At 71.6% G+C, this 106,920-nt stretch carries 98 protein-coding genes, 3 tRNA genes and 2 pseudogenes (1 of these 103 running past the window's edge); 56 read left to right on the top strand and 47 right to left on the bottom strand.

Annotation, left to right across the window (positions count from 1 at the left end; translation table 11 throughout):
• The 3 genes and pseudogenes from ACWGI6_RS07640 to ACWGI6_RS07630 all read right to left on the bottom strand — a co-directional run.
• Window positions 1–755 (bottom strand): annotated as a pseudogene (locus tag ACWGI6_RS07640) (Ig-like domain repeat protein); the annotation flags it as partial.
• A gap of 347 nt (window positions 756–1,102) precedes the next feature.
• Complete coding sequence (locus tag ACWGI6_RS07635; protein WP_453266636.1) at window positions 1,103–1,324, bottom strand: DUF397 domain-containing protein; 222 nt, start codon at window positions 1,322–1,324, stop codon at window positions 1,103–1,105.
• Window positions 1,321–2,151, bottom strand: a complete 831-nt coding sequence (locus ACWGI6_RS07630; RefSeq protein ID WP_453266635.1) for a helix-turn-helix domain-containing protein — start codon at window positions 2,149–2,151, stop codon at window positions 1,321–1,323. Before ACWGI6_RS07630 ends, ACWGI6_RS07635 begins: the two co-directional genes overlap by 4 nt.
• Before the next feature lie 191 nt (window positions 2,152–2,342).
• Between ACWGI6_RS07630 and ACWGI6_RS07625 the strand changes: the two genes are divergently transcribed.
• Window positions 2,343–2,711 carry a hypothetical protein gene (locus ACWGI6_RS07625; protein ID WP_453266634.1) on the top strand — a complete coding sequence of 123 codons (369 nt, stop codon included), beginning with the start codon at window positions 2,343–2,345 and terminating at the stop codon, window positions 2,709–2,711.
• On the opposite strand, the gene ACWGI6_RS07620 is transcribed toward ACWGI6_RS07625, so the two are convergent.
• Window positions 2,644–3,546 carry an aldo/keto reductase gene (locus ACWGI6_RS07620; RefSeq protein WP_453266633.1) on the bottom strand — a complete coding sequence of 301 codons (903 nt, stop codon included), beginning with the start codon at window positions 3,544–3,546 and terminating at the stop codon, window positions 2,644–2,646. The genes ACWGI6_RS07625 and ACWGI6_RS07620 overlap by 68 nt on opposite strands.
• 43 nt (window positions 3,547–3,589) lie before the next feature.
• Here ACWGI6_RS07620 and ACWGI6_RS07615 point away from each other — a divergent pair, with 43 nt between their 5' ends.
• Window positions 3,590–4,378: a sulfite exporter TauE/SafE family protein gene (locus ACWGI6_RS07615; protein WP_453266632.1), complete on the top strand. Its 789-nt coding sequence runs from the start codon at window positions 3,590–3,592 to the stop codon at window positions 4,376–4,378.
• Between the two features lie 222 nt (window positions 4,379–4,600).
• On the opposite strand, the gene ACWGI6_RS07610 is transcribed toward ACWGI6_RS07615, so the two are convergent.
• Window positions 4,601–4,963, bottom strand: coding sequence for a cupin (locus ACWGI6_RS07610; RefSeq protein WP_453266631.1), 363 nt, complete (start codon window positions 4,961–4,963; stop codon window positions 4,601–4,603).
• Window positions 4,964–5,241: 278 nt separating this feature from the next.
• Here ACWGI6_RS07610 and cutA point away from each other — a divergent pair, with 278 nt between their 5' ends.
• Window positions 5,242–5,607, top strand: coding sequence for a divalent-cation tolerance protein CutA (gene cutA / locus ACWGI6_RS07605; protein ID WP_393905579.1), 366 nt, complete (start codon window positions 5,242–5,244; stop codon window positions 5,605–5,607).
• Between the two features lies 1 nt (window position 5,608).
• Window positions 5,609–6,667 carry a trypsin-like serine peptidase gene (locus ACWGI6_RS07600; RefSeq protein ID WP_453266630.1) on the top strand — a complete coding sequence of 353 codons (1,059 nt, stop codon included), beginning with the start codon at window positions 5,609–5,611 and terminating at the stop codon, window positions 6,665–6,667.
• Between the two features lie 18 nt (window positions 6,668–6,685).
• On the opposite strand, the gene ACWGI6_RS07595 is transcribed toward ACWGI6_RS07600, so the two are convergent.
• Window positions 6,686–7,393 carry a SanA/YdcF family protein gene (locus ACWGI6_RS07595; protein ID WP_453266629.1) on the bottom strand — a complete coding sequence of 236 codons (708 nt, stop codon included), beginning with the start codon at window positions 7,391–7,393 and terminating at the stop codon, window positions 6,686–6,688.
• Window positions 7,394–7,528: 135 nt separating this feature from the next.
• Here ACWGI6_RS07595 and ACWGI6_RS07590 point away from each other — a divergent pair, with 135 nt between their 5' ends.
• The 8 genes from ACWGI6_RS07590 (at window position 7,529) to ACWGI6_RS07555 (ending at window position 17,778) form a co-directional block, all read left to right on the top strand.
• On the top strand, window positions 7,529–7,969 hold the full coding sequence (locus tag ACWGI6_RS07590; protein WP_453266628.1) for a gamma-glutamylcyclotransferase family protein: 441 nt from the start codon (window positions 7,529–7,531) through the stop codon (window positions 7,967–7,969).
• A gap of 173 nt (window positions 7,970–8,142) precedes the next feature.
• Window positions 8,143–9,168, top strand: a complete 1,026-nt coding sequence (locus ACWGI6_RS07585) for an adenosine deaminase (RefSeq protein WP_453266627.1) — start codon at window positions 8,143–8,145, stop codon at window positions 9,166–9,168.
• 138 nt (window positions 9,169–9,306) lie between these two features.
• Complete coding sequence (locus ACWGI6_RS07580; RefSeq protein WP_453266626.1) at window positions 9,307–10,188, top strand: sirohydrochlorin chelatase; 882 nt, start codon at window positions 9,307–9,309, stop codon at window positions 10,186–10,188.
• The gene (locus ACWGI6_RS07575; RefSeq protein WP_453266625.1) at window positions 10,185–11,498 is read left to right on the top strand and encodes a deoxyguanosinetriphosphate triphosphohydrolase; all 1,314 of its coding nucleotides are present in this window, start codon (window positions 10,185–10,187) and stop codon (window positions 11,496–11,498) included. The genes ACWGI6_RS07580 and ACWGI6_RS07575 overlap by 4 nt, the downstream gene beginning before the upstream one ends.
• Before the next feature lie 251 nt (window positions 11,499–11,749).
• Window positions 11,750–13,015, top strand: a complete 1,266-nt coding sequence (locus ACWGI6_RS07570) for an NAD(P)/FAD-dependent oxidoreductase (RefSeq protein WP_393905586.1) — start codon at window positions 11,750–11,752, stop codon at window positions 13,013–13,015.
• A 9-nt stretch (window positions 13,016–13,024) separates the two neighbouring features.
• Window positions 13,025–14,026 (top strand): pyridoxal-phosphate dependent enzyme, encoded by a 1,002-nt coding sequence (locus tag ACWGI6_RS07565; protein ID WP_453266624.1) that lies wholly within the window; start codon window positions 13,025–13,027, stop codon window positions 14,024–14,026.
• Between the two features lie 354 nt (window positions 14,027–14,380).
• A complete protein-coding gene (gene dnaG, locus ACWGI6_RS07560; RefSeq protein ID WP_453266623.1) occupies window positions 14,381–16,297 on the top strand; it encodes a DNA primase in 1,917 nt (638 codons plus the stop codon).
• A gap of 233 nt (window positions 16,298–16,530) precedes the next feature.
• Window positions 16,531–17,778 (top strand): sigma-70 family RNA polymerase sigma factor, encoded by a 1,248-nt coding sequence (locus ACWGI6_RS07555; RefSeq protein ID WP_453266622.1) that lies wholly within the window; start codon window positions 16,531–16,533, stop codon window positions 17,776–17,778.
• Between the two features lie 37 nt (window positions 17,779–17,815).
• On the opposite strand, the gene ACWGI6_RS07550 is transcribed toward ACWGI6_RS07555, so the two are convergent.
• Both ACWGI6_RS07550 and ACWGI6_RS07545 read right to left on the bottom strand, forming a co-directional pair.
• Window positions 17,816–19,297, bottom strand: coding sequence for an FGGY family carbohydrate kinase (locus ACWGI6_RS07550; RefSeq protein ID WP_453266621.1), 1,482 nt, complete (start codon window positions 19,295–19,297; stop codon window positions 17,816–17,818).
• 66 nt (window positions 19,298–19,363) lie between these two features.
• On the bottom strand, window positions 19,364–19,663 hold the full coding sequence (locus tag ACWGI6_RS07545; RefSeq protein WP_453266620.1) for a YtxH domain-containing protein: 300 nt from the start codon (window positions 19,661–19,663) through the stop codon (window positions 19,364–19,366).
• 219 nt (window positions 19,664–19,882) lie between these two features.
• Here ACWGI6_RS07545 and ACWGI6_RS07540 point away from each other — a divergent pair.
• The 3 genes from ACWGI6_RS07540 to ACWGI6_RS07530 all read left to right on the top strand — a co-directional run bounded on the left by ACWGI6_RS07540 (window position 19,883) and on the right by ACWGI6_RS07530 (window position 20,285).
• Window positions 19,883–19,955: transfer RNA gene (locus ACWGI6_RS07540), tRNA-Asn, on the top strand.
• A 5-nt stretch (window positions 19,956–19,960) separates the two neighbouring features.
• Window positions 19,961–20,033: transfer RNA gene (locus tag ACWGI6_RS07535), tRNA-Asn, on the top strand.
• A gap of 178 nt (window positions 20,034–20,211) precedes the next feature.
• Window positions 20,212–20,285, top strand: a tRNA-Ile gene (locus ACWGI6_RS07530).
• Window positions 20,286–20,753: 468 nt separating this feature from the next.
• Here the strand turns inward: ACWGI6_RS07530 and ACWGI6_RS07525 are convergent.
• Together ACWGI6_RS07525 and ACWGI6_RS07520 are read right to left on the bottom strand one after the other, a co-directional pair.
• Window positions 20,754–21,170 carry a tyrosine-type recombinase/integrase gene (locus ACWGI6_RS07525; protein WP_453266619.1) on the bottom strand — a complete coding sequence of 139 codons (417 nt, stop codon included), beginning with the start codon at window positions 21,168–21,170 and terminating at the stop codon, window positions 20,754–20,756.
• 61 nt (window positions 21,171–21,231) lie between these two features.
• Entirely contained in the window at window positions 21,232–22,206 is a 975-nt protein-coding gene (locus ACWGI6_RS07520; RefSeq protein ID WP_453266618.1) for an Arm DNA-binding domain-containing protein, read from the bottom strand.
• A 184-nt stretch (window positions 22,207–22,390) separates the two neighbouring features.
• Between ACWGI6_RS07520 and ACWGI6_RS07515 the strand changes: the two genes are divergently transcribed.
• The 7 genes from ACWGI6_RS07515 to ACWGI6_RS07485 all read left to right on the top strand — a co-directional run bounded on the left by ACWGI6_RS07515 (window position 22,391) and on the right by ACWGI6_RS07485 (window position 27,805).
• Complete coding sequence (locus ACWGI6_RS07515; RefSeq protein ID WP_453266617.1) at window positions 22,391–22,774, top strand: hypothetical protein; 384 nt, start codon at window positions 22,391–22,393, stop codon at window positions 22,772–22,774.
• A gap of 135 nt (window positions 22,775–22,909) precedes the next feature.
• Entirely contained in the window at window positions 22,910–23,476 is a 567-nt protein-coding gene (locus ACWGI6_RS07510) for a DUF4192 family protein (protein ID WP_453266616.1), read from the top strand.
• Window positions 23,431–23,826 (top strand): DUF4192 family protein, encoded by a 396-nt coding sequence (locus ACWGI6_RS07505; RefSeq protein ID WP_453266615.1) that lies wholly within the window; start codon window positions 23,431–23,433, stop codon window positions 23,824–23,826. Before ACWGI6_RS07510 ends, ACWGI6_RS07505 begins: the two co-directional genes overlap by 46 nt.
• A gap of 402 nt (window positions 23,827–24,228) precedes the next feature.
• Complete coding sequence (locus tag ACWGI6_RS07500; protein WP_453266614.1) at window positions 24,229–24,555, top strand: hypothetical protein; 327 nt, start codon at window positions 24,229–24,231, stop codon at window positions 24,553–24,555.
• Window positions 24,552–25,832, top strand: coding sequence for a putative T7SS-secreted protein (locus ACWGI6_RS07495; RefSeq protein WP_453266613.1), 1,281 nt, complete (start codon window positions 24,552–24,554; stop codon window positions 25,830–25,832). The genes ACWGI6_RS07500 and ACWGI6_RS07495 overlap by 4 nt, the downstream gene beginning before the upstream one ends.
• 14 nt (window positions 25,833–25,846) lie before the next feature.
• Window positions 25,847–26,341: a SitI3 family protein gene (locus ACWGI6_RS07490; protein ID WP_453266612.1), complete on the top strand. Its 495-nt coding sequence runs from the start codon at window positions 25,847–25,849 to the stop codon at window positions 26,339–26,341.
• A 510-nt stretch (window positions 26,342–26,851) separates the two neighbouring features.
• Entirely contained in the window at window positions 26,852–27,805 is a 954-nt protein-coding gene (locus tag ACWGI6_RS07485; protein ID WP_453266611.1) for a DUF5996 family protein, read from the top strand.
• Between the two features lie 7 nt (window positions 27,806–27,812).
• On the opposite strand, the gene ACWGI6_RS07480 is transcribed toward ACWGI6_RS07485, so the two are convergent.
• The gene (locus ACWGI6_RS07480; RefSeq protein ID WP_453266610.1) at window positions 27,813–28,688 is read right to left on the bottom strand and encodes a glycosyltransferase family 2 protein; all 876 of its coding nucleotides are present in this window, start codon (window positions 28,686–28,688) and stop codon (window positions 27,813–27,815) included.
• A 375-nt stretch (window positions 28,689–29,063) separates the two neighbouring features.
• Between ACWGI6_RS07480 and ACWGI6_RS07475 the strand changes: the two genes are divergently transcribed.
• The 3 genes from ACWGI6_RS07475 (at window position 29,064) to ACWGI6_RS07465 (ending at window position 30,702) form a co-directional block, all read left to right on the top strand.
• Entirely contained in the window at window positions 29,064–29,426 is a 363-nt protein-coding gene (locus ACWGI6_RS07475) for a cupin domain-containing protein (protein ID WP_393905594.1), read from the top strand.
• 275 nt (window positions 29,427–29,701) lie between these two features.
• Window positions 29,702–30,109 carry a thioredoxin gene (gene trxA / locus ACWGI6_RS07470; protein ID WP_453266609.1) on the top strand — a complete coding sequence of 136 codons (408 nt, stop codon included), beginning with the start codon at window positions 29,702–29,704 and terminating at the stop codon, window positions 30,107–30,109.
• The gene (locus ACWGI6_RS07465) at window positions 30,106–30,702 is read left to right on the top strand and encodes a histidine phosphatase family protein (protein ID WP_453266608.1); all 597 of its coding nucleotides are present in this window, start codon (window positions 30,106–30,108) and stop codon (window positions 30,700–30,702) included. Before trxA ends, ACWGI6_RS07465 begins: the two co-directional genes overlap by 4 nt.
• An 87-nt stretch (window positions 30,703–30,789) precedes the next feature.
• Here the strand turns inward: ACWGI6_RS07465 and ACWGI6_RS07460 are convergent, their stop codons facing one another.
• From ACWGI6_RS07460 to ACWGI6_RS07410, 11 genes are all read right to left on the bottom strand, one after another.
• Window positions 30,790–31,821 carry a rod shape-determining protein gene (locus ACWGI6_RS07460; protein WP_393905597.1) on the bottom strand — a complete coding sequence of 344 codons (1,032 nt, stop codon included), beginning with the start codon at window positions 31,819–31,821 and terminating at the stop codon, window positions 30,790–30,792.
• Between the two features lie 140 nt (window positions 31,822–31,961).
• Window positions 31,962–32,621 carry a hypothetical protein gene (locus ACWGI6_RS07455; protein ID WP_453266607.1) on the bottom strand — a complete coding sequence of 220 codons (660 nt, stop codon included), beginning with the start codon at window positions 32,619–32,621 and terminating at the stop codon, window positions 31,962–31,964.
• Complete coding sequence (locus tag ACWGI6_RS07450; protein ID WP_453266606.1) at window positions 32,605–33,414, bottom strand: FkbM family methyltransferase; 810 nt, start codon at window positions 33,412–33,414, stop codon at window positions 32,605–32,607. Before ACWGI6_RS07450 ends, ACWGI6_RS07455 begins: the two co-directional genes overlap by 17 nt.
• Window positions 33,411–33,635: a Trm112 family protein gene (locus ACWGI6_RS07445; protein ID WP_453266605.1), complete on the bottom strand. Its 225-nt coding sequence runs from the start codon at window positions 33,633–33,635 to the stop codon at window positions 33,411–33,413. The genes ACWGI6_RS07450 and ACWGI6_RS07445 overlap by 4 nt, the downstream gene beginning before the upstream one ends.
• The gene (locus tag ACWGI6_RS07440) at window positions 33,622–34,554 is read right to left on the bottom strand and encodes a DMT family transporter (protein WP_453266685.1); all 933 of its coding nucleotides are present in this window, start codon (window positions 34,552–34,554) and stop codon (window positions 33,622–33,624) included. Before ACWGI6_RS07440 ends, ACWGI6_RS07445 begins: the two co-directional genes overlap by 14 nt.
• A gap of 4 nt (window positions 34,555–34,558) precedes the next feature.
• Window positions 34,559–35,320: a class I SAM-dependent methyltransferase gene (locus ACWGI6_RS07435; RefSeq protein ID WP_453266604.1), complete on the bottom strand. Its 762-nt coding sequence runs from the start codon at window positions 35,318–35,320 to the stop codon at window positions 34,559–34,561.
• Window positions 35,317–36,795, bottom strand: coding sequence for a condensation protein (locus ACWGI6_RS07430; protein ID WP_453266603.1), 1,479 nt, complete (start codon window positions 36,793–36,795; stop codon window positions 35,317–35,319). Before ACWGI6_RS07430 ends, ACWGI6_RS07435 begins: the two co-directional genes overlap by 4 nt.
• Window positions 36,792–41,288 carry an alpha-(1->3)-arabinofuranosyltransferase domain-containing protein gene (locus tag ACWGI6_RS07425; protein WP_453266602.1) on the bottom strand — a complete coding sequence of 1,499 codons (4,497 nt, stop codon included), beginning with the start codon at window positions 41,286–41,288 and terminating at the stop codon, window positions 36,792–36,794. Before ACWGI6_RS07425 ends, ACWGI6_RS07430 begins: the two co-directional genes overlap by 4 nt.
• Window positions 41,285–42,010: a class I SAM-dependent methyltransferase gene (locus ACWGI6_RS07420; protein ID WP_393905605.1), complete on the bottom strand. Its 726-nt coding sequence runs from the start codon at window positions 42,008–42,010 to the stop codon at window positions 41,285–41,287. The genes ACWGI6_RS07425 and ACWGI6_RS07420 overlap by 4 nt, the downstream gene beginning before the upstream one ends.
• A gap of 7 nt (window positions 42,011–42,017) precedes the next feature.
• Window positions 42,018–43,229: a glycosyltransferase family 4 protein gene (locus tag ACWGI6_RS07415; RefSeq protein ID WP_453266601.1), complete on the bottom strand. Its 1,212-nt coding sequence runs from the start codon at window positions 43,227–43,229 to the stop codon at window positions 42,018–42,020.
• A gap of 287 nt (window positions 43,230–43,516) precedes the next feature.
• Window positions 43,517–44,515 carry a DUF3068 domain-containing protein gene (locus tag ACWGI6_RS07410; RefSeq protein ID WP_453266600.1) on the bottom strand — a complete coding sequence of 333 codons (999 nt, stop codon included), beginning with the start codon at window positions 44,513–44,515 and terminating at the stop codon, window positions 43,517–43,519.
• Window positions 44,516–44,783: 268 nt separating this feature from the next.
• Here ACWGI6_RS07410 and ACWGI6_RS07405 point away from each other — a divergent pair, with 268 nt between their 5' ends.
• Both ACWGI6_RS07405 and ACWGI6_RS07400 read left to right on the top strand, forming a co-directional pair.
• Entirely contained in the window at window positions 44,784–44,930 is a 147-nt protein-coding gene (locus ACWGI6_RS07405) for a hypothetical protein (protein ID WP_453266599.1), read from the top strand.
• Between the two features lie 45 nt (window positions 44,931–44,975).
• The gene (locus tag ACWGI6_RS07400; protein WP_453266598.1) at window positions 44,976–46,211 is read left to right on the top strand and encodes a PucR family transcriptional regulator; all 1,236 of its coding nucleotides are present in this window, start codon (window positions 44,976–44,978) and stop codon (window positions 46,209–46,211) included.
• 101 nt (window positions 46,212–46,312) lie between these two features.
• Here ACWGI6_RS07400 and ACWGI6_RS07395 read toward each other — a convergent pair whose 3' ends face one another.
• The gene (locus ACWGI6_RS07395; RefSeq protein WP_453266597.1) at window positions 46,313–47,266 is read right to left on the bottom strand and encodes a TetR/AcrR family transcriptional regulator C-terminal domain-containing protein; all 954 of its coding nucleotides are present in this window, start codon (window positions 47,264–47,266) and stop codon (window positions 46,313–46,315) included.
• A gap of 171 nt (window positions 47,267–47,437) precedes the next feature.
• Here ACWGI6_RS07395 and ACWGI6_RS07390 point away from each other — a divergent pair, with 171 nt between their 5' ends.
• The 3 genes from ACWGI6_RS07390 to ACWGI6_RS07380 all read left to right on the top strand — a co-directional run bounded on the left by ACWGI6_RS07390 (window position 47,438) and on the right by ACWGI6_RS07380 (window position 50,396).
• On the top strand, window positions 47,438–49,057 hold the full coding sequence (locus ACWGI6_RS07390; RefSeq protein WP_453266596.1) for an MFS transporter: 1,620 nt from the start codon (window positions 47,438–47,440) through the stop codon (window positions 49,055–49,057).
• Window positions 49,058–49,409: 352 nt separating this feature from the next.
• Window positions 49,410–49,775, top strand: coding sequence for a DUF1330 domain-containing protein (locus tag ACWGI6_RS07385; protein ID WP_453266595.1), 366 nt, complete (start codon window positions 49,410–49,412; stop codon window positions 49,773–49,775).
• 6 nt (window positions 49,776–49,781) lie between these two features.
• The gene (locus ACWGI6_RS07380) at window positions 49,782–50,396 is read left to right on the top strand and encodes a GOLPH3/VPS74 family protein (RefSeq protein WP_453266594.1); all 615 of its coding nucleotides are present in this window, start codon (window positions 49,782–49,784) and stop codon (window positions 50,394–50,396) included.
• A 29-nt stretch (window positions 50,397–50,425) separates the two neighbouring features.
• Here the strand turns inward: ACWGI6_RS07380 and ACWGI6_RS07375 are convergent, their stop codons facing one another.
• Complete coding sequence (locus ACWGI6_RS07375) at window positions 50,426–50,857, bottom strand: MarR family winged helix-turn-helix transcriptional regulator (protein WP_453266593.1); 432 nt, start codon at window positions 50,855–50,857, stop codon at window positions 50,426–50,428.
• An 87-nt stretch (window positions 50,858–50,944) separates the two neighbouring features.
• Between ACWGI6_RS07375 and ACWGI6_RS07370 the strand changes: the two genes are divergently transcribed.
• The 7 genes and pseudogenes from ACWGI6_RS07370 to ACWGI6_RS07340 all read left to right on the top strand — a co-directional run bounded on the left by ACWGI6_RS07370 (window position 50,945) and on the right by ACWGI6_RS07340 (window position 60,369).
• Window positions 50,945–51,964 (top strand): NADP-dependent oxidoreductase, encoded by a 1,020-nt coding sequence (locus ACWGI6_RS07370; protein WP_453266592.1) that lies wholly within the window; start codon window positions 50,945–50,947, stop codon window positions 51,962–51,964.
• Window positions 51,965–52,209: 245 nt separating this feature from the next.
• The gene (locus ACWGI6_RS07365) at window positions 52,210–52,638 is read left to right on the top strand and encodes an organic hydroperoxide resistance protein (protein WP_393905616.1); all 429 of its coding nucleotides are present in this window, start codon (window positions 52,210–52,212) and stop codon (window positions 52,636–52,638) included.
• Between the two features lie 646 nt (window positions 52,639–53,284).
• Entirely contained in the window at window positions 53,285–54,286 is a 1,002-nt protein-coding gene (locus ACWGI6_RS07360; protein WP_453266591.1) for a LacI family DNA-binding transcriptional regulator, read from the top strand.
• A gap of 108 nt (window positions 54,287–54,394) precedes the next feature.
• Window positions 54,395–55,984: a sugar ABC transporter ATP-binding protein gene (locus ACWGI6_RS07355; protein ID WP_453266590.1), complete on the top strand. Its 1,590-nt coding sequence runs from the start codon at window positions 54,395–54,397 to the stop codon at window positions 55,982–55,984.
• A pseudogene (locus tag ACWGI6_RS07350) lies at window positions 55,974–57,901 on the top strand (ABC transporter permease/substrate-binding protein). Before ACWGI6_RS07355 ends, ACWGI6_RS07350 begins: the two are co-directional and overlap by 11 nt.
• A gap of 62 nt (window positions 57,902–57,963) precedes the next feature.
• Window positions 57,964–58,890: a ribokinase gene (locus ACWGI6_RS07345; protein WP_453266684.1), complete on the top strand. Its 927-nt coding sequence runs from the start codon at window positions 57,964–57,966 to the stop codon at window positions 58,888–58,890.
• 321 nt (window positions 58,891–59,211) lie between these two features.
• Complete coding sequence (locus tag ACWGI6_RS07340) at window positions 59,212–60,369, top strand: sensor histidine kinase (protein WP_453266589.1); 1,158 nt, start codon at window positions 59,212–59,214, stop codon at window positions 60,367–60,369.
• 135 nt (window positions 60,370–60,504) lie between these two features.
• On the opposite strand, the gene ACWGI6_RS07335 is transcribed toward ACWGI6_RS07340, so the two are convergent.
• The 3 genes from ACWGI6_RS07335 to ACWGI6_RS07325 form a co-directional block, all read right to left on the bottom strand.
• Complete coding sequence (locus tag ACWGI6_RS07335) at window positions 60,505–61,905, bottom strand: nitrilase-related carbon-nitrogen hydrolase (protein ID WP_453266588.1); 1,401 nt, start codon at window positions 61,903–61,905, stop codon at window positions 60,505–60,507.
• 77 nt (window positions 61,906–61,982) lie between these two features.
• Complete coding sequence (locus ACWGI6_RS07330) at window positions 61,983–63,275, bottom strand: pyroglutamyl peptidase (protein WP_453266587.1); 1,293 nt, start codon at window positions 63,273–63,275, stop codon at window positions 61,983–61,985.
• Between the two features lie 144 nt (window positions 63,276–63,419).
• Complete coding sequence (locus tag ACWGI6_RS07325) at window positions 63,420–63,719, bottom strand: hypothetical protein (RefSeq protein ID WP_453266586.1); 300 nt, start codon at window positions 63,717–63,719, stop codon at window positions 63,420–63,422.
• Between the two features lie 18 nt (window positions 63,720–63,737).
• Here ACWGI6_RS07325 and ACWGI6_RS07320 point away from each other — a divergent pair, with 18 nt between their 5' ends.
• Complete coding sequence (locus tag ACWGI6_RS07320) at window positions 63,738–64,286, top strand: LppU/SCO3897 family protein (RefSeq protein ID WP_453266585.1); 549 nt, start codon at window positions 63,738–63,740, stop codon at window positions 64,284–64,286.
• Window positions 64,287–64,304: 18 nt separating this feature from the next.
• Here ACWGI6_RS07320 and ACWGI6_RS07315 read toward each other — a convergent pair whose 3' ends face one another.
• Window positions 64,305–64,979, bottom strand: coding sequence for a TetR/AcrR family transcriptional regulator (locus ACWGI6_RS07315; protein ID WP_453266584.1), 675 nt, complete (start codon window positions 64,977–64,979; stop codon window positions 64,305–64,307).
• 142 nt (window positions 64,980–65,121) lie between these two features.
• On the opposite strand from ACWGI6_RS07315, the gene ACWGI6_RS07310 reads away from it, so the two are divergent.
• On the top strand, window positions 65,122–67,665 hold the full coding sequence (locus ACWGI6_RS07310) for a beta-glucosidase (RefSeq protein ID WP_453266583.1): 2,544 nt from the start codon (window positions 65,122–65,124) through the stop codon (window positions 67,663–67,665).
• Window positions 67,666–67,724: 59 nt separating this feature from the next.
• Here ACWGI6_RS07310 and ACWGI6_RS07305 read toward each other — a convergent pair whose 3' ends face one another.
• The 3 genes from ACWGI6_RS07305 to ACWGI6_RS07295 form a co-directional block, all read right to left on the bottom strand.
• A complete protein-coding gene (locus tag ACWGI6_RS07305; RefSeq protein WP_453266582.1) occupies window positions 67,725–68,423 on the bottom strand; it encodes a DUF4097 family beta strand repeat-containing protein in 699 nt (232 codons plus the stop codon).
• Between the two features lie 122 nt (window positions 68,424–68,545).
• Window positions 68,546–69,592 (bottom strand): aldose epimerase family protein, encoded by a 1,047-nt coding sequence (locus tag ACWGI6_RS07300; RefSeq protein WP_453266581.1) that lies wholly within the window; start codon window positions 69,590–69,592, stop codon window positions 68,546–68,548.
• A 120-nt stretch (window positions 69,593–69,712) separates the two neighbouring features.
• Window positions 69,713–70,615, bottom strand: coding sequence for an SGNH/GDSL hydrolase family protein (locus ACWGI6_RS07295; protein ID WP_453266580.1), 903 nt, complete (start codon window positions 70,613–70,615; stop codon window positions 69,713–69,715).
• A gap of 322 nt (window positions 70,616–70,937) precedes the next feature.
• Between ACWGI6_RS07295 and ACWGI6_RS07290 the strand changes: the two genes are divergently transcribed.
• Window positions 70,938–71,432, top strand: coding sequence for a DUF3145 domain-containing protein (locus tag ACWGI6_RS07290; protein ID WP_393905630.1), 495 nt, complete (start codon window positions 70,938–70,940; stop codon window positions 71,430–71,432).
• A gap of 71 nt (window positions 71,433–71,503) precedes the next feature.
• Complete coding sequence (locus ACWGI6_RS07285) at window positions 71,504–72,394, top strand: NAD(P)-dependent oxidoreductase (protein ID WP_453266579.1); 891 nt, start codon at window positions 71,504–71,506, stop codon at window positions 72,392–72,394.
• Window positions 72,395–72,450: 56 nt separating this feature from the next.
• On the opposite strand, the gene fabF is transcribed toward ACWGI6_RS07285, so the two are convergent.
• The 5 genes from fabF to ACWGI6_RS07260 form a co-directional block, all read right to left on the bottom strand.
• Window positions 72,451–73,716, bottom strand: coding sequence for a beta-ketoacyl-ACP synthase II (fabF, locus tag ACWGI6_RS07280; protein WP_453266578.1), 1,266 nt, complete (start codon window positions 73,714–73,716; stop codon window positions 72,451–72,453).
• 77 nt (window positions 73,717–73,793) lie between these two features.
• Window positions 73,794–74,042, bottom strand: coding sequence for an acyl carrier protein (locus ACWGI6_RS07275; RefSeq protein ID WP_006605825.1), 249 nt, complete (start codon window positions 74,040–74,042; stop codon window positions 73,794–73,796).
• 105 nt (window positions 74,043–74,147) lie between these two features.
• Window positions 74,148–75,194 (bottom strand): ketoacyl-ACP synthase III, encoded by a 1,047-nt coding sequence (locus ACWGI6_RS07270; RefSeq protein ID WP_393905633.1) that lies wholly within the window; start codon window positions 75,192–75,194, stop codon window positions 74,148–74,150.
• A gap of 13 nt (window positions 75,195–75,207) precedes the next feature.
• A complete protein-coding gene (locus ACWGI6_RS07265; protein ID WP_453266577.1) occupies window positions 75,208–76,158 on the bottom strand; it encodes an ACP S-malonyltransferase in 951 nt (316 codons plus the stop codon).
• An 89-nt stretch (window positions 76,159–76,247) separates the two neighbouring features.
• Complete coding sequence (locus ACWGI6_RS07260) at window positions 76,248–77,432, bottom strand: PucR family transcriptional regulator (protein ID WP_393905635.1); 1,185 nt, start codon at window positions 77,430–77,432, stop codon at window positions 76,248–76,250.
• 57 nt (window positions 77,433–77,489) lie between these two features.
• On the opposite strand from ACWGI6_RS07260, the gene ACWGI6_RS07255 reads away from it, so the two are divergent.
• A complete protein-coding gene (locus tag ACWGI6_RS07255) occupies window positions 77,490–78,161 on the top strand; it encodes a pirin family protein (RefSeq protein WP_453266576.1) in 672 nt (223 codons plus the stop codon).
• A gap of 60 nt (window positions 78,162–78,221) precedes the next feature.
• On the opposite strand, the gene ACWGI6_RS07250 is transcribed toward ACWGI6_RS07255, so the two are convergent.
• The gene (locus ACWGI6_RS07250) at window positions 78,222–79,043 is read right to left on the bottom strand and encodes a serine hydrolase domain-containing protein (protein WP_453266575.1); all 822 of its coding nucleotides are present in this window, start codon (window positions 79,041–79,043) and stop codon (window positions 78,222–78,224) included.
• 185 nt (window positions 79,044–79,228) lie between these two features.
• Here ACWGI6_RS07250 and ACWGI6_RS07245 point away from each other — a divergent pair, with 185 nt between their 5' ends.
• Window positions 79,229–79,717, top strand: coding sequence for a MerR family transcriptional regulator (locus ACWGI6_RS07245; RefSeq protein WP_453266574.1), 489 nt, complete (start codon window positions 79,229–79,231; stop codon window positions 79,715–79,717).
• 7 nt (window positions 79,718–79,724) lie between these two features.
• On the top strand, window positions 79,725–80,750 hold the full coding sequence (locus ACWGI6_RS07240) for an aldo/keto reductase (RefSeq protein WP_453266573.1): 1,026 nt from the start codon (window positions 79,725–79,727) through the stop codon (window positions 80,748–80,750).
• A gap of 135 nt (window positions 80,751–80,885) precedes the next feature.
• On the opposite strand, the gene ACWGI6_RS07235 is transcribed toward ACWGI6_RS07240, so the two are convergent.
• The 7 genes from ACWGI6_RS07235 to ACWGI6_RS07205 all read right to left on the bottom strand — a co-directional run bounded on the left by ACWGI6_RS07235 (window position 80,886) and on the right by ACWGI6_RS07205 (window position 89,049).
• Window positions 80,886–82,124 (bottom strand): acyltransferase family protein, encoded by a 1,239-nt coding sequence (locus tag ACWGI6_RS07235; RefSeq protein ID WP_453266572.1) that lies wholly within the window; start codon window positions 82,122–82,124, stop codon window positions 80,886–80,888.
• Window positions 82,125–82,232: 108 nt separating this feature from the next.
• Window positions 82,233–83,399 (bottom strand): alpha/beta hydrolase, encoded by a 1,167-nt coding sequence (locus ACWGI6_RS07230; RefSeq protein WP_453266571.1) that lies wholly within the window; start codon window positions 83,397–83,399, stop codon window positions 82,233–82,235.
• A gap of 205 nt (window positions 83,400–83,604) precedes the next feature.
• A complete protein-coding gene (locus tag ACWGI6_RS07225) occupies window positions 83,605–84,285 on the bottom strand; it encodes a response regulator (RefSeq protein WP_393905642.1) in 681 nt (226 codons plus the stop codon).
• Window positions 84,282–85,649, bottom strand: a complete 1,368-nt coding sequence (locus ACWGI6_RS07220; protein ID WP_453266570.1) for a sensor histidine kinase — start codon at window positions 85,647–85,649, stop codon at window positions 84,282–84,284. The genes ACWGI6_RS07225 and ACWGI6_RS07220 overlap by 4 nt, the downstream gene beginning before the upstream one ends.
• 189 nt (window positions 85,650–85,838) lie before the next feature.
• The gene (locus ACWGI6_RS07215) at window positions 85,839–86,717 is read right to left on the bottom strand and encodes a DUF4429 domain-containing protein (RefSeq protein WP_453266569.1); all 879 of its coding nucleotides are present in this window, start codon (window positions 86,715–86,717) and stop codon (window positions 85,839–85,841) included.
• A gap of 207 nt (window positions 86,718–86,924) precedes the next feature.
• Window positions 86,925–88,139, bottom strand: a complete 1,215-nt coding sequence (locus tag ACWGI6_RS07210) for an alpha/beta hydrolase (protein ID WP_453266568.1) — start codon at window positions 88,137–88,139, stop codon at window positions 86,925–86,927.
• Window positions 88,140–88,395: 256 nt separating this feature from the next.
• The gene (locus ACWGI6_RS07205) at window positions 88,396–89,049 is read right to left on the bottom strand and encodes a TetR/AcrR family transcriptional regulator (RefSeq protein WP_453266567.1); all 654 of its coding nucleotides are present in this window, start codon (window positions 89,047–89,049) and stop codon (window positions 88,396–88,398) included.
• A 115-nt stretch (window positions 89,050–89,164) separates the two neighbouring features.
• Here ACWGI6_RS07205 and ACWGI6_RS07200 point away from each other — a divergent pair, with 115 nt between their 5' ends.
• Both ACWGI6_RS07200 and ACWGI6_RS07195 read left to right on the top strand, forming a co-directional pair.
• The gene (locus tag ACWGI6_RS07200; RefSeq protein ID WP_453266566.1) at window positions 89,165–90,766 is read left to right on the top strand and encodes an MFS transporter; all 1,602 of its coding nucleotides are present in this window, start codon (window positions 89,165–89,167) and stop codon (window positions 90,764–90,766) included.
• Between the two features lie 661 nt (window positions 90,767–91,427).
• A complete protein-coding gene (locus ACWGI6_RS07195) occupies window positions 91,428–91,847 on the top strand; it encodes a peptidase inhibitor family I36 protein (protein WP_393905648.1) in 420 nt (139 codons plus the stop codon).
• Window positions 91,848–91,975: 128 nt separating this feature from the next.
• Here ACWGI6_RS07195 and aceE read toward each other — a convergent pair whose 3' ends face one another.
• A complete protein-coding gene (gene aceE, locus ACWGI6_RS07190) occupies window positions 91,976–94,708 on the bottom strand; it encodes a pyruvate dehydrogenase (acetyl-transferring), homodimeric type (protein ID WP_453266565.1) in 2,733 nt (910 codons plus the stop codon).
• 515 nt (window positions 94,709–95,223) lie between these two features.
• Between aceE and ACWGI6_RS07185 the strand changes: the two genes are divergently transcribed.
• The 6 genes from ACWGI6_RS07185 (at window position 95,224) to ACWGI6_RS07160 (ending at window position 99,804) form a co-directional block, all read left to right on the top strand.
• Complete coding sequence (locus ACWGI6_RS07185; RefSeq protein WP_393905650.1) at window positions 95,224–95,655, top strand: DUF3052 domain-containing protein; 432 nt, start codon at window positions 95,224–95,226, stop codon at window positions 95,653–95,655.
• Window positions 95,656–95,803: 148 nt separating this feature from the next.
• Window positions 95,804–96,262 (top strand): peroxiredoxin, encoded by a 459-nt coding sequence (locus ACWGI6_RS07180; RefSeq protein ID WP_030081426.1) that lies wholly within the window; start codon window positions 95,804–95,806, stop codon window positions 96,260–96,262.
• A gap of 169 nt (window positions 96,263–96,431) precedes the next feature.
• Window positions 96,432–97,007: a TerD family protein gene (locus ACWGI6_RS07175; RefSeq protein ID WP_453266564.1), complete on the top strand. Its 576-nt coding sequence runs from the start codon at window positions 96,432–96,434 to the stop codon at window positions 97,005–97,007.
• A gap of 187 nt (window positions 97,008–97,194) precedes the next feature.
• Window positions 97,195–97,770 carry a TerD family protein gene (locus ACWGI6_RS07170; RefSeq protein ID WP_453266563.1) on the top strand — a complete coding sequence of 192 codons (576 nt, stop codon included), beginning with the start codon at window positions 97,195–97,197 and terminating at the stop codon, window positions 97,768–97,770.
• 53 nt (window positions 97,771–97,823) lie between these two features.
• Complete coding sequence (locus ACWGI6_RS07165; protein WP_453266562.1) at window positions 97,824–98,963, top strand: DUF475 domain-containing protein; 1,140 nt, start codon at window positions 97,824–97,826, stop codon at window positions 98,961–98,963.
• Between the two features lie 97 nt (window positions 98,964–99,060).
• The gene (locus tag ACWGI6_RS07160) at window positions 99,061–99,804 is read left to right on the top strand and encodes a TerD family protein (RefSeq protein ID WP_453266561.1); all 744 of its coding nucleotides are present in this window, start codon (window positions 99,061–99,063) and stop codon (window positions 99,802–99,804) included.
• Between the two features lie 92 nt (window positions 99,805–99,896).
• On the opposite strand, the gene ACWGI6_RS07155 is transcribed toward ACWGI6_RS07160, so the two are convergent.
• The gene (locus tag ACWGI6_RS07155; protein ID WP_453266560.1) at window positions 99,897–101,024 is read right to left on the bottom strand and encodes a TerD family protein; all 1,128 of its coding nucleotides are present in this window, start codon (window positions 101,022–101,024) and stop codon (window positions 99,897–99,899) included.
• Between the two features lie 218 nt (window positions 101,025–101,242).
• Between ACWGI6_RS07155 and ACWGI6_RS07150 the strand changes: the two genes are divergently transcribed.
• The 3 genes from ACWGI6_RS07150 to ACWGI6_RS07140 are packed head-to-tail and all read left to right on the top strand — an operon-like array spanning window position 101,243 to window position 105,912.
• Window positions 101,243–102,415, top strand: coding sequence for an HpcH/HpaI aldolase/citrate lyase family protein (locus ACWGI6_RS07150; protein WP_453266559.1), 1,173 nt, complete (start codon window positions 101,243–101,245; stop codon window positions 102,413–102,415).
• Between the two features lie 15 nt (window positions 102,416–102,430).
• Window positions 102,431–105,091 (top strand): phosphoribosyltransferase, encoded by a 2,661-nt coding sequence (locus ACWGI6_RS07145; protein WP_453266558.1) that lies wholly within the window; start codon window positions 102,431–102,433, stop codon window positions 105,089–105,091.
• A complete protein-coding gene (locus ACWGI6_RS07140; RefSeq protein ID WP_453266557.1) occupies window positions 105,091–105,912 on the top strand; it encodes an HAD family hydrolase in 822 nt (273 codons plus the stop codon). The genes ACWGI6_RS07145 and ACWGI6_RS07140 overlap by 1 nt, the downstream gene beginning before the upstream one ends.
• Here the strand turns inward: ACWGI6_RS07140 and ACWGI6_RS07135 are convergent.
• Window positions 105,875–106,513 carry a DedA family protein gene (locus ACWGI6_RS07135; RefSeq protein WP_453266556.1) on the bottom strand — a complete coding sequence of 213 codons (639 nt, stop codon included), beginning with the start codon at window positions 106,511–106,513 and terminating at the stop codon, window positions 105,875–105,877. The two genes, ACWGI6_RS07140 and ACWGI6_RS07135, sit on opposite strands and share 38 nt — an antisense overlap.
• Window positions 106,514–106,621: 108 nt before the next feature.
• Here ACWGI6_RS07135 and ACWGI6_RS07130 point away from each other — a divergent pair, with 108 nt between their 5' ends.
• A protein-coding gene (locus tag ACWGI6_RS07130) for a sensor histidine kinase (RefSeq protein WP_453266555.1) crosses the window boundary here: on the top strand, window positions 106,622–106,920 show its 5' portion. It continues 841 nt past the right edge of the window; the window shows 299 of its 1,140 coding nt (coding positions 1–299); it begins with the start codon at window positions 106,622–106,624; its stop codon lies off the right edge, out of view.

The raw sequence follows: 106,920 nt of genomic DNA, 5'->3' as shown, positions 1-106,920 counted from the left end.
ACGTTGGCGCCGGTCGGCAGCAGGCTGGTGGTGAGGGTGGCCTGGCCCGCGGCGGTGGTGATGCCGACGCCCAGGGAGCCGCTGGTGGTCGCGAAGATCACGGTCGCGCCCGGGACGGGTACACCGTCGCAGGTGACGGTGGCGGTGAGGGTCACCGGCTGTCCTGCGGTCGGGTTGGCCGGCGAGGACGTCAGGGTGATGGCGCAGTTCTGTGCCGCGGTGACGTTCACGGTCGCCGTGGCGGAGACGCCGATGCAGGTGCAGGTGGTGGTGGCGGCGATCACGGTGGCGGTGACGACGTTGGCGCCGGTCGGCAGCAGGCTGGTGGTGAGAGTGGCCTGGCCCGCCGCAGTGGTGACGCCGACGCCCAGCGAGCCGCTGGTGGTCGCGAAGACCACGGTCGCCCCGGAGACGGGAACACCGTCGCAGGTGACGGTGGCGGTCAGGGTCACCGGCTGTCCTGCGGCCGGGTTGGCCGGCGAGGACGTCAGAGTGACCACACAGTTCGTCGCGGCCGTGACGGTCAGGGTCGCCGTGACGGCGCCACTGGTGGCACCGGCAGCAACTACCGTGCCCGACGTGGTCGCTGTGAAGGTGACGCTCGCATTGCCGAGGGCGTCGGCGGTTACCGACTGCGGGGCAACCGCGTCGTAGGTGAAGGTGATCACTTCCCCCGGTGCGGCACCGGTGACGGCGGCTGTAAAGGTCTGGCCCACCGCGACGGTTGCCGGGGTGAGAGTGAGAGCGAGTGCCATGTTGGACAGCCCCTTTCGAAGGCTCCGTGAAGGAGGTGGGGGCTGCGGCACGCCGGGAGGACAGGGAGCCGTCCGAGCGCGCACACCTGTCGGGGTGCCCTGAAGAACACGACGAAGCCGCATCACGCCGGCAGCCGTTCATGGTCCCCCGACAGGGGATGGGCACCCCACCGTCGGTAGCACCGATTGAAGCGACCGGCCCGACGCCACACCACAGTCGGGGATCGTCTTGACCCGAATGGCGCAGCGCGCATCGGCGTGCGGTACCGACCCCCCGGCCGCATGCCGACATGACGACGGCCCCCGCCGGGCGACGGGGGCCGATCATGCGGAGGTGCTGCCGGGGCTCAGGCGGCGAACTCCCCGCCCTTGACGGCCGTGAGGAACGACGACCAGTCGGCGGCAGGGAAGATGAGCGCCGGACCGTCGGGGTCCTTGGAGTCGCGGACGGGGACGAGGCCGTGAGCCTCGGTGAGGGCGCGGGAGAACTCTATGCACTGGCCGCCGTCGCCGTCGCTGTAGGACGACTTGGTCCACTCAGTGCGCGTGAGGGCGAAGTCACTGCTCATGATCTGTACTCCTTCACCAGGGACTTGATGAGGGCCAGTGATTCGCCGGGGGACAGCGCGTGCGCCCTCAGCCGATCGTAACTGTCGAGGTGTAACGCGACAGTCGGGGCGGAGTCGTACAGCTTGCCACCCTGCGGGCCGTCGGCGTAAAGAACCGTGGAAGAACCTTCGAAGGTGAGCATCGTGAACGGTCTCGTATGCGCCCCTGGTGCCCCGGCAGAGAATGGGAGGACCTGGAGATCAATATGCGGTGACTCAACGGCCGTCAGCAGGTACTCAAGCTGCCCTGCCATGACCTTGGCGTCACCGATCACCGATCGCAGGCACGTCTCGTGCAGGATGACCCACAGGTGCGGAGGAGTCTCCAGCCCGAATAGCTCACGACGGCGCAAGCGCGCGGCAACTCTGCCTTCGATCAGCTCCTTGTCCTCGCGTGGATGTGAGGCCCGGAAGACTGCCCACGCATACGCCTCGGTCTGGAGCACGCCCATCACCAAGCTCGCCGAGTAGTCCAGTATCCGCGAAGCCTTCCGCTCCAGATTCAGATACGGCACGAACCAACTCGGGTGATCCCCTTCGTCGATCCTCCGTAACAGCCCCGCGAACAACTCGCCCGTCCCGAAGGTGAGATCGCAGCCCATGGCGAACTTCTGGCTGGGTCTGGGCAGCAGCGCGCCGGCCTCGACCTTGCAGACGTACCCCTCGGAGTAGCCGGTGGCCTTGCCCAGGTGCTTCTGTGTGAGCTTGCGGGCCAGCCGTACCTGTCTGATGTCACGGCCGAAACGCTGTAGCGGATTCAAGTGCTCGGGCGGCGTCGTCTCGTCCAACGCGGTGACCTCTCGTCATATGCGCGCATACCGGCATCGCGGCAGGTCACAGACTTGAGCGAGGCCGGTTCAAGCATCCCCATCCTATTGCCCGTCGCGTTGTTCCGGTGACCAATTGGCTACACCCGGTATCCGGCCGGGGTGATCGAGCCACTGCCACGCACCAGCCCCGCAGTTACGGAGTGGACAACATGACCGACGCCATCGCGCGGCTCCTGCCGTGGACCGGCCCGGAGGGCAAGCCGTGCTTTCTCGTCGGCGACGGGAGCGGATATGTGTCCCGTGTCGCCGACGCCATGGAGGCGGCGCAGCTGGCGCTGGCCGTCGAACTCATCGCGGAGGCGCGACGCGTTCTGGCGGGGCGGAGCTGGACCTCCGGTGAACTGCACCTGCTGACGGTCGAGTTGACGGAATCGCTCGTCGAGGTGCACCGCGTCGCGGAGAGCCGGGGCGGGCGCCTCCCCGCGCCCGCCGACGCCCCCGAGGCGGCCGTCACGGAAGACGACGGCGGCCCGCGGGCCGGGCGGCCGCGTCGAGCTGCGTCAAGTCCTCCGCCGTGAGGGCGATGTCTGCCGCGGCCAGGTTCTCGTCGAGGTGGGCGGGCGAGCCCGTACCGGGGGTGGGCAGCAGGACGGGGGAGCGGTGCAGCAGCCAGGCCAGCGCGATCTGGCCGGGGGCCACGCCGTGCCGGGCGGCGACCGCGGCGAGCGCCGTGCCCGCACCCTCGGCCAGTGTGCCGTTGCCCAGCGGGAACCACGGCAGGAACGCCGTGCCCCGCTCCTCGCACAGCTCCAGGACGTCCTCCGCGGCGCGGTCCAGCAGGTTGTAGCGGTTCTGCACCGAGGCGATCGGGGTGATGTCCCGGGCCCGGGTCAGTTCGTCCGCGGTGACGGAGTCCAGGCCGATGTGCCGGACCTTCCCGGCCTCTTGGAGCTCCCGCAGCGCGCCCAGCTGGTCGGCCATCGGCACCTCCGGGTCCAGCCGGTGCAGCTGGTAGAGGTCGATGGTGTCGGTGCGCAGCCGTCGCAGGCTCGCCTCGCACATGGCACGCAGGTTCTCCGGGTGTCCGGCGATGTGCCAGCGGTCCGGGCCGGTACGGACCACCCCGCCCTTCGTCGCGATCACCAGACCCGCCGAATACGGGTGCAGGGCGCGCGCCACCAGCTCCTCGGCCACGTCCGGGCCGTAGTTGTCGGCGGTGTCGATCAGCGTGACGCCGCGCTCGACGGCCCGGCGCAGCAGGGCGACGGAGCGCTCGGGATCGTCGTGCCGCGGTCCCCAGTAGCCGGGGCCGACGAGCCCGCCGGTCCCGAACCCCGGTCGGCCGACGGTCAGTTCTCCACCGATCGGAAAGACGGTTCGCACAGCCTCGGCCCCTTCGGTTGCGGCATCCATGAATGCCGAGCGTAGAGCGGGGCGCGGTTCATAAGATCAACCGGTGCCTCCTGACATATCGCTCTTCACCGTGACCCTGCTCTGCCTGGCCGCTCTCGCAGCGGGCTGGATCGACGCCGTGGTGGGCGGCGGTGGACTGCTGCTGCTCCCCGCCCTGCTCGTCGGACTGCCGCACACCCCGGTCGCGTACGTCCTCGGAACCAACAAGTCCACCGCCATCGTGGGCACCACCGCGGCCGCGGTCACCTACGTCCGCAAGGCCCCGATCGATGTGCGGAGCGCGCTGCGCATCGGTCTCGCCGCGATGGGCGGCTCGCTGGCCGGGGCGTTCTTCGCGGCCGGCATCAACAGCGAGGTGCTGCGCCCGCTGATCATGGGCGTCCTGCTGGGGGTGCTCGCCTTCCTCCTCTTCCGCCCGGCCTTCGGGACCGCGCCCGCGCCCTCGGGGCCGGTCTCCCGCCTGCGCGTCGTGACGGCCGTCCTCGTCGCCGGGCTGGGCATCGGCTTCTACGACGGCCTGATCGGGCCCGGGACCGGCGCGTTCCTCATCGTCGCGCTCACCGCGATCCTGCACATGGACCTGGTCACCTCGTCGGCCACCGCCAAGGTCGTGAACGTCTGCACCAATGTCGGCGCGCTGACGATGTTCGCGGTCCAGGGCACCGTGCTGTGGCAACTCGGCGCCCTGCTGGCGCTGTTCAACCTCGTCGGCGGCATGGTGGGCGCCAGGATGGCCCTCAAGCGCGGCGCCGGCTTCGTCCGGGGCGTCCTGGTGGTCGTGGTCGTCGCCCTGCTGTGCAAGCTGGCCTACGACCAGTGGCTGGCGGTCTGACCCGGGCACCGGCCGGTCCCGCCGCCGGCCGCCGGGCTCAGAACCGGCAGTGGTACATCCGCGCCATGTCCCGCACCGCGGGCGACGACGCGGCTCCTTCTCCCCGGTCAGCCGCACCTTCGTGCTCGGGTGCGTACGCGGAGCCGTACCGGGGCCCGTACGCGGACTCGTCATTCTCCAGAGGCTGCATAAGATTCAGAAAAATGTGAACACCCAGAAATTCTAGTCCCGCACCGTCCCCGCGGCCGCCGTGGGGCGCGCCCCCGCCGCGATCTCCGTGACGGCCGTCAGCAGCACCGCCGAGTCCTCGACGGCCAGCAGGCCGTGCCGCTCCCGCGGGTCGGCGACCTGACCGGCCGTCAACTCCCGGCCGCCGCCCGGCCCGGTCAGCCGGATCCGCCCGTGCAGCACCTGCAGGCTCGCCGCCGGGGGTGCGTTGTGTTCGTCCAGCTCGGCGCCCGCGACCAGCGCGATCACGGTCTGCCGCAGCGGGCCGTCGTGCAGAAAGAGCCGGGCGCTGCGCCCGTGGGCGGAGGTCCTGGCCTCGTCGAGCTGTTGGCGGGCGAGCGCGTCGAGATCGTCCATGATGCTGGCCTTTCGCGTGCGGACCGGCGGCTGGGCTCCCTCTCCATCGTTGCCTGTGCACGGGGGGACGCAACCGGGGACCGTGTTCCCGGGCCCCGGCGTCGGCGTCCGGAGCGGGACGGCGTCCGGGTCAATACCGCCGCGGGGCGGGCCCGTCACTTACGGGATGATCATCTCGGTCGTACGATGCGATGCGGTCCCGTGCCATCGGTCAGGCGTGCTTGACCGATGCGGCCCCACCGTCCCGCCCGTCCCCCCACCATGAAGGATGCGCAACCGTGGCCGACCCGAATGCCCCGAACCAGCCGCCCGATCCCGCCGGGCGGCCGGCCCGATTCCTGACCGTCATGACGACCATCGACAGCGAAGCCAAGGCCGGGCAACTGGCGCGCGGTGCGATCGAGGGCAGGCTCGCCGCCTGCGCGCAGGTCAGTGCGCCGGTGACCTCGGTGTTCCGCTGGGACAACGCGATCGAGACCGGCCAGGAGTGGCAGGTGCTGTTCAAGACGGCCGAGGCGCGCTACGAGGCTCTGGAGGCCTATCTCCTGCAGGCGCACGACTACGACACCCCCGAGATCATCGCCACGCCGGTCACCCGCGGTGGCGCCGGCTATCTGTCCTGGGTCGCGAAGGAGACGAGCTGACGTGCAGCGAGAGAACACCGGCCGCGACGGAATGACGCGAGTCGAGCAGGACCGGCCCGGCCGGCGGCGATGGAGGAGGACCACGACGGCCGTCCTCGGCATGGCGATGTGCCTGGCCACCGCACCCGTCAGCCACGCGGTCGACGGCGGGCGGGGGGAGGCACCGAGCACCGGCAAGCCCACCCCCGCTCCCGGCGCCACCTGGACCAGCCGGGACGCCGCCGCCTACTGGACGGCCGACCGGATGGCGGCCGCCGCACCCGCCGGGCGCGACGCCCCGGCCGCCCCCGCCGCACCGTCGGCCGGGCGCGACACCACCGCACCCACCGCCGCGCCCGGCCCCCGGACCCGGGCCGCCGCCCCCGCGGCCCGATCCGCCGCCACCGCACGGCACTTCGACGGCATCCGGTCCGTCGGCGTGCTGTTCTCCGTCGACGGGGACGCCCGGGCGCACCACTGCACCGCCAGCGTGGTGCACAGCCCGCACGGCAATCTGATCCTCACCGCCGGGCACTGCAACCCGGGAACCCGGGCCGCTTTTGTCCCGCAGTATCGTTCCGGCGCGGCCCACCAGCCCTACGGGGTCTGGGCGATCGACGACACCTTCGCCTACCCCGGCCGTGGCACCACCGGCGCCGGGGCGGACCTCGACTTCGCCTTCGCCACCGTCGCCCCCGGCGAGGACGGCCGCCCCCTCGAGGAGGTCACCGGCGGCAACACCCTCTCCCCGACGCCCGGTTACACCAATGACGTCACCGTCGTCGGCTACCCGGACGTCCGTCACGACCCCCAGGACCGGGCCGTACGCTGCGCCACCCGCACCAGCCGGCTGTCCGGCAGCCATGAACTGCGCATGGAGTGCGGCGGGTTCTACGGCGGCACCTCCGGCAGCCCCTGGCTGACCGACTTCGACGAGGAGAGCGGGACCGGCCGGGTCATCGGTCTGATCGGCGGCCTCAACGGCGGTGGCCCCAAGGGGCCGGACAACGACCGCATCTCCTACAGCCCGTACTTCGGGGCGAAGGTCCTCGACCTCTACTCCCGTGCGTCACAGGCCTGATCCGAGGGGGCGGAGGCGCTACCGCAGCGCCTCCGTCACCCCCTTCTCGTGCGGCCCGAGGAAGTGCGGATCGGGCCGCAGCAGCGCGTCCACCGCCGCCTTCCCGGCCGCGAAGACCTCCCGGACACCGCCGTACGCCCAGGTGACATCGTGCTTCGCGGCCACCCCGACGCCGTACGAATCGACACCGGCCGCCGCACACAGCGCCAGCGCGCGCCGGATGTGGAAGCCCTGGCTGACCAGCACCGCCCGGTCCACGCCGAAGATCCGGTGCGCACGGCTGCAGGAATCCCAGGTGTCGAAGCCCGCATAGTCGCTGACGACCTTGCGGGCCGGGACGCCGTGCCGCACCAGATAGGCGCGCATCGCATCCGGCTCGTCGTAGTCGTGCCGGCTGTTGTCGCCGGTGACCAGGACCGCGTGGACCGTGCCCCGGTCGTACAGTGCGGCGGCCGCGTCCAGCCGGTGGGCGAGGTACGGCGACGGCGCGCCGTTCCACAGGCCCGCACCGAACACGATGGCGACGGGCGCGGCGGGCACGTCCGCGACACTGCGCACCCGGGGGCCCGCCGTCGCGTTCATCCAGGTCGCGGGCGCCAGCGCCAGCACCGTCAGGGCCACGACGACCTGATAGGCGCGGCGCCGGCCACGCCGGGTCCGCGGCAGCCGTATCCGGCGCACCCCGTTCCGTATGCGCCGAACCGGCCCCGGCCCCTGCGCTCGCATCCCGTGCCCCCGTCCCCGATCACGTATGTCGTGATCGATCTCGCTGGTTGCGACGCCCACCGCGCCGTGATGGTTGCACCGGCGGCCTGGCATCGTGGCAGTGGGAGCACCCTGTCCCGGAGAGGAAGCAGCGCCATGACCACCGAGCCCGAGCGGCTGCCGTTCTTCGTCTACGGAACGCTGCGCCCCGGCGAGGCCAACCACGCCTGGGCCCTGCGCGGCCGGACCGCGGCCGAGGAACCGGCGCACATCGGTGGCGCGCTGCTGTACGACGGCCCCGGATACCCGTACGCGACGGCCGGACCCGCCGGTGCGGTGGTCCACGGTGCCCTCGTCCTGCCCCGCGACGCCGACTACGACGAGGTGTGCGCCGTCCTGGACCGGCTGGAGGACTACGCCCCCGGCGACCCGGAGAACCTCTACGAGCGCGTGAGCACCGAGGCCGTGTGCGCGGACGGCCGGACCGTACGTGCCTGGGTCTACCTCGCGGCCGAGCGCCTCGCCGCCCGGCTGCACGCCACCGGCACCCCCATCGAGAGCGGCAACTGGACGGCATCGAGGACGGCGGCCGGCTGAACGGCGCCGCGGTCGGGCGAAACCGGCGCGCGGCGGGCCCTCGCCGCCGCGGAACGAGACCGGCGGGCGACCGCCCCGGGCGCCGCCGCGGCACCGGGCCCCACCCCGGATAACCTGGACGACTCCTCGCTGACCGAGGCCCCTTTCCGTACCGCAGAACAGGTGTGACCCGCGTGGCTTCCTCCCCGTCCTCCCCCTCCGCCGCAACCGCCCCCGCGCCGCTGCCCAAGGCGGAGCTGCATCTGCACATCGAGGGCACCCTGGAGCCCGAGCTGGCCTTCGCGCTCGCCGAGCGCAACGGCGTCGCGCTGCCGTACTCCACCGAGGACGAGCTGCGCCGCGCCTACTCCTTCGCCGATCTGCAGTCCTTCCTGAACCTCTACTACGCGCTGATGGCCGTGCTGTGCACCGAGGACGACTTCGCCGACCTCGCCCACGCCTATCTCGCCCGCGCCAAGGAACAGGGCGTACGGCACGCCGAGATCTTCTTCGACCCGCAGGCGCACACCGGGCGCGGCGTCCCGATCGGCACGGTCATCAACGGCCTGGCCCGCGCGCTGGACAGCGCCCGGGAGACCTACGGCATCACCACCCGCCTGATCATGTGCTTCCTGCGCGACGAGAGCGCCCAATCCGCCCTGGCGACCTTCGAGGCGGCCCGCCCGTACCTGGACCGGATCACCGCCGTCGGCCTGGACTCGGCCGAGGTCGGGCACCCGCCGTCGAAGTTCAGGGAGGTCTTCGCGCTGGCACGGGAGGCCGGGCTCAAGTGCGTGGCGCACGCGGGGGAGGAGGGGCCCCCGGCCTATGTGTGGGAAGCCCTGGACATCCTCGGCGTGGACCGGATCGACCACGGTGTGCGCTCCCTGGAGGACGAGCGGCTGGTGGCCCGCCTGGTGGCCGACCAGGTGCCGCTCACGGTCTGCCCGCTGTCCAACGTCCGGCTGCGGGTCATCGACGACCTCGCCGACCATCCGCTGCCCGCGATGCTGGACGCCGGGCTGCTGGTGACCGTCAACTCCGACGACCCCGCCTACTTCGGCGGCTACGCGGACGACAACTTCACCGCCGTACGCGATGCCCTCGGCCTCGACGGGGAGACCCTGCGCACCCTCGCCCGCAACTCCTTCCACGCCTCGTTCCTCGATGAGGCGGCCCGCGCGGAGTACCTGAAGGAAGTCGACGCGCACCAGGGGTAGCCGGGAGCGGGCGGCAGGGCGTGCGAGGTCCCCTGCCGCCCGTCCTTTCCCCGCGCCGACTGTCGGTGGCAGCCGGAGGGAACACGAAGTTCGCCGCGGGGTAACGGCACCGCAACGCCCGGCTGGCACGCTCACGCCATGACGGCGCCGATACCGCACCTGCCCTCCGCGTCCCCCGCCCCCCTCGGCACAGGCGATCTCGCCGCCGAGATCAGCGCACAGCTCAGCAGGAGGCTCAGCCGGGTCCGGCTGCACGGCTTCCGCCACCCGGCACCGCCCGCCCCCACCCTCGTCGCGGTGGCCCACGGCAGCCGCGACCCCCGCGCCCTGCCCGCCGTCCGGGCGCTGCTCGACCGGGTCCGGGCGCTGCGCCCCGGTCTGCCCGTACGGCTCGGGCACATCGAGCTGAACCGTCCGCTGCTCGCCGACACCCTCGCGGAGCTGCACGGTGCGGCCGTCCTCGTCCCGCTGCTCTTCGGCTGCGGCCATCACGTCACCCACGACCTGCCCGCCGCGCTGACGGCCGCACCCCACCTGACGGGCCGGGTCGCCGCACCCCTCGGGCCGCACACCCTCCTCGCGGAGGCGCTGCACGACCGTCTGCTGGAGGCCGGATTCCCCGGGGACCGCTCCCCGCGCACCGCCGTGGTCCTGGCCGCCGCCGGCTCCCGGGCCCCGCGGTCCGCCCAGGACACCGAGCGCATCGCACAGCTGCTCTCGGCCCGGCTCGGCGGCACCCCCGTCCTGCCCGCCTACGCCTCTTCCGCCGCCCCCACCGTCGCCGACGCGGTCCGTGCGCTGACCGCCCGTGGACACGACCGGATCGCGGTCGCCGGCTGCTTCACCGCCCCCGGACGCTTCGCCGCCCAGTGCGCGGCCGCCGCCCCCGGGCCCGCCGCCGCGCCCCTGGGCGACCACCCCGCGCTGGCCCGTCTCGTACTGCACCGCTACGACCAGGCGCTCCTTGCGCGTACCGGATCCGACCCCGAGAGCACCAGGGCGGCTACCGTCGCTGTATGACGGGCACACCACCGACCATCCCCGGCTACACCACGGCCGATACCGAGCGCTGGGTCCCCGAGCCCGACAAACGGCCGGGACGCACCGCCTTCCAGCGCGACCGAGCCCGGGTGCTGCACTCGGCCGCGCTGCGCCGGCTGGCCGGCAAGACCCAGGTCGTCACCCCTGGCGCACTCACCCCCGCATGGGACGCCAGCCCGCGCACCCGCCTGACCCACTCCCTGGAGTGCGCCCAGGTCGGCCGGGAGCTCGGCGCGGCCCTCGGCTGTGACCCGGACCTGGTCGAGACCGCCTGTCTGGCGCACGATCTCGGCCATCCGCCCTTCGGGCACAACGGCGAGCAGACGCTCAACGAAGTCGCCGTGCCCTGCGGCGGCTTCGAGGGCAACGCCCAGTCGCTGCGGCTGCTGGCCCGTCTGGAGCCCAAGCGGTTCGTGCCCGCCCCGGACGGCTCGACGGTCAGCGTCGGACTGAACCTCAGCCGCGCCGCCCTCGACGCGGCCACCAAGTACCCCTGGCCGCGCGGCGCGCACCCCACCGACCCGGTGTCCCCGAAGTTCGGGGTCTACGAGGACGACCTGCCGGTCTTCGACTGGTTCCGGCAGGACACGCCCGACGGGGCGCGGAGCTTCGAGGCGCAGGTCATGGACTGGTCCGACGATGTGGCGTACTCGGTGCACGACGTCGAGGACGGGCTGCACGCCGGACACCTCGACCCCAACCTCCTGCTCGCCGACGCCGAACGCGCCGAGATCTTCGCGGTCGCCGGTGAGCGCTATGCGCCCGGCGCCGGATCCGAGGAGCTGACCGCGGCGCTGGACCGCCTCCTGGACCAGGAGTGGTGGCCGCACGGCTACGACGGCTCCGCGCTCGCCCAGGCCCGCCTGAAGGACGCCACCAGCCAGCTGATCGGCCGTTTCTGTCTCGCGGCCGAGGCCGCGACCCGGGCCCGGTGGGGGAGCGGGCGGCTCACCCGCTACGGAGCCGAGCTGGTGGTTCCGGCCGAAACGCGGCTGGAATGCGCCGTTTTGAAAGCCGTCGCCGACCGGTACGTCATGCAGCGCCCCGACCAGGAAGCGCTCCGTGCCGACCAGCGCGTCGTCATCGCCGAACTGGCCGAGGCACTGCTCGCCCGCGCCCCCGACGGCCTTGACCCGCAGTTCCGTTCACTGTTCGACACGGCCCCCGACGACACCGCGCGGATGCGCGCCGTCATCGACCAGATCGCGGCCCTGACCGACACCTCGGCCCGCTCTCTGCACGCCCGTCTCACCCGAAACCCTGGTCACACCACGGGCAACCGCGGGTAACCCTAGGGGGAGTCCCTCTTCCCCCCTCACGCTCCGTGCGGGACGCTCGAACCCGGCCGTTTTCGAACGGAGCACCCTGACATCAGTGAACAGAGAACCCTGACCACAGCGCACGGGAGACCCCGGTCACCAGCGGACGGGAACCCCGACGGCGGCAACGGCATCAACGGGGGAGAGCAGACCGGGGGCACATCGGGGGGCGTTTACGGACGCGGACGCGGACGTACGGCACCGCAACGAGGAGGAAGCAAGTGGTCGACGCACACCAGACGTTCGTCATCGTCGGGGGTGGCCTGGCCGGCGCAAAGGCCGCGGAGACTCTCCGCGCGGAAGGGTTCACCGGCCGGGTGATCCTCATCTGTGACGAGCGCGACCACCCGTACGAGCGTCCCCCGCTCTCCAAGGGGTTCCTGCTCGGGAAGGAAGAGCGCGACAGCGTTTTCGTCCATGAACCCGCCTGGTACGCCCAGGCACAGATCGAGCTCCACCTGGGCCAGCCCGCCGTCCGCCTCGACCCCGAGGCCAGGACCGTACGCCTCGGCGACGGCACCCTGATCGCCTACGACAAGCTGCTGCTGGCGACCGGCGCCGAGCCGCGCCGCCTGGACATCCCCGGCACCGGACTGGCCGGCGTGCACCACCTGCGCCGCCTGGCCCACGCCGAACGGCTGCGCGGCGTACTGGCCTCGCTCGGCCGCGACAACGGACACCTCGTCATCGCCGGCGCCGGCTGGATCGGCCTCGAGGTCGCCGCCGCGGCCCGCTCCTACGGCGCCGAGGTGACCGTCGTCGAGGCCGCGCCGACACCGCTGCACGGCATCCTGGGACCCGAACTCGGCGGCCTGTTCACCGATCTGCACCGCGAACACGGCGTCCGCTTCCACTTCGGCGCCCGCTTCACCGAGATCGTCGGGCAGGACGGCGTGGTGCTCGCGGTGCGCACCGACGACGGCGAGGAGCACCTCGCCCACGATGTGCTCGCCGCGATCGGCGCCGCCCCGCGCACCGCGCTCGCCGAACAGGCCGGGCTGGACCTCGCCGACCCGGAGGCCGGCGGCGGCGTGGCCGTCGACGCGGCGCTGCGCACCTCCGACCCGTACATCTACGCCGCCGGCGATGTCGCCGCCGCCGACCACCCGCTGCTGGACACCCGGCTGCGGGTCGAGCACTGGGCCAACGCCCTCAACGGCGGCCCGGCCGCCGCGCGCGCCATGCTCGGCCAGGACATCAGCTACGACCGCATCCCGTACTTCTTCTCCGACCAGTACGACGTCGGCATGGAGTACTCCGGCTACGCCCCGCCCGGCTCCTACGAGCAGGTCGTCTGCCGCGGCGACGTCGCCAAGCGGGAGTTCATCGCCTTCTGGCTCGGCGCGGACGGCCGGCTGCTCGCGGGGATGAACGTCAACGTCTGGGACGTCGCCGAATCCATCCAGCAACTGATCCGGGGCGGGGCGCGGTTGGAGCCCGGGGCGCTGGCGGATCCGGAGGTTCCGCTGGCCTCACTGCTCCCGTAGCGTGCGCGCATGACGCAGAACCCCATCGGTTCCACCGGCCCCGGCAGCACCGACGTCCCGGTCGTCACGCTCGACGACGTCCGGGACGCCGCCCGGCGGCTGGCGGGAGTGGCACACCGCACCCCCGTGCTGCGCTCCCGCACCCTCGACGCACTGGCCGGCGCCGAGGTCCACCTCAAGTGCGAGACCTTCCAGCGGGGCGGCGCCTTCAAGTTCCGCGGCGCCTACAACGCCCTCTCCCGGCTGACCCCGCAGGAGCTGGCCCGCGGGGTCGTCGCCCATTCCTCCGGCAACCACGCCCAGGCCGTCGCACTGGCCGCCAGGGAGCTGGGCAGCCATGCCGTCATCGTGATGCCCGAGGACTCCCCGAAGTCCAAGAAGGACGCCACCGCCGGATACGGCGCCGAGATCATCTACTACGACCGGTACACCGAGGACCGCACCGCCCTCAGCCGGCGGCTCGCCGAGGAGCGCGGCCTCGCCCTGATCCCGCCGTTCGACCACCCGCACGTCATCGCGGGCCAGGGCACCACCGCCCTGGAACTGATCGAGGAGACCGGCCCGCTCGACGCGTTGCTGGTGCCGGTCGGCGGGGGCGGGCTGATGGCCGGCGCCGCCACCGCCGCCACCGCCCTGGTCCCCGGCATCCGGATGATCGGCGTGGAGCCGGAGGCCGGCGACGACACCCGGCGCTCACTGGCCGCCGGCCACCGCGTGACCGTCCCCGTCCCGCGCACCATCGCCGACGGCCAGGCCGTCGAAACCCCCGGCGAGCTGACCTTCGCCGTCAACCGGCGCCTGCTCGACTCGGTCGTCCTGGTCAGCGACGACGAGATCCGCGCGGCCATGAAGCTGGCCTTCGAACGGCTGAAGATCGTCATCGAGCCCAGCGGCGCCAGCGCCCTGGCCGCCCTGCTCGCCGGGCGCATCGACCCGCTCCCACCCCGCGTCGGCGTGATCATCTCAGGAGGCAACGTGGGGGTGGAGCGCTTTCTGGAGCTGCTGGGCTGACGGGCACCGACAGCCTTCCGGGTGACTGTGCCCGGCCGGCGCCTGTGTGCGGCGGCTGTTCGCGTCCGTGGCTGCGCCTGCTCGGCCTGCTCGTGCTGTGCGGCTGCTCGCCCCGCTCGGCCTGCTCGGCTTGTGCGGCTGGTTGCCCTGCTCGGCTTGTGCGGCTGCTCGGCCTGCTCGTCCTGTGCGGCTGCTCGCCCCGCTCGCCCGCTCCCTCTGCCCGGCTGCTCCCCCGCCCCCTCCCCCTCTCCCCCTTCGGGGGAGGGGGCGGGGGTGGGTTCGGGGGTGGGGGGAGTCGTCGGCGCTCGCGGAGGCGCGGCCAGGAGTGTCCGACCCCGGCCGTAGAATTCACGCGTGGCAGGCAGGATCAACGATGACGACGTGAAGGCGGTTCGGGACGCGGTCCCGATCGACGCCGTCGTGTCCGAGTACCTCCAGCTCCGCAACGCCGGGGGCGGAAACCTCAAGGGCCTGTGCCCCTTCCACGACGAGAAGTCCCCGTCCTTCCACGTCAGCCCGGCCAAGAGCCTCTACCACTGCTTCGGCTGCCAGGAGGGCGGCGACACCGTCGACTTCATCATGAAGATCGACCACCTCTCCTTCGCCGAGACCATCGAGCGGCTCGCCTCCCAGGCCGGCATCACCCTGCGCTACGAGGAGGGCGGCTACACCCCCGGCCGCCAGCAGGGCGAGCGCACCCGCCTGGTGGAGGCCCACAAGGTCGCGGCCCAGTTCTACGTCGATCAGCTGGACGGTGCCGAGGCCGAGATCGCCCGGAAGTTCCTCGCCGAGCGCGGCTTCGACCAGGCCGCCGCCCAGCACTTCGGCGTCGGCTACAGCCCGGCCGGCTGGGACCACCTCACCCGCTTTCTGCGCGGCCGCGGTTTCAGCGACCAGGAGCTGGTGCTCTCCGGCCTCTCCCAGGAGGGCCGCCGCGGCCCCATCGACCGCTTCCGTGGCCGCCTGATGTGGCCGATCCGCGATATCGCCGGCGAGGTCGTCGGCTTCGGCGCCCGCAAGCTCCGCGACGACGACAACGGCCCCAAGTACCTCAACACCCCTGAAACCCCCATCTACCGCAAGTCCCAGGTGCTCTACGGCATCGACCTCGCCAAGAAGGAGATCGCCAAGACCAACCGCGCGGTCGTCGTCGAGGGCTATACGGACGTCATGGCCTGCCATCTGTCCGGTGTCACCACCGCCATCGCCACCTGCGGTACGTCCTTCGGCGAGGGCCACATCAAGATCCTCCGCCGACTGCTGATGGACAACTCCGGCTCCGAGGTCGTCTTCACCTTCGACGGCGACGCCGCAGGCCAGAAGGCCGCGCTGCGCGCCTTCGAGGACGACCAGAAGTTCGCCGCCGAGACCTCCATCGCCATCACCCCCGGCGGTATGGACCCCTGCGACCTGCGGCTCGCCCAGGGCGATGCGGCCGTCGCCGATCTCGTCGAGGCCCGCACCCCGCTCTTCGAGTTCGCGCTGCGCCATGTCGTCTCCCGGCACAACCTCGACACCACCGTCGGCCGCGCCGCCGCCCTCGACGAGGCCGCCCCCATCGTCGCCCACATCAAGAACAGCTCCATCCAGCACGAATCCGCCGTCCAGCTCGCCGGCATGCTCGGCATCCTGGACACCCAGTTCGTCGTCCGCCGCGTTAGCCAGCTCGCCCGCTGGGCCCGTGAGCGCGGCCGTGACGGCGGCCCCGAACAGGGCCGTCAGCAGCGTGGCGGCCGGCCCCCGGCCGCCGAGCAGGCCCGCCCCGCGCCCGGTCCGCGCGGCCCGGCGCTCAATCTCCGCAGCCCCGCCCACCGCGTCGAGCGAGAGCTCCTCAAGCTCGCGCTGCAGCGCCCCGACCTGGTCTCCCCGGCCTTCGACGCCTACGGGGCCGACGAGTTCACCGCCCCGCCCTACGCCGTGGTCCGCCAGTGCATCGAGGACGCCGGCGGCACCGCGGCCGGCGCCAACGACAGTGCGTACGTCCCCCGGGTGCGCGAGGCCGCCCCCGACGACACCGTCCGCGCCATGGTCACCGAGCTCGCCGTCGAACCGCTGCACACCCGCCGCGACCCCGACGACGCCTATGCCGGCGTCCAGTTGGTCGCCGTCCGCCTCGCCGCCGTCAATCAGCGCGTCACCGAAATCCGCGGCACCCTCCAGCGCCTCGGCCCCCGCGCCGACCCCGAACACCTCGCCGCCGTACAGAACGAACTCTGGGTCCTCCAGCAGTACGGCCAGTCGCTGCGCGAACGCGGCTACGCCGCCCTGTAGAGCGCGTCCGCCAAGCCCCGCCCGGCACGCACTCCCCACGGAGCGAGTGCAGCGCACCAGACCCAGCCCCGGACGCCGCGAGCCCGTCCCTTCGGGCCGACGGCGGGGCCTTGCGGACATGCCCCAGCACCCCCGGGCACTCCCCGCGGTAGCCGTCCGGTCACGGACCGGACTCAAAAAGTGGTCGCACGCCCCTCGTGGCGGCGGTGTGTCGTACTCCACACTGAGGAGCGGTGCCTGAGTTCTCGGAGCGCGGCGGGCCCGGTCGCACCGCGCCGGAATCCCCCGCGGAACCGCGCTTGACGTACGGGACGGACAGCGGCTCGGCCGCAACCGTGCCCGACCTTTCTGCCGCCTCAGCAGCGATCACCCTGGAGGTCGCCCCCGTGCAGACCCAGACCCTCGCCGACGCGCCGCCCGCCGTGGAGCCGGTCACCGAACCGGCCGCGGAACCGGACACCGAACCGGCCCCGGAGCCGATCACCGTGCCGCAGCAGGCCGAACCACCCGCCGCAGAAATGATCGTCGAGGAGATCGCCCCGGAGCCGGTGCCGCGCCCCGAGGCGGGCAGCCCGTCCTCCGATCTCTTCCGCCAGTACCTCCGCGAGATCGGCCGGATCGCGCTGCTCACCGCCGCCGAGGAGGTCGAGCTCGCCCGCCGAGTCGAGGCCGGTCTCTTCGCCGAGGAGAAGCTCACCAACACCCCCGACCTCTCCTCCCAACTCGCCTTCGACCTCGACAAGTTGGTGGTTCTGGGCCGGATGGCCAAGCGCCGCCTCATCGAGGCCAACCTGCGCCTGGTGGTCTCCGTCGCCAAGCGCTATGTCGGCCGCGGGCTGACCATGCTCGACCTCGTCCAGGAGGGGAACCTCGGACTGATCCGCGCCGTCGAGAAGTTCGACTACGCACGCGGCTACAAGTTCTCCACCTACGCCACCTGGTGGATCCGCCAGGCGATGTCCCGCGCCCTCGCCGACCAGGCCCGGACCATCCGCGTCCCGGTGCATGTCGTCGAGCTGATCAACCGCGTGGTGCGGGTCCAGCGCCGGATGCTCCAGGAACGCGGCTACGAACCGACGCCCGAGGAAGTCGCCACCCATCTCGACCTGACCGAGGAACGGGTCAGCGAGGTGCTGCGGCTGGCCCAGGAACCGGTCTCGCTGCACGCCCCCGTCGGCGAGGAGGAGGACGTCGCCCTCGGCGACCTCATCGAGGACGGCGACGCCGCCTCACCCGTCGAGTCCGCCGCGTTCCTGCTGCTCCGCGAGCACCTCGACGCGGTGCTGTCCACGCTCGGCGAACGCGAACGCAAGGTCGTCCAGCTCCGCTACGGCCTCGCCGACGGCCGCCCCCGCACGCTGGAGGAGATCGGCCGGATCTTCGGCGTCACCCGCGAACGGATACGGCAGATCGAGTCCAAGACCCTCAACAAGCTCCGCGACCACGCCTTCGCCGACCAGCTCCGCGGCTATCTCGACTGAGGCCGCCGGGCCCCCGGGCTCCGCGCGCCCCGGTGCCTCACACCGACCGCTGGAACGCCTCGGGATGGGTCTCGTCACGCACCGTCGTGTACTGCTGGCGCACGGCCTGCCCGACCGGCAGCTCCTCACCCGGCTCGAACACCTGGCTCGCGGCGGCCGGCCACTGCGGCGGATCGACCCAGGTGGCCCCGCCGCCCGCACCGTGCTCCGCGCCGGCGGCCGGGGTGAGCGTGCCGTGCGCCACCCCCCACGCCCAGGCGGCCTGCCGCGCCGCGCCGAGCGCCGCATACTCGGCCGGCTGCGGCACCACGACCGGCACCCCGAACAGCCCCGGCGCCACCGCCTGCACGGCGCCCAGCTCCGCGGCCGCACCCAGCAGGAACACCCGGTGCACCGCCACGCCCCGCCCGCGCAGCACGTCCAGCGCATCCGCCAGCCCGCAGAGCATGCCCTCCACGGCCGCCCGCGCCATGTGCTCCGGCTTCATGCTCTCCCGCCGCATCCCGTGCAACGACCCGGCGGTATGCGGCAGATGCGGCGTCCGCTCGCCCTCCAGATACGGCAGCAGCACCATGCCGTACGCACCGGGCGACGACTTCATCGCCAGCGCGGACAGGCCCTCCAGATCCGTCCCCAGCAGCTCCGCCGCACCGCGCAGCACCCGCACGGCATTGCTGGTGTGCACCACCGGCAGATACCGGCCGGTCGCGTCGGCGAACGAGGTGATCGTGCCGGTCGGGTCCGCCAGCGCCTCATGGTGGATACCGAACACCGACCCCGAGGCGCCCAGCGACACCACGGCGTCCCCCTCGCCGACCCCGAGCCCGAAGGCGGCGGCCATCGTCTCGCCCGTACCGGCGGAGATCAGCAACCCCTCAGGGGTGAACCCGGCCGTCCCCGAGGGGCTCAGTACCTCCGGCAGCCGCACCTGATGGCCCAGCGCCAGCTCCACCAGGTCCGGCCGGTACGACTCGGTCGCCGCCGACCAGAAGCCCGTCGCCGAGGCCCCGCCGCGGTCCGTCGTCCGCCGCGCGGGACGCCCCAGCAGCTGCCACGCCAGCCAGTCGTGCGGCTGCATGATCTCCACGATCCGGGCCGCATGCGCCGGCTCCGTACGCGCCAGCCAGCGCATCTTCGTCACCGCATGCGTCGCCTGCGGCACCGCGCCGACGGCCTGCGCCCACGCGGTGCGCCCGCCCAGCGCGTCGATCAGCTCCGCGGCCGCGCTCTGCGCCCGCTTGTCATTGCCCACCAGTGCGGGGCGTACGAGGTTGCCCTCGACGTCCAGCGGGACCAGACCGTGCGGCTGCGCGGATACGCCGATCGCCTGCACGCCTTCGAGAAGTCCACGGCCCGCCGCCTCGCCGAGTGACATCAGCCACGCCTGCGGATCGGCCTCGGGCCCCTTCTCGACGGGGTGCGGCGCATACCCCTGCCTGATGACGGCACCCGTGTCCGCATCGCAGACGACGATCCGTGTGCTCTCGGACGAACTGTCCAATCCGGCGACTATCCCCATGGACTCAGATGATGCCCCATACGACGCATAGGGGCAGCGTCAGGGCTTGCCCCGGGGGGCTCCGGCTCAGGTATTACTGGTGCCCCAGTCGTCCTCATCCGCGGAGCGCTGTTCGCGCAATGAGCGGACCCGGTCGCTGACGGAGCTGGGCAGCCGGTCGCCGACCTTCGCCGACACCGTTCCGAACGCCTTCGACGCGGCCTCGCGCCCGGTCAGCGCGGCGGACTCCGCGGTGTTCCGTACCGCCGGATTCTGGGTGATCCGCTGGGCGGCCTTGCGGAGCTGCTCGTACCGTTCCCGACCGGCCCGTGCGCCGAGCACATACCCCGTGGCCAGTCCCGCGATGAACGTGAGCCGGTAGCGCATTGCTCCACCTTTCCTCTCGTCGGACCCCTCCGGTGCCGGTACGCACCGGAGTGCCGGGCTGTGCCGCGCGCCTACCCTCCGGGGCCGGAGATCACCCGAGGTGACCTGAGGCGATACCGATTGGCGGAGCACCCCCCTGCTTGCGCTAATGTATGTGTCGCAGCGAACGCGCGCCGTCCGGAACCCCGGACAGCGACGCATTCGAGGCACACAGAGCAATCCCCTGTAGCTCAATTGGCAGAGCAGCCGGCTGTTAACCGGCAGGTTACTGGTTCGAGTCCAGTCGGGGGAGCTCGGTCCCCTGTAGCTCAATTGGCAGAGCATTCGGCTGTTAACCGGAGGGTTACTGGTTCGAGTCCAGTCGGGGGAGCAGAGAGAAGAGGACCCCGGAAGGGGTCCTTTTTCTTGTGCCGTGGAACCGAACCCCCGGTGATCGAAGTCCTCTTGGGCGTGCGTGGTCGCGCGACGGCAGCCCTCACGGGCAACAGATCGTATGAGCGGCTATGCTGCGGCAGACGGCGCGCACAAATGTGCGCGACGCGCCGTGGGGGGCGGTAGCTCAGCCGGTTAGAGCAGCGGACTCATAATCCGTCGGCCGTGGGTTCGAGTCCCACCCGCCCCACCGCAGCGCCCAGGGCGAAGATCCTTTCTACCTGGGGAAGCGTGAGAACGGGGGCCACCGCCACAGTGCGGTGGCCCCCGTTCATCCGTTCAGGCCAAGGCCCAGGGGCCCTACAGGGGCCGGAGGGCGCCGGGCCGGCACTCAAGGGCCCCTACGTGGCGTCCCGTCGTGGTTCTTGATCTTGTTGCTGCCCCGCGGCGCCGTCTGAGGTGGGCGGCTGGGGGCCCATCCTTCGAGGCCTGGACTTGCTGCGCGGTCGATAAAGAAGCGCACCAGCGTGAAGTGAGGCCGCTGGTCCTCCGGGTACTGCTCGTGGAGGTTGTCCACCCGGAAGACCTTGAAGCCGGCGCTCTCGCAGTGGTTCCGAATCCACTTCGTCGCGGCATGGGCTGCGTGCTCCGGGCCTCGACCAGTCGTCCTGATCTCGCCAAGGAGGTCCCCGTCGTGTCGGGTCTGGGCGCCGATGGCTCAATGGCTGCCGCTGTAGTGGGTGCCGTGGGCGTAGATGACGGCGACGTCGTCGCGGAACGCATCGGAGGGGATGTCTAGCGATTGGCGGACGTCGTAGGACACCTGACGGGGTATAGCGGACGTGATGGACTCGGCTTCGCGGCGTGCGAGTTGCGGCAGGACGCTGGTGTAGGTGTCCGAGGCGATCTGGCGCGAGCTGTGGCCAAGCCGCTCCTGGACCACCTTGCTGTCGTTGCCTTCGAGCAGCGACAGGCTGGCCGAGATGTGCCGGAGATCATGGAGACGGACCGGGAGTAGGCCAGACAGCTCAACCAGGCGCTTGAAGCGTCGGCTTAACCAATCCGGATGGAGTGGCTCACCGTTCTCGTGGGTGAAGACCCGGTCTGATTCGACCCAGGCTTCGACGCCGACCACTCCTCGCGCCCTTGGTTCTGCTTCGCGCGCCACTGTGCTAGAACCTCGTCGGACTCCTGGCTCAGGTTGAGGGTGCGGACGCTGTCGGCCTTGGGGCTTCGCCGTACAACCGGTAGGCGACCTCGACGATCTGGGCCGATATCCGGAGCCACAGAGCGGAGAGGCTGACTTCCGGCCACGGCAGGGCGCACATCTCGCCGCGCCGGGGGCCGAGGAAGATGAAGGAGTGCCACAGGGCGTACAGCCAGTCGTCCCGCGCGAAGTCCAGGAAGGCGCCGGTTTGCTCGGGTGTCCAGACCATGACGGGGCTGGGCTTCTCGCCGGTCTGCTTCCAGTGCTCGACGCGCTCAGGGGTCCATACGAGTGGCTTGGGCCTGGTGACGGCTGGCAGCTCGACGAGCTGGGCCCAGTTCTTGCTGAACGCCTCCTCCCGCTTCATCTCCCAGGCGGTGGCGGAGCTGAGGGAGTCGTTGATGCGGTGCATGGTTGCGGGGCTGGTGACCTTCCGCAACCCTTGGCGTCCGTTGCGCAGTGCCTTGTTGGCGTCGAGGTAGCAGCGGCGGGTGCGGCGGCGCTCCTCCTTCTTTCCTGCCGCTCGGACCCAGGCTGTGTGGGCGGCGTCGCGGGCCTGGGTCAGTTCCCCGACGCGCAGGCGGTGAAGGACCCGCTCGGCGTTCTCTTTCTCGACGGCCTCGTACATGCGGTCGAGGTGGCGTACGCGTAGGTCGCGGCGCTTGGTGTGGCCCAGGTGAGGGAGCAGGTAGTTCTCGATGTGCTCCTGGTAGCCGTGCCGGGTAGTGCGGGCGAGGGACTTCTTTGCCTTGATCCAGCGCCGCAGATAGTCGGCCATGGTCTCGTTGGACAAGACATCGCCGCCGGCCGACGCTTCCTTGTAGAGCTTCTCGGCTGCCTCTTCGGCTTTGTCCTTGGTGGGGAAGCCGCCGCGCTTGGGGCGGCGGCGCTTGCCGTTTTCTCCGCGCTCCAGCTCCAGGGCGAAGTACCACGTTCCGTGGCCCTTACGCCCAGCTTCGGGCACGTCAGCCCGATGTCCCCGATCTTCGGTGTCCCGTCGTCGTTCAGTACAGGGTTGCCCTTCTTGTCGGTGAGCGGCCCCTTGCACTGGCATCGCCGGTAGAAGATCGGCGAGTACATCCGACCCCCTGGTCGTGACTGGCGCCAGGCCAGTCGTGGTTGTCCGCACGTGTCCGTACGTGTCTGGCGTGATCGTTCTTCATCTTGCGGCGGCTGTCGGACACTGCTGTGCAGTCGGTTTCAAGTTGGCGCGGGGGAGACAGGCGACCACAGGCCCCGACCTGCCGCCGATCCCAACAGGCACCGAAAAGGAAAAGGCCGAAGCCCAGGATCACAACGACGCCCGCCTTCAACCCGGCCGTTCCTGGCACGCCACCCTCGCCACCCGGCACACGGCCGACCTCTCCGCAGCCCTCGCCTCCGTACTCCGTGACCAGTTGCTACCCGCACTCACGACCAAACCGAAGCACCTGCCCCGCCCAGAGCCGAAGCCCAAAGACGAGCCGAAGGCCAAACACCCTCCGGCGAACGAGACCCGCACCACCCCGAAGAAGGAGGGAACCAAGAGGTGACCACACCCGAAAAGACGATCCAGGTCACCAGCCTGCCCAACCTGGCCGAGATCCTGCCGTACCTCCTGGGCCACTACCCCGACGACAGCATCGCCTTCCACAGCTCCGGGCCCCAACTTCCACGACGGCGCAACCATGACGTGCCCCCTGCCCGAAGACCCCGCCGAATGGCAGCAGGCCACAAAGACCGCCGTGTGCAAATTCATCCACTGCGCCCACAGCCTCGGGCGCAACTCTGAACAGGGCGTCCTCATTTACCTGTGCCGCGAGCCGCGCCCCGGCCAGACCCCCTGGGACACGGCCGTACTTCTGGAACCGCTCGCCGACTGGCTCACCGACGCACTGCACGAGCACCGCGGCACCGTCCTCCAGACGATCGGACTCGTCGAGAACCGCTGGTGGGCATTCGAGTGCCCCATCGAAGGCTGCTGCGAAGGCGAACCACTGACCTCAGCAGACGACCCCACCAGCATCGCCGCCCAGATGGCCCGCATCGGCCGTACCCCCGGCCCCCGCACCCGCGACATCCTCAAGGAGTTCCAGCCCACAGCCGACCGTCTCTTCCTCAAGGCCCTCGAATCCATGGCCTTCAACTTCCACCACAACTGGGGCAGGACGCCGCGCTCGACACCACACACGTCCACATCGAAACCGCGATGCGCCGATTCCACGACGACGCAACCGAACTCGGCCACGCGCTAACCGCGCGCCTCATAGTGGGCCTCCAAGACGACGGAGCCGTGGAAGGCGGCATGGCCTTCGCCGAAGACCATGACCTGCCCCACGCCCGACGCCTATGGTCCTACCTCGCTCGCCACTGCGCCGCGCCCTTCACCCAAGAGGCGGTCCCGATTCTCACCCTGCTGGGGTTCGTCGCCCGGCGCCAAAACGATCTCATCCCCGCCCGGCTCGCCTTCCGCCAGGCCATCGCTACCGACCCCGACTACGAGCTGGCCACCGGCATCCACCTCGCAACCATCGACCGCGAAGACCCCCGAGAACTACTCGCCGTCGCACGACAAGCCCGAGCCGAACGCCTCGCCGGCCTCTAACAAGCCATGACCGCCGGGGCAGCCCCGACGCATCGCCGGGGCTGCCCCCGCCCGGAACGCCTGCCCATGAGCACCGCGCCTCACCCCGTCGGCGCCTTCGCACGCCACACTGCCTACCTGCCCGTGTCCTGGAACAAAGACCAGAACAGCCGTCCCTCCAGGGAACGCCGAGGAGGGGGGAAGCAGCAGCTCGCGGGTCTGCAATCCACCGTGGCGCGATGAAAGATGATTCCCGCTTGCAAAATATCCGCAAAGAGTGAATCAATCACCATCCATGATCATGTCAAGGTGTGTCCGCGTTCTCCCCATAACGGTGCAGAGCAGTCAAACCGAATCAGGGCCTTTGGCAGGCTTGGATCGTTTAATGTCTGGGCAGCGGCGATCTGAGCGGGGGGTTCAGAGATGGCTGATCATTACCGAGTCGACCTTGAAGCATTGGAGAAAGCCGCCGCGGGGGTAAATGGCACGCTCGACGAAATCAGCGTGCAGAAGGTAAGCAACATTCCGCACAGCGAGTCTGAAGTCGGACACGAGTCGCTGGCTAGCACGTTGTCCGATTTCCTTGACCGCTGGCAGCGCGGCGTCGACAACCTCGCAAAGGACGGGCAGGAAATCGCCACTCGGTTGACGGCAAACGTGAATGCCTACCACAGGGTCGAGGAGCACACCCACAAGCAATTCCACGGAATTCTGCACGGAAACAACGATCCGGCGGTGAAGCGGCGGTGACGGAACTCGGACAGGGTGGCGGCGCCAAAGCACTTATTCCCGGTAACGCACCCTCGTTGCGTCACACGCAGGCGGCACTGAAGGCGTACGGTGACCTTCTTCATCGCGCCGGTGAGGGCCTCAAGCGCATCGACACCAGCGACGGATGGAGCGGTGATGCTGCCGAGGCGTTCCGCAATGCCTACCACGGCCAGCCGAGCAAGTGGCTGCGCGCCGGCGACGCGTTCCATGACGCCGCGAAGGCCCTGGACTCATACATAGCAACGCTGACCTGGGCTCAGAGCGAAGCGGACAGCGCCCTTAGGCTGTGGGACTCCGGCGAGTCGCATCACGAGGCCGCAAAAGAGAAGCTGGACAACGCCTACAGCCAGTGGGACACCGCCGGCCAGAAGGCCGCCAACATCGTCGGGCAGGCGCGTGACCTGGCACCTCCGGAGCCCGGTTTCTGGTCCGAACTCGGTGACGACATCGGTTCTTTCCTCTCGGATGCAGGAGACTTCCTCGCAGACGCCGGGGAAACCGTCCTGACCGACCTCGCGTCGGTAGGCAATGCCATGCTGCAGGACCCAGGTTCGGTCGGGTCGATGCTCCTTGGCGCCGGGCTGGCGACCGTTGGCGCGGGCGGGGAGGTGGCCGGCATCGCTCTCGATGCCACCGGGGCCGGTGCGGCTCTGGGTATACCGGCCGCCGCGGTATCGGCCGCTGCGATCAGCAGCGGCCTCGGTATGGCCGGTGTCGGGGCGAGCAACATCATGAAGGACGCGGCGGGCCCCGACCGCGTGGAGATGAGCTCCAATGAGGGAGGGGGCGGAGGCGGAAGTAAGGGAGAACCCAACGAACCCGGTCACACCCTGCCTAAGCGAGACCCCGACCCAAATGCCAAGGCGCAGGGAAATCCGGAGTCCATATCCAAGAAGGCAGACCCTGAGACCCACCGTGCGCTGAGCCGTCAGAACGAGGCGGCCGACAGGTTGGCCCAGCATGGCTACGACGTCGAGCATTCACCTCAAGTGCCCGGCAGCAGGAACCCAGACTATAAAATTAATGACAAGGTCTTCGACTGCTATTCGCCCAGCGGTGGCAACGCCCGAAACATCGCCAGGGAGATGGAGAAGAAGGTCGTAAAAATGCAAACGGAACGTGTCGTGCTGAACTTGAGGGACAGTGCCGTCGACGTGTCCAAGATGAACGCCCAGTTGCACGATTGGCCAACCCCAGGGCTCAAAGAGGTAATTGCCATCGATAAAGAAGGCAACATATTGCACCTCTTTCCCTAGAACCTGCGAGGAGGATGATCCGCATGTCAATTTCCTACAGTCTCGACATGGCGGCGACGGAGAAAACCGTGTTGCAGGTCGCCTGGCAAATGTGCGACGTAGCCCGGTCGCTTGATCTGTTCGACGCGTCAGTCACCCCCGAACTGCTACTCGACGAAGGTGCGGTGACCACGACTGGTCTGTGGCTTCGTGTGGGTGAAGAGAGATCGGATCCGCGGCACCCTGTGGTCACCGATCTGGGGTTTAGTCCGAACGTATCCGTAATGTTCGAACTCGCCAGATCAAGTGAGCACTCCGACCAGCAGGACGAAATGATCCGGCTGGCGTCCCGCCTACTGGACCGGGTCGCCGGCGATGCGGTGCTGCACTTCCAGTTCGAGGTCATCTGGATGCTGCGTCGTTCAGGCGAAATGAGCCTGAATGAGCGGGACGACCTGTGGCCCCCGCAGCGGCTGGCTGCGGTCTCCCGGCCCTATCGACGCGCCACGCACGCGTTTTCCGACGAGTGACCACCAACAGGCACCGCCTGGGCGCTGAGCTCTTATCGCCGGTAAGGCACTCCGCTGCGTGCGGGTTCATGAGACTTCTGCTCGCATCGGTGATCAGCGCCGTTGTGTGCTGGGAAGCGCCCCAGCGACTTACTACCGGATCAGGTGCCTGGCTTGGGGGGTCTTCCAGGGGCCCGGACGGGGCCCAGGGACCCGGAAGGGGCCGGAACGACCGGGAAAGTTCAGGAAAGCCCAGGGCTCCGACGGACCGAAAAGCGCCCTGACCTGTGTAAACGGGATATGTCCGGAGCACGGTCCGGTGGGACGTTCCGTGATGACGGTCGGCGGCGCCTTTCCCGGGCGCCTTCAGCACGGCGTATGTGCCGGTCATGGCCCGCCGGTGTGCCGTGTGAAGGCTGTTGGGCCTCTCGGGTGCGACGACGTGCCGTCCGTCCGGGGGCATGGTCATCATGGTCGTCCAGGCCCCGTCCGGCCGTCAGGAGTGTTGGGCGGGAAGGGCAGGTGATGACGATGGAGCTGTTTCCGCCGATCCCGTTCGCCGAATGGCGGGACACCAAAGAGACGCTCCATCGGTTTGCGCAGATCGTCGGGAAGGTCCGGCTGGCCGCCGGTGCCCGGCGCAATCACTGGTGGAACGTGCCGTTCCATCTGACCGGACGCGGCATCACCACCCGTCCGATGGGACAGCTCGACGGCAACCCGATCTTCACGATGGACTTCGACTTCGTCGGTCACCGGATGGTCGTCGCGACGCTGGACGGCCGCACGCTCTCCTTCCCGCTCGTCGGCCGGTCGGTGGCGTCCTTCCACGACGCGGTCATGGACGCGCTGGCCGCGCTGGGCGTCCGGGTGGAGCTCGACATCCCGCGGCCGTTCGACCTGCCCGACGCCGCCCGGCCGTTCTCCGAGGACACCGAGCATGCGACCTACGATGCCGGGCACGCCAACCGCTACTGGCGGGTGCTCAGCCAGGTGGCGTCGGTGCTGGAGGAGTTCGCCGCGGGCTATTCGGGGAAGGTCAGCCCGGTGCACCACTTCTGGCACACCTTCGACATCGCGCACACCCGGTTCTCCGACCGGCACATCGACCAGCCCGGTCAGGTCGACCCGGTGACCCGGGAGGCGTACTCACGCGAGGTCATCAGCTTCGGGTTCTGGTTCGGGGACGACTCCTTCGGCGCGCCCGCGTTCTACTCCTATACCGCTCCGGAGCCCGCGCAACTGGCCGAGGAGCCGCTGGAGCCCGCGGCGGCGCAGTGGGTCGACCGCGGCGGCAGCCACTTGGCGGTGCTGCCGTACGACGAGGCCCGCGCCGCGGACGATCCCCGTGCCGCCGTGCTCGGCTTCTACGAAAGCGCGTATCAGGCCGGCGCCCGGCGTGCGGGATGGGACCGCGAACGGCTCGCCTGCCCGGGCGGGGTGACGGACCCGTATCTGCGTACGGAGCCGGGAGGGACCCCTTAGGGGCTCCTCAGATGACCGGGGGGCGGCCCAGCCTCGTCATGCGCCACACCGTGCGCCAGTGCATCGGCCGCCGCCGGCCGCACGGGGTCCGTACTCCCTCGGCGAAACCTGCTGCCCAGGCCCGCATGCCCGCGGCCGAGCGGCTGCGGACGGCCGTCAGTGCGGCCCATACGCCGAGGTAGAGCGGTACCAGGAGCGCGGGAAGGTGCCGCTTGGCCAGCCATACGCGGTTTCTGGCGACCATGCGGTGGTAGACGGCGTGCCGGGTGGGCGAGGTGTAGGGGTGCTGGAGCACCAGCTCCGGTGCGTAGCGGATGTGCCAGCCGTCGTCCAAGGCCCGCCAGGCCAGGTCGGTTTCCTCGTGCGCGTAGAAGAACTCGTCGGGCCAGCCGCCGATTCTGTCCAGCATCGGGACGGACAGGGAGTGTCCACCGCCGAGGAACGTGGTGACGAGGCCGCCGCGCGCCGGGTCGCCGACGCGCAGACGGGGGACGTGCCGGCGCTGGGTGCGGCCCAGCTCGTCGGCGACCCGGAAGCTCACGATCCCCAACTCCGGCTCGCCGGTGTGCAGTTCCGCCAGCCGGCTGAAGACGTCCGGGCTGATCAGCAGGCCGTCGTCGTCCAGATCGACCACCACGTCGAGGTCGCCGAGCTTGCGCAGTTCGTCCAGGGCGACGTTCCGGCCGCCGGAGACGCCCAGGTTGTCGCTCAGCTCGACGCCCACGGCGCCGTGCGGCAGCGGGGGGAGCGGCGAGCCGTTTCCGATGACCACGATGTGTGCCGGCCGGAGGTCCTGCTTGGCGACCGAGTCCAGCAGCGCCCGCAGCTCGGCGGGACGGTTTCCCATGGTCAAGATGGCGACGCCTACGCGCAGATGACGCACAGAAGAATGCTCCGTTCTTGGCGGTCCTTTCGTGATGCTAGCCGCCGGGGGAGGTGACTGCGCGCTACGGCACCTCCGCGGCGACATCCCGGCCGGGGGGCCGTCCGCCGCCGGTTGTCCGGCACCGCAACCGCCCGCCGAGGAGCACGTTCACCGCGCCCCGGGGAGTCGCTCGGGTTGCCGTGCTCCTCCGGGCCGGGGTCTGCCGGGGACATCCCTGTACCGGTGGGATCCGGGGGCGGCCCGATCCGGCGGGCCGGTGGAATCCGGCGCGTCCCGGGCGGGACGCGGTGGCCGGGTGCCCCGTCGCGGCGCACCATGGAAGGACCAGGGGGGATGCACGGATGACCAGGGGGGTGGATGGAGGAAGCCCTCATGATGGAAGTCAAGACGGTCGACAAGCCGGATGAACGGCGCGACTTTCCCCGGGGTCACCTCGAAGCCCTGCACCTCACCGGACTGGACTTCGCCGTGGCCACCTTCGAGCCCGGCTGGCGCTGGTCGGAGTCGGTGGGGCCGATTGCCGGGACCGACAGCTGCGAGGTTCACCACAACTGCTTCATGGTCCAAGGCCGTATGCGTATCAGGATGAATGACGGCGCGGAGTCCGAGGTGGGCGCCGGCGACGTATTCGTCTGTTCGCCCGGTCACGATGCCTGGGTCGTGGGGGACGAACAGGTCGTCGTGTACGACTTCGCGGGCGGTATGGCGACCAGCTACGCCAAGGCGAAGAGCTGAGAGGCGGCGTGGTGCGCTTCGGGGAAGCCGTGCGTGCGACGTGCCGCGGAGCGCACCGGGAGGGGGAATCCAGGGGGGCGGGGGTGTGCTCGGGGCCGTGGTGGAGGCCGGTGGGCGGCGTGGGGATTCCCACGCGAATTGCTATGTCTAGGAACGCGATCGGTGGGCAGGGGTGCGGGACGGTCCGGCGTGCGGAATACGTCAGGGGTTGCACCCGTTACCGCACCCGGAGACCGACTGGCAATCGTCGACAGACCGGAAGCAGGGAAACACGCATGAGCACCATCGAGCTCACCAAGGAAAACTTCGACGAAATCGTCTCCGGCAACGATTTCGTCCTCATCGACTTCTGGGCCGAGTGGTGCGGTCCGTGCAAGCAGTTCGGCCCGGTCTTCGAGCGATCGTCCGAGACGCACGACGACCTGGTCTTCGCCAAGGTCGACACCGAGGCCCAGCCCGAGCTGGCGCAGGCCCTCCAGATCCAGTCCATCCCGACCGTGATGATCGTCCGCGAGAACATCGCGGTCTTCGCCCAGCCGGGCGCGCTGCCCGAGGAGGCCCTGGAGGACGTCATCGGCCAGGCCCGCGCGCTGGACATGGATGAGGTCCGCGCGTCGGTCACCGAGGACCAGCAGGGCGAGCAGGCGCAGGCCGAGCAGGGGCAGCAGGCGCAGGGCTCGTGAGCGACCTCCTTCTGGTCCGGCACGGCGAGACCGAGTGGAGTCGGGACGGCAGGCACACCAGCTGGACCGATCTGCCGCTGACCGCCAACGGTGAGGAGCAGGCCCGCGCACTGCGGCCGCTGCTGTCGGACCGGAAGATCGGGCAGGTGTACGCCAGCCCGATGGAGCGGGCGCTGCGCACCGCCGAGCTGGCGGGCCTCGCCCGCCCGCAGATCGACGCCGACCTGCGGGAATGGGACTACGGCGGCTATGAGGGCATCGCCACCGCCGAGATCCACCGCAGCCGGCCCGGCTGGTATCTGTTCTCCGACGGTGTCACCGAGGGGCCCGACGGACATCCCGGGGAGTCACCGGAGCAGGTCGGGGCGCGTGCCGACCGGGTGCTGGCGCGGATCGCGGCACAGCTCGCCGCCGACGAAGGGGATGTGGCGTTGGTGGCGCATGCGCACTTCCTGCGGGTGCTGGCCGCCCGCAGGCTCGGGCTGCCGGCCACCGCCGGCGGGCTGTTCACGTTCGAGACCGGGGCGGTGGGCGTCCTGGGGACCGAGCACGACCGCCCCGCCATGGTCGCCTGGAACGCCCGGAGCCTGTAGCGCCCGGAGTGCGGCCCGCCGGCGGCCGTGATGCCCGCTGGCCGTGATGCCCGGCGTCCGTGCGACGAGAGCCGGGCGGGCGCGCTGTTACGGATCCATCGGATCGAGGTGCAGGGGCTGCACCTTGCCCTCGATCATGGCGCCGAGGCCCATGACGGCACAGGTGTCGGGGCGGTCCGCGGTGTGCACCGGCATGGCCGTGGCCTGATGGATCATCGGCTCCAGCCCGGGGATCAGTGCGCTGCCGCCCGCGAGCACGATGCCGCGCTCCCCGAGGTCGGCCACCAGATCCGGCGGGCAGCGCCGCAGTACGGCCCCGATGCCGTCGAGGATCGCGGTCAGCGGGGTGGTGATGGCGTCGCGGACCCGTTCGGTGTCGACGTGGACGGAGCGGGCCATCCCGCTGACCACATCCCGGCCGTGCACCTCGGTGGAGCCGGGGGTGAGACCGTCGCCGCCGGAGAGAATCATCTGCAGCGGGCGCACCGCCTGGCCCGCCAGCATCAGCTCGTGGTGCAGCCGCAGATGCTGGATCACCGCGTGGTCGATGGCGTTGCCGCCCACCGGCACGGTCTCCGCCGCCACGATCGAACCGAGGGAGAGCACCGCGACCTGCGTGGTTCCCGCACCACACACCACGATCATGGTGGCCTCGGGCTGCTCCACCGGCAGCCCGGAGCCCACCGCCGCGGCGACCAGGGTGTCGACCAGCTCCACCCGCCGCGCACCCAGCCCGGTCAGCGTCTCCACGGCCGCCCGCTGGGCCAGCGGCTCGCTGCCGTACGCGAGGCAGACCGCGGCCCGCATCGCCGGCCGGCGCCGCCAGGTCTTGCGCATCCGGTCGCCCACCAGGGTGCGCAGCAGCCGCTGGGCCATGTCGATGTCGACGATGGTGCCGTTGGAGACCGGGCGCACCACCCGGATGTAGTCGGGGGTGCGCCCGTCCATCACCTCGGCCTGAGCACCGACCGCCAGCAGCGCCCCGGTGCGGGTGTTGATGGCGGCGACGGTCGGCTCATCGACGACCAGCCCCTGGTTCTTCACATACACCCTGGTCCGGGCCGCTCCGAGGTCGACGGCGGCCGAGCACCGCCGCAATTGGGCGAGGCTGATGGTCATGGATGATTCCTCCCCGACGGGCCGGTATGGACGGAGCGCTCGTGCGGCCCGTTCGCAGGGACCGCTCGTGCGCCATCCTCCGGTCGTGCGCGGCCGCCCGCCTGCTGGAAAGGTCCGCTCGGGGGACGGGGAGGGGGCGGTTAGGGCGAAGGAGTGAGGTCGCGGCCATCTGCCGGTGTGGCGGGGGCCGCGCCGGTCAGCCGCTGGTACAGCCCCCAGGTGAATTCCGCGACGATGTCCTGGGGCCTGCCGTCGGGTCCGGGGGCGGTGCAGGCCAGCTGCCATCGGGTGGGGGCGGTGCCCTCCATCGGGCGGGCCGGGGCGAAGGCGCGGGCGACCTCGTCGACGGTGCACGACCAGGGCCGCAGATCCTCGGTCGTCCGCAGGTCAGGGGCGGTGGCGCCGGGTGCCCGGACGAGCCACGCGTTCAAGACGGCGCCCCCGGCGCCGGTGAGGACCTCGAACCGCAGATCGGGCCACAGCGGAACGGGCCAGGTCAGGGCCTCGCAGGTCAGGTCGCCGAGCCGGCGGGCGGTGACGGTCTCGGGGGTGCCGAGCAGCGCACGATACGGCTGGACGCCGCCGCGCGCCCGCGGGGCGTGCATCCGCGCCTGCCAGCGGCGGTTGGCCTCGCGCAGGTCCGCACGGGAGACCTGCAAGGTGCGCAGGGCGTCCTCGACCAGGTCGGGGTGGTGGTCGGCCATCCGGCGCAGCAGGACGAGCTGGAAGGCGACCGGTCCCGGCAGGCCGGCCGCGGCGCCGGAGTCGGCGGGCGGGTCATGGTCAGAGGTGCCGTTCATGAGGGACATGGTCGTGGATGGCGCGGGCGCCGGGGAATCCGGGACGGTCGCCGTCGGGGAGGAAGAGCACGGAATTGACGTAGCGGCGGTGCGGGGCGAGGGAGCGGCGGAGCAGACCGTGCTCGGCGACGTGGCAGGTGCGGGACTGATGGGCGGGCAGATCGAAATCGGCCAGCGGCAGCCAGCGGTCGTGCGGCAGGACCCAGCCGCGGTAGCCATGGGCCGCCGTCCAGTCCAGGACGGGGGTGAGCGGCTGGATGCGGGTCTCCAACTCGACGAACAGCGCCGGGAGTTCACGCTCGACGGTGCGCTCGGCGCCGCGCAGTACCGCCAGCTCGGCGCCATCCACATCGATCTTGATGAGGGTGACGGACGCCAGAGCGAGCGCGTCCAGGGGGAGGCAGGGCACGGCGAGGGCGGCGGTGTGCAGCTCGCGGCGTACGAGCGAGGAGACCCCGCGGTCGCCGCGGCCTTCCGCGGGCAGCCAGAGGGTGGCACAGCCCGCATGGTCGGTGGCCGCCGCGGACACCACCTCGACATGCGCAGGAGTGACGGACGCGAGCAGACGGGCCAGGTGGGGGACCGGTTCGAGGGTGACCACCCGGTCGGCCCGCCCGGCCAGCCGCCGGGTCCACGGGCCGTACCACCCGCCGACGTCGACCGCCGTACCGCCGGGCGGGCAGAAGTCGGCGAGCCGCCGCAGCTCCGGCTCGAAACGCGGATAGAGCCCGGCCGCCACCGCCGACACCAGCCGGGCCGGCAGATGCGGGCCCAGCCGCGCGGCGAGCGTCACGACCGCGGCTCCCGGTCGGCGAGGCGGCGCAGCGCCTGCGCGTGCTCGGCATCGGTGAGCTGTTCGCCGGAGGAGGGCAGGAGTTGGGGGATGCCGTCGAGGACCGGATAGCGGCGGCGCAGCCGGGGGTTGTAGAGGGCGTCGCCGGGGGCGAGCAGGGACAGCGGGCCCTTGTCGAGGGGGCAGGCGAGGATCTTCAGCAGCGGGTCATCGGGCTTCATGGCTCAACTCCGTCGTGCGGGTGGGGGGTACGGGGGCCGGGGTGTCATGGCGGGGCAGGGCGAGCAGCACGGACAGGGCGACGGCGGTGCCGCCCAGCCGCAGCGCGAGGCGCAGGGGATCGGCGGGCAGCGGTTCACCGAATGCCACGGTGCCGCAGGCGACGGTGAAGACACAGGTGACGGTGGTGCAGACGGGGACGATCACGGAGGCGCGGCAGCGTTGCAGGGCGGTCTGGGACAGGACCAGCCCCGTGGCGCCGGTGAAGAGCAGCAGGTAGGGGTAGGGCGAGCGGAGGAGCTGCGCGGCGGCGGCCGGGATGTCGTGGGTGGTGAGCAGGCCGGCGACGCCCTTGATGGCCAGCGAGCTGACGCCGTAGAGCAGGCCGACGGCCACCCCGTAGGGGACGCCCGCCGTCGGCAGGCGATGGCGGCGCCGGGCGCGCCGTTCCGCCGAGCCGTACAGCAGCAGCCCGGCGGCCAGCGACGGCAGGGCGATGAGCAGCAGTGTCGTGGGCGGCGCTGTGCGGGCGACGGCCCGTGCGTCCTCGCCGCGGAGGGAGGCGACGACCAGCACCAGCGCGAGCAGGATCGCCACGATGCTCTGCCGCTCCCGGCCGCTGGTCCGCTCGCCCAGCACCGCCGAGGACAGGAGCAGCAGCAGGACCAGACCGGAGACGAAGATGCCCTGCGCGGCGGCGAGGGGCAGCGTGCGGTAGACGGCGAGCTGGGCGGCGAACCCGGCAGCCAGGGCGAGTGAGCCGGCGAGCCACAGCGGACTGGACAGCAGCTCGCGGACGACCCGGGCGGGTCGCCGGGTGCTCAGCGCTGGCAGCCCGGCCAGCGCGCGTTTCTCCAGCACGAAGCCGGTGCTGTACAGGACGTTGGCGAGCAGGGCGGACGCCACGCCCCACCACGGCATCGCGCTACTCCCTTCTCCGGCGGGCATGGGCGAGCAGGATGGAGGCCAGCGACGGGAGACGGCAGGCGGCCCGGTCGAGGGGGCGCAGCGGCCGCGGCACGTCGTGGTACGGCGCACCGGCGATCCGTACGACCTCGAAGCCGGACGCCGCAAGGAAGCCGCGCAGCGCACGGGCGGTGTAGAGCCGCAGATGGCCGACGACCTGGGTGCCGGGCCGGCCGTGGATATGACGCATGCTCACCTCCGAGAAGACGGGCTGGACCCCGGCGAGCAGCAGTCCGCGGTTGTACCAGGCGGCGAGGTTGGGCGTGGAGAGCATCAGATGACCCCCGGGGCGCAGGACCCGGCGCAGCTCGTCCAGGGCGGCATCGGGGTCGACGAGATGCTCGACGACCTCGCTGAAGAGCACCGCATCGGCGGAGCCGGCCGCGAACGGCAGCCCGTCGCCGGTCAGTTCGCCGCGTACCGCACAGGGGATACGGGTGCGGGCGCGGCGCAGCGCGTCCTGCGACCAGTCCACGCCGACCAGGCGGTGGCCTGCGAGGACCTCCGCCGCGGTGGCGGCGGCCGTGCCGTCGCCGCAGCCGATGTCCAGGATGGTGGCGGCCGGAGCGCCCCCGTGTACCGGCCCCAGGGCGCGCGCCAGCAGCCGGGCCTGCCGTGCGCTGCGGGCGGTGCCGGAGGCGACCGGTACGGCCGGGTTCTCGTAGAAGTCCCGCAGCCCGTCAGGGGATACACCGGTGGCCGCGGCGGGGGGCCGGCTCATCGGGCACCTCCTCCGGCCGGGGGCGGGGGCGTGTCCGGGGAGCTCGTCCAGGCGGTGGCGGCGAGCGAGGAGCGGAAGAGGGCGCCGAGCCGGGCGCCGGCCCGGTCGTCCAGGAGGGCAGGGGACCAGCGCAGTGCGAGCTGGATCCGGCCGGCCACGGAGACGGTGGTGACGGTGAGGCCGCGCGGCATCCGGGCCGGGGCGGAGAACCACACCGCGGTCGGCCGGCCGGCGTCCCCGAAGTCCAGCGGGTAGGGGATCCGGCCGATGTTGGAGAGGAGTGTGGTGGAGGTCCAGGGCGCGGCGGCGGTGCGCAGCGCACGGGTGAGGGCACCGCGCACCCCGACCGGCAGCACGGGTGCCGTCAACACCGCTCCCGCAAGCCCGAGTTGACGGCCGGGCGGCGCGGACTTGAGGGCGCGGGTGCGGGCGGCGGTCCGCCGCAGCAGCCGGGCCACCGCGTCCGGGTCGGGCGGATCGGCGGTGAGCGGCCCGGCGTCCCGGCACTCCTCGGGCCCGAAGCCGACCGGGACCAGCCGGGTGCCGTTGCCGATGGGCATCTCGATGCCGCGCGGCCGGTCGTCGACGGGCATGGTGATGACGACCGGGGCGGCGGTGCCACCCGCGCCGTGCGGACCATGACGTGGATCGTGCAGCCGGTTCCAGCGGGCCACCATCAGCCAGGTGGCGACGAGGAGTTGGTCATTGACGGTGTACGGCGCGGCCCGGCCGGGCGCGCGCGGCGGACGGTCCGGGACCGGCAGCTCGACGAGGAGCATGCCGTTGCCGTGCCGGGAAGAGCTGCCGGGGGCCGGGTGGGCGGCGATCCGCGCCGGGCGGGAGAGGCGGTGGCGGCCGGCCGGGTCGTCGTCGAGGCGCGGCTGTTCGGTGCGGGCGCCGGGGGCGCGTACGGGCGAGGGGGCCGGGGAGTTGTCGGCGCCGCCGTAGAACTCGGCGGCGGTGGCCAGGACGCGCAGACAGGCCGGGCCGTCCAGCGCGGTGTGATGGAGGGTCAGCAGCAGCACGGTGCCGTCCGCCGCCCCGGGAGGTGCGATCACCTCCAGCCGTACGGGGGGCGAGGCATCCAGGGGCGGGCTGTCGGCGAGCGCGCGTTGCCTGGCGCGCGCGAGGGCATCGGGGCCGGGGGGCGGGAAGTCGACCGGGTCCACGTCCGGGGCGGCGGTGAGCTGCCAGGTGTAGCGGCGGTGCCACCAGCGGACCGGCGCCTGGCGCATCAGGATGCGCGGGTGGCGGGCGAGTGCCCGGTGGAACGCGGTGCGCAGGCGTACGGGATCGACCCGGCCGGGGAGGTGCACTTCGAGGTGCACGGTCTCCGGCTCGTCGTCCGTCAGGCAGTGCCGGGAGACCTCATCGACCAGCGGGAACGGGACCCGGGCGGGAGTGGGGGCGGGGGCGCGCGGTGGACCGCCGAAGGAGGCGGCGGGCGAGTCGGCGGCCGGTTCCAGTGCGGTCATCGGGCGGTGTCCTCCCCGTTGTCGGGTGGCGGTACGGGCGGCCCGGCCGGGCGCCGTCGATCGGCCCGGGCCGGGCCGTCACCCGGCGTTCGCCCCCGGGCCACGAGGGGGCGCCCGGCAACCGGCGCACCGGGCCCGGCCACGGCACCTCGTGAGCGGCGCGGGAGCGGCGATGGCGGTGGCGGGCCCGACGGGTCCTCCGCTCCCGGTCCGTCCGCGCCCGGCTCGTTCCGTCCCGGGCCGACCGCCCCCGGACCGTCCCCTCCCGGTCCGTCAGCGTCCGCTCCGTCCCCCGGCGCCGCCCGCCCCGAGGGCCGCGCCGGTGCCGGTGACGGAGCCTTCGCCGGGACCGTGACCACCGCCGCCGTCAGCGCCAGCAGCGCCAGCGCCTGCGCGGTGCCGCTGAAGGCGCCCACTCCGGCGGCCAGGGGTTCTCCCGCGCCGAAGGCCGCCACGACGCCGGCGCCCAGCATCCCCACCAGGGCCAGGGGGACGAGGAGAGGCGGCCGGAAGCGGGCCACCAGTGCGAGCACCGGCACGATCAGCGCGTAGGGCCCGGAGGCCACGGCGACCACCGCGGTCAGCATCAGGACTCCCAGCACCCAGGACGGGGCGGGTGGGGGCAGCGGGGCCGGGGGCGGCGTGCGCGGGGTGCGGCGGACGAGGGCGGAGACGAGCAGGAGGGCGAGGCCGAGCGCGCCGCCGATCAGCCCCAGGACGTAGGCGGTGGCCGGGCCGTAGGAGAACACGACGGTTCCACCGGCGCCGGCCGGGACGAGGAAGGCCTGCTGCCAGCCGTCCACCCGGAGCGGGGTCAGCCGGCGGCCGTCGAGGGTGGCGTGCCAGCCGTCGTTGGCGTTCTCGTGCAGCTGGAGGTAGACGGCCCGGCCGGAGCCGACCGCGACGGTGCGGCGGTCCCCCGACCAGTCGTGGGCGGTGGCCTGCCGCACCGGAGCGGTGGCCTCCGGATCCGCCCCGGAGCCCGTGGTCCGCGCCCGCGCCGTCCCGCCCCTGTGCAGCGTCACATCCGTCAGCGCCAGCGGTCCCTGGTCGCCCGCCTCCACCCGGTGGCGTCCGGAGGGCATCTCCAGCCGCCCGTCGCGGGCCTCGCCGGCGCACAACTGCACGTCGACGGGGCGCCGTTCGGTGAGGTCGCGGACGTATCCGGCGGCCTTGGTGGCATGCAGGACGCCGTCGACGGCGAGCATCGGTCCCTGGCCGCAGCCGACGGAGAAGCGTGCGCCGGCGGCGGGCCGGGGGGTGCGGTAGGCGTCGAGCGCCGGGAGGTAGACCTCGCTGAGGCCGACCGGGAGTTGCAGGGCCTGGCCGGCGACCGGGTTGTGGAGGGTCAGCGGCGCGACCTTGCTGATGGTGAGGTCGAGGCGGTCGGTGGTGATCGGGTCGAAGCGGGCCTGGCCGTTCTCGTCGACGCCCGCGGTGGCCGCCCCGTCCGGCGAGTTGACCTGGATCTGCTCGGGCCGGGTGGAGATCCCGCCGGCCGCGGCCAGCACGATCCGGTCGATCTTCTTCCGGCCGGGCCAGCGCAGATGCAGCGTCGGCCGGTCCCCGGCGATCCAGGCGGTGGTCAGATCGCCGTCGACGAGGTTGCGGGGGCTGAGCGAGCCTCCGAAGCCGAAGCTGGTGGAGTCCGCGGTGGCGGTGATCCGGTCCTTCTGTTCCGGTGCGATCCGGTCGAGCAGCCGGTCGAGTTCGGGGCCGGGGACGGCCAGCGCCTTGCCGGCGATCCGGTACGCGGCGGCGGCGCCGGTGCGGAACTGGCGGTGCAGCCCGACCTCCGCGGAGACGGGGGAGAGGCCGCCCGGGTCGCTGCCGCGGTGCAGCGCGTAGGTCTCGGCGGGTGCGTCGGAGCGCTGGGCGTCGGTGGGGAGTTGCAGCAGCCGGGTGACCTGGACCCCCGGGACGGAGATCTCACGGAAGCCCGCACCGGAGAGTCCGGCCCGTGGGGTCTGCGAGCCGAGGATCGTCACCTTCAGCCATGCCGCCCTGCCGGCCGGGGCCTTGACCCGCTGGGGCGTTCCGTCCGGGCGCAGGGTGCTCTCCGCGCTGCCGCGGTCGGTCTCCAACCGTACGGACGTCGGGGCGGCGCGCATCCCGTCCCCCGGCAGCGGGGTCAGGGACAGCGAGGGCGGAAGGGCGGTGGGCCGGGTGAAGGCGATCTTGATCCACTGGCCGACGGGGTCGCCGGCGCTGCCTTCCGCCCAGGCGGTGTCCGGGTTGCCGTCGAAGGCGTTGACCGGGTCGTACTGCGGCAGCTGGAAGAGCCAGTTGCCGCTGGTGGAGGCGGTCACCGAGGACGCGCCACGGAGCACCGCGGTGGTCTGGTGGCCGGGGCCGGCGGTCGGCAGGATCTGCCGGGGCGGGCGGCCGGGGTCCTGGACGCTGTCGGGGTGGTTCCGCTCGTCGGCCGTGTACGTGTACGACGTGTTGCTGTTGACCAGTCCGAAGCGGGTGTCGGCGCGGCGCAGGCCGTCGGCGGTCAGCTGGAGCGGCGGAGTGCCGAGGCCGGGGTGGCGGTCGCCGGTCAGGACGGTGGGCCGGCGCCGCAGCGCGGGGTCGGCGGACAGCTGGAGGAGGGCTTCCGGGCCGCCGCTGAGCTGTGCGGTGTCCGCGACGGCGCGGGCGGTGACCGGACCGGGCTCGGGTGTGTTTTCCGGTTGGTAGATCTCGACGGCGCGCTGCCGCGGATAGAGGCCCTGGATCTGGAGCGGCGCCTCGGCGGGGATCCGGCCGCCGGTGGTCAGCGGACCGAAGGCGGCCACCTTGCGGTAGCCGGACGCCTCCAGGGTGCGCTTGACGGTCTGTGGCGGGACATAGCCGATCTGGTCCGGGTCGAGATCGTTGCGGACCACCACGTCGTGGAGCCCGGCCCGGCCCAAGTAGTCGCGCAGCCCCGGCACTTGGGCGCCGGTCAGCAGCGCCTGCTCGACGGCGTCCAGGGTGCGGCGGGCGCCCGGGGTGCCGAAGGGGACGAAGTCGCGCTGGGCCCAGGGGGACCGGGCGAGGACATCGAGGGGCTCGTCGATGGGGGAGCCCCAGGTGTAGATGCCGTGTGCCGTGGCCGGGACGACCAGGGCGCGGCTGTGCGGGGTGTGCGCCGTCAGCCAGCCGGCCGTCCGCGCCCAGTAGGACGGCAGCTCGGTGAAGGCGCCGGGCTGGAGCACGGTGCCGGTGAGGAAGGGTAGCGCGAGGGCGGGCAGCACGAGGAGCGCGGCCACCAGCGGGAGGCGGTGACGGGCGGGGATCCGGCGGGTGCCGCGGCGTTCGGTGGCGACCGCGAGGAGATGCGCCAGGCCGAGGGTGAGGGCCAGGGCCAGGCCCGGGGTGAATTTGTAGATGTTGCGGAACGGGCGCAGCGGGCCGTTCAGCCAGTCCTGCCACAGGCCGTGCACGGGCCCGCCCAGCGCACCGCCGTATCCGGCCAGCTCGATCAGCGCCACGGCCAGCACGGTCAGCAGCAGCCAGCGGCGCTCGGGCACATCCCGGCGGGCCAGACCGGCCAGGCCGCACGCCGCGGCCAGCGCCGAACCGCACACCGCGAAGGGCTGCGCCGTCATGGTCCAGCCGGCCGGCAGCCAGGGTGTGCCGAAGTTGAGGTAGCCGGTCCAGTTGCCGGCGCCGCGCAGCAGTTCGGTGGCGGACACCGTGCCGGTGGTGGTGTCGGCCTGCTCGATGAACGGCATGAAGTTCTCGCCGTGCAGACCCAGCAGCAACAGGGGCACCACCCACCAGGCGGTGGCCAGGACGACACCGGGCAGCCACCAGGCGAGCAGCTTCGTCCGGCGCGGCCCCGTACGGGAGAGCAGATACAGGCCGACGGGCAGCAGCGAGGCCAGCGTCGAGGCCGCGTTGACGCCGCCCATGAAGGGGATCAGCAGCGCCGAGCGGGTCGCCGCGAGGCGGGCCCCGGCCCGTGCGTCGGTCAGCGGCAGCAGCACCCACGGCAGCAGCGCGCCGGGGAGCGCGGCGGCGGAGGTCGAGCCGATGACGAGGGTGAAGGTCGGCCACAGGGCGTAACAGGCGGCGGACAGCAGCCGGGCCGACGGGGTGCCGAACCGCAGCCGTTCGGCCAGCCGCAGCGCGCCCCAGAAGGCGGCCGTGACGATCAGCGACATCCACAGCCGCTCGGCCAGCCACACCGGGACATGGGCGAGGTCGGTCAGGCCGTAGTAGGGCAGTGAGGGAAAGGCATAGCCGATGTACTGGTCGGCGAGGCCGCCGAAGCCCGCCCGGTCGTGCCACAGCTGCCCGAGATCGCCGAGGAACTTCCAGGGGGCCGTGGTCACCCCCAGCTTGGTCTCGAACGTCATTTTCCCCGGCGCGGACGCGAGAAAGCCCGCCAGCGCGAGCGCCCAGAACGCCAGCAGCCAGCGCCGTCCGCGGGGTTGGCCCGGAGACGGGGTGGGGACGGGGGCCGGCCGGTCCCCGGCGTCGGGCGAGCCGGGGGACGGGGAAGGCCTCAGGGTCTGGGTCATGGCAACCGCCGGAGAATGAGGAGGAGGTTCCAGGTGGCGACCTCCCGGACGCCCGGGAGGCGGGGGATGGCCTCGGCGAGGAACGGCGCATAGCGGGAGCGGGCGGTGACGACGCTGACGTCGTCGCGGGCCCGCACCTGGCGCAGCGTGCGGCCGATGTGCACGGCGAAGAGGTTGACGCCCAGGGTGTGCTTGGCCGCTTTGCCGGTCCGCCGCCGGTAACGGGCACGGGCCCGCTCGGCGCCCAAGTAGTGCCAGGGTGCGGTCTCATGGCCGCCCCAGGGGGAGAACCAGTTGGTGAAGGCGACGTAGATCAGCCCGCCGGGGCGGGTGACCCGCACCATTTCGCTCAGGAAGGTCTGCGGGTCGGCGACGTGCTCCAGGACGTTGGAGGAGAAGCAGATGTCGGCGGCGCCGTCGGCCAGCGGCAGCAGATAGCCGTCGGCGACCACGGCGCCCTCGGGGGAGCGGCCGTGCGCGGTCAGTTCCGCGGTGTCGGGTTCGAAGAGATAGCCCTGGGCGCCGCGGCGCCGGAACTCCTCGGTGAAGTGGCCGCTGCCGCCGCCGATGTCGGCGACCACCGCGCCGTCCAGCGGGACATACCGTTCGACCTGGTCGGCGGCGTCGCGGGCGAGCAGCCGGTAGCAGTGTCCGGGCGCGGTCTGCTCCCGGAGGAAGGCGCGGAAGAGGGCGTAGGACCTGCGCAGCGAGGGGTCGCGCACCGGGGCTTCACCGCCCGGGGAGCGGGTTGAGGAAGGCCTCGGCGGCGACCGACCGGAAGCTGTGGACCGTATGGCTCCACCGGAAGCGGGCGGCGCGCCGTTGGGCGGCGTCGCCCAGGGCGTGCCGGCGCCGGGCACTGAGGGCGAGGGCGCACCAGTGGGCGGCGAACGCGCTCTCGCCGCGGGCCAGCAGCCCGGTGGTGCCGTCCTCGACGGAGTCCCGGAGGCCCGGGATGTCGAAGCCGATGGCGGGCGTACGGCGGGCGGCGGCCTCCATGACCACCAGGCCCCAGCCCTCGACGAGCGAGGGGTGCAGCAACAGCCATGCGGAACACAGGAGTTGGTGTTTGACCTCTTCGGAGACCCGGCCGGTGAAGGTGACACCGGGCCCGGCCGTCGCGGCCAGCCGCGCCCGCTCCGGGCCGTCGCCGACGATCACCAGCCGGCCGCCGGTGACCGGGCGGACCCGCTCCCACAGCCGCAGCAGCAGATCGATGCGCTTGTACTCGACGAGCCGCCCCATGGCCAGGAACAGCGGTTCCGGCGCCTTGGGGACCAGCGGTCCGGGCTCCGCCACGCCGTTGTGCACCAGCCGGATCCGGTCCGGTTCCACGCCGAGGCCGCGCAGTGCGGACGCGGTCGAGCCGGAGACGGCGACCAGCAGATTGCGGCGGTGGGTGCGCGCCAGCGCCCAGTGCTCCAGCCGGCGGCCGGCCCGCGCGGCGGGCCCGGGGCAGCGCAGCCGCCACAGGTCCGTATGGACATGGTTGACCAGGCACAGCGTCGGGCCGCGATGCCACAGCGGCGCGAGGTACGGCAGTCCGTTGCAGACCTCCACCAGCAGATCGCAGTCGCCGATCCGGCGGGCCAACTGGCGGGGCGCGCGCAGGAAATGCCCGGCGTCGCCGCCCGCGGACACCACCCGGTAGCCGCGCTCCGCCGCCGGCCCGCCGCACAACAGGGTGACCTGGTGGCCGTGTGCGGTGAGCCCTTCGGCGATCCGGTCCACCAGCAGCTCGGAGCCGCCGGCGGCGGGGTTGCCCAGATCGCGGCGGGCGAGGAAGACGATCCGCCGGGGGAGCGGGGGCGGTCCGGAGCCGGGCGGCCCGGAGCCGGGCGGCCCGGAGCCGGGCGGCCCGGAGCCGGGCGGTCCGGACTCCGAAGGGGCGGGTGGGGCAGCCGGTGCGGGGGGCAGGGGCGGGCGTACGTGCTGGGGCATGTGCGATCCAACTCGTCTCAGGGTGCGGTACCAGCGGTGGGGGGACGTACTGCGTACTGAGTCGTGCGGGGCCGTGCTGCATCATGCGGTGCTGCGGTGTTGCGGTGCTGCGGTGCGGCCGGGCCGGTCGGCTACGGCAGCACCGTGCTGCGGTCAGGGGAAGTGCGCCGACCGGAAGGCCGGCGGTCTGCGTGTGGGGTGGACAGTTTTCGCCGCCGCGTTCGCCGCGGCTACTCACCGGGATGACAAAATCCGGGCCGGCCACGACTGACGGTTCATCACCTCGCTCAGGACCGGCTCGTCGCCCGCCGCCCGCGCGCCACCCACACCACCCCGGTCAGCGCGAGCACCGCGCCCGCCGCCGCGGCCCCGGCCGGCAGCGTCCGGCCGACCAGCGCCAGCTTGTCGCTGTCCGCCCTCGCCAGCCGCACCTGCGCCCGCTGGGTCGCGGGCGTGAACTGCAGGTGCTCGCCGCGCAGCAGGGTCACCGCGGTGCGCCGGGCGCCGGGCGCGCGGAGCGTCTTCAGCGGGGAGACCGAGGCATGGATGATCCGGCCGGTGCGCTGCTCGACGACCAGCTCGATACCGGAGTTGGCGTACCACTCCTCGGCCTGGATCTGGCCCTGCCGCGGCCGCCCGACCAGCCGGCCGGGGACCTGCCGGCTGCCGGTCCTGGTGGGCGGCACGGTCCCGGTGAAGCGATAACCCCGGTACCCCTGTACCTGCTGTGTGCCGGCGAAGCGGAGCGGGACGGCAGCGCCCAGCGTGTTGTCCCACCAGCGGTAGCTCTTCTGCTGCACATCGAAGGGGAATTTGAGGTAGGCATCGCCGTCGAAGCGGGTCGGGGCCTCCTCGCAGCAGTGCACCGGTGCATTGCTGTGCCGGTCGGTGACCCAGCGCTCGGTGGTCCACTGGAACGCCTTGCGCGGATCCTTCAGGGCCAGCGTCTGCGGGGTGTCGACCGTCGTGGAGACATCCCATACGGCCCGCCCGCTCTTCTCGCTCGCCGCGACATCGCCCAGCACATGCTGGGTGAGGGTGATCCGCTGCCGGTCCCTGGTCCTCAGCGCCCCGGTGTCGAAGTAGCTGCCGCTGCCGGTGAAGACGGTGGTGACATCGACATCCACCGGGGTGACCTTGGCCCGTGGCTCGACGTACCAGGTCAGCAGGGGTGCCAGGACCAGCAGGAAGACGCCGAGACCGAGGACGGCCAGCGACAGGGGCGAGGCGGTGCGGGCGGCGGTGGCCGCGTCGGCGGAGGTGGCGGACTTGCCGGATGCAGGCATACGAGCACTCCTGGAAGCGGTGGGGGGAACACGCTCTGGTGCACGTGCGGCGCCGCGGGGCGCCATGGGCCGGGAACGTAAGGGAACTCTTGACAGGGCGTCAATGCCCTTCCACACTCGGCAGGCACCACGACTCCAGTGGTGTGCCGCGCTGTGGGACGCGGCACCGAACCGGCCCCGATCCGTACCCCGGGCCGCGCCGTGTGCCGTACCAACCTCGACGGAGACCGGTGACCGGCTCCGGCATCGACGAAGGGCTCGCCGCGCCATGCACCGAACGCTCGCCGCCGCACTGACCGCGCTGGCCGCCGCCGCTCTGGCCCTCGGCGTCGCGCTCGGGATCGTCGCCGCGCTGGACGCCACGCCCGAGCAGCCCAACGTGCCGCTGGTGACCTTCGACCGGAGTGGTGGGTAGCAGGCGTGCCGGGGAGGCGCGAGGCGTGCTGAGGAGGCCCGGGTCATGGTGACAGCCGTCCGCTCGGCCTGGCGGGAGGTCCCGCCCTACCAGGTACGGCAGTTCGCGGCCCGGGCGCTGGACGAGGTGCCGACCCTGGCCCAGGACATCCTGCGCGAGATCCGCCGCGAGTACCCCCAACTCCCGCTCGTCCTGGACGAGTTCGGGGAGCCCAGGGCGCTGGTGGCGATCCGCCAGTCACTGGAGCACTTCGTCGCCCATCTGACCGCCGGGCCGGACCGCCCGCATGTGCACCCACGGCTCTTCCAGGAGTTCGGCCGCGGAGAGGGCCTCCAGGGCCGCAGCCTGGATGTCCTTCAGGCCATGTACCGGCTGGGCGTACGGCTGGCCTGGCGGCGGCTCGCCGAGATCGGCCAGCAGGTCGCCATCCCGGCGCCCGCGATGTACGAGCTCGCCGAGTCCGGCTTCGAGTATCTGGACGGGCTGGTGGCCGAATCCGTACGCGGCTACGCCGAGGCCGCCGCCCGGCAGGCCGGTGAGCGGCTGCGGCTGCAACGCCGCCTGATGGAGCAGCTGTTCGCGAGCGCCGGCAGACGGCAGCGCAGAGCCGCCGCCGGGGCGGGCGGGGTGCTGCCCGCCCTCGCCGAGCGCGCCGCCAGGATCGGCTGGCCGCTGCCCGAACGGGTCGCCGTCGCGGTCCTGCTGCGGCCGGCCCGCGAGGCGGTCGCCCCCGCCGTCGCCCCGGACGTCCTGCTGGACATGGAGAGCGAGCGGCCGCGGATGGTGGTGCCCGAGCCGGACGCGCCGGGCCGGCGTGAGCTGCTGGCCCGCGCCGCGGCCGGCTGGTCGGGCGCGATCGGCCCCGTCGTGCCGCTGCTGGACGCCGCGAAATCGCTGCGCTGGGCCGGGGCCGCGGTCGATCTGACGGAGCGCGGACTGCTGCCCGCCGGCGAGTTGCTCCAGTGCACCGAATACACCGAGGCGCTGGTCCTGCTGCCGCCGGTCGAGCTGATCGAGGACCTCACCCGCCGCCGCCTCGCCCCACTGGACAGCTGCGGCCCCCGCCACGGCCGGCGGCTCGCGGAAACCCTGCTCGCGTGGCTGGAGACCCGCGGCGGTGCCCCCGAGATCGCCGAGCGGCTCGGCGTCCATCCGCAGACCGTGCGCTACCGGCTGCGCCAGATACGGGAGTTATGGGGCGGCGAGATGGACGACCCGGACCGCCGCTTCGAACTGGAACTGGTGTTACGGGCCCGGCGACTGCGCGGGGAACTCAGCTGATCCCCCAGGCCCTGTCGTCAAACTCGCGCCCGCCGTGCGGCGCCTGGCACGCGCGCTCCGCTCTCGTTTGTCGTCACAAATGAACCCACGAGACCCTCGCTTCATGCGCCCGAAGAGCCCGGCGACACAGCGCGCTCGACGAGTGTCTCCATGCCGTCCAGCAGGCGGGCCAGCCCGAACTCGAAGAGCGACTCCGGATTCACCACGTTTTCGCCGACCCGCGAGACCCCCGCGTACATGGGGTAGGAGCCCGAGGTGAGGATGCCCTCGAACACCGGCTCCATGGTCGCCATCCACTGGTTCTGGTCCATGCCGGTCTCCTGCTCGGCCTCCAGGTCGTCCTCGAACCCGGCGGCGGTGGCCAGCACGAACCCCAGCAGTGTCAGCGCCATATGAATCAGCGTCACCGGGTCCATTCCCCGGACCCGCGCCATGGTCCACTCGATCAGGGCCATCGCCCGCGGCATCGGCTGCGGCCGGGTGAGCGACAGATACTTCGCCAGCCACGGGTGCCGCCGGTAGAGCTCCCATTGCAGTCGCGCGCCCGCCTCCATCCGCTCGCGCCGGCCGTCCGGCGCCGGTTCGGGCAGCTCGATGTCGTGGAAAGCGGCGTCCGCCATCAGCAGCACCAGCTCGTCCTTGCCGGCCACATGACGGTAGAGCGCCATCGAGGACACCCCGAACTCGGCGGCGACCCGGCGCATCGACAGCGCCCGCAGCCCCTCGGCATCGGCGACCCGTATCCCCGCCCGTACGACGCTCTCGCGGCTCAGCCCGCTGTCCGTCTCGCGCGGCCGCCGCTCGCGTGCGGGCCCGCTGCGGGTGGTCCGCCGCGGCTCGGCCACCACCGTGCCCACACCCGGTACGGCCCGTACGAGCCCCTCCTGGCGCAGCGTCGTCAGCACCTTGGTGGCGGTCGCCATCGCCACCCCCCACTCCTGGGTGATCCGCCGGGTCGAGGGCACCCGGTCGCCCGGCGTCAGCTCGCCGGCGTCGATACGGCCCCGGATCGCGTCGACGATCCGGCGGTAGGGCGGCGGGACTGACGGTTCCACGGGACGGCCTCCGTACTAGTGCACCAGGGGGGTTCTGCGGGGCTGTGAGGGTAGCAGTGCGCACTTCACCAGGGCATTGCACTAGGTGGGTGCACTAGTGTGACGCACTACCAATTCCCTTATCAGTCCTGTTGTTTGCGCCGTACGCGCAACCTGCTTACCGTGTCATCCATGTCGTTTACCCCGTACACATCTCAGCCGATGGCCGGCCGCCGGGAGTGGACCGCCCTGGGCGTCCTCCTGCTGCCCTGCCTTCTCGTCTCGATGGACGTCTCGGTGCTCTACTTCGCGGTGCCGTTCCTGACCGCGGAGCTGGAGCCCAGCAGCGTCCAGCAACTGTGGATCCTCGACGTCTACGGCTTCGTGCTGGCCGGCCTGCTGATCACCATGGGCGCGCTGGGCGACCGCATCGGCCGCCGCAAGCTGCTGCTGTCCGGCGCCCTTCTCTTCGGACTCGCCTCCGGGGCCGCCGCCTACGCACAGAGCGCCGAAATGCTCATCGCCGCACGGGCGTTGCTCGGCATCGGCGGGGCGACCCTGATGCCCTCCACCCTCGCCCTGATCCGCAACCTCTTCCACGACGCCAAGCAGCGGGGCAAGGCGGTCGCGATCTGGTCGACCGCGGTGACCGGCGGCATCGCGATCGGTCCGGTGCTCAGCGGGGTGCTGCTGGAGCACTTCTGGTGGGGTTCGGTGTTCCTGGTCAACGCTCCGGCGATGGTGCTGCTGCTGGTCTGCGGGCCGCTGCTGCTTCCGGAGTTCAAGAACCCGGCGGCCGGGCGCTTCGACCTGCTCGGCGCACTGCTGTCCCTGCTCGCCATGCTGCCGGTGGTCTACGGCGTCAAGGAGATCGCCCGCGACGGGCTGGCGGCGCTGCCCGTCCTCGCCCTCGTGACCGGCCTGCTGGCCGCCGCTGCCTTCGTGCACCGCCAGCGCACCGCCCGTCATCCGATGCTCGACCTGGAGCTGTTCCGGCACCGCGGGTTCAGTGTCTCGGTGCTGATGAACCTGCTGGCGATGTTCGCGATCGTCGGCTGCGCGGTGTTCTTCACCCAGTACCTGCAGTCCGTACGGGGCATGAGCCCCATGGAGGCGGCACTGTGGAATCTGCTGCCGACCCTCGCGGTGGGCGGGATGGCGCCGGCGGCCGCGGCGCTCGCCCAGCGGACGGACCGGGCCCATGTCATCGCCCTGGGGTGCGTCATCGGGGCCGGCGGCTTCGTCTGGCTGTCCTGGTTGGAGCCGGACTCGGCCCTGTGGTTCGTCCTGGTGGGTGCCGCGGTCTACGCCTCGGGCCTGGTGATGGTGATGTCGCTCGGCAACGAACTGGCCATCGGACTCGCGCCGCCCGAGCGGGCGGGCTCCGCGTCGGCCGTGCTGGAGTCCGGCACCGAACTGGGCGGCGCGTTGGGCATGGCGGTCCTGGGCAGCATCGGGGGCGCGATCTACCGCGGTGACATCGGCGGTGCCCTGCCCGCCGGACTGCCGGCGGGCGCGGCCGACGCGGCGCGGGAGACGCTGGCGGGCGCCGCCGCGGCGGCCGGCGCCCTCCCGGGCCGGACGGGCGAGGCGCTGCTGCACGCGGCCAGGGCCGCGTTCACCCATGGCCTGCAGACGGCGGTGCTGGTCGCCGCGGGCGTCATGGTCTGCGCCGCGGTGCTGGCGCTGACGCTGCTGCGGGGGCTGCGGACAGCGGGACTTGAGGGGGAGCCGGACACTGCCGTGGCGCCCGGTGCGCAGGGTGCCGCCGTAAGGGCCGGGGCGGACGCGGCCGGTACACCGGCGGCCTAGGCCATGGCCTTCGGATCAGTGTGGGCCCGCGCCGATCCGCAAGGCACGCACAGCGGCGCCGGGAGGCGGGAGCGGCGATGTACGACGCGGCCTGCGCCGGCGACCGCCCCGCCCGTGCCCCGTCGGTGCCCTCGGCGCTCCTCGCGCGGGGGCGGTCCCCGTGAAGAAACGGGGGGAGCGCCTACACTGGGGAAAGCATGCAAATCCGTTGAATTCGCCTCATATGAGGGGTTGTTCCCTTGCTGGTCGGCCCACTCCCGCAGGTGCCTCCGCGTCCCCTCATGGCGGGTGCGGCGAGCGGCAACGTCGACATGCCCCTCGGTACTTGCCGCGATACGCTGGAGGATTTGAGATGAGCGCCTATTTGATCAACCACCTGCGCATACCGGGCGGCGTTCCGAACGAGGAGGGCCTGTCGTATCTGGAGCAGGTGGAGGACACCGTCAAGGCGTACGGCGGCAAGTGGCTGGCGCAGGGCGAGGCGCAGGTCGTCGAGGGGGCCTGGCCGGGCTTGGCGGTCCTGCTGGAATTTCCGGGCCTGACCGAGGCGCAGAACTGGTACAACTCGCCCGAATACCAGAAGATCCTGCCCCTTCGCGCCAACAATGCCATCAGTGACCTGATCTTCGTGGACGGCGTCGGTCCGGACTTCACGGTGGCCGGCTTCGCGCAGCAGATCCGGGCCGCGACCGGGGCGGCCTCCGGCGCCGAGGGCTGAGCGCACATGACCACGGCGCGGGACCTGTTGTTCGTCGCCCTGGACGTGGCGCCCGTGCGAGCCGTGGAACGGGGCGATCTGTCGCTGGCGCTCGCGGGGGCCGAGGCGATCGACCTCCTGGAGGGCGAGACCGTCCGGCTGCGGGGCGATCGCCTGGTGCCGGGCTACCGGCCCGCCATCGCCGACCGCCTGCTGGACGAGGCCGCGTCGTCGCTGGTCACCCAGGAGCCGTACGAGTCGGTCGGCGACTGGCTGTGGCGCAGGGGCCGTGACCTGTCCGCGGCCTATCTGGCCGCGCTGGAGGAGGAGGGGCAGCTCACCCGGCAGCGCCGCCGCCGCTGGATGGTCTTCCGGACCCGGGAGAGGGTCCTGGCCGATTCGCCCGCACGCCGCGAGGCGGCGCAGCGCTGGACCTCGGACGAGCCCGTGCTCGCGGCCCTCGCGGAGGCCGCCGGGATCCGCGACAGACGGACCGACGCCCCCGAGGGTGTGACCGGCCCCGAGGTGTCGAGCGTGCTCACCGCCGTCGACGAAGCGCTCGCCGAATTGGCGGTCGAACGGCAGCGGCGTACCCGTCGGCGGGACCAGGCGGCCGTGGACAACGTGCGGCGCGGCTACTGACGGCCGTCCGGCCGGGCCGGCCGCCCGGCTCACTCGGGCGCGACGCCCAGCATCCGCTGCAGCAGCTCCTTCAGCAGCGTCCGCTCGGCGACCGTCAGACGGCCGAGAGGTTCGCGGGCGAAGTGGAGTGAGGTACGCAGCGCCTCGGCCGTGCGTGCGCCCTCGTCGGTCGGGGCGGCGAGCTTGACGCGGCGGTCGGCCGGATCGGGGCGGCGCTCGACCAGGCCGCGGGACTCCAGCCGGTCCACGATGCCGGTGACATTCGACGGCTCGCACTTCAGGCGCTCGGCGACCCTGCGCATGGGCAGCGGCTCGACGGAAAGCAGGCTGAGTACCCGGGCCTGGGCGCCGGTGAGGGAGTGCTCGGCCGCGGCGTGCTCGTACTCCTCGTAGTAGCGGGCGACGACGGTGCCGATGAGGTCGACGACCTCGACGGTCAAGGAGTCTGCGCGGGGGGTCATGCACACGAGGATACCCATTTACTTGACAACATGAAATATCGAGGAGCATGGTTGTTTCAGTACCTGAAGCTTTAGGAGGATCGCGTTATGTCCGCACTGCCCACGACCGGTCGCGAATGGCACCTCGTCGCCCGCCCCCACGGCTGGCCCACCCCGGAGGACTTCGCGCTGCGCGAGGCCGCGGTGCCCGAGGTCGGCGAGGGTCAGATCCTCGTCCGTACGCAGCACTTCTCCGTCGACCCGTACATGCGCGGCCGGATGAACGACGTGAAGTCCTACGTCCCGCCCTTCCAGCTCGACCAGCCGATGGACGGCGGCGCGGTCGGCGAGGTCATCGCCTCGCGCGACGACTCCATCGCCGTCGGTGACCATGTCCTGCACGGTCTCGGCTGGCGTGAGTACGCGGTGCTGGACGCCAAGCGCGCCGCCAAGGTGGACCCGTCGCTGGCTCCGCTCACCGCCTACCTCGGTGTGCTGGGCATGCCGGGCCTGACCGCATACGCGGGCCTGCTGGAGGTCGCGTCCTTCAAGGAGGGCGACGCCGTCTTCGTGTCCGGCGCGGCCGGCGCGGTGGGCAGCGAGGTCGGCCAGATCGCCAAGCTCAAGGGCGCCTCCCGTGTGATCGGCTCCGCCGGCTCCGACGACAAGGTCAAGCTCCTGGTCGAGGAGTACGGCTTCGACGCCGCCTTCAACTACAAGAACGGCGATGTCGGCAAGCAGCTCAAAGAGGCCGCGCCGGAGGGCATCGACGTCTACTTCGACAACGTCGGCGGCGACCACCTCGAAGCGGCCATCAGCTCCCTCAACGTCCATGGCCGCGCCGCCATCTGCGGCATGATCTCGATGTACAACGCCACGGAGCCGAGCCCCGCCCCCCGCAACCTCGCGATGGTGATCGGCAAGCGGCTGCGCCTGCAGGGCCTGCTGGTCAGCGACCATGCCGCGCTGCAGCCGCAGTTCGTCGAGGAGGTCTCCGCCTGGATCCGCTCCGGCGAGCTGAAGTACGGCGAGACCAAGGTGGCCGGTATCGAGAACGGCGTCGAGGCGTTCCTGGGCCTGCTCCGCGGTGAGAACACCGGCAAGATGATCGTGAGCCTCACCGACTGACGACCGCCCCGCCCGCCGACGGCGAGTCCCGCCGGGGCCGGTGCTCCGTGCGGGTTCGCCCCGCCGGGCCGGGTGACGGTGGCTCCCGCCGGGGACGGTGTGCCTCCCCCGCCGGGGCGGCATTCCTCCCCGGGCCGGGGAACCGTCTGCCTCCCCGGCGGGGCCTTGCGGGCGACCGTTAGGCTCAGCGGCAAGCCGTCGCGATCCGTGGGCGCGAGTCGCGGCGAACCACAGGAGGATTCGGTATGTCCATCCAGACCGTCGACGTCGTCTACACCGCCGTCGCCACCGCGGAGAACGGCCGTGACGGCCGCGTCGCCAGCGATGACGGCAAGCTCGACGTGATCGTCAACCCGCCCAAGGAGCAGGGCGGCAGCGGCGCCGGGACCAACCCCGAGCAGCTCTTCGCGGCCGGCTACAGCGCCTGCTTCCAGGGCGCGCTCAGCGTCGTCGCCCGCCGGGAGAACGCCGATGTGTCCGGCTCCCGGGTGACCGCCCGGGTCGGCATCGGCAAGACCGCGGACGGTGGCTTCGGCCTCACGGTCGAGATCTCCGCCGCGATCCCCAACGTCGACGCGGCCACCGCCCAGGACCTCGTGGAGAAGGCGCACCAGGTGTGCCCGTACTCCCACGCGACCCGCGGCAACATCGAGGTCAAGCTGACCGTCGCCTGAGGCACGGCACGACCGGCGAATCCACAGGGGCCGCATCCCGTAACGGGGTGCGGCTCCTGGCGTCCGTCACGGACCGCGCACCCCGGCCCGTGACAGGGCGCGGGGGGCACGGTCCAGGTCCGGTTCAGCGCCCGGGAGGCGTCAACTCGCGCTGGTCTCAGGGGGCTTCACCACGCTCCTCCCCACAACTTCGCCGGCCTTCCGCCGGCGGAGGCCCTGGCCTCCGGGGCCGGTCCGGAGGAGCGAGGAGGAGCGAGGGACGATCAGGACACGGAGCAGGAGAGCGACCGATGGGCCCCGCCTGACAGGTGGCAGGTCGTCATCGGGGTGCTGGGCCTGCTGGTGGCGATCGTCGCTTGTGTGGGGCAGTTCGCCCGGTAGGTGCCGGGCGGGGCCCCCAGGGTCCGGACACGGCCGGTGCCCGCCGTCGCGGCGGGACGGCCAACGGGGGAGTGCCCGGGCTCGGCATGTCCCGCGCCCCGCAGCCCGATGTGATGCAGACAACATTCATCGCACCTTGACGCACCTGCCGTGTAATCGATTTCGTAGCCCCCACGCAATGCTCAGGAAATCGATTACATGTCGATCATGCGCACCCGCTCTCCCGCACGGTGAGCGAGCGCAGGGACGGAATGGCAACGGCGCCATGGCGAACATCAAAGATGTGGCAGAACGGGCAGGAGTCTCCGTCGCCACGGTCTCCCGGGTCCTCAACGGCCACAGCCCGGTCGCGGAGACCCGCGAGCGGGTGCTCGCCGCCGTACAGGAGCTGGGCTACCGCCCCAACAACGTCGCCCGCGCGCTGCGCACCGCACGGACCGGCGCGCTCGGCCTGATCATCAGCGACCTCACCAACCCCTTCTTCACCGAGCTGGCCGACGCCGTCGAGGACGAGGCCCGCAGCCTCGGCTACAGCCTGGTCATCGGCAACGCCGGCGAGCGCCCCGCCCAGCAGGACGACTACATCCGCACCCTGCTCGACCGCCGGATCGACGGCCTTCTGGTCAGCTCGGCCGGCACCGGTTCGGCGATGCTCCGCGAGGTCGTCGCCTCCGGCACCCCGCTGGTCCTGCTGGACCGCACGGTGCCCGGTATCGACGCCCCCTGCGTACGCGCCGACGGCCGCGCCGCGCTCACCGAGCTCGCCGCCCATCTCGCCGCCCTCGGCCGCCGCCGGCCGGCGATCATCGTCGCCCCGGCCGGCACCCCCACCGGCGACGAGCGCCTCGACCTCTTCCGTACGGCGCTGGCCGGGCACGGCATCGCCCTGCCCGATGAGCGGGTCGGCGCCACCCCCGACCTCCAGCACACCGGCGGCCGACGGGTGATGAGCGCATTCCTCGACCTCGCCGAGCCGCCGGACGCGGTGCTGGCCACCGACAACCTGATGGCGCTGGGCGCGATGGACGAACTCCGCGCCCGCGGGCTGCGGGTCCCCGACGACGTGGCGCTGGTGGTCTATGACGACGTGCCGTGGTTCACCCACACCGATCCGCCGCTGACCGCCATCGCCCAGCCCACCCGCGAACTGGGCCGGGCCGCCGTACACACCCTGCTGGAGCGGATCGAGGACCGGCCCGCCGCCTCGGTGCTGCTGCCGGCCCGGCTGGTCACCCGCCGCTCCTGCGGCGAGCTGCCCACCCCCTGAGCAGGCCCGCCCGGCGCCCGGACCGGCACTCCGGTCCGGCTCCCCCGGCCGGGCGGGCCACCCGAGTCAGTCACCACACGAGTCATCCGAGGAAGAGAGGGGCAGCGCATGACCGGCGTCAACGACGACGTACCGGGCGGCCGCGAACTGCTGCGCGTGGAGGGGGTGACGAAGTCGTTCCCGGGCGTCCGCGCGCTGGACGGGGTGGACCTGACCCTGCGCACCGGTGAGGTGCATGTCCTGCTCGGCGAGAACGGCGCGGGCAAGAGCACCCTCATCAAGATGCTCTCCGGCGCCCACCGCCCCGACGCGGGCCGCATCCTCGTGGACGGCGACGAGGTCACCATCCGTTCGGCGCAGGACGCGGAACGGCACGGCATCGCCACCATCTACCAGGAGTTCAACCTCGTCCCGGGACTGACCGTCGCCGAGAACATCTTCCTGGGCCGCCAGCCGCGCACCGCGCTCGGTCTGGTCGACCGGAAGACGATGCGGGCACGGGCCGCCGAGCTGCTCAAGCGCGTACGCCTCGACGTCTCCCCGAACACCCCGGTCGCCGAACTGGGCATCGCCCGCCTCCAGATGGTCGAGATCGCCAAGGCGCTCAGCCTGGAGGCCCGCGTCCTGATCATGGACGAGCCGACCGCGGTGCTGACCTCCGAAGAGGTCGAGACCCTCTTCGGGATCGTCCGCGAGCTGCGCGACAGCGGCGTCGGCATCATCTTCATCACCCACCACCTGGAGGAGATCGGCGCACTCGGCGACCGGGTCACCGTGCTGCGCGACGGCCGCTCCGTCGAGGAGGTGCCGGCCTCGACGGACGAGGACGAGCTGATCCGCCTCATGGTGGGCCGGGACATCGCCGAGCAGTATCCGAGGCAGCGCCCCGAGGAGCCGGGCGCGCCCCTGCTGCGCGTCCGCGGTCTGACCCGCAACGGCACAACGGCCGGGCCCGTCTTCGCGGGCATCGACTTCGAGGTGCGGGCCGGTGAGGTCGTCGGCCTCGCCGGGCTGGTCGGCGCGGGCCGCACCGAGGTGGCCCGGGCGGTCTTCGGCGCGGACCGCTATGACGCCGGTACGGTCGAGATCGACGGCAAGGAGCTGGCCCGCGGCGATGTCCGCGCCGCCATGCGCGCCGGGCTCGGCCTCGTACCGGAGGACCGCAAGGGCCAGGGCCTGGTCCTGGACGCCTCCCTCCAGGACAACCTCACCCTCGCCCGGCTCGACCGCGACACCCGTGGCGGGCTGGTGGACCGGGGCGCGCAGCGGCGCGAAGCGGCCACCGTCGCCGGGCAGTTGAAGGTCCGGATGAGCGGACTGGGGCAGAGCGCCCGCACCCTCTCCGGCGGCAACCAGCAGAAGCTCGTCATCGGCAAGTGGCTGCTGGCGGACACCAGACTGCTGATCCTCGACGAGCCGACGCGCGGTATCGACGTCGGCGCCAAGGTCGAGATCTACCAGCTCATCAACGATCTGACGGCGTCCGGCCGTGCGGTGCTGATGATCTCCAGCGATCTGCCCGAGGTGCTCGGCATGAGCGACCGGGTGCTGGTGATGTCGCAGGGCCGGCTGGCCGGAGAGCTGTCGGCCGAAGAGGCCACCCAGGACGCCGTGATGGAGCTGGCGCTCCAGTCCCCGCACGGCACGAGCACGAAGCACAACGACAAGAGCGCGATGGAGGGCTCCGATGTCCACTGAGGTGAAGACGGGAGCCGCCGCCGAGGCGGTGGGACGGACACCGGACCGGGACGGCGCGGGAGCGTGGTTCTCCCGGGCGGTACTCAGGAACGGCCCGCTCGGCGGGCTGATCGCCCTGGTCGTGGTGATGGCGGTGCTGTCCAGGGACTTCCTCAACGGGCAGAACCTCCTCAATGTCGGTGTCCAGGCGTCGGTCACCGCGATCCTCGCCTTCGGCGTCACCTTCGTGATCGTCTCGGCCGGTATCGATCTGTCCGTCGGCTCGGTCGCCGGGCTCTCCGCCACCGTCGTCGCCTGGGCGGCCACCGGCGAGGGCCTGCCCGTCTGGACAGCACTGCTGCTCGGCCTGGCGACCGGCGTGGTGGCCGGTCTGGTCTCCGGCGCACTGGTCGCCTACGGCAAACTGCCCGCCTTCATCGCCACGCTGGCGATGCTCTCGATCGGCCGCGGTCTGGCCCTGGTCATCTCGGGCGGTTCGCCGATCGCCTTCCCCGGTTCGGTCGGCGCGCTCGGTGACACCCTCGGCGGCTGGCTGCCGGTGCCCGTCCTCGTCATGGTCGCGATGGGGCTGATCGCCGCGCTGATCCTGGCCCGTACGTACTCCGGCCGGGCGATGTTCGCGATCGGCGGCAACGAGGAGGCGGCCCGGCTCTCCGGCATCCACGTCAAGCGCCGCAAGCTCGCCATCTACGCGCTGTCGGGGGTGTTCGCCGCGGTCGCCGGCATCGTCCTCGCCGCCCGGCTCACCTCCGCCCAGCCGCAGGCCGCCACCGGCTACGAACTGGACGCGATCGCCGCCGTCGTCATCGGCGGGGCCAGCCTCTCCGGCGGCTCCGGCAAGGCCTCCGGCACCCTCATCGGCGCACTGATCCTCGCCGTACTGCGCAACGGCCTCAACCTGCTGAGCGTCTCGGCGTTCTGGCAGCAGGTGGCCACCGGACTGGTCATCGCGCTGGCCGTGCTCCTGGACACGCTGCGCCGCCGGAGCGCGCGATGAACGCCCGGATCCGGATGTCGCTGGCGGCCGGGCTGGCCGCGACCGTCGCCCTGGGGATGGCCGGCTGCGACCGCGGCGGCAACACCGACCTGGGGCTTGCGCTGTCCACGATGAACAACCCGTTCTTCGTCGGCATCAAGAAGGGCGCCCAGGCCGAGGCGGACGCCCGCCATCTGCACCTCAACATCACCGACGCCCAGAACGACCCCACCCAGCAGATCAACCAGATGGAGACGTTCACCAGTCAGAACGTCAAGGCGGCCATCATCAACCCGGTCGACTCCGACGCCGCCGTCCCGGCCGTCGGCGTCGCCAACCGGGCGAAGGTGCCGGTCATCTCCATCGACCGCGGTGTCAACGGCGGCAAGGTCGGCTCGACCATCGCCTCCGACAATGTCGCGGGCGGCCGGCTCGCCGCGAAGACGCTGGCCGAATCGCTCGGCGGCAAGGGCAAGGTGGCCTTCCTGGAGGGCCAGGCCGGCACCTCCGCCGCCCGCGAGCGCGGCCAGGGCTTCGAGGAAGGCATCAGGAAATACCCCGGCATCCAGGTCGTCGCCCGGCAGCCCGCGGACTTCGACCGCACCAAGGGCATGGACGTGATGTCCAACATGCTGCAGGCGCACCGCGACATCGGCGGGGTGTTCGCCGCCAACGACGAGATGGCGCTGGGCGCGTCCAAGGCGCTGGGCGGCCGCTCCGGCAAGGACGTCAAGGTGGTGGCGTTCGACGGCACACCGGACGGCGTCAAGGCGGTCCGCCGGGGCACGCTGACCGCCACCGTCGCCCAGCAGCCGGAACTCCTCGGCAAGCAGGCCGTGGACTGGGCGCTGAAGGCCTCCCGCGGTGAGAAGCTGCCGCAGTCGGTCAGGGTGCCGGTGCTGCTGGTGACGGCGAAGAACGCCGCGAAGTTCGACGGCTGAGAGGGCGGCCCGCGGCGGGCCGCCGGGCAACGACAGATGAGAGAAAAATGGGAGAGCGGCGCATGTATGACGTCCTGGTGGTCGGCTCGGCCAACGCGGATCTGACGGTACGGGTCGGACGGCGGCCCGGCCCGGGCGAGACCGTGACCGGCACCGACCTGGTCGAGTCGGCCGGCGGCAAGGGCGCCAACCAGGCGGCCGCCGCGGCCCGGATCGGCGGGCGCACCGCGCTGCTGGCGCGGATCGGCGGCGATGCGTACGGCGCACTGCTGCTGAGCGCCCAGCACGACGCGGGCACCGATGTCACACCGGTGATCGTGGACGACGCCGCCCGCACCGGCACCGCAATGATCATCGTCGACCCGGACGGCGACAACAGCATCGTGGTCTCGCCCGGCGCCAACGCCGCCCTCACCCCGCAGGACGTGGTGGCGGCGAAGGACACCTTTGCCGCCGCCTCGGTGGTCTCCCTCCAGCTGGAGATCCCCATGGAGTCCGTACGGGCCGCCGCGACGGCCGCCGAGCAGGCCGGCACCCGCGTCGTCCTCAACCCCTCCCCGGCCCCCGAGGCGGGTGCGCTGGCCCCCGAACTCCTCGCGGTGGCCGACCCGTTGGTGGTCAACGAGCACGAGGCGCGGCAGCTCTCCGGGCTGGCCGACGGCACGCCCGCCGAGTGGGCGCAGGCACTGCGCGACCGGGGCGCCCGCTCCGTCGTGGTCACCCTCGGCGGCGACGGCGCGCTGGTCCTGGACGCCTCGGGAGCCACAGCCGTCCCGGGCGTACGGGTCAAGGCCGTGGACACCACCGGCGCCGGCGACGCCTTCACGGGTGCCCTCGCCACCCGTCTGGCCCGCGGCGACGCGCTGCCCGAGGCGGCGCGCTTCGCCGTACGGGTGGGCGCCGCGGCCGTCACCAAGCCGGGTGCCCAGCCGTCCTATCCGACCCGGGCGGAACTGGAGGTACTGGCGCCCGAGCTGCCGCAGGGCTGAGGCCCGTCCGGCGACCCGGCGACCCGGCGACCCGGCGTGGCGAGGGGCCGGGCCGGGCCGGGAGGTGATCCGTTCCTTACTGCCGGTTTATGGGTCCTTTGGGCAGGATGGGTGCTGTGAGGCAACTGTCGTGTGCCTTGCGGTATCTGAGGAAGGACCAGCAGTGCGCTCACCCCTCGTCCCGGTATCGGTCGCCGTGCCCGCGTCACCGGGGCCCCGGGGCTGAGCGCGGTGGCACTCTCCTCCCGGTCGCCCGCGCCGGTGACGGCAGCTCCGCAGCCCGCCTGGAGTCCCCGGCAGCACCACCGTCAAGTGCCGTGGTTGCGGCCGACCATCCGGATAAGGCTCGCGCTGCTGTACGGCGGCATGTTCCTGATGGCGGGGGTCGTGCTGCTCACGATCATCTACATTCTGGCGGCCAACACCCTCAAGGAGGGGACCCCGGAGTTCAGGGTCTTCGGCAGCAACGTCAGGCTGGGCAATATCAGCTGTCCCGACCTGCCGTCGGTCGGCACGGCCCACCAGATCAATGAGGCCATCGGCCACTGCATCCGCGATCAGCGCGCACTGGCGCTGCACACCTTCCTGAACCGCTCCCTGACGGCTCTGGTGGGCCTGACGGTCATCGCCTTCGCCTTCGGCTATGCGATGGCGGGTCGGGTGCTGTCGCCGCTGGGGCGGATCACGCGTACCGCCCAGCGGGTGGCCGGCTCCGATCTGCACCGCCGGATCGAGCTGGGCGGGCCGGACGACGAGCTCAAGGAGCTCGCCGACACCTTCGACGAGATGCTGGACCGGCTGGACCGGGCCTTCGAGTCGCAGCGGCGGTTCGTCGCCAATGCTTCGCACGAGCTGCGGACGCCGCTGGCGATCAACCGCACGCTGCTGGAGGTCCAGCTCGCCGATCCGGAGGCGTCCCCCGAGCTCGCGCAGCTCGGCAAGACGCTGCTGGCGACGAACGAGCGCAGCGAGCAGCTGGTGGAGGGCCTGCTGCTGCTCGCCCGCAGCGAGAACAAGGTCGTTGACAAGAAGCCGGTCGACCTGTCCGAGGTCGCGTCCCAGGCCGTCGACCAGACCCGCGAGGAGGCCCAGGCCAGGGGCGTGGAGCTGCGCGGGGACCGTCAGCAGGCGGTCGTGCAGGGCAACGGGGTGCTGCTGGAGCGGATCGCGCTGAATCTGGTGCAGAACGCGGTCCGTTACAACCTCCCCGACGACGGCTGGGTGGAGGTCACCACGGAGCCGCAGCCCGGCTGTGCGGTCCTGGTGGTCGCCAATACCGGTCCGGTGGTGCCCGCCTACGAGGTGGAGAACCTCTTCGAGCCGTTCCGGCGGCTGCGCACCGAGCGCACCGGCAGCGACAAGGGCGTGGGCCTGGGTCTGTCCATCGTGCGCTCGGTCGTGCGCGCGCACGACGGCACCATCACGGCCGAGCCCCGCGAGAGCGGCGGCCTGCGGATGCGGGTCGTGCTGCCGTTGTAGACGCGACGCCCCGCAGGACCGCCGCCCCCGGCGGCCACCGGCACCCCCGCGGCCACCCGTCGCCCACCGCGCCCACCACGGCCTCCCGGCACGCCAGGCCTCAGCGGACGGGGCAGGTGGTGGCGCCGGGGAGCATCACCGCTCGTCCAGCTCCTTCGGTCCGTACAGCGCGTGGTCCGCGCCCGTCGCCAGTGCCCAGTAGCGGTCGCCGTAGGACCAGTGCCACCACTCGGTCGGGTAGTTGACCAGCCCGGCGGCGGTCAGCGCGGTGTTCAGCACCCGCCGGTTGGCGCGGGCGGCGGGCGTCAGATCCGGCGCGCCCGTGTAGCAGGCGCCGTTGCTCTCCTCGGGGGAGGCATTGATCGGTGTCCCCATGTCGACCTCTTCCCCCTCCGCGGTGACGAGGGTGAGATCCACCGCGCCGCCCGCGCTGTGCGGTGCGATCTCGGGCGGCGACACATAGCGGCTGGCGGCCCGGTGGATACGCCCGGCCTCCCAGCCGGGGTGCGAGGCGCGCAGCTCGTCCGTGTACTCCTCGAAGTAGCGGCGCTGCAGCCCGGGCGGCCGATAGCCCTCGACGATCCGCAGCCGCAGCCCGTCCGGCAGTGCCTGCTGCGCCGCCAGCAGCCGTTGCAGCACCCCTTCGCGCAGCTGCGCGAAGGCGCCCCGGGCGTCGTAGCGGTGCTCGGCCACCAGCAGCTCGGGCGCCGCGGTCCGCACGTCCCGCAGCGGCTCCCCGCACTCCCGGACGGGGACCGCGGCCACCGCCGGGTCCGCCATCAGCGTGATCCGGTCGCGGACATCGCTCAGCACCAGCTCCGCACCGTCCCCCGGAACGGTCCACTCGGCAGCCGCCGCCACCCGCTCGCCGGACGGCAGCCAGACGCCGCTGAGGCCGCACCCCGCACCGGAGTGCCCGGTCCCCGCGCCGTTGGCGAGCAGCACCTGCAGCCCGTGCTCCCGCGCCAGTTGCCCGTACTGCGCCACCCGCTGCGCCGAGTCGTGGAAGGAGCTGGCGAGATACACCCGGCAGCCGTCCGCGGCGGCCCGCGCCGGCACCTCGGGGAAGCTGTTGTCGAAGCAGATGGCGAGCGCGAACCGGATCCCGCCCAGGGTGAAGCGGCCGTCGGCGCTGCCCGGTGCGAAGAGCGCGCTCTCGTCCTCCCCTTCGCCCCCGAACAGATGGACCTTGTCGTAGCGGGTGAGCAGCGCGCCGTCCGGTCCGAGGACGAACGAGGAGATCGTCGGCCGGCCCCCGTCACCGGCGGCGCGGCCCGCCGCGTTCACCACCGCCGCGACCCCCGTGGCCCGGCACGCCTCGCGGACGGGGGCCAGCCGGGCATCGTCCTCCGTGACCGTCATGCCGGTCGGATCGGCGGCTATCAGCTGCAGGTCGTAGTGCGTCAGCGCGAGTTCGGAGAACACCACCAGACCCGCCCCGCGTTCGGCGGCCTCGGCAATGAGCGCGGCCATCCGCGCCGCATTGGCCTCGATCTCGCCCGGGACCGGCATGAATTGTGCGGCAGCAATGATCATTCACCCATGATGCCCGGCGGCACGGGCGGTCCGGGCGGCTTTACGCCGCGCCGGCACCGCCCGCGACCAGGGCGTCCCTACCCCCGGGCGTCCCTCGCCGCCGCGGCCTCCGATGCCGCCACCGTCACGATCGCCCGTACCTGCCCGGTGATCGCGACCCGGTGCTGTACGAAGTCCGGGTCGGTGACCCGGCCGTGCGCCGGGTCCGTGTTGCCGGGTCCGAACTCCAGCACCGGGGTGTGCAGATGCCCGCCAGGGAGCGCCGGGCGCACCGCGTCCCTCAGCAGGGTCGCCCGATAGGCGATCTCGTTGGACAGATAGTCACCGCCACCCCCGGCACGGGCCGTGGACCCGGGAGTCGGGCCGTCCGGCCGGTCGACCGGCTCGGTGCCGCCCGCCGGGATCTCCGTGACCTCGGTGTGGTCGACCACGGGGAAGGGCCCGGTCCCGGCCGCCACGATCCGGGCGTACGGCAGGCTGGTGGTCGTCCACTGCGGCTGCGGCCGCACGGTCGGCACCCCCGCCGGAATCGGCACGGTCTCCGTACGGGATTCCCGTGCATTGTCCGGATAGCCGCCCCGCCAGGCCCCGTTGGTCCGCTCGACGTCGAACCGGCCGGGCCTCCCCTGGCTGATCGTCGTGAACAGGTCGGCCTGCCGCGGCCCGCGCCGGAAGTGCGGCAGCAGCGTGCGCTCGACCGTGCCGTCCGCGAAGTCGGCCCACCGTACGGGGAAGACCGCGGTCTCGATCCGGGCCGGCTGCCCCGAGGAGGTGCGCACCGTCGTCCCGTCCAGCGCGAGCGCCGCCGCCCCCGACGGATTGCTGCGCCGTGCATCGGCGTCCAGCTGGAACGGGTCGAACCCGGTCACCACGATCCGCAGTACGTGCTTGCCCGCGGGCAGTTCGACGGAGTCCTGACCGCGCGAGCCCCGCTCCAACGAGCCGAGGAGGACGCGGCGCCCGGACTCCGTGAGCGCGAAGTCGGGCTGCCACTGGCGCAGTTGCCTGGTCATCCCCAGCCGCGCCCAGTAGAGCGGCCGGTCGTCGTCCCGGCTCAGATCGCCGCCGTCGGGCCCGCGCCCCTGCGCCCGGTCCACGGCCCGCCGCCACAGCGCACGCCCCTCGTCCGCGGCATAGCGCCGGGCTTCCCCGTAGGTGGTCACCCGCGCCAGCCCGCGCCCGAACTCCCGCTCCACCGCGTCGAATCCGCTGCGCCGCAGGATCTCCTGCGGCGCGGTCTGCGTCAGCCGCCCCTCCTCCACCGTGACATCCGCCGGAGCGGCCGCGGTGGCCGGCGCCGTCAGGGACAGCGGTGCGGCGGCCAGCAGCGCGACACCCAGCGCGCCCATCCTGGTACGTATGCGTCTCATGGGGGCGAGTAAAGCGGTGCGCGCGGCGGGACGGTAGAGGGGCGGGCCGCTACCCCGGTGCCCTGCCCCTTGTCCGACGGTCGACCGCGGATAGGGTTTCTGGTCGATCCGGTCCACCACCGCGTCCGGCGATATCCACGAGACTCAGGGGGATTCTCTGTGGCCACCCCGCCACCACCACACGGCCCGTACCCGTACGCCCAACCGCCTGCGGGGCCCTACCCGCAACAGTCCGCCGGTGCCCCTCCGCACCAGCCGCCCGGTGCCGCCCCGCACCAGCCTGCCGGCCCGTATGCCCCGCAGCCGGGATACCCGGCCCAGGCCCCGTACCCGTACGCCCAGCAGCACCCACACCCACATCAGCACCCGCAGCCGTACGCCGGCGCCCCGGGCTGTCAGTTCTGCGGTGCTCAGCCCGCCGTGCAGGCCACCGTGCGCGGGCATCAGGGCATCCTCATTCTGATGCGGTTCCTCAGCCGCAGCGGAATGTTCTGCCGCTCCTGCGGGCTGGCCGTCTACCGTGAAATGTCCGCGAAGACGCTGTGGCAGGGCTGGTGGAGCCCGCTGTCCGTGGCCATCACCCCGCTCACCCTGCTGATGAACCTCGGCCCCCGGGGCCGATTCCGCAAACTGGCGCCCCCCGTAGGCGGCTTCAGGCCCTCGCTCGACCCGGGCAAGTCGCTGCTGCGCCGGCCGGCCGCGATGCTGTTCCTGGTGCCGATGGCCCTCGCGGTCGTGGCGATTCCGGTCCTGTTCGTAGGCGGCGTGTTCATCGAGGGCGCCGGTATCGGGAAGGTGCCCACCCTCGCCGTCGGTGACTGCGTACGCAACGACGGTGACTGGCAGGACCAGGATCTGGAGGTCGTGGACTGCGGTTCGGCCGACGCGAAGTACAAGGTGACCCGCAGGCTCGACAGCTCGAAGGACCAGTGCGCCGACGGTGAGATGCTCGCCGACCTGGAGTACAGCCCGGACAAGGCGACGGTTTCCTGCCTCGCTCCGGCCCGGTAGGGGCGCAGGGGTGGCGGATCAGTCCTCGTCCGGCTCCTCGCCGGACCCGGCGCCCGGTCCCGCTCCCCGTCCGAGCAGCGCCAGGAAGTCCCGGAACGCAGTCGGCATGTCCACCTCCTCCGGGTCCAGCAGCCACTGCAGTTGCAGTCCGTCCATCACGGCGGCCAGCAGCGGCGCCGCCCGCTCCGGGGTCAGACCGCCGGGCAGCGTGTCGCCGCACTCGGCCCGCAGCGCCTCGGTCATCGAGGCCCGTACGGCGCGGAAACGGGACTCGAAGAAGGCGCGGGCGGGGTGGTCCTCGGTGACGCTGTCCGCGGACAGCACCGTGTAGGTCTGGACGATGCCGGGGCGGGTGGCGTTGTAGTCGACGAGCTGGGCGAGGGCATCGGTGCGCCAGGTGCCGGACGCCGCGGCGGCCGAGGCCAGATCCCAGCGGTCGCGCGCCTCCAGCACGCCGACCAGCAGCAGTTCCTTCGTCGGGAAGTGGTGCAGCAGCCCCTGCTGGGTCAGTCCGGCGCGCTCGGCGACGGCGGCGAGTGAGGTACGGCGGTAGCCGCGTTCGGCGATGAGCTCCATGGCGGCCTGCAGGAGGGCCTCGCGCCGCTCCGCGCGCTGGGCCTCCCGCCCGCCGCCGCCCCGCCGGGCGCCCGCCCCGCCGCCGTGGCGGGGTCCGTGCTGGTCTGGTGCAGTCACCGGCCGAGCGTAACCCTCGCGTGGAGATCCCGTACGACTGATGTAACGGAAAAGTAACGACGCCTACCGGGCGGGAGGTGGGGCGGCAAGAATCCCGGCAAGGGGGGCCCGCACGTCCATTCAGGGAGCACCGGAGAGCCGCATGACCGACGCCCAGCCCCACCATCCCACCGATGCCGACGCCCGCCACCATGTCCGTGGCCACGGGCATGACTACACCGCAGTGGTGGAGCGGGCGCTCGCCGCGCTCGACCTCGACACCAAGGTCCGGCTGCTGTCCGGCCAGGACATGTGGACCCTGCCGGCCGTGCCCGCGATCGGGCTGCGCTCGCTGGTGATGTCGGACGGCCCGGTCGGTGTGCGGGGCGAGGAGTGGAACGCCGAGGACCCCTCGGTCGCGCTGCCCAGCCCCACCGCGCTGGCCGCCACCTGGGACCCCGCCCTCGCCCGCCGGGCCGGCCACCTCCTCGCCCAGGAAGCCCGCCGCAAGGGCGTGCACGTACTCCTCGCACCGACCGTCAACCTCCACCGCTCACCGCTCGGCGGCCGCCACTTCGAGTGCTACGCCGAGGACCCGCTGCTCACCGGCGTGATCGGCGCCGGGTATGTGCGCGGTGTGCAGGAAGGCGGCGTCGGTACGACGGTCAAGCACTTCGTGGGCAATGACGCCGAGACCGACCGGCTCACGGTCGACAACCACATCGCCCCGCGCCCGCTGCGCGAGCTCTATCTCGCGCCCTTCGAGCACATCGTCGAACACGCCCGCCCCTGGGGCGTCATGACCGCCTACAACCAGGTCAACGGCTCGACGATGACCGAACACCGCGCTCTCGTGCAGGACGTTCTGCGCGGCGAATGGGGCTTCGACGGCGTCACCGTCTCCGACTGGACGGCCGCCCGCCACACCGTGCGCGCCCTGCGCGGCGGCCTGGACGTGGCGATGCCGGGGCCCCGTACGGTCTACGGCGCGCCGCTCGCCGAGGTCGTCCGTGCGGGTGAGGTGGCCGAGTCGGAGGTGGACGACGCGGTGCGCAGGGTGCTGCTGCTCGCCGCGCGTACCGGATGCCTGGAAGGGGTGCCTGCCGCGGTCGATCCGGCCGCTGTCCCGCAGGGGATCGACGGCCGGGCGGTGGCCCGCGAGATCGCCCGGCGCGCGTGTGTCCTGCTGCGCAACGAGCCGGTGGCCGGGGCGCGGCGGGCGCTGCCGATCAATGCCGCCGCGGTCCGCAGGGTCGCCGTCATCGGGGCGGCCGCCCGCGATGCCCGGGTGCTCGGCGGCGGGTCCGCGACGGTCTTCCCCGACGCGGTCGTCTCCCCGCTGGAGGGGCTGCGCGCCGCGCTCCCCGACGAGGTCGAGGTCACCTACGCGGTCGGCGCCGAGCCGCGCACCCGGGTCCCGCACGCCCGTGAGGGCTTCACGCTGCGCGCCCGCTACCTGGCCGCCGACGGCCAAGTGCTCGCGGAGACGCCGCAGTTCGACGGCAGGGTGCGGGTGATGGACCGCTTCCCCGAGGGCGTCACCCGGCAGACCCTGGGCGCCGTCGAGCTGACCGGCAGCTGCGCCCCGCGGATCACCGGCAGCCACACCCTCGCGGTCTCCGGCACCGGCGAGCTGCGGCTGACCGTCGGCGGTGCGGTCCTCTTCGACGGCCGTTGCGCGCCCGAGGGCAACGACCCCTTCGAGGCGTTCATGCACCCCGTGGAGCGGCGGATGACGGCGGAGCTGACGGCGGGCGAGAGCGTCGAGGTCACCCTGCGGTTCGTGCCGGGCGGCCCGGACCTGGGCGAGGGCCTGAACGGGCTGAACTTCGCCCTCGGCCACAGCGAGCCTGAGCTCGACGCCGATGCGGAGATCGCGGAGGCGGTCCGCGCCGCGGCCGCCGCCGATGTCGCGGTCGTGGTCGTCGCCACCACCGAAGAGGTCGAGTCCGAGGGCTTCGACCGCAGCGAACTGCGGCTGCCCGGCCGTCAGGACGAGCTGGTCACCCGGGTCGCCGCCGCCAATCCGCACACCGTCGTGGTCGTCAACTCCGGTTCCCCGGTCGAGCTTCCGTGGCGCGCGCAGGTCCCCGCCGTGCTGCTGAGCTGGTTCCCCGGCCAGGAGGCCGGTGCGGCGCTGGCCGATGTCCTGCTCGGTGATCATGAACCGGGCGGCCGGCTCCCCACCACCTGGCCGGCCCGGCTCGGCGACGCCCCGGTCACCACCGTCACCCCGACCGGCGGCCAACTCGCCTACTCCGAGGGGGTGTACATCGGCTATCGCGCCTGGCAGCGGTCCGCTCCCGCGCCCGCTTACCCCTTCGGCCACGGACTCGGCTACACCGACTGGGAGTACGAGTCGCTGGACACCACCCCCGACTCGGTGCGGGTGCGGGTGCGCAACGCGGGCGACCGGCCCGGCCGCGAGGTGGTCCAGCTCTATCTGGCGCCCACTGCGGACGCCGCCCCTGATGCTCCGGAGCGCCCGGCCCGCTGGCTGGCCGGCTTCGCCGTCGTCGAGGCCGGTCCCGGGGAGAGCGCCGAGGCCGAGATCCCGCTGCCGGACCGGGCCTTCGCGGTCTGGGAGGCGGGGGACGGCGGGGAAGCGGAGGACGGCGGCTGGCGCCGGGTCAAGGGCGTCTACCTCGTCGAGGCGGCGCACAGCGTCGACGACCGCAGGCTGGCGGCGGAGGTCACCGTCGGCTGACATGACGGGGGACGGGGGCGCTCCCGCGCGCGGACGCCCCCGGTGCCCCCGGTGCCCCCTCATGAGGGAACCACCGACACATCACCGCCGCTCGATCGTGCCGTCACCTTGTGCGCGGAGCCCTCGTCCGCCGGGACGGAGACCTTGCGGTTGCCGCCGCTCGTCGAGGCGTCCACCGCATACGAGCCCTTCGGGAGGCGGATGGTGACATCGCCTCCGCTGGTCCGGCCCGACACCTGATCGGGTGCCGTGGACAGCGCGAGGTCCACATTTCCGCCGCTGGTCCTCGCCTTCGCCGTGCGGGCCGTGGAGTCGGCGACGGTGATATTGCCGCCGCTGGTCTCCGCGGCGATCCCGCCCGCGGCGCCGTGCACGGTGATGTCCCCGCCGCTGCTGCGCAGATCGACCGAGGCGTCGCGCGGCAGCAGGACCCGGTAGCCCACGTCGCACTTGCGCCCCATGCCGCAGTCCTCGGCCTTGAGCGTCAGCCGGCCGCCCTTGACCCCGTGCTCGGGGGCCGGCTTCCGCTCGTTGTACACATACTTCTCCGTCACCTTGACCGACCCGCCGGCGTCGACCGGCACGACCTCGATGTTCCCGCCGTGCGTCGTCACCGAGAGCGCGGTGACCTTCCCGTGCACGGAGTACGTCCGCTCCGCCTCCTTCGTCGGGCCGTGACCCGACAGCGAGCAGCCGGTCGTCAGCACGGTCAACGCCGCACAGGACAGCACGAGATGGGGAATACGGAGGCGGGCCATGGTGAGAGCTCTCCCGAGGCAGGCAACGGACGAAGGGACCGGAGATCCGGTCACTGCTCATCGTTCCTTCTCCGTCGCTCCGCGGCGTCCCCGCGCAGGATGACCTTGTCCGCCCGCCGCCCTTAGGGGGTTCCCGCACTCCGCGGCCGCACCGAGAACGCGTACACGGTCTCCGACCGATAGCCCTCGCCGGGCCGCAGCACCGTGCTGGGGAAGTCCGGGCGGTTCGGGGAGTCGGGAAAGTGCTGGGTCTCCAGGGCGAGACCGGCCGCCGGGCCGTAGGGGACGCCCGAGCTGCCGGTCAGGGTGCCGTCGAGGTGGCCTGCGGTGTAGAGCTGCAGACCGGGCTCGGTGGTGGCCAGCTCCAGGAATCGGCTGGAGCGCGGGTCGTACAGCTCCGCGACCGTCCGCGGCGCCTCGCACACACCCCCGTCCAGCGCGAAGTTGTGGTCGTACGCCCCCGCCACCGCGCGCGCCGCCCGGAAGTCGAAGCGGGTACCGGTGACATCGGCGGGCGCGCCGGGCACCGGAATGCCGGTGTCGTCGACGGGCGTGTAGCGGGACGCCGCCAGCCGCAGTTCATGACCGGCGGCGCTGCCGCTGCCGTCACCGCCCAGATTGAGGTACGTGTGGTTGGTGAGGTTGACGACGGTCGGTGCGTCGGTCGTCGCGCGCGAGACGATACGCAGCGCGCCGCCCTCGGAGAGGGTGTACGTCACGCGCACGTCCAGGGCGCCGGGGAAGCCTTCCTCACCCTCCGGGCTGACCCGGTGCAGCTGCACACCACCGTCGGCCTCCCGGGCGTCCCACACCACCTTGGAGAAGCCGCCCGGCCCGCCGTGCAGACTGTGGCGCCCGTCGTTCGGCGTCAGCGCGTGGGTCCTGCCGTCGAGCGCGAAGGACGCCCCGGCGATCCGGTTCGCGTAACGCCCGACCAGCGCGCCGAAGTGCGACCCGCCGTGCGCGGCATACGACGCGAGGTCGGCGAAGCCCAGCGCCAGCTGCCCCCTCGCCCCGTTCCGGTCCGGCGCCTCCACCGTCTGGACGATCCCGCCGTACGTGAGGATGCGGACGCGTAGCCCGTCCGGCCCCGCATCCAGGGTCCAGCGGTCGACGCGGGTGCCGTCGTCCAGCGTGCCGAAGGGTTCCCTGCTGACCTGCGTCTTCATGCGCGTGAGCCTATGCCCGCTGCCCGTTGCCCACCGTCCGGGGACCGCGCGCAGGTGCGGGGGTGTCCGCACCGTCCCGTCGTACGCCAGGAGAGCCTGGCGGGACCGTGCGGACAGCCCCTACGGCCGTGGCCGGGTGATCGCGCGGAACGCCATCGCCGCCAGCTCCTTCTGGCCGCGGGTGCCCGGGTGGAACCAGTCCCAGGCGCTCAACTGGCGGCCCGTGAAGCGGTAGTCGAAGACCGACTTGTCGAAGCGGCACAGCGGATCCTTGCCGCACACCTCGGCCAGCGCCGAGTTGTAGGCCATCACCTGCTTCCGCACCGTCGCCCGGCGGTCCTGCGCCGCCTTCGTCAGATCGTCCGGATCGCGCAGCATGGCCCCGCAGATGCCCAGCTTCCACACCTGCTTGCCGAGTGGGTTCTTGCGCCCCTCGGACCACAGCCGCAGCAGATCCGGCACCGCCGCGACATACACCTGGGTGTGCGGCAGGGCGCGCCGCAGATGTGTCATGGAGCGCACGAAGTCGGCGCGGAAGGCGTCCTTCGGGGTCATCGTCCCGACGTCGCGCCGGCAGGCGTCATTGGCGCCGATCAGGACCGTCACCAGTTCGGGTCTGCGCTCGACGGCCTCGGTGATCTGGTCCGGCAGTTCGCTCATCAGCGCACCGGTCCTGGCGAAGTTCCAGCTGTGTGTGGCCGGGTGTTTGACCAGCCGTCGGGCGAGGCTGTCGACCTTGGGGTCGGTGCCGGTGGCCCAGGAGGCCTGGGGGCAGTCGGAGAGCAGCGTGCAGGCGTCGAAGCCGACGGTGATCGAGTCACCGAGCGCCGCGATCGAGCGGGGGTCGGTGTGCCATACGGGCGCCGGCTTGACGTGCCGCTTGTCCGGGTGCCGCCCCGAGCCGCCGTCGCCGCTACAGGCGGTGAGGGCGATCACCAGCGCGAACGCGGTGGCGACGGTGCGTGAGGAGCGGAGACCGAAGCGGATGCGCCGGGGGCGAACAGGCCGATCGATCTGCGTCATCCCCTGTCCCCGTCCGGCGTGCGAGTGATATCTCTTCGGGTACCGACGGTACGTCACTCCCTCGACGGGCACCGCGCGGTAGCTTTGCCCCGTGCCTTCCGGGCGGTGACCCAACGTGGCAAGTGCAGTCGGCACAGACAAATTACATCACGTCATTTCCTGTCCCTTTTGCGGCAAATTCCGCCTAATGGTGTTTACTGTAGGTCACCAGCATGCTGGTGCCGAAGTGACCACTGGGGCAGAATGACAACTGTCCCGGCCGCAACCGGAACGGGCACGAGGCCGCTGGGGAAGGCGAACCTCGAACCGCACTGGAGGTCCGGTGACGACACGTGGAGTTCTGTACATCCACTCCGCTCCTCGCGCGCTGTGCCCGCACGTCGAATGGGCCGTGGCGGGCGTCCTCGGTGTGCGCGTCAATCTCGACTGGATCCGCCAACCGGCGTCCCCGGGCACCTGGAGAGCCGAGTTCTCGTGGCAGGGCGAGGCCGGCACGGCCTCCAAGCTGGCCTCCGCGCTGCGCGGCTGGCATCTGCTGCGCTTCGAAGTGACCGCGGAACCCTGCTCCACCGCCGAGGGCGAGCGCTACAGCTCCACCCCCGACCTGGGCATCTTCCATGCCGTCACGGGCATCCACGGCGACATCCTCATCCCCGAGGACCGGCTGCGCGCCGCGGTCGCCCGCTCGGCGCGCGGCGAGACCGAGCTGGCCGCCGAGGTCGACAAGCTCCTCGGCAAGCCCTGGGACGACGAACTGGAGCCGTTCCGGTACGCCGGCGAGGGCGCCCCGGTCCGCTGGCTCCACCAGGTCGTCTAGGCCGCCGGGGGACCGCCCCGACACGCGGCAGCAGTTGCCCTGGAGTCCGCTCCACGGCCTAGCGTGCCTTCATGGCCGACAACAACTCTCCCGACGCTCTTTCAGTAGCGGTGCTCGGCACCGGAATCATGGGTGCGGCGATGGCCCGCAACCTCGCCAGGGCCGGTCTCGACGTCCGCGCCTGGAACCGCACGCGCGCCAGGGCCGAGCCGCTGGCCGCCGACGGGATCCGTGTCACCGGGACTCCCGCCGAGGCGGTGGACGGCGCCGACGTCGTCCTCACGATGCTGCTCGACGGGGAGGCCGTCCTGCACGCGGTCCGGCAGGCCGCCGACGCGCTGCCGGCCGGTGCCCTGTGGCTCCAGATGAGCACGGTGGGCACCGAAGGCCTCGCGTCGCTCGTCCGGTTCGCCGACGAGCACCACCTGCGGTTCGTGGACGCCCCCGTGCTGGGTACCAAGGCGCCCGCGGAGAAGGGGGACTTGACGATCCTGGCGGCCGGCCCCCAGGACGTCCGCGAGCGCGCGGAGCGCGTTTTCGGCAGCGTCGGGAGCCGGACCCTGTGGGTCGGTGACGACGGCGCGAGCGGCGCCGCCAGCCGTCTCAAGCTCGTCGTCAACAACTGGGTGCTGACGGTCATCAACGGTACGGGTGAGTCCGTCGCGCTCGCCAAGGCGCTCGGCGTGGACCCGCGCGACTTCCTCGACGCGGTCGCCGGCGGGGCGCTCGACATGCCGTATCTACGGCTGAAATCCGAGGTGATCCTGTCCGAGAACTACGCCCCGAGCTTCACGGTGTCCGCGGCACGCAAGGACGCCCGGCTCATCCTGGAAGCCGCCCAGGACGCCGGTGTACGGATGGACCTGGCGGCGGCGGCCGCGGAACGCCTGCGCCGGGCCGAGGGGCAGGGCCACGGCGAAGAGGACGCGGCGGCCGCGTACTTCGCCAGCTTCGGCGGCTGAGACATGCACAGGGCCCGCCCGGTGACGTATCACCGGGCGGGCCCTGTCGATGCGTGTCAGACCGTCCGGAAGGCCAGGACCACGTTGTGGCCGCCGAAGCCGAACGAGTCGTTCAGGGCCGCGATCCGGCCCTCGGCGGGCAGCTTGCGCGGCTCGCCGCGGACGATGTCCGCGTCGGCCTCCGGGTCGAGCTGGTCGATGTTGATCGTCGGCGGGGCGATCCGGTTCTTGAGCGCGAGGACCGTGGCCACCGTCTCGATACCGCCCGCGCCGCCCAGGAGGTGGCCGGTCATCGACTTCGTGCTGGTGATGGCCATGTGGTCGACGTCGTCGCCGAACGCCTTGCGCAGTGCCCTGAGCTCACCGACGTCACCGGCCGGCGTCGACGTCGCGTGCGCGTTCACATGCACGATCTCGGCGGGCTGGAGGCCGGTGTTGTCCAGCAGGTTCTGCAGCGCCGCCGCGATGCCGTTGCCGGACGGCTCGGGCTGCGTGATGTGGTGGGCGTCGGCAGAGATGCCCTGGCCGATCGCCTCCGCGTAGATCGTGGCGCCGCGGGCCTTGGCGTGCTCCTCGGACTCCAGGATGATCACGCCGGCGCCCTCGCCGAGCACGAAGCCGTTGCGGTCGACGTCCCAGGGGCGGGAGGCGCCCTGCGGGTCGTCGTTGTTCTTGGACATCGCCATCATGTTGCCGAACGCCACGATCGGCAGCGGGTGGATGGCGGCCTCCGTGCCACCCGCGACGACGACGTCGGCGCGGCCCGAGCGGATCATCTCGATCGCGTAGCCGATGGCCTCGGCGCCCGACGCACACGCCGAGACCGGCGTGTGCACACCGGCGCGGGCGTTGAACTCGATGCCGACATTGGCGGACGGCGAGTTCGGCATCAGCATCGGCACGGTGTGCGGGGAGACGCGGCGTACGCCCTTCTCCTTGAGCACGTCGTACTGGTCGAGCAGGGTCGTCACGCCGCCGATGCCGGAGGCGATGACGGCGCCCAGACGGTCGGGGTTGACCGACGTGTCCTCCCCCGCCTTGGCGGTGAAGCCCGCGTCCTTCCAGGCCTCCTGGGCCGCGACGAGCGCGAACTGCGCCGAGCGGTCCAGCTTGCGGGCCTGCGGACGCGGAATGATCTCGGTCGGCTCGACGGCGATCTGCCCGGCGATACGGACGGGCAGCTCGGCGGCCCAGTCCTGTTCGAGGGTGCTGACACCGGAACGTCCGGCGAGCATTGCCTCCCAGGACGAAGCGCTGTCGCCACCCAGCGGTGTGGTTGCGCCGATACCGGTGACGACCACGGTGCGATTGGTCGCGTTCACGGGAATTCTTACTCCACGGGTAGAGGGGTCTGAATCGACGGCGCCACCGCGGGGTGGCGACATGCGCAGGAGCTGGATCAGCTCTGGTGCTTGAGGATGTAGTCGGTCGCGTCGCCGACCGTCTTGAGGTTCTTGACGTCGTCGTCCGGGATCTTCACGTCGAAGCGCTCTTCGGCGGCGACGACGACCTCGACCATGGACAGCGAGTCAACGTCCAGGTCGTCGGTGAAGGACTTGTCCACCTGGACGTCCTCGGTGGGGATCCCGGCGATCTCGTTCACGATCTCGGCGAGACCGGCAACGATCTCTTCCTGAGTGGCGGCCATGATGGCGCTCCTTCGGTCATTTTATGGGGAAACTGCGTTACTTGCGGTGAAGATCCGTGCGGCGGCCGATACATCCGAAGACGTACGGTGCTGCGCAGATCTTGCCTAGGGGAGGGTAACGACCGTCGCGGCGTAGACGAGACCCGCCCCGAAGCCGATGACCAGCGCGGTGTCGCCGCTCTTGGCCTGCCCGGTCGCCAACAGTCGCTCCATGGCGAGCGGGATGGAGGCGGCCGAGGTGTTGCCGGTGGTCTCCACATCGCGGGCGACCGTCACACTCTCCGGCAGCTTCAGAGTCTTCACCATCGAGTCGATGATCCGCATGTTGGCCTGGTGCGGGATGAAGACGTCCAGGTCGTCCGGGCTGACTCCGGCCACGTCCAGCGCCTGCTGGGCCACCTTCGCCATCTCGAACACCGCCCACCGGAAGACCGCCTGGCCCTCCTGCGTGATGGCGGGGTAACGGATCTCCTCCGGAGCCGGGCGGCCCTCGGGAGCGTCCCCTCCGGGGAGCGGGGTGGAACGGTAGACGTCCCAGTCGACGGTCTGCTTGATGGTCTCGGACTTGTCGCCCTCCGAGCCCCAGACGGTCGGGCCGATCATGGGCTCGTTCGCCGGGCCGACGATCACCGCGCCGGCGCCGTCACCGAAGAGGAAGGCCGTCGCGCGGTCCTCCAGATCGGTCAGGTCCGAGAGCCGCTCGACGCCGAGGACCAGGACGTACTCCGCCGAGCCCTCGGTCACCAGGCCCTTGGCCAGGGTCAGGCCGTAGCCGAAGCCCGCGCAGCCCGCCGAGATGTCGAACGCGGCCGGCTTGCCGGCACCGATACGGTGCGCGATCTCGGTCGCGATCGCCGGGGTCTGCTTGAAGTGCGACACGGTGGAGACGATCACGGCGCCGATCTGCTCGGGCGTGATGCCCGCGTCGGCGATCGCCTTGCCCGACGCCTCGACCGACATGGTCGCGACGGTCTCCTCGGGACCGGCCCAGTGGCGGGTCGCGATCCCGGACCGCGAACGGATCCACTCGTCGGACGAGTCGATGTGCTTGAGGATCTCCTCGTTGGGCACGACACGGGTCGGGCGGTAGCCGCCGACACCCATGATCCGCGCGTACGGGGCGCCCTTCGAGGGCTTGATCTTCGAGGTCATGCGCTTCGGACTCCTATTCGGCCGGTGCAGCGGTGTCGGCGTGTCCGGCGATCAGCGTGCGGGCCGCGTCGAGGTCGTCGGGCGTCTTGAGGGCGAGGGTCTGCACGCCGGGCAGCGCGCGCTTGGCCAGGCCGGTGAGCGTGCCACCGGGAGCCGCCTCGATGAGCGCGGTGACACCGAGCTCCTTGAAGGTCTTCATGCACAGGTCCCAGCGCACGGGGTTGGCCACCTGGCCCACCAGCCGCTGCACCAGTTCCTGGCCGGAGGAGACCAGCTGCCCGTCCTTGTTGGAGACGTAGCGCGTGTGCGGATCGGCGACCGAGAGCTGGGTGGTCGCCGATTCCAGGGCCGAGACAGCGGGTGCCATGTGGTGAGTATGGAACGCGCCGGCCACCTTCAGCGGTACGACCCGGCGAGTGCCTTCCGGCTTGTTCTCGACCAGCGCGGCAATCTGCTCGGCGGTGCCCGCGGCGACGATCTGGCCGGCGCCGTTCACATTCGCCGGGGTCAGGCCCAACTGCTCCAGATGCGGGATGACGACGGCCTCGTCGCCGCCCAGCAGCGCGGCCATGCCGGTCTCGGTGACGGCGGCGGCCTCGGCCATCGCCTGGCCGCGCCGGCGCACCAGCTTGATCGCGGCCTCGTCGGAGACCGTGCCGGTCAGTGCGGCGGCGGCCAGCTCACCGACGCTGTGGCCGGCCGCCGCGCCGACCTGCGTGGCGACGTCGTCGGCCGTCGCGAACAGCTGCCGGGCGGAGACCAGCGCGGAGGCCACCAGCAGCGGCTGCGCCACCGCGGTGTCGCGGATCTCCTCCTCGTTCGCCTTGGTGCCGTAGTGGACCAGGTCCAGGTCGATGGCGTCCGACCAGGCACGGAGCTGGTCCTCGACACCGGGGAGGTCGAGCCAGGGAGTCAGGAAGCCGGGCGTCTGAGCGCCTTGGCCGGGAGCGACGAGTACGAGCACCCTCACACTCTCTCTTGTGGGTGGTTCCGCCCGCCCGTGGGGACAGGGACGAAGAACCATCGGGGGAATTGTTGATGTCCGACAAAAGTCTAGGGTTGCGCCTCACTGTCAGCCAGACGCCCCAGAATCAACGCGATACGGAGGGTGAACGCGGAGCGCACATCGGAGGGTGACCAGCCGGTGACGTCGGTCACACGTCGCAGCCGATAGCGCACGGTGTTGGGGTGCACGAACAGCATCCGGGCGGCGCCCTCCAGACTGCTCGCCTGCTCCAGATAGACGCTCAGCGTCTCCAGCAGAGCCGACCCCGCCTCCTCCAGCGGTCTGTAGATCTCCTCCACCAGCTGGTCCCGGGCAACCGGGTCCGAGGCCATCGCCCGCTCGGGCAGCAGATCGTCGGCGAGCACCGGCCGGGGGGCGTCCGGCCAGGCGGCACCCGCCCGCAGCCCGGCGGCCGCGGCCTGCGCCGAGCGGGTCGCGGCCAGCAGATCGGAGACGACCGGGCCGGCCACCACGGCACCGGCTGCGTACGGGCCGATCAGCGCCTTCGCGGCCTTCAGCGGATTGTCCGAGCCGCCCGCGATCACCACCAGGCGGGAGCCCAGCACACCGGTCAGCACCTGGAGCTTGGCGTGCCGGGCGGCCCGCCGGATCGCCTCCACGGTCAGCTCGCTGTCCCCGTCCGGGGCGGTGCCCAGCACCACACACACATGCTCGGGGGAGTTCCATCCCAGCGCCGCGGCACGCGAGACCGCGCCCTCGTCCGCCTCTCCCGACAGCACCGCGTTGACCACCAGCGACTCCAGCCGGGCGTCCCAGGCGCCGCGGGCCTCGGCGGCCTGGGCGTAGACCTGGGCGGTGGCGAAGGCGATCTCCCGGGCGTAGACCAGCAGCGCCTCGCGCAGCACGGACTCGTCGCCCGGGGCCGCGACCTCGTCGATCGCGGACTCCATGACCTCGATGGTCGTGCGGACCATCTCCACGGTCTGCCGCAGCGTGATCGCCCGGGTCAGCTCGCGCGGCGCCGTACCGAAGACATCGGTGCTGATCGCCTGCGGGGTCTCCGGATGCCGGAACCATTCGGTGAACGCGGCGATACCGGCCTGGGCCACCAGGCCGATCCAGGAGCGGTTCTCCGGAGGCATCGCGCGGTACCACGGCAGCGTGGCGTCCATGCGGGCGATGGCCGCGGCCGCCAGTTTGCCGGAGGAATTCTCCAGGCGCCGGAGGGTGGCGGAGTGCGGGTGCGCGTCGCGCGATGCGGGTTCAGACACGGGACAAGCCTGCACTATCGGGGCGAGGAGGTGAGGGGGCGGGGCTACCGTGGGCCCATGATTCAGGTGCGTAGAGGCGATGAACGGTATCCGGGCGGGGACGCGGAGGCCGGGATCGAGTCGCTGCACGCGTTCTCCTTCGGGCCCCACTTCGAACCGGACAACCTGCGCTTCGGCGCGCTGATCGCGTGCAACGAGGAGCGGCTGACGGCGGGCGCCGGCTTCGACGAGCATCCGCACCGCGACACGGAGATCGTGACCTGGGTGGTCGAGGGCGAGCTGACCCACCGCGACTCGGCCGGCCACGAGACCACCGTACGCCCCGGTGATCTCCAGCGGCTCAGCTCGGCCGGTGGCGTACGGCATGTGGAGCGCAACGACGGCGGACAGCCGCTCTGCTTCGTCCAGATGTGGCTGGCGCCGCTCGAATTCGGCGGTGAGCCGTCGTACGAGGTGGTGCGCGGGATCGCCGACGGCACCCCGTACGCGGTCGCGCCGGCCGGTGCCCTGCTGCATCTGCGCCGCCTCGCCGAGGGCGAGCGCACCGCGGTCCCGGATGCCGAACGGGCGTATGTGCATGTGGTGCGCGGCGCCGTACGGATCGGTGCGGAGCGTCTGGAGGCCGGCGACGCGGCGCGGATCACCGACGGGGCGGGGCTGGAGCTGCGGGGGCTGACGGCGGCGGAGTGCCTGGTGTGGGAGATGGGGGCGGAGCCGGCGTACGTGTGAGGCGGCGGGCCCGGAGCCGGCGGCGGTATCGCCCCGGCCCGTCAGGGCCGTGCGACGCCGTCAGGCCGACTGCGCCAGCTCGGCCAGCACCGCGTCGGTCAGCTGCGGCCAGGCTTCGACGGCCCACGGTCCGAAGGCCCGGTCGGACAGCGCCACACACGCCGCGCGCGCGTCCGGATCCACCCACAGGAACGTCCCGGACTGTCCGAAGTGCCCGAACGTGCGGGGCGAGGACGCGCTGCCCGTCCAGTGCGGTGACTTGGCGTCGCGGATCTCGAAGCCCAGCCCCCAGTCGTTGGGCTTCTGGTGGCCGTAGCCCGGCAGCACACCCGTCAGACCGGGGAAGGCCACCTGCGTCGCCGCCGCGAGCGTCTGCGCCGCGAGCAGCTGCGGCGCCTGCAGCTCCGCGGCGAAACGGACCAGGTCGGCGACGGTGGAGACGCCGTCCTTGGCGGGCGAGCCGGGCAGTTCCGTCGCGGTCATGCCGAGCGGGGCGAGCACCGCCTCGTGCAGATACTGCGGGAAGGGGATGTCCGTCGCCTTGGCTATGTGGTCGCCGAGCGCTTCGAAACCGGTGTTGGAGTAGAGCCTGCGGGTGCCCGGCTCGGCCATCGTGCGCTGCTCGTCGAAGGCCAGCCCCGACGTGTGGGCGAGGAGATGACGGACCGTGGACCCCTCGGGCCCGGCCGGCTCGTCCAGCTCGACGGCGCCCTCCTCGACGGCCAGCAGAGCGGCGTACGCGGTCAGCGGCTTGGTGACGGACGCCAGCGGGAAGCGATGCTCCTGGGGGCCGTAGGATCCGGCCACCGACCCGTCGGCTCGTACGACGGCGGCCGCAGCGGTGGGCACCGGCCAGTTCTCGATCATCCGCAGGCTCTGCATGCCCACGAGCCTAGGGCCTGTCCGTTCTGCCCCGCCGCGGAGGCCCGTACGTCCCCAAATCCCGGTCAAGTCTGCCGGTGATCCGCACTTGCCTGGAGTGCACTCGAACTCTCTAGCGTTGAAGACGTCGAGAGGCATCCGGCGACAGCGCCGGGAGACATCCGGCGAAACAGGGGAGACGGGGCATGACGGTAACGCAGAGCGAACCGGTCACCAGCGGCGTGGCCGCGGCCGGAGAGCTGCCGACGAGGCCGCGCGGCTGTGGCACCGAGCTCCCGCACCCACGGCCCGCGGGCCAGGACCGGTACACGATCAGCGAGGTGGCGGAACACACCGGGCTCAGCGCACACACCCTGCGCTGGTACGAGCGCATCGGCCTGATGCCGCACGTGGACCGCACCCACACCGGGCAGCGGCGCTTCACCAACCGCGATCTGGACTGGCTGAGCCTGGTGACCAAGCTGCGGCTGACCGGCATGCCGGTCGCTGACATGGTCCGCTACGCCGAACTGGTGCGGGCCGGGGAGTGCACCTTCGCCGAGCGCGAGCAGCTGCTGACCGCGCATCGCGAGGACGTACGCCAGCGGATAGCCGAGCTGCAGAGCACGCTGGACGTACTCGACTACAAGATCGACATCTATGCCGACGCCCGACGGGCGTCCGAGAGGTTCTGAGGTCTCCATGGGCAGCGACAAAATCGAGACGGTCGAGCTGGGCACCGGCGGACCGCGGGTCGGGGTGCAGGGCCTCGGCTGCATGGGCATGAGCTTCGCCTACGGCCCGACGGACGCCGACGAGGCGCGGGCCACGCTGGAGCGCGCCCTGGAGCTGGGCGTGACGCTCTTCGATACCGCCGATGTGTACGGGATGGGGGACAACGAGGAGTTCATCGCCCCGTTCGTCCGGGCGCACCGCGACGAGATCGTGGTGGCCACCAAGTTCGCGATATCCCCTGACCCGGACGCCCCGGCCGACCCGTACAAGCGCGTCATCCGCAACGACCGGCCGTACATCCGCCAGTCCGTCGAAGCCAGCCTGAAGCGCCTGGGCGTCGACGAGATCGACCTGTATTACATGCACCGGCGCACGGCGGACGTCCCCCTCGAGGAATCGGTCGGCGCCATGGCCGAGCTGGTGGCCGAGGGCAAGGTCAAGCACCTGGGGCTGAGCGAGGTGACTGCCTCCGAGCTGCGGGCGGCGCAGGCCGTGCACCCGATCGCGGCGCTGCAGTCCGAGTGGTCGCTGTTCAGCCGGGACATCGAGGACGGCGTGGTGCAGGCCGCGGCCGAGCTCGGCGTCGGCGTCGTCCCGTACTCACCGCTCGGCCGGGGCTTCCTGACCGGTGCGTTCGTCAGCGCCGACAAGGAGCTGACCTCGGACGACTTCCGGCGTACGCAGCCCCGCTTCACCGGCGACAACGCCACCGCCAACGCCGCGCTGCTGGAGCCGGTCCGCAAGGTCGCCGACGGCCATGGCGCGACGCCCGGTCAGATCGCACTGGCCTGGGTGCAGCAGCAGGCCACGGCCCGCGGTCTGGCCGTCGTACCGATCCCCGGCACCCGTAAGCGCAGCCGCGTCGAGGAGAACACCGGGGCCACCCGGATCCGGCTCACCGAGCAGGACCTGGCGCTGCTGGAGCCGATCGCCGGGCAGGTCGCGGGGGCGCGGTACGCGGACATGTCGCACACCTCGGCCGGGCGGGAGTAAGGGCCGCGGGGCGGGGCCGGCCTTCGCCCCGCCGCCCCTTTCCGCCGTGCTGCGCCGGCTCCGCCATGGTGCGGATTCCCGGCCCGCGGCCGTGACTTCGCGGCCGCCGGCCGGGGAGAGCGCAGCCCGGGGGAGTCACGCCAGCCTCAGCGCAAAGACGGCGAACCCGGCGGCCAGGAGCGCCGCGGCGGCTCGGCGGGTCCGGGTGACACCGGTCCAGGGGGCCTCGAAGCGGCGCGTGGTGCGACCGATGAGGACCAGCGCCGCGGCGAACACCGGCAGCCAGGCGAGCCGGACGAGGACCCAGCCGACGGTGTCGGGCCGCGCGGTCAGCCCGGGTACCTCGCCCAGGAAGGACGCGGGCACGGCCGCCGAGAGCAGCGCCGTCTGGTGCCAGCACAGGACCGTCATCGCGGACAGGTTGATGAGCGTGACCGGTGCCCACAGGGCGGGCCGGCGCAGGAGCCGGGCGAGCCGGTCACGGAGCAGGACGGCGGCGCCGGACTGGGCCGCGGCCAGCGCCAGGACCAGCAGCGACGGTGGGTGGGAGTTCGTACGGTCCTGACCGGGGACGCCGACCATGCTCGCCGGGTAGTGGAAGAACAGCAGCAGCGCGGCGAACAGCGCGGCGCCCCCGAGCAGCAGCGACCGGGCGGCGCGCCGGCCGAGCCGCCGCTCGCCCCAGGACACCCCGAGCTGATAGGCGAACAGCCAGCCGGGCAGGAGATTGAGCAGGCTGAGCCACGACGGCATGGCGTCGGCGAACGGCCCGTAGCGCAGGAAGTCCACCGCCGCCACGACGGCCGCCAGCGGTGCCGCGGCCCAGGCGCCCCACCGCCGGGCGGCCCGGACGCAGAACGGCGTCAGCGCGGTGACCGCCGCATACACGCCGACGAACCACAGCGGCTGGATCACCAGCGTCGCCCCGGTCCGCAGCGTCGCCTCCGGGACCCCCAGGCCGTACAGGACGGGGAGCAGCACCGCCCACACGGCCGTCACACCGAGCACCGGGCGGCCCAGCCGGACGATCCGGCCGCGCAGCCAGGTCCCGGTGGGCTCACCCCGCCCGGTGGAGCGCCGGAGGGACAGCGCCGACGCATGGCCGCCGACCAGGAAGAAGATGCCGAGCAACTGCAGCACCCAACTGGCGGGCGAGAGGGAGCCGAAGGCGGTCAGCAGGCTGGTGTTGTGCAGTGCGCCGTCGGTGTCGCGGTGGAAGCCCTCGAGCAGCCAGTGGCCGACGGGCACCGCGAGCAGCGCCAGCGCGCGCAGACCGTCGAGGGCGCGGTCGCGGTCCGCGGGCGTGCGGTCCTCGATGGTGCGGACCGTTTTGTGGGCGGCGCCTCTGAGAGACGTAAGAGGGGCGATGTCCATGAGGCGTCCTTGAGTCCTGGGACCGGAGGGGTGAGGAGCGGTGGAGGCGCGGGGAACGGGGCGGTGCGGCCGGTGCGCGCCGGCGCCTGTCGAAGGCGCGTCCCGGCGTCAGCGCACTGCGTCGTAGTGGCCCAGCACGACGGCCGCGAAGTTCCGGAGGGAGTCCGTACCGGGGGCGAGATAGCCGGTGTGGCCCACCGCCCGCTCGGCGGAGATCCGGCGGGCGCCGAAGGCGGGGTCGGTCGGGTCGGTGCCGTGGCCCAGGCCGAACAGCTCGACGTTCGGGATGTCGCCGATCCAGTCGGATGCGTCCCGGGCCGCCCAGATCCGGGCCGTGGTGTGCAGTTCCGCGGCGGTGTCCCGGCGGATCCCGGGAGAGCCGAAGACGATCAGGTCGGCGAGATCGCCGCGGTTCAGCCGCGGTACGGCCAGCCCGCAGACCACCGAGCCGTAGCTGTGGCACAGCACGGCCGGGGCCGGGGCGCCGACGGCGGCCAGGCCGGACAGGAAGCGGGCCAGCCGCGGCGCTCCGGCATCGGCGAGCCGGCCGGTCATGGCGTCCGGACCGACGCCGACCGGCGTGGTGTATCCGGCCCAGGCGATGACCGCGGTACGGGTCCCGGGCGCATCGGCGGCCAGGCGGGTCCGTAGCGACCTGGCCATGCCGGCCGGTGTGCCGTACGGGTCCCGGTCGCGGTCGAAGGAGGCCAGGTCGATGTCCGAGCCCGGCACGATCACGGCGGTGCGTTGCGCGGTGGCCAAGTCGCCGTACACCTCGGCCACTTGTCCGCGGCCGCGGGGATCGAAGGCGAGGAGGTGACGGCCGGGGGCGAGCAGCGAGGCACAGCGGGCGGCCGCCTTCCTGGCCCGACGGTGATCCTGGAGGGTGCCGGCCGGATCGGTGGCACGCGCCTGCTGGCGGTCCCGTTCCGCCTTCAGCGCACGGGAGTTGGCCGCATATCGCACCGTGGGGGGCACACCGTCGAGATTGCCGACGGTGAGCGGATGCCGCGCCACCAGCGTCCGGCGCTGCCCGTCGGTCAGCGAGGCGAAGAAGCGGGCGACCTCGGCGGGTTGGACGGTCGCCGGGTCCGGCAGCCGGACGCCGAGGGAGTGGTCGGCGCGCCAGGCGGCCGCGCCGGGTGCCGGGCCCGTGACAGCTGCCTGAGCGGTGCCGGCCGCCCAGCCGCCGGTACCGGCGACCACGGTCAGCGCGAGCGCGGCGCCGATGAGCGTGCGCCGGCCGCGTCGAGCGGCGGTTCGCAGCCTGGACATGATGGTGTCTCCCTCTCCCGTTGGTGTGGCGGAGGGAAATGTAGGAAGACGGTGTATGACGCGGCGTCACGCCGCGGAGCCAACTGGCCGGTGATACCCCGGTAGGGGGGAGAGGCCTCCCTCGTCCTCAAGGAGGAGCGGTGGGGAAGGAAGACGCAGGGGAGTGGGGGGAGGGGTGCCGGTCACCGGGGCGGCCCCGGGCCCGCTACTGCTCCCCGGGCGAGACCAGCCCCGACTCGTACGCGAAGATCACGGCTTGGGCGCGGTCCCGCAGCGCCAACTTGGCGAGCACCCGGCTGACATGGGTCTTCACGGTCTGCTCGGCGACGATCAGCGCCTCGGCGATCTCCTGGTTCGACAGCCCACGGGCGATCAGCTCCAGGACCTCCGTCTCCCGCGGGGTGAGGCCCTTCAGCCGGAGCGTGGCCCGGCCCTTGCGGGGCGCCGGCCACCGGCGGGCGAAATCGGCTATCAGCCGCCGGGTCACGGACGGGGCGAGCAGCGCCTCCCCGGCCGCCACGACCCGGACCGCGGAGATCAGATCGCCCGGCGGCGCATCCTTGAGGAGGAACCCGGACGCACCCGCGCGCAGCGCCTCATAGACGTAGTCATCGACATCGAAGGTGGTCAGCATCAGCACCTTCGGGCGATGCAGCACACCGGGGGGCGGATCGAGCAGCTGACGGGCCGCCTCCAGACCGTCCATCTCCGGCATCCGGACATCCATCAGCACCACATCGGGGTGCGTCCGGCGGCTCAGCTCCACGCCCTGCACACCGTCCGGCGCATCGCCCACCACCTCGATATCGCCCTGCGCGGCGAGCAGCGCGGCGAAGCCCGCGCGCACCATGGCCTGGTCGTCGACGATGATCACGCGCGTGGTCATACGGAGTCGGAATCCTTCGGTGAAAGGGAAGCAGCCGGGGCGGGCGGCGGCGAGAGGGGGAGCTGCGCGGCGACCCGGAAGCCGCCGCCGGGGAGCGGCCCGGTGTCGAGCGAACCGTCCACCAGCCGCACCCGCTCCCGCATACCGATGAGGCCATGACCGGTACCGGCGGCCTCCAGGGGCGCGGACGGTGCGGGCGGCGGGGAGTTGACGACCAGAACGGTCAGCCGGGAGCCGTCCGCCGCCGTCGTCACCGACACCCGGGTCTGCGCGCCCGGGGCGTGCCGTACGACATTGGCCAGCGCCTCCTGCACGATGCGGTATGCCGACAGGTCCACCGCCGGTTCGAGCGGCACCCGGTCCCCGGGCAGCGACAACTCCACCGGGACCCCCGCCCGTACGGTCCCCTCGACCAGCTTCGCCAGCATGCCGATACCGGGCTGCGGGGCCTTCTCCGGGCCGCCGTGCCGCTCCGTCTCCTCGCTGCGCAGCACCCCGAGCAGCCGGCGCATCTCCGCCAGGGACTCCCGGGCGGTCGCCGCGATCGACCCGAACTCCTCCTCGGCCTCCCGGGGAATCCCGCTGATGCGGTACGGGGCGCTGTCGGCCTGGACCGTGATCAGCGACATGTGGTGGGCGACGACATCGTGCAGCTCACGGGCGATGCGGGTGCGCTCCTCCAGCAGCGTCCGACGGGCCCGCTCGGCCTCGCTGATGGTCTCCTGCTCGATCAACTTCCGCTGGGCGTCGCCGCGTTCCCGCAGCGTGGCGCCCATCAGCAGCACCACACCGGCGAGCACGAAGAGCAGCACCCAGGTGCCGTCGCTCCGGTCCGGGGTCGTCGGTTCGAAGAGGATGCCCGCCAGGCCGGTCGTCAGCCAGACGGCGACCAGGGTGCGGCCGCGCTCGCGCAGCGACAGGGCCACCATCAGCGCGAGATATCCGACGATCACCGTCGGCGGCCAGGGCCAGGGGCGGCCCTCGACGCCGTTCGCGTGGGCGAGTGCCAGGGCGCAGAGGATGTCCGCCGTGAAGATCACCCACCAGGCCTGCAGCGGCCGGGTCACCGCGAGCAGCAGCGGCGCGGTCTGCGCGGTGGCCAGCGCGCCGGCCAGTCCGCCGCCCAGGCCGTAGTCGTGGCTGAGGACGGTGATGCTCGTCGGCAGCAGGGACACCGCGAACACGAACGCGACGAGGTACGGCAGCCGGCGCAGCCAGGGATTCCGGACACCGCCGAACAGCGGGGTGCCGGGCTCCGTCGGGGTGCCGAGCTCGACGGCGAGGACGTGCAGCGCCTGTCGCGCGGCGCGCAGCACCCGTTGGCGGGTCGGCTCGCGTACGGGGAGGGAGGAGGGTCCGGTCATCGCGCCCTCCATCTAAGCGGAGCACCGCGGCCACGGCGTCATACCTGGGTGCGGGCTTCCGACCCCTACCACGGTATGACTCCCCGGTTCCCACACCGGGCCCGTACGTCCGGCACCCGTTCCCCGAACTCTTCCGGAGTCCCTGGACTCCCCGGAGTACCTGAGCCCCCTGGGGCTCCGCCGGAACCCCTAGAGCTCCGCCAGCAGCTCGGCCTTCTTCGTGCTGAACTCGTCGTCGGTCAGCAGGCCCGCCCCGTGCAGCTCGCCGAGGTGCCGTATCCGGTCCGCGATGTCGGCGGGATCCCGGCGCGCGTCCCCGGTCCGGCGGCACGGTTCGCCCTCCGGCGTCTCCTGTGCCGGCTCGGCGGCGCGTACGGCCTGCAGCACCGCGGCCGCGAACGGCAGCGACTCATGGACGGGGCCGTACCCCAGCCCGAACATCACCGCGGCCGGATCCTGGTCCGCCTCGCCCGTCCCCGGCTCGCGGGCGCCGCGCTCCAGCAGACGCAGATAGCCGTTGAGGATCTCCGGCGACCGCCACTCGACCCCGGCCAGCTCGCCGACCGTGAAGGTCTGGTCGCCGCACTTCCACTTCGCCGTGGACGCACCCGTCCAAAACCACCGGAAGGCGACCGAGCTCCCGTCGAAGGAGGCCTTGCCGTCATACGCCTTGAAGTGCAGCGGGGGCTCCGGCGCGGCCACCAGATGGCGGTCGGCGGGCTCCTTCGCGTCGGGGCCGAGCACCGTGCGCAGCTCGTCGGCGTAGTACTCGGCCAGCGTCTCGCGCTCGGCCGGCAGCACCAGCCGGTACGGATCGGCGTCCTCCTTGAGCTGCCCGTCCGCCGCCTCCATCAAAGGATCGGCGCCGGGCCGGGGCACGGCGTGCAGCACCACCGTGCCGCGTCTGCCCTCGGTCACCTCGACGGAGCTCAGCGCCTCGTACGGAATGCGTCGCTCGCCGAGCGCCTGGAACAGCTTCGGCTTGCGGATCCCCCGTTCGAAGCGGATGAGTACGGAGTCCGTGTCGAACTCCCAGACGGCATGAAAACCGGCCAGCACATCACCCATGCGGCTCATCGTATGCGGGCGGTTGCCCGCCCGTCCCCCTTCCGGACACCTCGGGGGCGTCTGCCGCAGCTACGCGCGTCACTCCGGCCACCCGCTCCGTTCTCTGCCTGGTGGACGTCGCCGGTGCGGGGCGCGGTTCCCGCAGGCACGGCCCGTCCCCGGGCGCCGGGCCGTGCCTGCGGCCGCGGTTCGTACGGCCCTGCGCCCTCAGGCCAGGTCCGAGCTGCAGTGCGGGTCGTCGGAGGCGCAGTCGACCGTGCTGGTCGCGCCGACCCCGACCAGGGCGAAGTTGCGCAGGCTGCGGGTGCCGGGCGCGAAGTAGCCGGCGTGCCCGACGGCGCCGTCGGCCGACAGGATCCGCGAGCCGAAGGACGGATCGACGGGGTCGGCGCCGTGGCCGAGCCCGCCGACCTCCAGGTAGGGCACGTCCTGGATCCAGTCGTCGGAATCCCGCATGGCCCAGACGCGGGCGTGGGTGCCCAGCGCGGAGAGGCTGCCGGCCCGCATGCCGGGGCTGCCGGCCACCGCGATGTCCTCGACGTTGGACGGCAGGTCACGGGCCGCGACGCCGCACACCACGGACCCGTAGCTGTGGCAGAACAGCGAGACGGTGTCGGAGGAGGGCAGCGAGCCCACCAGGGCGCGCAGCCGGACCGCGCCGGCCGCGGCGAGCTGCCCGGTGGCGGCCTCGACGCCCATACCGGACGGCGAGGTGTAGTCGGCCCAGGCGATCACGGCGGTACGGGCGCCCGGCCGGGCTTCGCGCTCGGCGCCGTACAGGGCATGCCCCATGCCGACGGGGGCGGTGGTCGCCCGTGCGGTGCGCTCGAAGGTCGACAGGTTGGTGTCCACACCGGGCACCACGACCGAGACCCGCTGCGCCGCCGGGAGGTTGCCGAAGACCTCGGCGGCCCGGCCGCCGCCGGCCGGATCGAAGGCCAGGATCTGCCGGGCGGGACTCATCATCGAGGCGAAGCGGTGCATCAGCCGGCCCGCTTCCTGGCGGCCGACGGGGGTGAGCCGGTGGTCGCCCATCCGCTGTTTCTCGATGGCGCGGGCATCGTCGATCGCCATCCGGTTGGCGCGGTACCGCAGCGGTACGGGGGCACCGTTCATATTGCCCAGGACCAGCGGATAGCGGTCGGCGAGCTGCTGCTTCTCGGCGCCGGTGAGCTTGGCGAAGAAGGTCCGGAGCGCGGCCGGCGAACCGTTGGGGTCGGGCAGCGGGCGTCCGTGGAAGGTGGCGTGCTGCCAGGCGGTCTTGGCGGTGGCCAGCGGGTTGGCGTCTTCCTTCGTACCTCTGACGGCCGTCCAGCCCGTCATGGCAAGCATCACGAACACCACCGCCAGGGCGAGCGCGGCGCGCCAGGCGGAGGACTGCAGGAAGCTGGAGGAGGGGCCGAGGCCCGGGAAGGAAGTCACCGCGAGCCACCCTAGGAGACGCGGCAGCGTGCTCGCTGTGACCGTGAGTGAGATCACGTTCCACGGTGGGTATATCGACCAAACCGGACACCTGTCGTCCGTTTTCGGTGCTCAGTCGTGCAGAAGCGGACTCATGGAGCGGCGGTCGTGGTCGCCCAAAGATGGATGCCCATTACAGGGAGTATTGAATGCCGCCGCGCGCCGGCTCACGGCCCGCCCGGTCCGGCCCTGCCGACCGGGTGCGGCGCCGGTGCACTCACCTCGCCCGCCAGTCGTCATCCATCGCCGGCCCGATGTGGTCCAGATAGGACTGGGTCAGCTCGCGGATGGACGCCACGCTGCACTCCTGCCCCTCGCCCCACACCTTGCCCGCCACCCGCATCACCCCGCTGAACGCGGCAACCAGCACCCGCGGCCGCGGATCGGCATCCACGTCCAGCCCCTCGCGCCGGGCGATCAGCCGCGCTATCTCCTCCTCCAGTTCGGAGGAGCGCCGCAGATGCACGGCGACCAGCGCGGGCGTCGACTCGATCATCTGGTACGAGCGCATGTGCAGCTCCACCGGGATCACCGACTCGATGGCGCTGCCGATGTCGTCCCAGGCCACCATCACGGCACTGCGCAGGGCGGTGAGCGGCGCCTCCGCCGCGGGCCGCGCGCTCAACTCGTCGAGGAAGCGGGCCTCGACCATCTCCTGGACGGCGAAGGCGACGTCCTCCTTGTTGGCGAAGTAGCGGAAGTACGTCCGCTGGGAGACATCCACCGCCTCCGCGATCTCGTCGATCGTCGTCGCCTCGTACCCCTGCTCCGTGAACAGTTCGAGCGCCGCGCGGATCAGGGCGTCGCGGGTGCGCTGCTTCTTGCGTTCCCGCAGGCCCGTGCGTGCCGTATGCGGCGTCGGGGTCGCCATCCTGAGCCGCCTTTCCGTGGTGTTCTCGCTGCTCAGGTTACCTGTGAGCCAGATGACAGTTACCGACTCATGAATTGCTTTGTCAACTGTCAGTGGCTGACATTAGCCTCGTTGTATGAGTTCTCAGACCCCGGTTGCCGTCGCTGCGCCGGACCTTCCCGTACCGGAGCCCCGAAAGGGGCTGCGCGGCCATCCGTGGCTGACCCTCTTCTCCGTGGCCATCGGCGTCATGATGGTCGCCCTGGACGGCACGATCGTCGCCATCGCCAACCCGGCCATCAAGGAAGATCTCGGCGCCTCGCTCGCGGACGTGCAGTGGATCACCAACGGCTACATGCTCGCGCTGGCCGTCTCGCTGATCACGGCCGGCAAGCTCGGTGACCGCTTCGGCCACCGCCAGACCTTCCTCATCGGCATCCTCGGCTTCGCCGCCGCCTCCGGTGCCATCGGGTTCTCCCACGAGGTCGCGCTGGTCATCACCTTCCGCGTCCTGCAGGGCCTGTTCGGCGCACTGCTGATGCCCGCCGCGCTGGGACTGCTGCGTGCCACCTTCCCGGCCGAGAAGCTCAACATGGCGATCGGCATCTGGGGCATGGTCATCGGCGCCTCCACCGCCGGCGGCCCGATAGTCGGCGGGCTGCTGGTCGAGCACGTCAACTGGCAGTCCGTGTTCTTCATCAACGTCCCCGTCGGTGTGCTGGCCCTGGTCCTCGGCCTGGTGATCCTCAAGGACCACCGCGCGGTGAACGCCCCACGCTCGTTCGACATACCGGGCATCGTGCTGCTCTCCGGAGCGATGTTCTGCCTCATCTGGCCGCTGATCAAGGCGTCGGCCTGGGGCTGGGGCGACCAGAAGACCTGGGGCTTCCTGATCGCCGCGGTGGTCCTCTTCGCGCTGTTCGCCGTCCTGGAGACCAAGGTCCGCGAACCGCTCATCCCGCTGCGGATGTTCCGCTCCCTGCCGCTGACCGCCGGCACGGTCCTGATGGTGCTGATGGCCTTCGCCTTCATGGGCGGCCTGTTCTTCGTGACGTTCTACCTCCAGAACGTCCACGGGATGACCCCCGTCGACAGCGGTCTGCACCTCCTGCCGCTCACGGGCATGATGATCGTCGGCTCGCCGCTCGCCGGCGCCCTGATCACCAAGCTCGGCCCGCGCATTCCGCTGGTCGGCGGCATGGTCCTCACGGCCGTCGCCATGTACGGCATGTCCGGCCTCGACACGGACAGCGGCACCGGCCCGATGTCCCTCTGGTTCGCGCTGCTCGGCCTGGGCCTCGCGCCCGTCATGGTCGGTGCCACCGAGGTCATCGTCGGCAACGCCCCGCTGGAGCTCTCCGGCGTCGCCGGCGGTCTCCAGCAGGCCGCGATGCAGGTCGGTGGCAGCCTCGGTACGGCCGTGCTCGGCGCGGTGATGGCTTCCCGCGTCGACAACGAACTCCCGGGCAACTGGAAGTCGGCAGGCCTCCCGCCGGTCCCGCCCGCGAAGGCGTCCCAGCTGTCCGACGCCGTCTCGGGCGGTATCGCACCGGTCCCCAAGGGCACCCCGCCGGAGCTCGCCCAGAAGATCACGTCCGTCGCGCACGACACCTTTGTGTCCGGCATGGGCCTGGCCTTCACGGTCGCCTGCGGTGTGGCGGTCGTCGCCGCCGTCGTCGCCGTCTTCACCAAGCGCGGCACGAACACCGAGGCGGGCGCCGGCGTCGGCCACATCTGACCGGGGGCCCGGCCGTACGGCAGCTCACCCGCGGCGCGGGGTACGGCCGCGGTGCGGGGTCACGGGCGCGGTGCGGGGTACGGCCGCGGTGCGGCGCATGCCCGGCAGCGCGGGGTACGGCCCCCGGGCCGTAAGGTCCGCGGCCCCCGGTCGCGACGGACGGCCGGTAGGCACCATTCCGCAGCGCCCGGCGCGCGGCAGGCACGAGGCTTTTCCTCGTCCGGCCGCGCGCCGTTGCGTGGTGGCGTCAGCGGCGGGCGTCAACCGGCCGCCGCGGGCCGCGCCCGGCCCCTCCCGCCTTGCGACCGGCGGCAGTTGGGCGCCGCCGGAGGGCCGAATCCCTCATCCGGATGAGCCGTCCCGGGAACCGGACCGGGGAGCGGCCGCCTCCGGGGGCGACAGGTGCCCTCCCGAACCCCGGCGGGCCATGGGGCGAACGGTTTCCGCAGTCCGTCCCGCCGGTCCGCCCCACGTCAACGCCGTGCCTCGGCGCCCCGCTCCGACCCTTTCCGCCCCTCCACATACCTGATCCGGGTGGCCGCTCCGCCACGGCCTTGGCAACCGCGCCGCACCCTCGCGAAGCTCGACACCGCAGCACCCGCCACGGGCAACCCGCCCATGGCGGGACGTCATCGTCGTATTTCACGGGGGAGAGATTCCTATGCGTCTGCGTCTGCGTACGTCCCACACCACCGCGCTCCTCACCGGCCTCGCCGCGCTCACCGCGGCCCTCGCCGTCCCGCCCGCCCTCGGCACCCCGGCCGCGCACGCGGCCCCCGGCGGCCGGCGGGCCGCCGCCTCGGGCGACTGCGCGACAGGCGCGCTGTGCCTGTGGCCGAAGGCCGACTTCGGCGGCACGCGGCGGAGCTATGAGCTGTCCGACACCGACATCGAGAGCTGCACCCCGCTGCCCAAGGGAACCAGCGCCGCCGCGCTCGCCAACCGGACGGGCCGGCCGGTCACCACCTACCAGAGCGTGGAATGCGCCGAGACCGCCGAGTTCGACACCTACCCGGGCGGCGGCAGCTGGGTGCCCCGGTCCCCGTACCGGGTACGGGCGTTCAAGGTGTGGGAGCGCTGAACCGGCCGCCCACGGACCTCCCCGTACGCACCCCCGCGCCCCGCCGAACACCACCGCGCCCCCCGACCGGCGAAGGACGCTGGTCGGGGGGCGCGGCAAAGGGGGTGCGGCAGCCGGTCGCGGAGAGGTCAGGCGTCGCCGCCGGCCTCACCCGCGTCGGCGGCCGTGACATCCAGGAGCTGGTAGCGGTCGATCGCCTGCTTCAGCAGCGACCGGTCGACCTTGCCCTCCTTGGCGAGCTCGGTGAGCACGCCCAGGACGATGGACTGCGTGTCGATGTGGAAGAAGCGACGGGCCGCGCCACGGGTGTCCGCGAAGCCGAAGCCATCGGCGCCCAGCGACTGGTACGTGCCGGGAACCCAGCGCGCGATCTGGTCCGGAACGGCCCGCATCCAGTCGGAGACCGCGACCTTCGGGCCGTCGGCGCCCTGGAGCTTCTGCGTCACGTACGGGACGCGCTGCTCCTCCTCCGGGTTCAGAAGGTTGTGCTCCTCGATCTCCACCGCGTCGCGGCGCAGCTCGTTCCAGGACGTCGCCGACCAGACATCGGCCTTGACGTTCCACTCGTCCGCGAGGATCTGCTGGGCCTCGACCGCCCACGGCACCGCCACACCCGAGGCGAGGATCTGGGCCGCGTGCTCGCCCTTCTCACCGGCCTTGATGCGGTGCAGACCCTTGAGGATGCCCTCGACGTCGACGTCCGCAGGCTCCGCCGGGTGCTGGATCGGCTCGTTGTAGACGGTCAGGTAGTAGAAGATGTCCTCGGCGTTCTCGCCGTACATCCGCCGCAGACCGTCCCTGACGATGTGCGCAATCTCGTAGCCGTAGGCCGGGTCATAGGCGACACAGGCCGGGTTGGTCGAGGCCAGCAGCTGGGAGTGGCCGTCGGCGTGCTGCAGACCCTCACCGGTCAGCGTCGTACGGCCCGCGGTCGCGCCGAGCACGAAGCCGCGCGCGAGCTGGTCGGCCATCTGCCAGAACTGGTCGCCGGTGCGCTGGAAGCCGAACATCGAGTAGAAGACGTAGACCGGGATCAGCGGCTCGCCGTGCGTCGCATAGGCCGAGCCGGCCGCGATCAGCGAGGCGGTGCAGCCCGCCTCGGTGATGCCGTCGTGCAGCATCTGACCGGTCGGCGACTCCTTGTACGCGAGGAGCAGTTCGCGGTCGACCGACTCGTACTGCTGGCCCAGCGGGTTGTAGATCTTGGCCGACGGGAAGAACGCGTCCATACCGAAGGTGCGGTACTCGTCGGGCGCGATCGGCACGAAGCGCTTGCCGATCTCCTTGTCCCGCATGAGGTCCTTCAGGACACGGACGAACGCCATGGTCGTGGCGATCTTCTGCTGCCCCGAGCCCTTCTTGGCACCCGCGTAGGCCTTGTCGTCCGGCAGCTGCAGCGGCTTGGCACGCACGACACGGGTGGGCACATAGCCCCCCAGCCCCTTGCGGCGGTCGTGCATGTACTGGATCTCTTCGGAATCGCGGCCCGGGTGGTAGTACGGCGGCAGGCCGTCCTCCAGGTCCTTGTCCGGGATCGGCAGGTGCAGCCGGTCACGGAAGCCCTTGAGGTCCGCGACCGTCAGCTTCTTCATCTGGTGGGTCGCGTTGCGGCCCTCGAAGTTCGGGCCGAGCGTCCAGCCCTTGACGGTCTGCGCGAGGATCACCGTCGGCTGGCCCTTGTGGGCCTTGGCCGCCGCATACGCCGCGTAGATCTTCTTGTGGTCGTGACCGCCGCGGCCCAGGTGCAGGATCTGGTCGTCGGTCATGTTCTCGACCATCGCCCGCAGACGCTGGTCGTCGCCGAAGAAGTGCTCGCGGATGTACGCACCGGTCTCGGTGGCGTACGTCTGGAACTGACCGTCGGGCGTGCTGTTGAGCCGGTTGACCAGGATGCCGTCGCGGTCCTGCGCCAGCAGCGGGTCCCAGCTGCGGTCCCACACCAGCTTGATGACGTTCCAGCCGGCACCGCGGAACTGCGACTCCAGCTCCTGCATGATCTTGCCGTTGCCGCGGACCGGACCGTCGAGGCGCTGCAGGTTGCAGTTGACGACGAAGGTCAGGTTGTCCAGGCCCTCACGGGCGGCGATGGACAGCTGGCCGAGCGACTCGGGCTCGTCCATCTCGCCGTCGCCGAGGTAGGCCCAGACGTGCGACTTGGAGGTGTCGGCGATACCGCGCGCCTCCATGTAGCGGTTCATCCGCGCCTGGTAGATCGCGCCGAGCGGGCCGAGGCCCATCGAGACGGTCGGGAACTCCCAGAAGTCCGGCATCAGCCGCGGGTGCGGATAGCTGGACAGACCGTTGGGAGCCTTGGACTTCTCCTGCCGGAAGGCGTCGAGCTGCGGCTCGGTCAGCCGGTCCAGGAGGAACGCACGGGCGTAGACACCGGGCGAGGCATGGCCCTGGAAGAAGATCTGGTCGCCGCCGTCACCCTCGTCCTTGCCCCGGAAGAAGTGGTTGAAGCCCACGTCGTAGAGGGAGGCGGAGGAGGCGAAGGTGGCGATGTGGCCGCCGACGCCGATGCCCGGACGCTGGGCGCGCGAGACCATGACCGCGGCGTTCCACCGGGTCGCGTTCAGGACCTTGCGCTCGATCTCCTCGTTGCCCGGGAAGAACGGCTCGTCCTTGGTCGCGATGGTGTTGACGTAGTCCGTGCTGCGCATCTCGGGCACGGCCACACGCTTCTCGCGCGCACGCTCGATCAGGCGGAGCATGAGGTAGCGGGCACGTTCCCGGCCCCGCTCGTCGACGGCTGCGTCGAGCGAGTCGAGCCATTCCTGGGTCTCTTCGGGATCGAAGTCCGGGACCTGGCTGGGAAGGCCGCCAATGATGATCGGGTTTCGATCGGATCCGGAAGCCACGCTGTTCCTTCGTGTTCGGTTCGTGTCGTGCTCTGCACGCTATTGATGCTGTGCACGGGACGAATGCTGTCGCTGCCTTGGTGTCGCGCCGTCTTCCATCGTGTACCGAGCCACAGGGATACGTCACCTCTACCGATGGGTAACCATCCGTAGAGAGATGGCGCTGAAAAGGCCGATTTCTCGTGTCGGCCAAATCGCAACCATACGCCCATGTCGAAAGTGCTTCGCGTACGGACGTGCGGCCCCCGAAATCAGGTCCGGAGCCGGCCGCTGCCCCCCGAAGGGACCAGTCCCGCGCCAGTACCCGATAAACTTCACAGAAAGCTGTGGCGTGAATCACTTCAGCCTGTCCTGCTGGGGTCGTGCTTGCGGCGAGACGCCTCGAAACGTCACCGTTTAGGCGGTCTGGACCGCCGGGTACTTGCGCGATCCGCCCGGCCCGTGTGGACTACGCCCAATGCTCCGCGCACGCGCGGGGTCCCCGAGCATTTCCGAAACATGACAGGAGGCAATCCGTGAGCGCGACCGCGGACCACGCGGAGGAGCGGACCAACCCTGCCGCCAGGCTTGGGTTCGAGCCCGGACAGGTGGTCCAGGAGATCGGATACGACGACGACGTCGATCAGGAACTCCGCGAAGGCATTGAGACCGTGATCGGCCAGGATCTCGTCGACGAGGACTACGACGACGTCAGCGACGTCGTACTGCTGTGGTTCCGGGACGAGGACGGCGACCTCACGGACGCGCTGGTGGACGCCATCGGGCTGATCGACGAGGGCGGGCAGATCTGGCTGCTGACCCCGAAGACCGGCCGCGACGGTTACGTCGAGCCGAGCGACATCAATGAGGCCGCGCAGACCGCGGGTCTGTCCCAGACCAAGAGCATCAACGCGGGCAAGGACTGGGCCGGCAGCCGGCTGGTCACGCCCAAGGCCGGCAAGCGCTGAGCCGCACCGTCTCACCGTTCGCCACCGAGCCCTCTCCGCCCTGTTCCGGAGGGGGCTCGGCCCTGTTCAGGACAGGTTCCACGGACGTGCACCCCGGCGCGTAGGGTTGGTCGCGTCCTGTTGCGAGCGAGCGGAAGGGAACCACCCCATGGCGATCGAGGTCGGCACGAAGGCTCCGGATTTCGAGCTGAAGAACCAGCACGGTGAGCTGGTCAAGCTCTCCGACTTCCGGGGCGAGAAGGCCGTTGTCCTCCTCTTCTACCCGTTCGCCTTCACCGGTGTCTGCACCGGCGAGCTCTGTGCGCTCCGTGACGAGCTGCCGAAGTTCGTCAACGACGACGTCCAGCTGCTGGCCGTCTCCAACGACTCCCCGTTCTCGCTGCGCGTCTTCGCCGAGCAGGAGGGGCTGGAGTACCCGCTGCTGTCGGACTTCTGGCCGCACGGCGAGGCCTCGCGGGCGTACGGCGTCTTCGACGAGGAGAAGGGCTGCGCGGTGCGCGGCACGTTCATCATCGACAAGGAAGGCGTGGTGCGCTGGACGGTCGTCAACGGCCTGCCCGACGCCCGCGACCTCAACGAGTACGCCAAGGCGCTCGACACCCTCTGAGGCGAGCCCTCCCAGGTGCCCCCTGCGCCCACCGGGCCGAATCCGCACTGATCCAGGTGCGATATCTGCAATCGGCGGGAACCGGTCACTAGGATCAATTCGTTGATCCGATGCCATGCACGATGGGGGCGCAAATCTTTACGTACCCCTCGAATCTATGGGAGGACTCGTGGGAGTCAGCCTCAGCAAGGGCGGCAACGTCTCGCTGACGAAGGAAGCCCCCAATCTGACCGCCGTCGTCGTCGGTCTGGGCTGGGATGCGCGTACGACCACCGGTACGGACTTCGACCTGGACGCCAGCGCCCTGCTGACGAACGACCAGGGCAAGGTGGCCAACGACCAGAACTTCGTGTTCTTCAACAACCTGAAGAGCCCGGACGGTTCGGTCGAGCACACCGGTGACAACATCACCGGTGAGGGTGAAGGCGACGACGAGCAGATCAAGGTGAATCTGGCCGGGGTGCCGGCCGAGGTCTCCAAGATCGTTTTCCCGGTGTCGATCTACGACGCCGAGACCCGGCAGCAGAGCTTCGGCCAGGTCCGTAACGCCTTCATCCGCGTGGTCAACCAGGCAGACAACAACGAGCTGGCGCGCTACGACCTGAGCGAGGACGCCTCGACCGAGACCGCCATGGTCTTCGGTGAGCTGTACCGCAATGGTGCCGAGTGGAAGTTCCGGGCCATCGGCCAGGGCTACGCCTCGGGTCTGCGCGGCATTGCGCAGGACTTCGGCGTCAACGTCTGATCGACAGGATCCGACATCTGATCGTCGACGTCCGGACCGGGCAGCGTTACCGCAGTGGCTGCCGGGCCGAGAGTGACCGCGTCCGGCGCCGCACGCCCCCGCCCGGGGAGTGCGGCGCCGGACGCGCTTGAAGGGACACGGGCCGCGCCGGGCACGGCCCGCATCGACACCGGGGAGGAAGCGAACGATGAGCGTCACGCTTGCCAAGGGGGGAAATGTCTCCCTGTCCAAGGCCGCTCCGAATCTCACGCAGATCATGGTCGGCCTCGGCTGGGACGCGCGGTCCACGACCGGAGCACCGTTCGACCTCGACGCCAGCGCGCTGCTGTGCGAGTCGGGCCGGGTGCTGGGGGACGAGTACTTCGTCTTCTACAACAACCTCAAGAGCCCCGAGGGCTCCGTCGAGCACACCGGGGACAACCTCACCGGTGAGGGAGAGGGCGACGACGAGTCGGTCCTGGTGGATCTCTCGCTGGTGCCCGAGCAGATCGACAAGATCGTCTTTCCGGTCTCGATCCATGAGGCCGATGTGCGTGGCCAAAGCTTCGGCCAGGTCAGCAACGCCTTTATCCGCATCGTCAATCAGGCCGACGGTAGCGAACTCGCCCGCTACGACCTCAGCGAGGACGCCTCCGGCGAAACCGCGATGATCTTCGGTGAGGTGTACCGCCACAACGGCGAATGGAAGTTCCGGGCGGTAGGGCAGGGGTACGCGTCAGGTCTGCGGGGCATCGCTCTAGACTTCGGGGTCAACGTTTCGTAAAGCGCCGCGCGCTGCGCGCGGGGGACCCCATACAGCGAAGGATTGGGTAGGCAGTGCTCCTGAAAACCTTTGGCTGGTCGTTCGCCATCACGGTGGTCGGCCTCGCCTTGGCGGGCGTGCTCTGGGGGTGGCAGGGGCTCGCGATTGTCGGGATCCTGTCCGTCCTGGAGATCTCGCTCTCGTTCGACAATGCCGTCATCAACGCAGGCATCCTGCGCAAGATGAACGCCTTCTGGCAGAAGATCTTCCTCACCGTCGGCATTCTCATCGCGGTGTTCGGCATGCGGCTGGTGTTCCCGGTCGTCATTGTCGCGATCACCGCAAAGCTGGGACCGATCGAGGCGGTCAACCTCGCCATCAATGACAAGGCGCACTACCAGGAACTGGTCACCAGCGCCCACCCTGCCATCGCGGCCTTCGGCGGCATCTTCCTGCTGATGATCTTCCTCGACTTCATATTCGAGGAGCGCGACTACAAGTGGCTGGCCTGGATCGAGAAGCCCATGGGCAAGATGGGCAAACTCGACACGCTGTCCATCATCATCGGGCTGGTCGTCCTGCTGGTGAGCTCGATGACGGTGGCCACCGCCGCCGCACACGGCGCCGGTGACAAGAGCGCCACGGTGCTGCTGTCCGGCGTCGCGGGCCTCATCACCTATCTCGTCGTCGGTGGCGTCTCCGGCTACTTCGAGGACAAGCTGGAGGACGAGGACGAGGACGAGGACGAAGAGGGCGAGGAGGCCGCGGCGGCTCCCGCGAAGAAGGGCACCGGCGCGGTCGTGGGCCTGGCCGGCAAGGCCGCGTTCTTCATGTTCCTCTACCTCGAGGTCATCGACGCGTCCTTCTCCTTCGACGGCGTCATCGGTGCCTTCGCGATCACCAACGACATCTTCGAGATGGCGCTGGGTCTGGGCATCGGCGCGATGTACATCCGCTCGCTGACGGTCTTCCTGGTCCGCAAGGGGACCCTGGACGACTACGTCTATCTGGAGCACGGCGCCCACTACGCGATCGGCGCGCTGGCCGTCATCCTGCTGGCCACGATCAAGTACGAGATCAACGAGGTCTTCACCGGCCTGGTAGGCATCGTGCTGATCGGTCTCTCCTTCGCGTCGTCCGTGATCCGGAACCGGCGTGAGGGCAAGCCAGGAGATTCCTCCGATACACAGCCGGAAGTCGCGCACAGAGTGTGATGCGACGCTGATTGAGGAACGCTCTCTGCGGGGCGGCCTGAGGTGCAGACCTCGGGCCGCCCCGCGGTAATTGGGGCCGAGCAATGGGGTGGGCAACGTGTCGTTCCTGGGGAACCTGTGGCGCGGTGGCGCGCCGAAATTCGACTTCGACAACGGCGGAGCGTCGTACGTCGTCGAGCTGACGAAACGGAATCCGGTCGTCTCGCTGACCAAGCAGGGGGCGGCCACCGGGCATCTGCGGGTCAATCTGCACTGGCAGATGCGGACGTCGGACCTGTATGAGCGCGGCGGTCAGGGCAAGGGCGGTCTGCTGCGGCATCCGGGCAAGCTGTTCAAACCCGAGGTGGTGCAGGCGCAGGGGCCGGCCGTGGTCAATGTCGACCTGGACCTGGCCTGTCTGTACGAGCTCAAGGACGGCACCAGGGGCGTGGTGCAGCCGCTGGGCAACTTTCTGGGTGACCTCAACGGGCCGCCCTTCGTCAAGCTCAGCGGTGATGACCGCTTCGGTTCGGGGTCCGGCGAGACGCTCTACATCAACCTGGACCACCGCGATGAGATCAAGCGGTTGCTGATTTTCGTCTACATCTACGACGGCACGCCGGCTTTCGACCGTACGCACGCGGTCGTGACGCTCTACCCGAGCAGCGGACCACGGCTGGAGGTCAAGCTGGACGAGCGGGCGCCGCAGGCCCGCTCCTGCGCCGTCTTCATGCTGGAGAACGTCAAGGATGAGCTGACCGTGCGCCGCGAGGTGAAGTACGTCTACGGCTTCCAGGCGGAGCTCGACCGGCTGTACGGCTGGGGCCTGCAGTGGGGGCGGGGCTACAAGACGAATGCGTGAGCCGGCCACGCCGCGGCCCGCTGGTGCGGCGGGCCGCTCGTTCCGCGTGCCCGCGCGGCGCTCACGCCGCCGGGGACCCCCGCCCGATATCCCTAACGGCGCTGGAACTGCGGGCCCTGGGGCGGCAGGACGAAGGACGGGTCCGGCACGAAGGGCTGCTGCGTCGGGTAGCCGTACGCCGGGGCAGGCTGCGGCTGCGGCGGCTGCGGCGCGCCGTACGGGGACGGTGGCGGCTGCTGTGGCTGGTACTGAGGCGGCGGCCCCGGATAGCCGTAGGCGGGCTGGGACGGGGGCAGCGTCGGCGGCGGCGGAACGTTCTGCGGGTAGCCGTAGCCGCTCGTGGGCGGGGCCCCCGGGGGCGCCCCGGCGTCCGACGGCAGCGGTGCCGATGAGAACGGCTCCGGCATGGCGTCCGGCACATGCTGGGTGACCGCCTCCGGGTCCGACGCGGGAGACGCCTGCGCCGCCGACGGGGGGCCCGAGGCCTCTTCGGGCCAGGTGCTGGGCGGCGGGGTCGCGGCGGCGGCAGGGCTGCTCGCCGTCGGGCCGGGGGCGGACGGGGCGTCGGACGGGCCGGGCTCGTTCCGGGGAGCCGGGACGGCGGCCGCCGCGGGCTCCGGGCCGGGAGACGCCGACACCGGTGCCTCCGAGGCGGGCGGACCGTCGTCGGCCGCTTCGTTCTCGTCCACCGAGATCCCGAACTCGGTCGCCAGGCCGACCAGACCGCTCTCGTACCCCTGCCCCAGGGCGCGGAACTTCCAGCCCTCGGCGCGCCGGTACAACTCCCCGCAGATCAGGGCCGTCTCGTCGCCCGTCTCGGGCACCACGTCGAAGACCACGATCGGCTCGCCGTCACTCGCCGCCGCGTCGTACAGCAGGACCCGCAGATCCGTGACACCCGCGAACGCGCCACCGTCCGACGACGCGGCCAGCACGACCCGGTCCACCGACGCGTCCAGCGCCGTCAGATCCGCCTCGATGGTGTCGGTCAGACACTCCGCGAGCCGGGTCTTGGGCAGATGCCGCACCAGGCCGCTGGGATGGCGCGGTTGGTTGTAGAAGACGAAGTCCTCGTCGGAGTGCACGCGCCCCTCGGGCCCCACCAGCAGGGCCGAGGCGTCGACATCAGGGACACCGGCGCCGGGAGTCCAGCGCAGGACGGCCCGAACAGCCGTGGCGTCGAGGGGTACGTTCGACCCTTTCAGCATCGCGTGCGTCATGCCGCAATCCTGCCTTCCCTCAGGTCGCAGCGACAACGCGGGGGGCCGCGAGCCGTTGCCGGGGCGCCACTGCGGATACCTGGGCGCCTCGTGGGGGTTACGTGATTTTCACCCGCGTGGGAACCAACCACGCCCCCACAGACGTACGATTACCGGCTGGATCCAGACAGCGAGACGCAGCGGGGGTGCCCGGGTCCCGCATGTATACGGGGAGTTTTATGCGTCATTTTGGGCACCTTCCGCCCGACATCCGGAAGGCACTGTTCCACCAGGAGCCGGTGGAGTTCACCGCGGATTCGCCGGCCCGCATGCTCGCGGTCGCCCTGGGGGCGACGCTCTACAGCCCCGCGACCCGCCCGCGACTCGCCGCCGATGTCCTCAAGCAGGCCGGACTTGGCGTGAAGTCCATGGTGCTGTGCCTCGAGGACTCCATAGGTGACGGGGACGTCGAGGCCGGCGAGGAGAACCTCGTACGGCAGCTCGGCCTTCTCGACGAGGCGGTCACCGGGGGCGCGGACCTTCCGCTGCTGTTCATCCGTGTCCGCACACCCGGCCAAATACCGGATCTGGTGCGCCGGATGGGCGCCGCTGTACACAGGCTGTCCGGATTTGTACTTCCGAAATTCACCGAGGAGCGCGGAGTCCCGTTCCTGGAGGCGCTGACCGCGGCCGAGGCCGACTGCGCCCGGCGGCTGTTCGTGATGCCGGTGCTGGAATCGCCGCAGCTGCTGCATCTGGAGAGCCGCACCGAGACCCTGCAGGGCATCGCCAGGACCGTGGACAAATACCGGGACCGGGTACTTGCCCTGCGGCTCGGCGTCACGGACTTCTGCTCCGCCTACGGCCTGCGCAGAGCCCCCGACATGACGGCATACGACGTCCAGATCGTCGCCTCCGTGATCTCCGACGTGGTGAATGTGCTGGGGCGGGCGGACGGCACGGGCTTCACGGTCACCGGCCCGGTGTGGGAGTACTTCCGGCTGCAGGAGCGGATGTTCAAGCCGCAGCTGCGACGCAGCCCGTTCCTCGGACGCGCCGAGGAATTGCGTACGGCCCTGATCGAGCACGATATGGACGGCCTGCTGCGCGAGATCGAACTCGACCGTGCGAACGGCCTGCAGGGCAAGACCTGCATTCACCCCTCGCATGTCGCGCCGGTGCACGCCCTCTCGGTCGTCAGCCATGAGGAGTTCAGCGACGCGGCCGACATCCTGCGGCCCGAACGGGGCGACGGCGGGGTTCTGCGCTCCGCCTATACGAACAAGATGAACGAGGTGAAGCCGCATCGCGCCTGGGCCGAGCGGACCCTGTTGCGCGCCGAGGCGTTCGGGGTCGCCCGGGAGGGCATCGGCTTCGTGGAGCTGCTGACGGCGAGCCTGCCCCAGACGTGAAAAGCGGTGAGACAGATGAACGGTACGACGGAGGAGACGGAACGCGTGGTCTGGACGGGAGAATGGGTCGCCGGTCGGCTCGGAGTCTCGCTGAGCGGCGGGGACGAGCTGCCGGAGATGCTGGGGCTTGCGCTGCGGCGTAACCCCAAGCGGGCCCATCTGCTCGTGTCGAACGTGCTCGGCAAGCACGTGCCGCAGCGACCGGATGTGGTCCACGGCGCCGGCTTCGGGCTGGGGCGCCGGGTGCGGAAGCTGCTGGGTGACGAGGCCGCCGCCCGCTCCGTCGTCCTGGGCTACGCCGAGACCGCCACCGGGCTGGGACATTCGGTGGCCGACGGCCTGGCACTCGCGCCGTATCTGCACTCCACCCGCCGACCGGTGGCGGGCGTGGCGCAGGTGGGCGGATTTGAAGAGGAGCACAGCCATGCCACCTCGCATCTGCTGCTCCCGGAGGACCGTGAACTCCTCGCCGGGGACGGGCCGCTGGTGCTCGTCGACGATGAGTTCTCCACCGGCAGGACCGTTCTGAACACGATCAAGGCCCTGCATGCGCAGTTCCCGCGTGAGCGGTACGTGGTCGTCGCCCTTGTCGACATGCGCTCCGACGCCAACCGCAGTCACCTGGAGAAGTTCGCGGCGGAACTGGGCGCCCGCGTCGACCTCGTGGCGCTGGCCGCGGGCGGTGTCCGGCTGCCCGAGGACGTCCTGGCCCGCGGCCAGGAACTCGTCGCCGCCTATGAGGCCCCGGAGGCGCGGGTCCCTGCGCCTGTCACGGCGAGCACGTCTGAGGGGGCCGGGCCCGGGCGCGGTGATTCCGAGCCTGCTGGTTCCGAGCCCGCTGGTTGCGAGTCCGGAGAGGCAGGCGCCCCGGCGGTGCCCGGTGGCGATGCGGGCGTCGTGCGGGTCGACCTCGATTGGCCCGCCGGGCTGCCGGACGGCGGTCGGCACGGCTTCACACCGGCACACCGCGCCCGGCTGGAGGCCGCTCTGCCGGACATGGCGACCCGGATCGCGCAGGAGCTGGACGGTGCCCGCCGCATCCTCGTCCTCGGCAACGAGGAACTGATGTACGCGCCGCTGCGGATAGCCGAGGCGCTGGACGCTCTCATGGCCGAGGAAGAGGGCGGCCGCAAGCCCACGCCGGCCCATGACGGCACCGAAGCGGGGGACACCGCCATGGCGCCCCGAGCCGGTCAACTGTCCGCGTCGACCGGGGGCACGGGCGTCTTCTTCTCCACCACCACCCGATCGCCGGTGCTCGCCCTCGACGACCCCGGTTACGCGATACGGACCCGGCTGTCCTTCCCCGCTCACGACGAGCCCGCCGACGGGCCGGGGGAGCGGTACGCCTACAACGTGGCGGCCGGCACCGACCCGGAGCGCGGCTTCGACGCCATCGTGGCCGTCGTGGACTCGCACGGCGACCTCCCGGAACTGCACACCACCGACGGTCTGCTGGACCGGCTCGCCGAGCACACCGACCGGCTGCTGCTCGCCGTCATCCCCTCCTACGCTCCCCGACCACAGGTCCGATCCATGCCCCTCCCCGAGCCGCTGCGCGGCCCCGCCTTCTCCTCCTACACCGCCGACGAGGTCGGCTGGCTGCTGCAGGACCTCTCCGATGTCACCCTGGAAGCGCCGACCGAGGAACGCGAGGAGGCGATTCAGCGCGGTGGCGCCCACTACGCCGAGTCGCTGCCCGTCGAGTACCAGCCGAGCGAGCAGTACCAGGCGCTGTTTCACAGCGCGTTGGAGACCTCCGCGAGCCGGATCGCGAGGGCGGTCGGGACGGTCACCGAGACCGTGCTCGCCGAACGCAGCCCACGCCCCGTGCTGGTGTCGCTGGCACGGGCCGGTACACCCGTCGGGGTGCTGATGCGCCGCTGGGCGCGGCACGCACACGGCCTGGACCTGCCGCACTACGCGGTCTCGATCGTCCGGGGCCGGGGCATCGACACCACCGCGTTGCGCTGGCTGGCCGCCCATCACGATCCGGCGGATGTCGTCTTCGTGGACGGCTGGACCGGCAAGGGCGCCATCACTCGCGAACTCGCCCAGGCCCTGGAGGACTTCCCGGGCTTCGATCCGCGGATCGCCGTGCTCGCCGACCCCGGCGGCTGCGTCGAGACCTATGGCACCCGGGACGACTTCCTCATCCCGTCCGCCTGCCTCAACTCCACCGTCTCCGGCCTCATATCCCGCACCGTCCTGCGCGATGACCTCGTGGGTCCGGACGACTTCCACGGCGCGAAGTTCTACCGGGACCTGGCTGCGGCCGATGTGTCGCGCGCGTTCCTGGACGCGGTCGGCGCGCGTTTCGACGACGTGGCCCTGGAGGTCGCCGCGGAGGTGAAGGAGCTGGCCGCCGCCGACCGGGCGCCCACCTGGGAGGGCTGGGCGGCCGTCGAACGGATCAGTGAGGAATACGGCATCCACGACGTCAATCTCGTGAAGCCCGGCGTCGGTGAGACCACGCGGGTGCTGCTGCGCCGGGTCCCCTGGAAGATCCTGGCCCGGAAGGGGGCCGGGGGCGATCTCGATCATGTGCGCCTCCTGGCAGAACAACGGGGTGTGCCCGTCGAAGAGATCGACGAACTGCCCTATACCTGTGTCGGGTTGATCCACCCCCGCTTCACTCGCGGGGCCACGGGTGCTGACGGCAAGGCGGTGGCTTGATGAGCGCGATCGTCGCCAGCGACCTCGACCGCACCCTGATCTATTCGGCCGCGGCCCTGGGCCTCGCCATGCCCGACGCCGAGGCCCCCCGGCTCCTGTGCGTCGAGACATATGAGCGCAAGCCGCTGTCCTATATGACGGAGACGGCCGCCGGGCTGCTCGCCGAACTGGCCGGCACCACCACCTTTGTCCCGGCCACCACCCGCACCCGCGCGCAGTACGGCCGTATCCATCTCCCCGGACCGGCACCGGAGTTCGCCATCTGCGCCAACGGCGGCCATCTGCTCGTACGGGGTGAGTCGGACCGGGACTGGCAGCGCACCGTCGCCGGGCGGCTCGCCTCGCAGTGCGCACCCCTGGACGAGATCCGCGCGCACCTCGTCCGCACCGCCGACCCGGCCTGGCTGCTCAAGGAGCGCGTCGCCGAGGACCTCTTCGCCTATCTCGTCGTGGAGCGGCCACTGCTGCCGGACACCTGGGTGAAGGACCTCGCAGGCTGGGCGGACGAACGTGGCTGGACCGTGTCCCTGCAGGGCCGCAAGATCTATGCCGTGCCGCAGCCGCTGACCAAGAGCGCAGCCGTGGCCGAGGTGGCCCGTCGTACCGGGGCGACCGAGATCCTCGCGGCCGGTGATTCCCTGCTCGATGCCGATCTGCTGCTGGCCGCGGACCGCGGATGGCGCCCCGGACACGGCGAACTGGCGGACTCCGGCTGGCACGCCCCTCATGTCACGGCGCTCGATGAACGGGGTGTCGCCGCGGGCGAGGAAATCGTGCGGGCCTTCATCCGCGGCGCCGCATCCCCGAGCCGCGCCGGCTGACCCGGGCGACGACAAAGACCGCCACCGCCAGCGCAGCCGCCGCAAGGACCACCTTCGAATACACCTCCGCATAACCCGTCACCTCCTCCCACTTCTCGCCGAGCAGAAAGCCGGCGAGGATGAAGACCGCGTTCCAGATGAGGCTGCCGAGGGTGGTCAGGGCGAGGAAGACCGGTATCGGCATGCGCTCGATGCCGGCGGGTATCGAGATGAAGCTGCGAAAGAGGGGGATCATCCGGCCGAAGAACACCGCCTTCGTCCCGTGCCGCCGGAACCAGCGTTCCGTCCTCTCGATGTCCGCGACCCTGGCCAGCGGCAGCCTCGTCGCGATCGCGACCGTACGTTCACGCCCGAGCGACGCGCCCACGCCGTACAGCGCCAAGGCGCCGATCACCGAACCGAGGGTCGTCCACGCGAGCGCGGACGGCAGATGCATACTGCCGCGGGCGGCGGCGAAGCCCGCCAGCGGCAGGATCACCTCGCTCGGCAGCGGCGGGAAGAGATTTTCCGCGGCGATCGCCACGCCCGCGCCGGGCGCGCCGAGTGTGTCCATGAGGCCGGTGATCCAGCCAGGTGCGGTGTTTCCGATGCTCTCGATCATGATTCAACGCTATGAATTCGCGCCTCGCGGCACATTGCGGTACACCGCACAAAAGACTGCGGTTTTCCGCAGTGCGCGGGGGAGTGCGGTGCGGCTAGCGTTTTGATCATGTTGGGAATGGCACGGCGCGGATTGCGCTTGGCGACAGGGCTGGTGCTCGGTACCGCGACGACGGCGGCCGAGTTCCCCTTCGTCGTGCTCTCCGGCCTCTCCTTGCTGCTCGTCCTCGCCTGGCCGGGTGGCCGCCGCGCGGTCCTCAAGCACGTGTTCGCCGTGGCGCGGCCCCTGACCGAGACCAATCGAAGCCGCCTCCGCGTCTATTTCGCGGCCGACACATCAGACGCCTACACCCACCACCGCGCGCTGCAATATCTGTCCCTGCGCTGGGGATTGGGTCTGCTGGGTGC

The organism is Streptomyces sp. NPDC054786, assembly GCF_053611685.1.
The sequence above is the reverse complement of the archived record's forward strand: the minus strand, read 5'-3'. Positions and strand labels throughout refer to the sequence as shown.

Coding starts and splice junctions, on each gene's coding strand:
- ACWGI6_RS07565 (WP_453266624.1), top strand. CDS start 13,025: ATGACGCAGAACCCCATCGGTTCCACCGGCCCCGGCAGCACCGACGTC.
- ACWGI6_RS07485 (WP_453266611.1), top strand. CDS start 26,852: ATGGAGCTGTTTCCGCCGATCCCGTTCGCCGAATGGCGGGACACCAAA.
- ACWGI6_RS07590 (WP_453266628.1), top strand. CDS start 7,529: ATGACCACCGAGCCCGAGCGGCTGCCGTTCTTCGTCTACGGAACGCTG.
- ACWGI6_RS07140 (WP_453266557.1), top strand. CDS start 105,091: ATGAGCGCGATCGTCGCCAGCGACCTCGACCGCACCCTGATCTATTCG.
- ACWGI6_RS07610 (WP_453266631.1), bottom strand. CDS start 4,963: ATGGACGATCTCGACGCGCTCGCCCGCCAACAGCTCGACGAGGCCAGG.
- ACWGI6_RS07335 (WP_453266588.1), bottom strand. CDS start 61,905: ATGATCATTGCTGCCGCACAATTCATGCCGGTCCCGGGCGAGATCGAG.
- ACWGI6_RS07285 (WP_453266579.1), top strand. CDS start 71,504: ATGGCCGACAACAACTCTCCCGACGCTCTTTCAGTAGCGGTGCTCGGC.
- ACWGI6_RS07625 (WP_453266634.1), top strand. CDS start 2,343: ATGACCGACGCCATCGCGCGGCTCCTGCCGTGGACCGGCCCGGAGGGC.
- ACWGI6_RS07490 (WP_453266612.1), top strand. CDS start 25,847: ATGATCCGCATGTCAATTTCCTACAGTCTCGACATGGCGGCGACGGAG.
- ACWGI6_RS07255 (WP_453266576.1), top strand. CDS start 77,490: ATGATTCAGGTGCGTAGAGGCGATGAACGGTATCCGGGCGGGGACGCG.
- ACWGI6_RS07390 (WP_453266596.1), top strand. CDS start 47,438: ATGTCGTTTACCCCGTACACATCTCAGCCGATGGCCGGCCGCCGGGAG.
- ACWGI6_RS07635 (WP_453266636.1), bottom strand. CDS start 1,324: ATGAGCAGTGACTTCGCCCTCACGCGCACTGAGTGGACCAAGTCGTCC.
- ACWGI6_RS07365 (WP_393905616.1), top strand. CDS start 52,210: ATGTCCATCCAGACCGTCGACGTCGTCTACACCGCCGTCGCCACCGCG.
- ACWGI6_RS07225 (WP_393905642.1), bottom strand. CDS start 84,285: ATGACCACGCGCGTGATCATCGTCGACGACCAGGCCATGGTGCGCGCG.
- ACWGI6_RS07300 (WP_453266581.1), bottom strand. CDS start 69,592: ATGAAGACGCAGGTCAGCAGGGAACCCTTCGGCACGCTGGACGACGGC.
- ACWGI6_RS07375 (WP_453266593.1), bottom strand. CDS start 50,857: ATGACCCCCCGCGCAGACTCCTTGACCGTCGAGGTCGTCGACCTCATC.
- ACWGI6_RS07425 (WP_453266602.1), bottom strand. CDS start 41,288: ATGACCCAGACCCTGAGGCCTTCCCCGTCCCCCGGCTCGCCCGACGCC.
- ACWGI6_RS07275 (WP_006605825.1), bottom strand. CDS start 74,042: ATGGCCGCCACTCAGGAAGAGATCGTTGCCGGTCTCGCCGAGATCGTG.
- trxA (WP_453266609.1), top strand. CDS start 29,702: ATGAGCACCATCGAGCTCACCAAGGAAAACTTCGACGAAATCGTCTCC.
- ACWGI6_RS07245 (WP_453266574.1), top strand. CDS start 79,229: ATGACGGTAACGCAGAGCGAACCGGTCACCAGCGGCGTGGCCGCGGCC.
- ACWGI6_RS07320 (WP_453266585.1), top strand. CDS start 63,738: ATGCGGTTCCTCAGCCGCAGCGGAATGTTCTGCCGCTCCTGCGGGCTG.
- ACWGI6_RS07445 (WP_453266605.1), bottom strand. CDS start 33,635: ATGAAGCCCGATGACCCGCTGCTGAAGATCCTCGCCTGCCCCCTCGAC.
- ACWGI6_RS07405 (WP_453266599.1), top strand. CDS start 44,784: ATGCACCGAACGCTCGCCGCCGCACTGACCGCGCTGGCCGCCGCCGCT.
- ACWGI6_RS07550 (WP_453266621.1), bottom strand. CDS start 19,297: ATGGGGATAGTCGCCGGATTGGACAGTTCGTCCGAGAGCACACGGATC.
- ACWGI6_RS07370 (WP_453266592.1), top strand. CDS start 50,945: ATGTCCGCACTGCCCACGACCGGTCGCGAATGGCACCTCGTCGCCCGC.
- ACWGI6_RS07545 (WP_453266620.1), bottom strand. CDS start 19,663: ATGCGCTACCGGCTCACGTTCATCGCGGGACTGGCCACGGGGTATGTG.
- ACWGI6_RS07200 (WP_453266566.1), top strand. CDS start 89,165: ATGAGTTCTCAGACCCCGGTTGCCGTCGCTGCGCCGGACCTTCCCGTA.
- ACWGI6_RS07500 (WP_453266614.1), top strand. CDS start 24,229: ATGGCTGATCATTACCGAGTCGACCTTGAAGCATTGGAGAAAGCCGCC.
- ACWGI6_RS07220 (WP_453266570.1), bottom strand. CDS start 85,649: ATGACCGGACCCTCCTCCCTCCCCGTACGCGAGCCGACCCGCCAACGG.
- ACWGI6_RS07295 (WP_453266580.1), bottom strand. CDS start 70,615: ATGACGCAGATCGATCGGCCTGTTCGCCCCCGGCGCATCCGCTTCGGT.
- ACWGI6_RS07345 (WP_453266684.1), top strand. CDS start 57,964: ATGTATGACGTCCTGGTGGTCGGCTCGGCCAACGCGGATCTGACGGTA.
- ACWGI6_RS07240 (WP_453266573.1), top strand. CDS start 79,725: ATGGGCAGCGACAAAATCGAGACGGTCGAGCTGGGCACCGGCGGACCG.
- ACWGI6_RS07270 (WP_393905633.1), bottom strand. CDS start 75,194: ATGACCTCGAAGATCAAGCCCTCGAAGGGCGCCCCGTACGCGCGGATC.
- ACWGI6_RS07385 (WP_453266595.1), top strand. CDS start 49,410: ATGAGCGCCTATTTGATCAACCACCTGCGCATACCGGGCGGCGTTCCG.
- ACWGI6_RS07430 (WP_453266603.1), bottom strand. CDS start 36,795: ATGACCGCACTGGAACCGGCCGCCGACTCGCCCGCCGCCTCCTTCGGC.
- ACWGI6_RS07155 (WP_453266560.1), bottom strand. CDS start 101,024: ATGACGCACGCGATGCTGAAAGGGTCGAACGTACCCCTCGACGCCACG.
- ACWGI6_RS07250 (WP_453266575.1), bottom strand. CDS start 79,043: ATGCAGAGCCTGCGGATGATCGAGAACTGGCCGGTGCCCACCGCTGCG.
- ACWGI6_RS07170 (WP_453266563.1), top strand. CDS start 97,195: ATGAGCGTCACGCTTGCCAAGGGGGGAAATGTCTCCCTGTCCAAGGCC.
- ACWGI6_RS07305 (WP_453266582.1), bottom strand. CDS start 68,423: ATGGCCCGCCTCCGTATTCCCCATCTCGTGCTGTCCTGTGCGGCGTTG.
- ACWGI6_RS07400 (WP_453266598.1), top strand. CDS start 44,976: ATGGTGACAGCCGTCCGCTCGGCCTGGCGGGAGGTCCCGCCCTACCAG.
- ACWGI6_RS07580 (WP_453266626.1), top strand. CDS start 9,307: ATGACGGCGCCGATACCGCACCTGCCCTCCGCGTCCCCCGCCCCCCTC.
- ACWGI6_RS07435 (WP_453266604.1), bottom strand. CDS start 35,320: ATGAGCCGGCCCCCCGCCGCGGCCACCGGTGTATCCCCTGACGGGCTG.
- ACWGI6_RS07180 (WP_030081426.1), top strand. CDS start 95,804: ATGGCGATCGAGGTCGGCACGAAGGCTCCGGATTTCGAGCTGAAGAAC.
- ACWGI6_RS07230 (WP_453266571.1), bottom strand. CDS start 83,399: ATGTCCAGGCTGCGAACCGCCGCTCGACGCGGCCGGCGCACGCTCATC.
- ACWGI6_RS07205 (WP_453266567.1), bottom strand. CDS start 89,049: ATGGCGACCCCGACGCCGCATACGGCACGCACGGGCCTGCGGGAACGC.
- ACWGI6_RS07455 (WP_453266607.1), bottom strand. CDS start 32,621: ATGAACGGCACCTCTGACCATGACCCGCCCGCCGACTCCGGCGCCGCG.
- ACWGI6_RS07325 (WP_453266586.1), bottom strand. CDS start 63,719: ATGCCCGCGCACGGTGGCCTGCACGGCGGGCTGAGCACCGCAGAACTG.
- ACWGI6_RS07510 (WP_453266616.1), top strand. CDS start 22,910: ATGACGTGCCCCCTGCCCGAAGACCCCGCCGAATGGCAGCAGGCCACA.
- ACWGI6_RS07355 (WP_453266590.1), top strand. CDS start 54,395: ATGACCGGCGTCAACGACGACGTACCGGGCGGCCGCGAACTGCTGCGC.
- ACWGI6_RS07440 (WP_453266685.1), bottom strand. CDS start 34,554: ATGCCGTGGTGGGGCGTGGCGTCCGCCCTGCTCGCCAACGTCCTGTAC.
- ACWGI6_RS07150 (WP_453266559.1), top strand. CDS start 101,243: ATGCGTCATTTTGGGCACCTTCCGCCCGACATCCGGAAGGCACTGTTC.
- ACWGI6_RS07620 (WP_453266633.1), bottom strand. CDS start 3,546: ATGGATGCCGCAACCGAAGGGGCCGAGGCTGTGCGAACCGTCTTTCCG.
- ACWGI6_RS07145 (WP_453266558.1), top strand. CDS start 102,431: ATGAACGGTACGACGGAGGAGACGGAACGCGTGGTCTGGACGGGAGAA.
- ACWGI6_RS07380 (WP_453266594.1), top strand. CDS start 49,782: ATGACCACGGCGCGGGACCTGTTGTTCGTCGCCCTGGACGTGGCGCCC.
- ACWGI6_RS07475 (WP_393905594.1), top strand. CDS start 29,064: ATGATGGAAGTCAAGACGGTCGACAAGCCGGATGAACGGCGCGACTTT.
- ACWGI6_RS07595 (WP_453266629.1), bottom strand. CDS start 7,393: ATGCGAGCGCAGGGGCCGGGGCCGGTTCGGCGCATACGGAACGGGGTG.
- ACWGI6_RS07235 (WP_453266572.1), bottom strand. CDS start 82,124: ATGGACATCGCCCCTCTTACGTCTCTCAGAGGCGCCGCCCACAAAACG.
- ACWGI6_RS07215 (WP_453266569.1), bottom strand. CDS start 86,717: ATGGGTGATGTGCTGGCCGGTTTTCATGCCGTCTGGGAGTTCGACACG.
- ACWGI6_RS07360 (WP_453266591.1), top strand. CDS start 53,285: ATGGCGAACATCAAAGATGTGGCAGAACGGGCAGGAGTCTCCGTCGCC.
- ACWGI6_RS07330 (WP_453266587.1), bottom strand. CDS start 63,275: ATGAGACGCATACGTACCAGGATGGGCGCGCTGGGTGTCGCGCTGCTG.
- ACWGI6_RS07310 (WP_453266583.1), top strand. CDS start 65,122: ATGACCGACGCCCAGCCCCACCATCCCACCGATGCCGACGCCCGCCAC.
- ACWGI6_RS07415 (WP_453266601.1), bottom strand. CDS start 43,229: ATGCCCCAGCACGTACGCCCGCCCCTGCCCCCCGCACCGGCTGCCCCA.
- ACWGI6_RS07575 (WP_453266625.1), top strand. CDS start 10,185: ATGACGGGCACACCACCGACCATCCCCGGCTACACCACGGCCGATACC.
- ACWGI6_RS07410 (WP_453266600.1), bottom strand. CDS start 44,515: ATGCCTGCATCCGGCAAGTCCGCCACCTCCGCCGACGCGGCCACCGCC.
- ACWGI6_RS07460 (WP_393905597.1), bottom strand. CDS start 31,821: ATGACCATCAGCCTCGCCCAATTGCGGCGGTGCTCGGCCGCCGTCGAC.
- ACWGI6_RS07195 (WP_393905648.1), top strand. CDS start 91,428: ATGCGTCTGCGTCTGCGTACGTCCCACACCACCGCGCTCCTCACCGGC.
- ACWGI6_RS07135 (WP_453266556.1), bottom strand. CDS start 106,513: ATGATCGAGAGCATCGGAAACACCGCACCTGGCTGGATCACCGGCCTC.
- ACWGI6_RS07505 (WP_453266615.1), top strand. CDS start 23,431: ATGCGCCGATTCCACGACGACGCAACCGAACTCGGCCACGCGCTAACC.